This window comes from Acinetobacter sp. FY731 (assembly GCF_059515905.1).
In genome coordinates this window covers 1-115343 of the sequence record NZ_JCAKNB010000002.1, presented here as the reverse complement: position 1 = coordinate 115343, position 115343 = coordinate 1, and the positions used below count along the sequence as shown (strand labels likewise).

127 protein-coding genes, 4 tRNA genes and 2 pseudogenes are annotated in these 115343 nt (G+C 37.9%); 87 read left to right on the top strand and 46 right to left on the bottom strand.

Translation table 11 applies throughout. From position 1 onward, the window contains the following. Positions 1–20 precede the first annotated feature (20 nt). Positions 21–1385, top strand: coding sequence for an oxygen-independent coproporphyrinogen III oxidase (gene hemN / locus AC5YC8_RS02720; protein WP_496163447.1), 1365 nt, complete (start codon positions 21–23; stop codon positions 1383–1385). Positions 1386–1456: 71 nt separating this feature from the next. Here hemN and ribA read toward each other — a convergent pair whose 3' ends face one another. Continuing rightward, positions 1457–2059 (bottom strand): GTP cyclohydrolase II, encoded by a 603-nt coding sequence (gene ribA, locus AC5YC8_RS02715; RefSeq protein WP_496118368.1) that lies wholly within the window; start codon positions 2057–2059, stop codon positions 1457–1459. Positions 2060–2369: 310 nt separating this feature from the next. Between ribA and dxs the strand changes: the two genes are divergently transcribed. The 9 genes from dxs (at position 2370) to AC5YC8_RS02670 (ending at position 11843) form a co-directional block, all read left to right on the top strand. After that, positions 2370–4280 (top strand): 1-deoxy-D-xylulose-5-phosphate synthase, encoded by a 1911-nt coding sequence (dxs, locus tag AC5YC8_RS02710; protein ID WP_496163446.1) that lies wholly within the window; start codon positions 2370–2372, stop codon positions 4278–4280. 113 nt (positions 4281–4393) lie between these two features. Continuing rightward, positions 4394–5224, top strand: a complete 831-nt coding sequence (locus AC5YC8_RS02705; RefSeq protein WP_496163445.1) for an inositol monophosphatase family protein — start codon at positions 4394–4396, stop codon at positions 5222–5224. A 201-nt stretch (positions 5225–5425) separates the two neighbouring features. Further along, on the top strand, positions 5426–6031 hold the full coding sequence (locus AC5YC8_RS02700) for a MarC family protein (RefSeq protein ID WP_496118363.1): 606 nt from the start codon (positions 5426–5428) through the stop codon (positions 6029–6031). Between the two features lie 372 nt (positions 6032–6403). Further along, positions 6404–8248 (top strand): DEAD/DEAH box helicase, encoded by a 1845-nt coding sequence (locus AC5YC8_RS02695; protein WP_496118362.1) that lies wholly within the window; start codon positions 6404–6406, stop codon positions 8246–8248. A 372-nt stretch (positions 8249–8620) separates the two neighbouring features. Continuing rightward, positions 8621–9439 (top strand): ABC transporter ATP-binding protein, encoded by an 819-nt coding sequence (locus AC5YC8_RS02690; RefSeq protein WP_496118358.1) that lies wholly within the window; start codon positions 8621–8623, stop codon positions 9437–9439. Continuing rightward, the gene (gene mlaE / locus AC5YC8_RS02685; protein WP_496118354.1) at positions 9436–10215 is read left to right on the top strand and encodes a lipid asymmetry maintenance ABC transporter permease subunit MlaE; all 780 of its coding nucleotides are present in this window, start codon (positions 9436–9438) and stop codon (positions 10213–10215) included. Before AC5YC8_RS02690 ends, mlaE begins: the two co-directional genes overlap by 4 nt. Further along, positions 10215–10889 carry an outer membrane lipid asymmetry maintenance protein MlaD gene (gene mlaD / locus AC5YC8_RS02680; RefSeq protein ID WP_496118352.1) on the top strand — a complete coding sequence of 225 codons (675 nt, stop codon included), beginning with the start codon at positions 10215–10217 and terminating at the stop codon, positions 10887–10889. The genes mlaE and mlaD overlap by 1 nt, the downstream gene beginning before the upstream one ends. Before the next feature lie 20 nt (positions 10890–10909). Beyond that, positions 10910–11542 (top strand): MlaC/ttg2D family ABC transporter substrate-binding protein, encoded by a 633-nt coding sequence (locus AC5YC8_RS02675; protein ID WP_496118350.1) that lies wholly within the window; start codon positions 10910–10912, stop codon positions 11540–11542. 10 nt (positions 11543–11552) lie between these two features. After that, a complete protein-coding gene (locus AC5YC8_RS02670; protein ID WP_496118348.1) occupies positions 11553–11843 on the top strand; it encodes an STAS domain-containing protein in 291 nt (96 codons plus the stop codon). A 133-nt stretch (positions 11844–11976) separates the two neighbouring features. On the opposite strand, the gene AC5YC8_RS02665 is transcribed toward AC5YC8_RS02670, so the two are convergent. Continuing rightward, positions 11977–12990, bottom strand: a complete 1014-nt coding sequence (locus tag AC5YC8_RS02665) for a magnesium and cobalt transport protein CorA (RefSeq protein WP_496118346.1) — start codon at positions 12988–12990, stop codon at positions 11977–11979. 152 nt (positions 12991–13142) lie between these two features. Between AC5YC8_RS02665 and AC5YC8_RS02660 the strand changes: the two genes are divergently transcribed. Together AC5YC8_RS02660 and AC5YC8_RS02655 are read left to right on the top strand one after the other, a co-directional pair. Beyond that, positions 13143–13736 (top strand): LOG family protein, encoded by a 594-nt coding sequence (locus tag AC5YC8_RS02660; RefSeq protein WP_496163444.1) that lies wholly within the window; start codon positions 13143–13145, stop codon positions 13734–13736. Positions 13737–13738: 2 nt separating this feature from the next. Continuing rightward, a complete protein-coding gene (locus tag AC5YC8_RS02655) occupies positions 13739–14140 on the top strand; it encodes an NUDIX hydrolase (RefSeq protein WP_496163443.1) in 402 nt (133 codons plus the stop codon). Positions 14141–14191: 51 nt separating this feature from the next. Here AC5YC8_RS02655 and AC5YC8_RS02650 read toward each other — a convergent pair. Both AC5YC8_RS02650 and recG read right to left on the bottom strand, forming a co-directional pair. Beyond that, positions 14192–14826, bottom strand: a pseudogene (locus tag AC5YC8_RS02650) (ComF family protein). Further along, positions 14813–16858 (bottom strand): ATP-dependent DNA helicase RecG, encoded by a 2046-nt coding sequence (recG, locus tag AC5YC8_RS02645; protein WP_496163442.1) that lies wholly within the window; start codon positions 16856–16858, stop codon positions 14813–14815. Before recG ends, AC5YC8_RS02650 begins: the two are co-directional and overlap by 14 nt. 33 nt (positions 16859–16891) lie before the next feature. Between recG and AC5YC8_RS02640 the strand changes: the two genes are divergently transcribed. After that, positions 16892–17659 (top strand): NAD(P)H-binding protein, encoded by a 768-nt coding sequence (locus tag AC5YC8_RS02640; RefSeq protein ID WP_496163441.1) that lies wholly within the window; start codon positions 16892–16894, stop codon positions 17657–17659. 50 nt (positions 17660–17709) lie between these two features. Here the strand turns inward: AC5YC8_RS02640 and plsB are convergent, their stop codons facing one another. Beyond that, complete coding sequence (gene plsB / locus AC5YC8_RS02635) at positions 17710–20280, bottom strand: glycerol-3-phosphate 1-O-acyltransferase PlsB (RefSeq protein ID WP_496163440.1); 2571 nt, start codon at positions 20278–20280, stop codon at positions 17710–17712. A gap of 290 nt (positions 20281–20570) precedes the next feature. On the opposite strand from plsB, the gene AC5YC8_RS02630 reads away from it, so the two are divergent. Further along, positions 20571–21443, top strand: a complete 873-nt coding sequence (locus AC5YC8_RS02630; RefSeq protein WP_496118333.1) for an acyl-CoA thioesterase — start codon at positions 20571–20573, stop codon at positions 21441–21443. Between the two features lie 70 nt (positions 21444–21513). On the opposite strand, the gene AC5YC8_RS02625 is transcribed toward AC5YC8_RS02630, so the two are convergent. After that, positions 21514–21639, bottom strand: a complete 126-nt coding sequence (locus AC5YC8_RS02625) for a YHYH domain-containing protein (RefSeq protein ID WP_496163439.1) — start codon at positions 21637–21639, stop codon at positions 21514–21516. Between the two features lie 197 nt (positions 21640–21836). Here AC5YC8_RS02625 and AC5YC8_RS02620 point away from each other — a divergent pair, with 197 nt between their 5' ends. After that, the gene (locus tag AC5YC8_RS02620) at positions 21837–23072 is read left to right on the top strand and encodes a dicarboxylate/amino acid:cation symporter (RefSeq protein WP_496163438.1); all 1236 of its coding nucleotides are present in this window, start codon (positions 21837–21839) and stop codon (positions 23070–23072) included. A 69-nt stretch (positions 23073–23141) separates the two neighbouring features. Here the strand turns inward: AC5YC8_RS02620 and yihA are convergent, their stop codons facing one another. The 5 genes from yihA to AC5YC8_RS02595 form a co-directional block, all read right to left on the bottom strand. Further along, positions 23142–24023: a ribosome biogenesis GTP-binding protein YihA/YsxC gene (gene yihA / locus AC5YC8_RS02615; protein ID WP_496163437.1), complete on the bottom strand. Its 882-nt coding sequence runs from the start codon at positions 24021–24023 to the stop codon at positions 23142–23144. A gap of 103 nt (positions 24024–24126) precedes the next feature. Continuing rightward, the gene (locus AC5YC8_RS02610) at positions 24127–24570 is read right to left on the bottom strand and encodes an RrF2 family transcriptional regulator (protein ID WP_496163436.1); all 444 of its coding nucleotides are present in this window, start codon (positions 24568–24570) and stop codon (positions 24127–24129) included. A 100-nt stretch (positions 24571–24670) separates the two neighbouring features. Then, a complete protein-coding gene (locus AC5YC8_RS02605) occupies positions 24671–25429 on the bottom strand; it encodes a globin domain-containing protein (protein ID WP_496163435.1) in 759 nt (252 codons plus the stop codon). Positions 25430–25574: 145 nt separating this feature from the next. After that, positions 25575–27158, bottom strand: coding sequence for a helicase HerA-like domain-containing protein (locus tag AC5YC8_RS02600; RefSeq protein ID WP_496163434.1), 1584 nt, complete (start codon positions 27156–27158; stop codon positions 25575–25577). A gap of 23 nt (positions 27159–27181) precedes the next feature. Then, entirely contained in the window at positions 27182–28375 is a 1194-nt protein-coding gene (locus AC5YC8_RS02595; protein WP_496163433.1) for a PLP-dependent transferase, read from the bottom strand. Positions 28376–28536: 161 nt separating this feature from the next. Here AC5YC8_RS02595 and AC5YC8_RS02590 point away from each other — a divergent pair, with 161 nt between their 5' ends. From AC5YC8_RS02590 to AC5YC8_RS02435, 32 genes and pseudogenes are all read left to right on the top strand, one after another. Continuing rightward, positions 28537–29274: a type 1 glutamine amidotransferase gene (locus AC5YC8_RS02590; protein WP_496118318.1), complete on the top strand. Its 738-nt coding sequence runs from the start codon at positions 28537–28539 to the stop codon at positions 29272–29274. A gap of 267 nt (positions 29275–29541) precedes the next feature. Beyond that, entirely contained in the window at positions 29542–29853 is a 312-nt protein-coding gene (rpsJ, locus tag AC5YC8_RS02585; protein ID WP_000070912.1) for a 30S ribosomal protein S10, read from the top strand. A gap of 62 nt (positions 29854–29915) precedes the next feature. After that, positions 29916–30554 carry a 50S ribosomal protein L3 gene (rplC, locus tag AC5YC8_RS02580; RefSeq protein WP_496118310.1) on the top strand — a complete coding sequence of 213 codons (639 nt, stop codon included), beginning with the start codon at positions 29916–29918 and terminating at the stop codon, positions 30552–30554. 11 nt (positions 30555–30565) lie between these two features. Continuing rightward, positions 30566–31168: a 50S ribosomal protein L4 gene (rplD, locus tag AC5YC8_RS02575; RefSeq protein WP_496118308.1), complete on the top strand. Its 603-nt coding sequence runs from the start codon at positions 30566–30568 to the stop codon at positions 31166–31168. Beyond that, positions 31165–31485 carry a 50S ribosomal protein L23 gene (gene rplW / locus AC5YC8_RS02570; RefSeq protein ID WP_154771857.1) on the top strand — a complete coding sequence of 107 codons (321 nt, stop codon included), beginning with the start codon at positions 31165–31167 and terminating at the stop codon, positions 31483–31485. The genes rplD and rplW overlap by 4 nt, the downstream gene beginning before the upstream one ends. Before the next feature lie 11 nt (positions 31486–31496). Continuing rightward, positions 31497–32321 carry a 50S ribosomal protein L2 gene (rplB, locus tag AC5YC8_RS02565; RefSeq protein WP_154771858.1) on the top strand — a complete coding sequence of 275 codons (825 nt, stop codon included), beginning with the start codon at positions 31497–31499 and terminating at the stop codon, positions 32319–32321. 19 nt (positions 32322–32340) lie between these two features. Beyond that, positions 32341–32616, top strand: a complete 276-nt coding sequence (gene rpsS, locus AC5YC8_RS02560) for a 30S ribosomal protein S19 (RefSeq protein ID WP_004281508.1) — start codon at positions 32341–32343, stop codon at positions 32614–32616. A 9-nt stretch (positions 32617–32625) separates the two neighbouring features. Then, on the top strand, positions 32626–32955 hold the full coding sequence (gene rplV, locus AC5YC8_RS02555) for a 50S ribosomal protein L22 (RefSeq protein ID WP_067762914.1): 330 nt from the start codon (positions 32626–32628) through the stop codon (positions 32953–32955). Between the two features lies 1 nt (position 32956). After that, positions 32957–33773, top strand: a pseudogene (rpsC, locus tag AC5YC8_RS02550) (30S ribosomal protein S3). Beyond that, positions 33713–34126, top strand: a complete 414-nt coding sequence (gene rplP / locus AC5YC8_RS02545; protein WP_067669331.1) for a 50S ribosomal protein L16 — start codon at positions 33713–33715, stop codon at positions 34124–34126. The pseudogene rpsC and the gene rplP overlap by 61 nt, the downstream one beginning before the upstream one ends. Next, entirely contained in the window at positions 34126–34323 is a 198-nt protein-coding gene (gene rpmC / locus AC5YC8_RS02540) for a 50S ribosomal protein L29 (RefSeq protein WP_004825188.1), read from the top strand. The genes rplP and rpmC overlap by 1 nt, the downstream gene beginning before the upstream one ends. After that, entirely contained in the window at positions 34320–34577 is a 258-nt protein-coding gene (gene rpsQ / locus AC5YC8_RS02535) for a 30S ribosomal protein S17 (RefSeq protein WP_496118304.1), read from the top strand. The genes rpmC and rpsQ overlap by 4 nt, the downstream gene beginning before the upstream one ends. Before the next feature lie 91 nt (positions 34578–34668). Beyond that, positions 34669–35037: a 50S ribosomal protein L14 gene (rplN, locus tag AC5YC8_RS02530; RefSeq protein WP_067762909.1), complete on the top strand. Its 369-nt coding sequence runs from the start codon at positions 34669–34671 to the stop codon at positions 35035–35037. 9 nt (positions 35038–35046) lie between these two features. Further along, the gene (gene rplX, locus AC5YC8_RS02525) at positions 35047–35364 is read left to right on the top strand and encodes a 50S ribosomal protein L24 (RefSeq protein WP_154771861.1); all 318 of its coding nucleotides are present in this window, start codon (positions 35047–35049) and stop codon (positions 35362–35364) included. A 15-nt stretch (positions 35365–35379) separates the two neighbouring features. Further along, positions 35380–35916, top strand: a complete 537-nt coding sequence (gene rplE, locus AC5YC8_RS02520; protein WP_154771862.1) for a 50S ribosomal protein L5 — start codon at positions 35380–35382, stop codon at positions 35914–35916. A 9-nt stretch (positions 35917–35925) separates the two neighbouring features. Further along, the gene (rpsN, locus tag AC5YC8_RS02515; protein WP_120373538.1) at positions 35926–36231 is read left to right on the top strand and encodes a 30S ribosomal protein S14; all 306 of its coding nucleotides are present in this window, start codon (positions 35926–35928) and stop codon (positions 36229–36231) included. A gap of 12 nt (positions 36232–36243) precedes the next feature. Beyond that, the gene (gene rpsH / locus AC5YC8_RS02510) at positions 36244–36639 is read left to right on the top strand and encodes a 30S ribosomal protein S8 (protein ID WP_496118300.1); all 396 of its coding nucleotides are present in this window, start codon (positions 36244–36246) and stop codon (positions 36637–36639) included. A 13-nt stretch (positions 36640–36652) separates the two neighbouring features. Then, the gene (gene rplF, locus AC5YC8_RS02505; protein ID WP_496118298.1) at positions 36653–37186 is read left to right on the top strand and encodes a 50S ribosomal protein L6; all 534 of its coding nucleotides are present in this window, start codon (positions 36653–36655) and stop codon (positions 37184–37186) included. Between the two features lie 14 nt (positions 37187–37200). Beyond that, on the top strand, positions 37201–37551 hold the full coding sequence (rplR, locus tag AC5YC8_RS02500) for a 50S ribosomal protein L18 (RefSeq protein ID WP_152874603.1): 351 nt from the start codon (positions 37201–37203) through the stop codon (positions 37549–37551). A 2-nt stretch (positions 37552–37553) separates the two neighbouring features. After that, positions 37554–38051 (top strand): 30S ribosomal protein S5, encoded by a 498-nt coding sequence (rpsE, locus tag AC5YC8_RS02495; RefSeq protein WP_154771865.1) that lies wholly within the window; start codon positions 37554–37556, stop codon positions 38049–38051. 6 nt (positions 38052–38057) lie between these two features. Continuing rightward, on the top strand, positions 38058–38234 hold the full coding sequence (gene rpmD, locus AC5YC8_RS02490) for a 50S ribosomal protein L30 (RefSeq protein WP_004691302.1): 177 nt from the start codon (positions 38058–38060) through the stop codon (positions 38232–38234). 3 nt (positions 38235–38237) lie between these two features. Beyond that, entirely contained in the window at positions 38238–38678 is a 441-nt protein-coding gene (rplO, locus tag AC5YC8_RS02485) for a 50S ribosomal protein L15 (RefSeq protein ID WP_496118295.1), read from the top strand. Positions 38679–38723: 45 nt separating this feature from the next. Next, positions 38724–40043 (top strand): preprotein translocase subunit SecY, encoded by a 1320-nt coding sequence (gene secY, locus AC5YC8_RS02480; RefSeq protein WP_496163638.1) that lies wholly within the window; start codon positions 38724–38726, stop codon positions 40041–40043. Between the two features lie 20 nt (positions 40044–40063). Beyond that, on the top strand, positions 40064–40180 hold the full coding sequence (gene rpmJ, locus AC5YC8_RS02475; protein ID WP_000867907.1) for a 50S ribosomal protein L36: 117 nt from the start codon (positions 40064–40066) through the stop codon (positions 40178–40180). A gap of 107 nt (positions 40181–40287) precedes the next feature. Further along, a complete protein-coding gene (rpsM, locus tag AC5YC8_RS02470; protein WP_004825176.1) occupies positions 40288–40644 on the top strand; it encodes a 30S ribosomal protein S13 in 357 nt (118 codons plus the stop codon). 19 nt (positions 40645–40663) lie between these two features. Then, on the top strand, positions 40664–41050 hold the full coding sequence (gene rpsK, locus AC5YC8_RS02465) for a 30S ribosomal protein S11 (protein ID WP_001040166.1): 387 nt from the start codon (positions 40664–40666) through the stop codon (positions 41048–41050). A gap of 12 nt (positions 41051–41062) precedes the next feature. Then, positions 41063–41689 (top strand): 30S ribosomal protein S4, encoded by a 627-nt coding sequence (rpsD, locus tag AC5YC8_RS02460; protein ID WP_004657698.1) that lies wholly within the window; start codon positions 41063–41065, stop codon positions 41687–41689. A 17-nt stretch (positions 41690–41706) separates the two neighbouring features. Further along, positions 41707–42714, top strand: a complete 1008-nt coding sequence (locus tag AC5YC8_RS02455; protein WP_154771870.1) for a DNA-directed RNA polymerase subunit alpha — start codon at positions 41707–41709, stop codon at positions 42712–42714. An 18-nt stretch (positions 42715–42732) separates the two neighbouring features. Beyond that, a complete protein-coding gene (gene rplQ / locus AC5YC8_RS02450; protein WP_034587447.1) occupies positions 42733–43098 on the top strand; it encodes a 50S ribosomal protein L17 in 366 nt (121 codons plus the stop codon). A 147-nt stretch (positions 43099–43245) separates the two neighbouring features. Further along, positions 43246–44697: a flavin-containing monooxygenase gene (locus tag AC5YC8_RS02445; protein WP_496163637.1), complete on the top strand. Its 1452-nt coding sequence runs from the start codon at positions 43246–43248 to the stop codon at positions 44695–44697. 115 nt (positions 44698–44812) lie between these two features. Next, a complete protein-coding gene (locus AC5YC8_RS02440) occupies positions 44813–45073 on the top strand; it encodes an FAD assembly factor SdhE (protein WP_496163432.1) in 261 nt (86 codons plus the stop codon). Between the two features lie 46 nt (positions 45074–45119). Then, positions 45120–45449 (top strand): hypothetical protein, encoded by a 330-nt coding sequence (locus AC5YC8_RS02435; protein ID WP_496163431.1) that lies wholly within the window; start codon positions 45120–45122, stop codon positions 45447–45449. Between the two features lie 208 nt (positions 45450–45657). Here AC5YC8_RS02435 and AC5YC8_RS02430 read toward each other — a convergent pair whose 3' ends face one another. The 5 genes from AC5YC8_RS02430 to rnr all read right to left on the bottom strand — a co-directional run bounded on the left by AC5YC8_RS02430 (position 45658) and on the right by rnr (position 51899). Continuing rightward, positions 45658–46527 (bottom strand): DMT family transporter, encoded by an 870-nt coding sequence (locus AC5YC8_RS02430; protein ID WP_496163430.1) that lies wholly within the window; start codon positions 46525–46527, stop codon positions 45658–45660. Positions 46528–46584: 57 nt separating this feature from the next. Further along, positions 46585–47007, bottom strand: coding sequence for a hypothetical protein (locus AC5YC8_RS02425; RefSeq protein WP_496163429.1), 423 nt, complete (start codon positions 47005–47007; stop codon positions 46585–46587). 16 nt (positions 47008–47023) lie between these two features. Then, positions 47024–47230 (bottom strand): YheV family putative zinc ribbon protein, encoded by a 207-nt coding sequence (locus tag AC5YC8_RS02420; RefSeq protein ID WP_496163636.1) that lies wholly within the window; start codon positions 47228–47230, stop codon positions 47024–47026. Between the two features lie 51 nt (positions 47231–47281). After that, positions 47282–49309: a M3 family metallopeptidase gene (locus AC5YC8_RS02415; protein WP_496163428.1), complete on the bottom strand. Its 2028-nt coding sequence runs from the start codon at positions 49307–49309 to the stop codon at positions 47282–47284. Positions 49310–49475: 166 nt separating this feature from the next. Next, a complete protein-coding gene (gene rnr, locus AC5YC8_RS02410; RefSeq protein ID WP_496163635.1) occupies positions 49476–51899 on the bottom strand; it encodes a ribonuclease R in 2424 nt (807 codons plus the stop codon). Between the two features lie 266 nt (positions 51900–52165). Here rnr and AC5YC8_RS02405 point away from each other — a divergent pair. The 6 genes from AC5YC8_RS02405 (at position 52166) to AC5YC8_RS02380 (ending at position 54158) form a co-directional block, all read left to right on the top strand. Further along, positions 52166–52255 (top strand) — tRNA-Ser (locus AC5YC8_RS02405). 16 nt (positions 52256–52271) lie between these two features. Further along, positions 52272–52348, top strand: a tRNA-Arg gene (locus tag AC5YC8_RS02400). Between the two features lie 39 nt (positions 52349–52387). Continuing rightward, positions 52388–52464, top strand: a tRNA-Arg gene (locus tag AC5YC8_RS02395). A 262-nt stretch (positions 52465–52726) separates the two neighbouring features. After that, a tRNA-Arg gene (locus AC5YC8_RS02390) sits at positions 52727–52803 on the top strand. A gap of 183 nt (positions 52804–52986) precedes the next feature. Beyond that, the gene (locus AC5YC8_RS02385) at positions 52987–53487 is read left to right on the top strand and encodes a YcxB family protein (RefSeq protein WP_496163427.1); all 501 of its coding nucleotides are present in this window, start codon (positions 52987–52989) and stop codon (positions 53485–53487) included. Positions 53488–53516: 29 nt separating this feature from the next. After that, positions 53517–54158, top strand: coding sequence for a fumarylacetoacetate hydrolase family protein (locus AC5YC8_RS02380; RefSeq protein WP_496163426.1), 642 nt, complete (start codon positions 53517–53519; stop codon positions 54156–54158). A 49-nt stretch (positions 54159–54207) separates the two neighbouring features. Here the strand turns inward: AC5YC8_RS02380 and msrA are convergent, their stop codons facing one another. The 5 genes from msrA to thyA all read right to left on the bottom strand — a co-directional run bounded on the left by msrA (position 54208) and on the right by thyA (position 57949). Beyond that, positions 54208–54726: a peptide-methionine (S)-S-oxide reductase MsrA gene (gene msrA, locus AC5YC8_RS02375; RefSeq protein WP_496163425.1), complete on the bottom strand. Its 519-nt coding sequence runs from the start codon at positions 54724–54726 to the stop codon at positions 54208–54210. A 120-nt stretch (positions 54727–54846) separates the two neighbouring features. After that, the gene (locus tag AC5YC8_RS02370) at positions 54847–55302 is read right to left on the bottom strand and encodes an META domain-containing protein (protein WP_496163424.1); all 456 of its coding nucleotides are present in this window, start codon (positions 55300–55302) and stop codon (positions 54847–54849) included. A 102-nt stretch (positions 55303–55404) separates the two neighbouring features. Beyond that, complete coding sequence (locus tag AC5YC8_RS02365) at positions 55405–56463, bottom strand: Lnb N-terminal periplasmic domain-containing protein (RefSeq protein ID WP_496163423.1); 1059 nt, start codon at positions 56461–56463, stop codon at positions 55405–55407. 30 nt (positions 56464–56493) lie between these two features. Beyond that, positions 56494–57006 (bottom strand): dihydrofolate reductase, encoded by a 513-nt coding sequence (locus tag AC5YC8_RS02360; protein WP_496163422.1) that lies wholly within the window; start codon positions 57004–57006, stop codon positions 56494–56496. 100 nt (positions 57007–57106) lie between these two features. After that, complete coding sequence (gene thyA, locus AC5YC8_RS02355; protein WP_496118251.1) at positions 57107–57949, bottom strand: thymidylate synthase; 843 nt, start codon at positions 57947–57949, stop codon at positions 57107–57109. 392 nt (positions 57950–58341) lie between these two features. Here thyA and leuC point away from each other — a divergent pair, with 392 nt between their 5' ends. The 4 genes from leuC (at position 58342) to leuB (ending at position 62329) form a co-directional block, all read left to right on the top strand. Then, positions 58342–59775, top strand: coding sequence for a 3-isopropylmalate dehydratase large subunit (leuC, locus tag AC5YC8_RS02350; protein ID WP_496163421.1), 1434 nt, complete (start codon positions 58342–58344; stop codon positions 59773–59775). A gap of 118 nt (positions 59776–59893) precedes the next feature. After that, positions 59894–60544 carry a 3-isopropylmalate dehydratase small subunit gene (gene leuD, locus AC5YC8_RS02345; protein ID WP_496118248.1) on the top strand — a complete coding sequence of 217 codons (651 nt, stop codon included), beginning with the start codon at positions 59894–59896 and terminating at the stop codon, positions 60542–60544. A gap of 99 nt (positions 60545–60643) precedes the next feature. Further along, positions 60644–61207 carry a hypothetical protein gene (locus AC5YC8_RS02340; protein ID WP_496118246.1) on the top strand — a complete coding sequence of 188 codons (564 nt, stop codon included), beginning with the start codon at positions 60644–60646 and terminating at the stop codon, positions 61205–61207. A gap of 42 nt (positions 61208–61249) precedes the next feature. Then, positions 61250–62329, top strand: coding sequence for a 3-isopropylmalate dehydrogenase (gene leuB, locus AC5YC8_RS02335; protein WP_496118244.1), 1080 nt, complete (start codon positions 61250–61252; stop codon positions 62327–62329). 125 nt (positions 62330–62454) lie between these two features. On the opposite strand, the gene infA is transcribed toward leuB, so the two are convergent. Continuing rightward, the gene (infA, locus tag AC5YC8_RS02330) at positions 62455–62676 is read right to left on the bottom strand and encodes a translation initiation factor IF-1 (protein ID WP_001284370.1); all 222 of its coding nucleotides are present in this window, start codon (positions 62674–62676) and stop codon (positions 62455–62457) included. A gap of 229 nt (positions 62677–62905) precedes the next feature. Here infA and AC5YC8_RS02325 point away from each other — a divergent pair, with 229 nt between their 5' ends. Next, the gene (locus AC5YC8_RS02325; RefSeq protein ID WP_496118217.1) at positions 62906–63913 is read left to right on the top strand and encodes an AraC family transcriptional regulator; all 1008 of its coding nucleotides are present in this window, start codon (positions 62906–62908) and stop codon (positions 63911–63913) included. A 77-nt stretch (positions 63914–63990) separates the two neighbouring features. Here the strand turns inward: AC5YC8_RS02325 and truA are convergent, their stop codons facing one another. The 5 genes from truA to asd all read right to left on the bottom strand — a co-directional run bounded on the left by truA (position 63991) and on the right by asd (position 69951). Beyond that, positions 63991–64788, bottom strand: coding sequence for a tRNA pseudouridine(38-40) synthase TruA (truA, locus tag AC5YC8_RS02320; RefSeq protein WP_496163420.1), 798 nt, complete (start codon positions 64786–64788; stop codon positions 63991–63993). A 15-nt stretch (positions 64789–64803) separates the two neighbouring features. Then, positions 64804–65769, bottom strand: a complete 966-nt coding sequence (locus tag AC5YC8_RS02315; protein ID WP_496163419.1) for an asparaginase — start codon at positions 65767–65769, stop codon at positions 64804–64806. Positions 65770–65815: 46 nt separating this feature from the next. Continuing rightward, entirely contained in the window at positions 65816–67123 is a 1308-nt protein-coding gene (fimV, locus tag AC5YC8_RS02310; protein WP_496163418.1) for a T4P machinery localization factor FimV, read from the bottom strand. A 65-nt stretch (positions 67124–67188) separates the two neighbouring features. Continuing rightward, positions 67189–68688 carry a type IV pilus assembly protein FimV gene (locus tag AC5YC8_RS02305; RefSeq protein ID WP_496163417.1) on the bottom strand — a complete coding sequence of 500 codons (1500 nt, stop codon included), beginning with the start codon at positions 68686–68688 and terminating at the stop codon, positions 67189–67191. Positions 68689–68832: 144 nt separating this feature from the next. After that, positions 68833–69951: an aspartate-semialdehyde dehydrogenase gene (asd, locus tag AC5YC8_RS02300; RefSeq protein ID WP_496118209.1), complete on the bottom strand. Its 1119-nt coding sequence runs from the start codon at positions 69949–69951 to the stop codon at positions 68833–68835. A gap of 183 nt (positions 69952–70134) precedes the next feature. Between asd and AC5YC8_RS02295 the strand changes: the two genes are divergently transcribed. Continuing rightward, positions 70135–71253, top strand: a complete 1119-nt coding sequence (locus tag AC5YC8_RS02295) for an endonuclease/exonuclease/phosphatase family protein (protein WP_496163416.1) — start codon at positions 70135–70137, stop codon at positions 71251–71253. Positions 71254–71539: 286 nt separating this feature from the next. On the opposite strand, the gene lpxL is transcribed toward AC5YC8_RS02295, so the two are convergent. Continuing rightward, the gene (gene lpxL / locus AC5YC8_RS02290) at positions 71540–72475 is read right to left on the bottom strand and encodes an LpxL/LpxP family Kdo(2)-lipid IV(A) lauroyl/palmitoleoyl acyltransferase (RefSeq protein ID WP_496163415.1); all 936 of its coding nucleotides are present in this window, start codon (positions 72473–72475) and stop codon (positions 71540–71542) included. Between the two features lie 110 nt (positions 72476–72585). Continuing rightward, complete coding sequence (locus AC5YC8_RS02285; RefSeq protein ID WP_496163414.1) at positions 72586–74493, bottom strand: ATP-binding cassette domain-containing protein; 1908 nt, start codon at positions 74491–74493, stop codon at positions 72586–72588. A 36-nt stretch (positions 74494–74529) separates the two neighbouring features. Between AC5YC8_RS02285 and AC5YC8_RS02280 the strand changes: the two genes are divergently transcribed. From AC5YC8_RS02280 to AC5YC8_RS02260, 5 genes are all read left to right on the top strand, one after another. Continuing rightward, positions 74530–74775 (top strand): SlyX family protein, encoded by a 246-nt coding sequence (locus AC5YC8_RS02280; RefSeq protein WP_496118201.1) that lies wholly within the window; start codon positions 74530–74532, stop codon positions 74773–74775. 118 nt (positions 74776–74893) lie between these two features. Further along, on the top strand, positions 74894–75901 hold the full coding sequence (locus AC5YC8_RS02275; RefSeq protein ID WP_496163413.1) for a hypothetical protein: 1008 nt from the start codon (positions 74894–74896) through the stop codon (positions 75899–75901). Positions 75902–76133: 232 nt separating this feature from the next. Next, on the top strand, positions 76134–76583 hold the full coding sequence (locus AC5YC8_RS02270; RefSeq protein ID WP_496163412.1) for an ammonium transporter: 450 nt from the start codon (positions 76134–76136) through the stop codon (positions 76581–76583). Between the two features lie 34 nt (positions 76584–76617). Further along, complete coding sequence (gene topA, locus AC5YC8_RS02265; RefSeq protein WP_496163411.1) at positions 76618–79260, top strand: type I DNA topoisomerase; 2643 nt, start codon at positions 76618–76620, stop codon at positions 79258–79260. 184 nt (positions 79261–79444) lie between these two features. Then, the gene (locus AC5YC8_RS02260) at positions 79445–80014 is read left to right on the top strand and encodes an HdeD family acid-resistance protein (protein ID WP_496163410.1); all 570 of its coding nucleotides are present in this window, start codon (positions 79445–79447) and stop codon (positions 80012–80014) included. Positions 80015–80164: 150 nt separating this feature from the next. On the opposite strand, the gene AC5YC8_RS02255 is transcribed toward AC5YC8_RS02260, so the two are convergent. Continuing rightward, positions 80165–80614 (bottom strand): carboxymuconolactone decarboxylase family protein, encoded by a 450-nt coding sequence (locus AC5YC8_RS02255; RefSeq protein WP_496163409.1) that lies wholly within the window; start codon positions 80612–80614, stop codon positions 80165–80167. A 71-nt stretch (positions 80615–80685) separates the two neighbouring features. On the opposite strand from AC5YC8_RS02255, the gene AC5YC8_RS02250 reads away from it, so the two are divergent. The 5 genes from AC5YC8_RS02250 (at position 80686) to AC5YC8_RS02230 (ending at position 85434) form a co-directional block, all read left to right on the top strand. Further along, positions 80686–81825, top strand: a complete 1140-nt coding sequence (locus AC5YC8_RS02250; protein WP_496163408.1) for a glycerate kinase family protein — start codon at positions 80686–80688, stop codon at positions 81823–81825. Between the two features lie 249 nt (positions 81826–82074). After that, entirely contained in the window at positions 82075–84063 is a 1989-nt protein-coding gene (locus AC5YC8_RS02245) for an ATP-dependent helicase (RefSeq protein WP_496163407.1), read from the top strand. Between the two features lie 78 nt (positions 84064–84141). Continuing rightward, positions 84142–84396, top strand: a complete 255-nt coding sequence (locus tag AC5YC8_RS02240) for an RNA recognition motif domain-containing protein (RefSeq protein ID WP_496119691.1) — start codon at positions 84142–84144, stop codon at positions 84394–84396. A 152-nt stretch (positions 84397–84548) separates the two neighbouring features. Further along, positions 84549–85052 carry a DUF6586 family protein gene (locus AC5YC8_RS02235; protein ID WP_496119692.1) on the top strand — a complete coding sequence of 168 codons (504 nt, stop codon included), beginning with the start codon at positions 84549–84551 and terminating at the stop codon, positions 85050–85052. Between the two features lie 106 nt (positions 85053–85158). Beyond that, a complete protein-coding gene (locus tag AC5YC8_RS02230; protein ID WP_496119693.1) occupies positions 85159–85434 on the top strand; it encodes a hypothetical protein in 276 nt (91 codons plus the stop codon). A gap of 57 nt (positions 85435–85491) precedes the next feature. On the opposite strand, the gene AC5YC8_RS02225 is transcribed toward AC5YC8_RS02230, so the two are convergent. The 5 genes from AC5YC8_RS02225 to AC5YC8_RS02205 form a co-directional block, all read right to left on the bottom strand. Further along, positions 85492–85716 (bottom strand): hypothetical protein, encoded by a 225-nt coding sequence (locus tag AC5YC8_RS02225; protein ID WP_496119695.1) that lies wholly within the window; start codon positions 85714–85716, stop codon positions 85492–85494. A 169-nt stretch (positions 85717–85885) separates the two neighbouring features. Beyond that, complete coding sequence (locus tag AC5YC8_RS02220) at positions 85886–87604, bottom strand: cation:proton antiporter (RefSeq protein ID WP_496119697.1); 1719 nt, start codon at positions 87602–87604, stop codon at positions 85886–85888. A 144-nt stretch (positions 87605–87748) separates the two neighbouring features. Continuing rightward, a complete protein-coding gene (gene rpmG, locus AC5YC8_RS02215) occupies positions 87749–87904 on the bottom strand; it encodes a 50S ribosomal protein L33 (RefSeq protein WP_001205031.1) in 156 nt (51 codons plus the stop codon). Between the two features lie 12 nt (positions 87905–87916). Further along, positions 87917–88153, bottom strand: a complete 237-nt coding sequence (rpmB, locus tag AC5YC8_RS02210; protein WP_000048256.1) for a 50S ribosomal protein L28 — start codon at positions 88151–88153, stop codon at positions 87917–87919. A 165-nt stretch (positions 88154–88318) separates the two neighbouring features. Then, entirely contained in the window at positions 88319–89767 is a 1449-nt protein-coding gene (locus AC5YC8_RS02205; RefSeq protein ID WP_496163406.1) for a coniferyl aldehyde dehydrogenase, read from the bottom strand. Between the two features lie 113 nt (positions 89768–89880). Here AC5YC8_RS02205 and AC5YC8_RS02200 point away from each other — a divergent pair, with 113 nt between their 5' ends. From AC5YC8_RS02200 to AC5YC8_RS02180, 5 genes are all read left to right on the top strand, one after another. Continuing rightward, entirely contained in the window at positions 89881–90582 is a 702-nt protein-coding gene (locus tag AC5YC8_RS02200; protein ID WP_496163405.1) for a TetR/AcrR family transcriptional regulator, read from the top strand. Positions 90583–90658: 76 nt separating this feature from the next. Next, positions 90659–91525, top strand: coding sequence for a formyltetrahydrofolate deformylase (purU, locus tag AC5YC8_RS02195; protein ID WP_496119709.1), 867 nt, complete (start codon positions 90659–90661; stop codon positions 91523–91525). 229 nt (positions 91526–91754) lie between these two features. Further along, positions 91755–92552, top strand: coding sequence for an energy transducer TonB (locus AC5YC8_RS02190; protein WP_496119711.1), 798 nt, complete (start codon positions 91755–91757; stop codon positions 92550–92552). Between the two features lie 20 nt (positions 92553–92572). Further along, complete coding sequence (locus AC5YC8_RS02185; RefSeq protein WP_496119713.1) at positions 92573–93196, top strand: MotA/TolQ/ExbB proton channel family protein; 624 nt, start codon at positions 92573–92575, stop codon at positions 93194–93196. Next, on the top strand, positions 93196–93600 hold the full coding sequence (locus AC5YC8_RS02180) for an ExbD/TolR family protein (protein WP_496119715.1): 405 nt from the start codon (positions 93196–93198) through the stop codon (positions 93598–93600). The genes AC5YC8_RS02185 and AC5YC8_RS02180 overlap by 1 nt, the downstream gene beginning before the upstream one ends. Before the next feature lie 63 nt (positions 93601–93663). Here AC5YC8_RS02180 and AC5YC8_RS02175 read toward each other — a convergent pair whose 3' ends face one another. Next, the gene (locus tag AC5YC8_RS02175) at positions 93664–94455 is read right to left on the bottom strand and encodes a helix-turn-helix domain-containing protein (RefSeq protein WP_496163404.1); all 792 of its coding nucleotides are present in this window, start codon (positions 94453–94455) and stop codon (positions 93664–93666) included. Positions 94456–94558: 103 nt separating this feature from the next. Between AC5YC8_RS02175 and AC5YC8_RS02170 the strand changes: the two genes are divergently transcribed. Further along, positions 94559–95491: a DMT family transporter gene (locus AC5YC8_RS02170; RefSeq protein WP_496163403.1), complete on the top strand. Its 933-nt coding sequence runs from the start codon at positions 94559–94561 to the stop codon at positions 95489–95491. A 7-nt stretch (positions 95492–95498) separates the two neighbouring features. Then, positions 95499–96395: an aromatic amino acid DMT transporter YddG gene (gene yddG / locus AC5YC8_RS02165; protein ID WP_496119721.1), complete on the top strand. Its 897-nt coding sequence runs from the start codon at positions 95499–95501 to the stop codon at positions 96393–96395. A 30-nt stretch (positions 96396–96425) separates the two neighbouring features. Here yddG and AC5YC8_RS02160 read toward each other — a convergent pair whose 3' ends face one another. Next, on the bottom strand, positions 96426–97673 hold the full coding sequence (locus tag AC5YC8_RS02160; RefSeq protein ID WP_496163402.1) for a YihY family inner membrane protein: 1248 nt from the start codon (positions 97671–97673) through the stop codon (positions 96426–96428). A 114-nt stretch (positions 97674–97787) separates the two neighbouring features. On the opposite strand from AC5YC8_RS02160, the gene wrbA reads away from it, so the two are divergent. Next, positions 97788–98381, top strand: coding sequence for an NAD(P)H:quinone oxidoreductase (gene wrbA / locus AC5YC8_RS02155; protein WP_496163401.1), 594 nt, complete (start codon positions 97788–97790; stop codon positions 98379–98381). A gap of 17 nt (positions 98382–98398) precedes the next feature. Here wrbA and AC5YC8_RS02150 read toward each other — a convergent pair whose 3' ends face one another. The 4 genes from AC5YC8_RS02150 to AC5YC8_RS02135 form a co-directional block, all read right to left on the bottom strand. Then, complete coding sequence (locus AC5YC8_RS02150; protein ID WP_496119727.1) at positions 98399–98755, bottom strand: hypothetical protein; 357 nt, start codon at positions 98753–98755, stop codon at positions 98399–98401. A gap of 157 nt (positions 98756–98912) precedes the next feature. Continuing rightward, the gene (locus AC5YC8_RS02145) at positions 98913–99488 is read right to left on the bottom strand and encodes a xanthine phosphoribosyltransferase (RefSeq protein ID WP_496119729.1); all 576 of its coding nucleotides are present in this window, start codon (positions 99486–99488) and stop codon (positions 98913–98915) included. A gap of 89 nt (positions 99489–99577) precedes the next feature. Further along, positions 99578–100291 (bottom strand): DUF3108 domain-containing protein, encoded by a 714-nt coding sequence (locus AC5YC8_RS02140; RefSeq protein WP_496163400.1) that lies wholly within the window; start codon positions 100289–100291, stop codon positions 99578–99580. 168 nt (positions 100292–100459) lie between these two features. Further along, entirely contained in the window at positions 100460–101113 is a 654-nt protein-coding gene (locus AC5YC8_RS02135; RefSeq protein ID WP_496163399.1) for a hypothetical protein, read from the bottom strand. Positions 101114–101339: 226 nt separating this feature from the next. Between AC5YC8_RS02135 and AC5YC8_RS02130 the strand changes: the two genes are divergently transcribed. Continuing rightward, the gene (locus AC5YC8_RS02130; RefSeq protein WP_496163398.1) at positions 101340–102218 is read left to right on the top strand and encodes an energy transducer TonB; all 879 of its coding nucleotides are present in this window, start codon (positions 101340–101342) and stop codon (positions 102216–102218) included. A 92-nt stretch (positions 102219–102310) separates the two neighbouring features. Here AC5YC8_RS02130 and ybeY read toward each other — a convergent pair whose 3' ends face one another. Genes ybeY through miaB form a run of 3 tightly spaced genes read right to left on the bottom strand, consistent with a single transcriptional unit; the run spans position 102311 to position 105384 of the window. Next, a complete protein-coding gene (gene ybeY, locus AC5YC8_RS02125; RefSeq protein ID WP_496163397.1) occupies positions 102311–102793 on the bottom strand; it encodes an rRNA maturation RNase YbeY in 483 nt (160 codons plus the stop codon). Between the two features lie 25 nt (positions 102794–102818). Further along, entirely contained in the window at positions 102819–103892 is a 1074-nt protein-coding gene (locus tag AC5YC8_RS02120) for a PhoH family protein (protein ID WP_496163396.1), read from the bottom strand. A gap of 37 nt (positions 103893–103929) precedes the next feature. Then, on the bottom strand, positions 103930–105384 hold the full coding sequence (gene miaB, locus AC5YC8_RS02115) for a tRNA (N6-isopentenyl adenosine(37)-C2)-methylthiotransferase MiaB (RefSeq protein ID WP_496163395.1): 1455 nt from the start codon (positions 105382–105384) through the stop codon (positions 103930–103932). A 382-nt stretch (positions 105385–105766) separates the two neighbouring features. Between miaB and AC5YC8_RS02110 the strand changes: the two genes are divergently transcribed. The 6 genes from AC5YC8_RS02110 (at position 105767) to AC5YC8_RS02085 (ending at position 110704) form a co-directional block, all read left to right on the top strand. Continuing rightward, entirely contained in the window at positions 105767–107671 is a 1905-nt protein-coding gene (locus AC5YC8_RS02110; RefSeq protein WP_496163634.1) for a lytic transglycosylase domain-containing protein, read from the top strand. 68 nt (positions 107672–107739) lie between these two features. Then, the gene (locus AC5YC8_RS02105; RefSeq protein WP_496163394.1) at positions 107740–108369 is read left to right on the top strand and encodes a ribonuclease T2 family protein; all 630 of its coding nucleotides are present in this window, start codon (positions 107740–107742) and stop codon (positions 108367–108369) included. 171 nt (positions 108370–108540) lie between these two features. After that, on the top strand, positions 108541–109527 hold the full coding sequence (locus AC5YC8_RS02100; RefSeq protein WP_496163393.1) for a malate dehydrogenase: 987 nt from the start codon (positions 108541–108543) through the stop codon (positions 109525–109527). A gap of 142 nt (positions 109528–109669) precedes the next feature. Beyond that, positions 109670–109903 (top strand): DUF2789 family protein, encoded by a 234-nt coding sequence (locus AC5YC8_RS02095; RefSeq protein WP_496163392.1) that lies wholly within the window; start codon positions 109670–109672, stop codon positions 109901–109903. A gap of 200 nt (positions 109904–110103) precedes the next feature. Beyond that, a complete protein-coding gene (locus AC5YC8_RS02090; RefSeq protein ID WP_496119745.1) occupies positions 110104–110337 on the top strand; it encodes a DUF2789 family protein in 234 nt (77 codons plus the stop codon). 115 nt (positions 110338–110452) lie between these two features. Then, positions 110453–110704 (top strand): DUF2789 family protein, encoded by a 252-nt coding sequence (locus tag AC5YC8_RS02085; protein WP_496119746.1) that lies wholly within the window; start codon positions 110453–110455, stop codon positions 110702–110704. A 69-nt stretch (positions 110705–110773) separates the two neighbouring features. On the opposite strand, the gene AC5YC8_RS02080 is transcribed toward AC5YC8_RS02085, so the two are convergent. Both AC5YC8_RS02080 and AC5YC8_RS02075 read right to left on the bottom strand, forming a co-directional pair. Beyond that, positions 110774–111301 carry a hypothetical protein gene (locus tag AC5YC8_RS02080; protein WP_496119748.1) on the bottom strand — a complete coding sequence of 176 codons (528 nt, stop codon included), beginning with the start codon at positions 111299–111301 and terminating at the stop codon, positions 110774–110776. A gap of 57 nt (positions 111302–111358) precedes the next feature. Then, entirely contained in the window at positions 111359–111961 is a 603-nt protein-coding gene (locus AC5YC8_RS02075) for a 2OG-Fe(II) oxygenase (protein WP_496163391.1), read from the bottom strand. Positions 111962–112068: 107 nt separating this feature from the next. Between AC5YC8_RS02075 and AC5YC8_RS02070 the strand changes: the two genes are divergently transcribed. The 3 genes from AC5YC8_RS02070 to AC5YC8_RS02060 are packed head-to-tail and all read left to right on the top strand — an operon-like array spanning position 112069 to position 114897. Next, complete coding sequence (locus tag AC5YC8_RS02070; protein WP_496119751.1) at positions 112069–112926, top strand: 23S rRNA (adenine(2030)-N(6))-methyltransferase RlmJ; 858 nt, start codon at positions 112069–112071, stop codon at positions 112924–112926. 40 nt (positions 112927–112966) lie between these two features. Then, positions 112967–113794: a CDP-diacylglycerol--serine O-phosphatidyltransferase gene (gene pssA / locus AC5YC8_RS02065; RefSeq protein WP_496119753.1), complete on the top strand. Its 828-nt coding sequence runs from the start codon at positions 112967–112969 to the stop codon at positions 113792–113794. A 23-nt stretch (positions 113795–113817) separates the two neighbouring features. After that, complete coding sequence (locus tag AC5YC8_RS02060) at positions 113818–114897, top strand: DUF6670 family protein (RefSeq protein ID WP_496163390.1); 1080 nt, start codon at positions 113818–113820, stop codon at positions 114895–114897. The last annotated feature ends 446 nt before the right edge of the window (positions 114898–115343 follow it).

Below are 115343 nucleotides of genomic sequence, written 5' to 3'. Positions count from 1 at the left end.
TTCGCCAAGAGTGGGTAATTATGGGTGCTTCTTTAATTCAAAAATATAATGTTCCAGGACCACGCTATACTAGTTATCCAACCGTTCCATATTGGGATAATGGCACTTTCTCTGCTGAATTGTGGCAACAAAGTTTAGTGAAATCTTTTCAAGAATCGAATGATTCAGAAGGGATTAGTCTTTATATTCATTTACCATTTTGTGAAAGCTTATGTACTTTCTGTGGTTGTCATAAACGTGTGACTAAGCGTCACGAAGTCGAACAACCGTATATTCAAGCAGTACTAAAAGAATGGGATTTATACTGCAAAGTTTTGGGTGAAACACCGCAAATTAAAGAAATCCATTTGGGTGGGGGGACGCCCACATTTTTTTCTGTTGAGCATATTCAACAACTTATTCAAGGTATTTTGGCTAAAGCGAAAATTGCAGATCAGCATGAATTTAGCTTTGAAGGTCATCCAAACAATACGACAAAAGAACACTTACAAGCGTTATATGACTTGGGTTTTCGCCGTGTAAGCTATGGCGTTCAGGACTACAATGAAAAAGTTCAAAAAGCGATTCATCGTATTCAGCCTTATGAAAATGTAGAACGTGTAACGCAGTGGGCGCGTGAAATTGGTTATGAATCTATTTCACATGATTTAGTATTTGGTTTGCCATTTCAAAATTTGGAAGATGTTTTAAATACCATTGATCAAACGAAAAAATTGACACCAGATCGTTTAGCATTTTATAGCTATGCACATGTGCCATGGATTAAAGGTAATGGTCAGCGTGGCTTTAAAGATGAAGATGTGCCAAAAGATGAATTAAAACGTCAATGCTATGAAGAGGGTAAAAAGAAATTACTCGAACATGGTTATGCTGAAATTGGGATGGATCATTTTGCATTGGTGAGTGATGGAATGTATCAGGCATTTCATGCAGGGACATTACATCGTAACTTTATGGGTTATACCGCATCTAAAACGAAATTGATGATTGGTTTAGGTGTTTCTTCTATTTCAGATAGTTGGTATGGCTTCGCACAAAATGAAAAAGTGCTTGAAGATTATTATGCACGTATCGAAAATAATGAAATTCCAGTATTTCGTGGTCACATTTTAAGTCAGGAAGATTTGATTATTCGTAAACATATTCTGAATTTGATGTGTACGTTCAAAACATCTTGGCAAGAACCACATTTATACTTCTCTGAGATTTATGATGTGGTTAATCAACTAAAAGAAATGCACAAAGATGGGTTGTTAGAATTTGGTGATCATGAAATTTATGTCACCGAAAAGGGAAAACCTTTTGTGCGGAATATTTGTATGGCATTCGATTTACGTATGAAGCGAAAAGCGCCAGAGACCAAAATTTTCTCAATGACGATTTAAGCCTCCCTTTAAAAGCCTCCCTTTAAAAAGGGAGGTTAGAGGAGTTTTTTTTGAGAATTTAAATATACAACTTAAAAATCTTCTTTTTGATACATGTGCGACATACGATCATGTTTGGTTTTTAAATATTCTTCATTGTGTGGGTTCAAACCGACGGTTAAAGACACACGATTCACCACATTAATTCCTAGATCTTTTAAAGCTTGAATTTTAAGTGGGTTATTTGTGATCAATTGAACTTCTTTTACTTTTAAGTGATCGAGCATGATATTACACATATCATAACGACGTGCATCGGCAGGTAAATTCAACATTAAGTTGGCATCGACTGTATCATGACCTTGATCTTGTAATGCATAAGCACGAATTTTGTTGGTTAAACCAATACCACGACCTTCTTGACGTAAGTATAAAATTACACCTTGTCCTGCTTCATTAATAAGCTTTTGAGTTGCTTGTAATTGTGGTCCACAATCGCATTTTAGAGATGCAAAAGCATCGCCAGTTAAGCATTCTGAGTGAATACGTACAAGTACAGGAGCTGTTGGTGCTATGTCCAAACCTTTCGAAAGTGCGACATGTTCTTCACCCGTTTCAGGGTCTTGAAAAACTGTAATTTTAAAGTCACCGAAAGCGGTTGGGAGTTTAGATGTTGCAACAAATTCAATAGGCACTGTTTAACCTGTTAAAACTATATTTATTGATTAAAGTATAGCGTAATGCTCAGACATTAGTAGAAAAGCTCATAATAATTTACGGATAAGATTTTCTTTTTTGTATAAACAAGACAATAATAGTTGATAATTAGTAGAGTTATTCAGGATAATCTACGCACCTAATATTGTACTCAACTGAAAATCATTGCTCAAAACTACATCGCTAGAGCTGTGGCTGATTGAAGGTGATACCATTCGATTATATGATCGATTAATTCCCATTGACCTAGCTTAATATTTGCCAGGCTTTAGAAGGCTTTGCCACATTATGTTGTATACCGAAATACCAACTTGTCGCCCTGTAACACCATTGCTTGATGGTATTGACCATCCACAGCAATTACGTTTACTCGCGCAAAGCCAATTAGAAAAGTTGGCAGATGAGTTACGTCAGTACATTTTGTACGCAACAGGACAAAGTGGTGGTCACTTTGGCGCAAACCTTGGTGTTATTGAACTTACAGTTGCTTTACATTATTGCTTCAACACGCCTAAAGATCGTTTAATTTGGGATGTTGGTCATCAAGCTTATCCGCATAAAGCATTAACGGGGCGTCGTGAAGAACTTACAACAATACGCTCTAAAGATGGTTTAGCCGCTTTTCCTGCGCGTGAAGAATCTGTATTCGATACATTTGGTGTGGGGCATTCATCTACTGCTATTTCAGCAGGTTTAGGTATGTCTTTAGCACGTCGTTATCAAAAAGATCCATGTGAAGTTGTTGCTATTATTGGTGATGGTGCGATGACAGCAGGCATGGCTTTTGAAGCGATGAATGATGCAGTCGCGCACAATGCAGATCTTATGGTTGTTTTAAATGACAACGATATGTCAATTTCATGTAGTACAGGTGGTTTTGCTAAGCACTTAGCTGCTATTTGGGAACGTGGCGAATCTGTCAACATTACAGAGGAAGGCGAGGCATTTATTCAGTCACATCCAGAGTGGACTTACAACTCTCGTTTACATGAATCGGCAACCGATGCAGCAGATAACTTGTTTAAAGCGATTGGTTTCGATTATTTTGGCCCTTTCGATGGACACGATGTTAACCAATTGGTTCAAGTGTTTAATGCGCTTAAAAAACGTAAAGGTCCACGTTTAGTTCATATTTATACCGTGAAAGGTAAAGGTTTTGCTCCAGCAGAATCTGACCAAATTAAATATCACGCTATTTCAAAAGTTAATTCAGTCGCTTCAACTGTAAAAGCACCTAAATACTCAGATGTATTTGGTCAGTGGCTTTGCGATGAAGCTCAACAAGATCATCGTTTGTTAGCAATTACTCCTGCCATGTGCGAAGGCTCAGGCATGGTTAAGTTTGCCAAAGAATTTCCTGAACGGTTTTTTGATGTTGCAATTGCAGAACAGCATGCAGTGACTTTAGCTGCAGGTATGGCATGTGAAGGTCTAAAACCGGTTGTTGCGATTTATTCAACATTCTTACAACGTGGTTATGATCAGCTTGTACATGATGTTGCATTACAGAATTTAGACGTTACTTTTGGTATTGATCGTGCTGGTTTGGTGGGCGAAGATGGCCCAACACATGCTGGTGCGTACGATTATGCATATATGCGCACCATACCAAATATTGTGATTATGGCGCCTAAAGACGAAAACGAATGTCGTCAAATGTTACATACTGCATATCAGCACAAAGGGCCTGCCGCTGTTCGTTATCCACGAGGTGTAGGTCTTGGTGTTGAAATTCAACAAGTCATGACTGCTTTGGAAATTGGTAAGGCTGAAATTCTGACAACATTGAATGATCAGTATGATGAGTATGTTTCAATTCTAGCTTTTGGTAGTCGTGTTCAAGCCGCTTTAGATGCAGCAGAAGTCATAGCCGAAAATAATGAAATTGCAGTACGTGTAGTAAATATGCGTTTTGTAAAACCATTAGATGAAGCACTAATTAATGCTATTGCAGAAAGCACATCATTATTTGTGACTGTTGAAGAACATGCTGTTATGGGTGGGGCGGGTAGTGCTGTAAATGAATATCTTGCAAAAGCAAGTATTGTTAAGCCAATTTTAAACTTAGGCTTAGATGATACATTCATGCACCAAGCAACACATGAACAGATGTTACAACAAGCTGGGCTCGATGAAAAAGGTATAGAAGCCTCTATTCAACAGGCTTTGCAAAGAATTACAACGACCGTTTCATTGTAATATTTAAAATTTAGCAACATTTTTTCAACATAAAAGCGCTTATCTTTGTTAAGATATAGGCGCTTTTATGCATTATTCTTTATCAGTATCTTCAAATTTGTAGTGGGTGTTCAATGGAACCTATGGTGGTTATGGCTGCGCGTGCGGCTCAATTAGTTGGTCAAGAGCTTTTAAAAGCGCATCAAAATCGTCATAAACTCGATCTACAAGTCGAAGAAAAAGGGATTGATGGTCCTGTAACGCGTGTAGACCGTTACTTGGAACAATTGGCTATCGATACTCTACGTAAAAGCTATAAAAACCACAGCTTCCTTGGTGAAGAGTTTGGTTATCAAGAAGGTAAAGGTCACGATGCTGAATGGTGTTGGGTGATCGATCCACTTGATGGCACACTAAACTTCATTAATGGTGTTCCTCATTTCTGTATTTCAATTGCAGTTCAACATAAAGGCGTAACTCAACACGGTGTTATTTATGACCCTGTGAAAGATGAGCTGTTCTCTGCAAGTCGTGGTCGTGGCGCAATGCTGAACCAACGTCGTATTCGTGTAAATGTAAAAGATAGCTTAAACAACACATTCTTATCTGTTGGTCATGCGTTCCGTAAAGTGCGTAATGGTGAAGTTGTTTCTTATGCGAAAAATCATTTTGATGCATTGTTAAATGTAACTGAAGCTGGCGCACAATTCCGTCGTTCAGGTTCTGCTGCATTAGATCTTGCATACGTTGCAGCGGGTCGTTTCGATGGTTACTTCGAACTTGGTTTAAAACCATGGGATATCGCAGCAGGTGAGTTAATTGTTAAAGAAGCTGGTGGTACTGTAGTCGATGCACGTGGTGGTAGCGAATCTATGGAAAATGGTCAAGTACTTGCTTGTTCTATGAAAATGCTTAAGCCTCTTATGCAAGCAGTTGTTCCTGCTTGGGGCGATGCAGCTAAGTAATATAAGATTTAGCAATAGAACTTGAATATCGAGTTTTTGAAGATTTTAAAAAGCCCTCTTATTTAGAGGGCTTTTTATTTTTTAGAGTTTATGTGTTTTGTAGCCATTGCTTTAAGCGAACAGAAAAGATGATTAGAATTAAAAAATATTGAAAATCAAAGATTATCGATGCGATGTTGAGATCATAAAAAGGAATTGAAATTGACCGATTATATTCACTCTTTTGCACTTTTTTTTACTTTATTAAATCCGTTTATGATGAGTATTTATATGCTTGGACTCATCAAAAATTTAAGTGCATCTGTTTTTAATAAAGCACTTATTCAAGGTTCACTTATTTCCTATGTTGTATTTGTTTTGTTTGCATGGGGTGGGGAGGCTATTTTCTCACAATATCTACAAGTGCGTTTTGAAGCATTCCAAATTTTTGGCGGTATTATCTTCTTGGTAATAGGTTATCGCTTTGTTTTTGAAGGGGCAGATACCATTGGTGATATTCGAGGTGGTAATGCCGCTGGCATGATTGCTATGCCTTTTATGATTGGACCGGGAACAGTAAGTGCATCTGTTATTACTGGCTCTAAAATATCAGTACTTGGTTCAGCAGTGGTTATTGGTGCAACGCTATTATTAACGTGTAGTTTGTTAATGCTGATGAAATTTGCACATGATAATTTAAAAGTAAAACATGCAGATTATGTTGATCGTTATGTCGATATTGTGGGGCGAATTGCTGCTTTACTTGTAGGAACTATTGCAATAAATATGATTATTAATGGTGTAATTGGATTGATTCTAGACTTCTAGATTGTATGTTTTTTGTTATACATCAGTCTTATTTATCATTAAAATTAGTTTAGCTGACTAAAATAGGTGACATTTAAAAAAACTCTGTTATACTCCGCGCACGCACTTATTTTTCGTTCATTACCTGAACATTTCTCTTCAAATCATTGTGTATGCGCGTGCGGTCCAATTAGAGGACGATATCTCGCGCCCCAATCGCTTTAGCGATTCCTTCAGGTTAATAAGCCGTTATCAAGCGTGCGTTATATCACATCGTCGTTACTCGGATCGCCGCTGAATCTTAGATTGTCAGCGTTTATTGCTGTACCGCTTTTTGCCGATGTCCATCTGACTTATTTTAATGGAGCACCCAATTTTCGGGTGAAATACTCTATGAGCAAAACTTTTGCTGATTTTCCTTTACATGAATCGTTACAACAGGGTTTACAAGCATTAGGCTTCACATCGCCTACACCTGTTCAAGAGCAATCGATTCCTGCTGCTTTAGAAGGTAAAGACCTTCTTGTATCTAGCCAAACTGGTTCTGGTAAAACTGCTGCGTTTCTTCTCCCTACATTAAACGCATTAGCTTCAGAAGATGCTTTAGTTCCTTTCAAAGAACGCATGAAAGCAGTAACTCAACCAAATATTTTGGTTCTTTGCCCAACACGTGAATTGGCTCAACAAGTTAGCCAAGACGCAATTGCATTTGTACGTCACATGAAAGGTGTTCGTATTGCTGCAATTATGGGTGGTATGCCTTTCGGTAAACAAATCCAACAATTAAAAGGCGCGCAAGTTGTTGTAGCAACTCCTGGTCGTTTACTTGACTTGGTAAACCGTCGTCAAATTAAATTAGACAAAGTTGACGCGTTAATTGTTGATGAAGCTGACCGTATGCTTGACTTAGGTTTCTCTGAAGACCTAGAAGCAATCAGTGATTTAGCTGCTAACCGTAAACAAACATTAATGTTCTCTGCAACTTTTGCTGGTCGTATTATCAGCCTTGCAGAACGCATGATGAATGATCCACAACGTATTGCGATCGAAACTGGTCACTCTACAAATACAGACATCACTCAAACTTTGCATTGGACTGATGGCTTTGAACACAAGAAAAAATTACTTACTCATTGGTTAAACGAAGAAGACGTTGATCAAGCAGTAGTATTTGCTTCTACTCAAGAAGATACAGATATGTTGGCTGAAGAACTTGCTGAAGCAGGTTTATCAGTTGTTGCGCTTCATGGTGCTATGCCACAAACTGTTCGTAACCGTCGTTTACGTAGCATCCGTGAAGGTCGTGCTAAGATTTTAGTTGCAACAGACGTTGCTGCTCGTGGTCTTGACGTACCAACAATTTCACACGTAATTAACTTTGGTCTTCCAATGAAGAACGAAGATTATGTACACCGTATTGGTCGTACAGGTCGTGCAGGTCGTACTGGTAAAGCAATTACACTTGCAACTTACCGTGAACGTGGCAAGATCCGTGCTTTAGAAGACTTCTTAGATGCTCGTTTAAATGTATCTGAAATTGAAGGTCTTGAGCCATCTCCACCTCCTGCTCGTGGTAGCCGTGATGGTGCTGGTCGTGGTCGTGGCGGTCGTCGTGATGGCGGTCGTGGTGGCTTCGGTGGTGGTCGTCGTTTTGAAGGCGAAAGCAACTTCAAACGCCGTGAAGGTGGTGATGATCGTCCACGTCGTTCATTTGGCGAAGATCGTCCACGTCGTGAAGGTGGTTTTGAAGACCGTCCACGTCGCGAATTTAACAACGATCGTCCACGTCGTGAAGGCGGTTTTGAAGATCGTCCACGTCGCGAATTTAACAATGATCGCCCACGTCGTGAAGGCGGTTTTGGTGATCGTCCGCAACGTTCATTCGATGATCGTCCACGTCGTGACTTTGGTGACCGTCCTCGTTCTAATGATGACAACCGTGGTAACCGTGTAGATTACAAACCTCGTGAAGGTGGTTTTGGTGATCGTCCAAAACGTGATTTTGGTGATCGTCCAGCTCCACGTCGTGAAGGCGGTTTCGGTGATCGTCCAAAACGTGATTTTGGTGATCGTCCAGCTCGTCGTGAAGGTGGTTTCGGTGATCGTCCACAACGTTCATTCGATGATCGTCCAAAGCGTTCATTTGGCGAAGATCGTCCACGTCGTAGTTTCGATGACAAACCACGTGGTGAGCGTACATTTGGTGAAGATCGTCCACGTCGTAAATTCAACGACTAAGACTAAATTCATAAAAAAGCCGATGGTTATCCATTGGCTTTTTTTTGTTTTTATTTTGCATAAATAATATGATAATGTACAATAAGTCACATAATATTTATTTTTTGATAATAACGGTGTTCAATACATTGAAAATAGTAAACCATGAAGGTGTGCAAGGAGTTTTTATGCCATACGTTGGTTTAGCTCTAGTTTTTTGTAATGTACTTTTTTTTCTATATACACATTTATCATAAATTTAAGAATTTATATTTATAATAAAACCTGAGCCAAAAATTATAAAACAGATCTAAAACATTCAGAGGTAACAATTTTATCTCTAATCATTTATATTATATGCGCTGAAAATACTTATTCGGGAAAAGCTCGGCTATGAATAATCAACAATCCCAAGAAGCTCACTCATTCATTAAAATAAGTGGTCTGAGTTTCAAGCGAGGGGAGCGTGTTATCTACGATAATATTGATATGAATATTCGTCGTGGCCAAATTACCGCAATTATGGGACCTTCTGGTACTGGTAAGACCACGTTGTTGCGTCTTATAGGTGGTCAACTTATTCCAGATTCGGGTGAAATATTATTAGACAATAAGAATATTGCAGAGATGTCTCGCCAAGAATTATTTGCTGCTCGTGCTCGCATGGGTATGCTTTTTCAAAGTGGTGCGCTTTTTACAGATATGTCTGTGTATGAAAATGTCGCTTTTCCAATACGTGCACATACAAAATTATCTGAACATCTTATTGCTGAAATTATTGCATTAAAATTAGAATCTGTTGGTTTGCGTGGGGCAGAAAAACTAATGCCATCGGAGTTGTCTGGTGGTATGAACAGACGTGTAGCTTTGGCTCGTGCAATTGCGCTTGACCCTGAATTAATTATGTATGATGAGCCTTTTGCTGGACAAGATCCGATCGTAAAAGGGGTGTTGACGCGCTTGATTCGTTCTTTACGTGAAGCTTTAGATTTAACGACTATTATTGTTTCGCATGATGTGGCGGAAACTTTATCTATAGCAGATTATATTTATGTTGTTGCGGAAGGTAAGGTTCAGGGTGAAGGGACACCTGAAGAATTAAAAAATCACTCATCACCATTTGTTCAGCAGTTTTTAACAGGGTCAATTGATGGTCCAGTTGATTATCAATTTAGTCATCAAGCATATTTAAGCAATGAGGTTGGTTCATGAATGCTATTGCCTTATTAGGTAGACGCGTTATTGAGCGTATGCGCGGAATTGGTGTTGCTACGCTTATGCTATTGCAAATTTTGGCATCATTACCAACATGGCAAGGTGTTAGGCTGTTCATATACCAAGTGTATCGTGTAGGCGTTTTGTCTCTGCTTATTATTGTTGTGTCTGGTTTATTTATTGGCGCTGTTTTAGGCTTACAGATGTATAGCATATTGGTCACTTTTGGTAGTGAAGCAATGTTGGGTACAGCTGTAGCACTGACATTACTTCGAGAGCTTGCGCCTGTTGTTGCTGCATTATTGTTTGCAGGGCGTGCGGGTTCTGCACTGACCGCTGAAATTGGTCTAATGAAGGCTACAGAGCAATTGTCTAGTATGGAAATGATAGGTGTAGATCCACTTAAACGTGTGATTTCACCGCGTTTATGGGCAGGTATTTTTAGTTTACCAATGCTCTCTGTCATTTTTGCTGCTGTTGGTATTATGGGCGGTAAAATGGTGGGCGTAGATTTTCTAGGTGCAGATGAAGGTTCTTATTGGAGCGGCATAGAAAGTAGTGTGCAATTCTATAAGGATGTTTTAAATGGCACTATTCTTAAAAGTTTTGTTTTTGCATTAATTTGTACATGGATTGCGGTTTATCAGGGTTATGCTTGTGAACCAACATCTGAAGGTATTGCAACTTCTACAACGCGCACAGTGGTGTATTCATCACTTTGTGTTTTAGGTTTTGATTTCGTGTTGACTGCGGTCATGTTCGGAGGTGTTTAATGAAGTCACGTACTAGTGAGCTGGCAGTCGGCGTATTTGTAATTCTTTTTGGAATTGCACTCTTTTTCTTGGCAATGCGTGTAAGTGGTTTAGTTGGCACGAATATGAGTGACAGTTATAAGATGACTGCAACCTTTGATAATATAAATGGTATTAAGCCTCGCGCAAAAGTTGCATTAAGCGGTGTGAAAGTAGGGCAGGTCGATTCAATTACATTAGATCCTGTTACACGTTTGGCAACTGTTCACATGACATTAGATGGCACTTTAACGTCATTTAATGCGAAACAATTGAAACAAGTACAAGATGAAGCATTGGAAGAGCTTCGTTATAGTTCTGATTATGAAGCAGCATCGAAAACAGAACAAAAAAATATGGAAAAGCAACTTCTTGATAACATGAAATCCATCACCAATATTGATGATGATGCTTATCTTATGGTGGCAACCAATGGTTTATTAGGTGAAAAGTACTTAAAAATTGTACCAGGTGGTGGTCTAAACTATTTAAAACGTGGTGAGCAAATTTCTAATACTCAAAGCACAATGGAAATTGAAGATTTGATTTCTAAATTTGTGACTGGTGGTGCTGGTGAAAGCAAAGCAAAAGATGGTGATGATGCGACAAGTACATCATCAGATACAGCCAATGCTGAACCATCATTTGTTGAATAAGTAATTTTGGAGAAGTTAGAATGAATATTTTGATTAAGCAAACTTTTGCGGCAACAATATTAACAACGATGGTGGCATCAGCAACGATTGCTGCCCCAAGTGAAACACCTCCTGCATTTGTAAAAAAAGTCGCTGATGGTTTAATTGTACGTTTAAAAGCAGACAATGCTAAATTGAAAGCGAACCCAGCATTGGCTAAAACTATTGTTCGTCAAAACTTAGATCCGTATATCGATTCGCAAGCATTTACCCGTATTGTGATGGGAACTTATGCGACCAATCAATATAGTTCTGCAGCGCAACGTGCTCAGTTTGAGAAAAATTTCCGTGAAACTTTAATTGAAAACTACGGTTCAGCATTCGCAAAATTTTCAAATCAAACTTATACATTACGTCCTTATAAAGATACGGGTAGTAAAAATCCGGTTGTTACAATTGACTTTAACAACAAGGGTGAAAAAATTCCTGTATCTTTACAGTTGGTTGATAAAGGTAACCAGTGGAAAGTTCGTAATATCAACGTATCAGGTATCGACTTAGGCTTGCAGTTCCGTAATCAATTTGCTGCAACTGTAAAACGAAATGGCGGTAATTTAGATCAAGCGATTGCGAACTTTAAGCCAGATGCTGATGCTGCGGTAAACAAAAAATAATAGGTGAGTCGTGATTGAGCTTAAAAATCAGCAGTTGCTTGTTTCAGGTAAAATTGATTACGACAATGCTGAAGAATATTATCAAGAAGGATTGGCAATTCTTCAAACCAACATTCAATTTCCTGTTGTTGTAGACTTGTCGAAACTTGAGCATGGTAGTACTTTGGCTTTAGCAGTATTGGTGCGTTTGCTACGTCAGACACCAAATGCAAATGGCTTAAAGTTCAAATCTGTGTCAGCTAAAATGATGAAGATTATTCAAGCTTGTCATTTAGAAAATGACTTGCAGCTGCTAGATTAAGTTGAATCTGAATAAAAAAAGCACCGGAAGGTGCTTTTTTAGTTTTTAAATAGGTGTTTGCCAAATAAGGGGTGTTTCTTGTTTATTGATCTCTCCCTGACCCTCTCCTATAAGGAAGGGTAAACTAGAATTCTTAGATCCATTTTTTCCAGCGGAAGTAAATCATTGGTCCTACAAAGAATGCTAATAAAATTGCACTAACAACAATGAAGCTTGTGGTGCCATGAGCAAAAGGTAAGACTTCAGTATTCATACCATAAACACTTGCAACGAGCATTGGTGGTGCAAGCATACTTGGTAAAATAGAGAATCGACGGATCGTGTCATTTTGCTCGGTATTAATGAATCCAGATGTTGTATCAAGTAAGAATCGAACCTTTTGGAACAAGAAGGCATCGTGTTCTACAAGAGATCGTACATCTTCGCTTAATTCTCGAATATCAGCATCATATATGTGACTACCTAAGGCACGTGGACGTGCTAAGAAGGTTAGTACACGACGTAAATCGATCAAACATAATTGAGCTTTTCCGAGCATGTCTTCTAAGTGAGCCAGTCGGGTAATCATGTCATCTAGATCGAGTATTTGTTCTCGGTGACGGTTGTTTAGTACTTCAGTGGAGTATTTTTCTAAGTCTTTGTGGATATCTTCTAGAATATCCGCAAGTTCATCTAACTTAGCTTCTAATAAACCTAAAAGTACCCAAGTTGGATCTTTATAATCAATTTCATAATCATTACGACGAGCACGTGCACGGAAAGCACGGAAAGCAACAAGCTTTTCACCACGTAAGGTAAATAGGCGCTCTTTATGTAAAATGAATGCAACAGTTTGTACGGTGGCTAAAATACTTGAATTATCTTCAGATTCGCTATCGCCTGGAAAATTCTTATTTTTCGTTAAAAAGTAGGTGCTGATATGGAGAATGCCGTCATCATCACGATAGAAGCGAGCAGATGATGAAATATCTTCAAGTGATTTTAACGTTGGTAAATCTTGATTGTATGCATCTAGTACCCATTGTTGTTCTTCTTGAGAAGGTGCAATAAGATCAATCCAGACGAGTTCGGGATGTAAATCGAAACCGCCATTGATGGTGGCATCTTCTAAACTACCGCGCTCGGTAGGGTAAAAGGCTTCAAGCATTCGTCTTTTCTCCTTTGCGCAGTATCCATATTTATGATGCGTGTATTTTAGACAAGGTTCTAATGAAAAGCACGGTCCAAATTGTGATTTTAATTAAAAAAAGTTTCTATACGTTATTTTATTGTATTTGAACATGTTAACTAGGTGAAAAAATGACAAATTCTATTGCTGTCTTTTGTGGTTCGGCATTGGGAACAGACGAGATTTATGTAAAAACAGCACAAGAACTAGGGAAGGCAATTGCACAGCAGGGTAAAACTTTAGTTTATGGTGGTGGTAAATCGGGCTTAATGGGTGTAGTTGCTGATAGTGCTTTAGATGCTGGTGGTAAAGTGATTGGTGTGATTCCTGAGGTTTTGGTGAATAAAGAACTTGCACATACAGGTTTAACCGAATTGTATGTGGTGAAAGACATGCATGAGCGTAAAACAAAAATGTCTGAATTGTCTGATGCATTTATTGCAATGCCAGGTGGTTCTGGAACATTAGAAGAAATTTTTGAGCAGTGGACTTGGGCTCAATTAGGTATTCATTTAAAAGCATGTGCATTTTTAAATGTAGATGGTTTTTATGATGATCTGATTAAATTTATTGAAGTTACCACGCAAAAAGGGTTTACTCATGAGCGTTTTAATGATGCCTTGATTTCATCTGCATCGGTGAAAGATATCCTTATTCAAATAGATCAATTTGTTGCACCTGAACCGAAATGGGGAATGGTGGAACGCCCACAGGAAATAAAGTAAAAATGAAGTTAATTACGGTTGCCGCTGCCATTATTTTAAATGAACAACAGCAACTACTTGTGGTACGTAAAAAGAATACTGCCTTTTTTATGCAAGTGGGTGGAAAGCTTGAACCAAATGAATTGCCTGAGGTAACCATGCTTCGTGAAATTCAGGAGGAAATTGGCTGTGTGGCACAGATAGAACAATTTATTGGTCGTTTTGAAACAAAGGCGGCAAATGAGCCAGATTATCAATTGGTAAGTTATGTGTATCACGTGAAATTGAATCAAACGCCAAAAATAGATGCTGAAATTGCAGAAATGAAGTGGATTGATTTGGATGATACAGACACTCAACTTGCACCATTAACGCAAGAGGTTGCTTTACCTTGGGTAAGGCATTATTTGACATCTTTGGCTTAAAATAAAAAGGAAAGTTGGTACTTTCCTTTTTTGTTAGACAGTACTTTAACTTTAATGCTCTGCGCTTGCTAAACAAGTTGCATAAATTTTAGTACAGCCGAGCTCTTCAAGTTTGAGTTTTAAAGCATGAATCGAGCTTCCTGTTGTTACGACATCATCAAGAATTAAAATGCGTTTAAATTTTTTCGTATTTGCTAGATCTATCTCGAATTGTTCATTGATGTTTTCTAGTCGCTCAAGTCGAGTCAATCCTTTTGTGAGTGTTCAGCACGACGGACAATGGGTTGCCAGATTGGAATATTTAAGTGTTTTGCTAACTGCTCGGCAAGTAGGTAGCTTTGATTAAAACCACGTTCAATTAAGCGAACCTCCGAAATGGGCATAGGCACAATAGCTTGTACTTTTGAAAAGCGTAAAGTTGTCAATAAGCCTGCCAAAATGAGTTGAAAACTCAATTGATGTTCGTATTTGAATTTTTGAATAATTCGATCAATGGGATAAGCATAGTGGCAAGCAACTTGAATTTCCATTTCTTGGCGTATGATGTTTTGTTTTAGCCAAGGTAAGTTCTGCCAACAATCAGCACATAGTGAATGCTGTATTTGATGATCTACACCACATAACTGGCATGCGGTGAATGATCTTAATTGCCTTGTTATTGGTTTTATAAAATTAAACATAAGCATACCTTGGAGCTTCGGGCAACCAACGCTTCAGTAAGGCTTCTGCTTGAGTTGGATAGTCTTTTAATATTTGTTGTGCGACATAATGTGCCTGATTCAGTAAGTGATCGTCACGTTCTAATTTAGCAACACGAAAACCCATATCTCCTGTTTGTTTTGTACCAAGTAACTCTCCTGGACCACGAATTTCTAAATCTTTTTCTGCAATTAAAAAGCCGTCATTGGTTTCACGCATAATACGTAAGCGTTCTTGGCCATTTTGTGAGAGTGGGTTTTTATAAAGTAAGGCACAGAAGCTGGCTTTTGCCCCTCGACCAACTCGACCACGTAACTGGTGAAGTTGAGATAAACCAAGACGCTCGGCATTTTCAATAACCATGATAGAAGCATTTGGCACATCGACACCAACTTCAATAACAGTGGTGGCAATAAGCAGTTGTAATTCATTGTTTTTGAATTGTTGCATGACGATTTGCTTTTCATCGGCTTTCATTTTGCCATGAACTAAACCAATATTTAGATGCGAAAAGCGTTCTTTAATTTCTTGATACGTTGCTTCAGCTGCCTGAGCATCTAAAGTTTCAGATTGCTCTACGAGCGTACAGACCCAATAGGCTTGTTTATCTTCAGCACAATTGGTCGCAATGCGATTGAGCACTTCCTCACGTCTGTCGAGTGGAATTGTCACGGTTTGAATAGGTGTTCGACCTGGAGGCAATTCATCAATCACAGAGGTATCTAAATCACCATAAGCAGACATGGCAAGCGTACGAGGAATAGGGGTGGCTGTCATGACCAGTTGATGCGGTGTCATACCATCTAGGCCTTTATTGCGTAAGGCAAGGCGTTGATCGACACCAAAGCGATGTTGTTCATCGATAATGACTAAGCCTAATTTGGCAAAGGCAACATTGTCTTGGAAAAGTGCATGTGTTCCGACTACTAAATTGGCTGAACCATCTTGAATAATTTGTTCTGCTGTTGCTCGAGCTTTACCTTTTTGCTTACCTGAAAGCCAAGAGACTGTTAAGCCCAAAGGTTCAAACCATTTTTTGAAGTTTAGATAATGCTGTTCTGCTAAAATTTCTGTAGGTGCCATTAAGGCAACTTGCCAGCCTTCTTCTAAAGCATGACAAGCAGCAACACCTGCAACCAATGTTTTACCTGCACCTACATCGCCCTGAACTAAGCGAAGCATTGGTTTGTTAAGCTGTAAATCATCTGCTATTTCTTTAGAAACACGCTTTTGTGCACCTGTCATTTCAAAAGGTAAAGTTGCTAATAATACCTTTGCATATTTTTTACTTGGTGCAAAAGAGGGAGCTTCAATTTGCTGAATATAGGCACGTCTGGTAAGTAAACTGACTTGGTGTGCAACGAGTTCTTCAAAAATTAAGCGCTGTTGTGCAGGGTGAGTGCCTTGCGCCAACTGAACCATATTGGCATCTATAGGCGGGTGATGAATATAATCCAGAGCTTCTTTTAAGGCATAGCCATTAGTAAATTTTTTAGGTAAAAGCTCAGGTAAATCATCGCTATGTTGTAGTAGTGCTTGTTTTATATATTCACGTAATTTGGGCTGAGTTAAGCCTTCGGTGCTTGGGTAAATTGCCGTGAGTTGAGTTTGAGGAAGAGGGGTGTGCTCACTTATCACTTGTATTTCGGGATGATAAAGCTCTAATCCTCGTGCACCAACACGAACCTCACCAAATATTCGTAAACGATTACCAACTTTGGCGCGATCCGTAATACCTTTATAAACATGATAAAAACGCAAAGTGACTTTGCCAAAATCATCATCGAGTAAAACCGCCATAGATTTGCGTTTGCCCGGTGGGAAATCTACGCCTTTGACAATGCCTTCAAGTAAGTAGCTTCTACCTACGATCAATTGGTTCATAGGAATGATCGTGCTACGATCTTCATAGTCACGGGGAAGATGAAACAGCAAATCATCTGTATTAAAGATATTTAGCTTTTCTAGTAAAGCGGCAGAGGCATTTCCTACGCCCTGCAATTGGTGGACTGTGGCCATGTCCTCTCAACTCAGTATGTGATTTGGTGCTAAATGCATATTTTATTTATAGGTTATGGTAAAACATCTCAGCGCGTTGCTAAACAACTATTTGCGCTTGATCATCAAATTACCACAATTAGTTCAAGTCCGAAAACAGATGAATATGCAACGCATCTTATTCAAGACATTCATCATCTTAATTTAAGCTCAATTAGACCTGTAGATTGTGTTTATATTCTATTAGCACCCAAGCAAAGCAATGTTGATGGATACAAAGATACTTATTTGAACTCTGCAGCTTCAATTATTCAGTCTTTAAAAGATCATCCCGTAAAGCGTGTAATTGTGGTGTCTTCTACACGAGTGTATGGTGAAAATGCAGGAGGAAGAGTAGATGATGAAACGTCAATTTTACCTCAAGATGAGCAAGGTGAAATTTTGGCTGAAATGGAACAAGTTTATTTAAATGCTTATGCTGCACGATGTACGATTATACGTCCGACAGGTATTTATAGTGGCTTATCTACACGGATGATAGGTCTTGCGGAAAAGGCAAAAACATATCCAAATATTCACTGGTCGAACCGTATTCATATAGATGATTTATCACGGTTCTTGTCGCACATGCTTCACGTGGAACATCTGAAGTCTAGCTATATTGTGACTAATAATAAGCCTGAACCATTACATGAAAAGCTTTTAAAAATTCAAAAAGAAAAGGGTTTTCCTGAGCTGGTTTTGGAAAGTCAGGTTGAAACTGGAAAACGAATTTTTGCGACACGAATGAATGAAATAGGATTTCAGTTGATACATTATTAGATGATCTACTGATATCAAAAAAGCCTCTCAATTGAGAGGCTTTTCTTTGGTTATTTTTTCTTACGCTTTTGGCGTTTTTTTGCTTGTTCAGCAGCTAAGGCATCCAATGCTTCTTTTAACTCTTCATCGGTAAATGAAGTAATGTGATGAAGCATTTGTAGGGTTACATCATCTAAAACAAGATTGGCATGCTTTGCCATATTTTTGAATTGTTCATCAAAGACAATAGCATTATTTTCATTTGTGCTGATATAACCTTTCTGAGTGAGGACTTTAATAAAGCTTTGGAAGAGTGCTTTATCGAAAAATTCAGGTGAGTTGAATTCATAAAGCACGGATAAACGCTGACCCACTAAATGACTAAGTTCTTCAACTTGGCGAGTTGAAATATTACCTGAACCACGTTGTGTGATTAAAGATAAGGTCATGTAGTAGCGTTCTAAGCTTTGCATGACAGGCGCTGCAAGTACAGTTAATTGGTTGTGGTCTTCAGTATTTGGTGCGGGTGAAACTAAATTACCTTCTGCATCTTTAGAAATGAGTTTGGCACTTAATAGGGCTTCAATATAAGCTTCAGTAGGTGTTTTAATTTCATCTTCATTCCATTTTAGGAATAATTCTGCTTTTAAGAAAGGATATAAAGTTTTAATTACATTGCACACATCTTTGGGTGCAATTGAACCATTATGGTTTACAAGAGCAGCAATTAAAGATGGTAAAACAAAGGCATGCAAAATGTTATTGCGGAAGTATGTCAATAAAACTGCTTGACCTTCTTCAATTGCAATAATATCGCCTAAAGCATGATTTACACGTTTAATGAGCTTGAGCTTTAAACCATAGGTAATAATTTCTTTGCCCGATAATGGCGTGACTTGAATGCGTTCATCGTATGGTAAAGATGCAAGCAAATTGCGGTAAGTATCAATTTGTTTTACGCAAATTTCTTCATCTAAGGTATGTTTTGGTGTTGCTAAAAGAATAAGAGATAATAGTGAGACAGGGTTAATCACCGCTGCACGGTTAATGTTCTCTAAAATAGTATGAGCAGAACTGTTGACTGCTTGTGATACTTCATCTGGAATAGCATCATCATTTTTCACAACGGTCACATTTTCCGCGTTGTGTTTTTTCAGCATGTCATCTAAGAAAACAGGCTCACCAAAGTTCACATGAACTTTACCGAATACTTTTTCGATTTTACGTAGGGTTTTAATAATCCCCATAATTGATTCAGATTCTTTTGCTTTACCATTCATTTCGCCTACGTAGGTTGAACCTTCCATTAAGCGTTCATAACCAATGTAGGTTGGAATAAATACAATAGGTTTAGAACGACCGCGTAAGTGGCTGTGTACAGTCATTGCGAGCATGCCTGTTTTGGGTGGCAAAATACGACCTGTACGTGAGCGACCGCCTTCAATGAAATATTCAAGTGGTGTGTTACGTGACAAAATACTATATAAATATTCTTTAAATACGGTGGTATATAAGCCATTCCCGCGGAATGAACGACGAATAAAGAATGCACCACCACCACGTAAAATTTGCCCTACAAATGGCATATTTAAGTTATCGCCTGCGGCAATATACGGCACCATTAAACCACGTTGATAAATTACATAAGACAGTAGTAAGTAGTCGATATGGCTACGATGACATGGCGTATAAACAATTTCATAATCTTTAGCTAATTCACGAACAGTGCTAAAGTTATGAACTTCTACACCATCATAGAGCTGCGTCCATAGGCGAGTAAGTGCCATAAAAGCAAAGCGCACTGTAGAATGTGAATAGTCAGATACAATCTCGTTTAAGCAGCCGACTGCACGGCGTTCTGCTTCAAGTAAGCTAATTTTACTTCGAATACTTTCACGACGAATTGCATCTTGAACATCGGGTGATTTGATGAGTGAGTGCATCACATTGCGGCGGTCTGATAAGTCAGGCCCTAATACAATTTCGCGTTGGTTATCTAAATAGTTATTTAAAGTATTTAAAATATAAGTTGCAGGTGAAATATTGGGGTGCGTAATTTTTGCAAACTGAATAAGCTGACGTAAAGATTGTGGTTCATGGAACTCTAGGTACGATTGACGACCGTGCATACCAATATTAATCAGCTGTTTAACAGTCCCAGGTGTAGACCATGTATCTGTCATTAATAGTTTTAATAAAGAATTTTCTTTATCGGGTGCACGCCCCCAAAGTAGGGTGACGGGAACTAAGTCAACGTCTGCATCTGGATATTTTTCTAATAATTCAACCAAGCTCAATAAACGAGGTGGTAGCTTATGTGCAGGTGGGTTTAATAAATTATTTTCGTCAGAATGTTGTAAGAAAAGGACAGACACTTTTTCTTTGTGATCTTTTATAATAAGTGGGTCTAAAGCAGGTGCTAATTTTAAGCGACGAGTTTCGCCATCGACCACTAATGCATTACTGCGAGAGTGATTTTGTAGAACATAACAAACCACTTTAGGTTGGTTGGTTACTTCATCTTGTTTTTCTGCAGTTTTAGATGCTACAGGAACTTCACCAAGAACTTGAGGAGATACCACGAGGTCAAGTAGCTTGCTAGAAAGCTTGCGATAAATTTGACCGAAGCCAGTCTTGGACATAAGAACTCCTATTTAAATGACCGTTACTACAGATATATTTTGCAGGATATTATTTTGAGCAATTGTAGTGAAAAACAACATGCCATTTCTAACAATATTCGTAAGTTCGAGCAATTTTACAGTTAAAAAGTATCTTTTTAGAAGGTTTATTCAAAAAAACTGACAACACTCGAGTCAGTAAAACTTTATTGCTTTGGTTGGTTTTATGGCAAAATACACTTCTGTTTTAGTTGTAACATACAATTAAAGCCTCATTTCATTGTGATCAAATCGATATAGGTTGTCCCCCCATGAATGCGTTAACTCAGGAATTGGTTGATTTACTTAGCCTTGAAAAGCTTGAAGAAAATATCTTCCGTGGTCAAAGTCGAAACTTGGTGGGCAAGCGTGTCTTCGGTGGGCAGGTTTTAGGTCAAGCCTTACGTGCTGCATCTTATACAACAGATCGACCTGCGCATTCTTTACATGCGTACTTTTTATTTGGTGGGGATGTTAATGCACCCATTATTTATGAGGTAGATCGTATTCGTGATGGGCGTAGCTTTGTAAGCCGTCAGGTGCGCGCAATTCAGCATGGTAAAACCATTTTTATGTGTATGGTGTCATTTGCAGAACAGGAAGAGGGTTTAAATTATCAAACTACAGAGCCTGATTATCCTGCACCTGAAACATTACAAACAGAAGCCGAATTAAAAACTCAAATTGTAGAATTTGTTCCTGAAAATGTGCGTGCAAGTTTTATGCGAGATCGACATGTAGAGCTTCGCCCTGTAATGCCAGTTAACCCATTTGCACCACATCCTGAAGCTCCAAATTATGCGCATTACATTCGTACGCACGATAAAATTGCTGAAAATGTAGATGAGATTTCATTACATCAAGCAATTGCTGCATTTTATTCAGACTTTACTTTGATGACAACGGCACTTCGTCCACATGGTTTAAGCTATTTGTCACCAAGTTTGCAGTGTGCAAGCATTGACCATGCGATGTATTTCCATAAACCATTTCGTGTAGATGAGTTTATGTTGTATGACATGGACGCAACGATAAGTGCAAGTTCACGAGGTTTGAATTTCGGTAGAATGTGGCAAAATGGTCAGTTGGTATGTAGTACGACACAAGAAGGCTTGATTCGTTTACGTGAAATCGAAGTTCAATAAACGTCAGGTCTAAAGTTAAAAAAGCCAAACTGTTGTTTGGCTTTTTTTATGTTTGAAGTTGTCTAGGAAGTTAGTGGCAATGATAAGAGCCATCTTTGTGGTTATTGTGACAACCATCTTTGTTTGTTCTGCCTGAATGTGCAAATATGCTACTTGTAATTAATGTAACGATTAAAAGAATGATCACTTTTTTCATATACTTTTCCCCAAAAAATAAAATTTATTATAATCATGTGTTTAATATTTTTGCTGCTAACATGAATACGGCATAGTCGTATTTTGGGGTGGTATCTAATTGGGTCGTTAAAAATAAGCTTATGACAAAATAATACTCGATTATAAGAAATGCTCATGGCATATTGAGCGCTAAATTATTCAAAAAAGCATGCCAAGATGAGTTTAAATTCTCAAATTTTGATTGCAGCCATAGTGGGTGTAGTTTTTGGTTTTATTTTAAACCTATTCCCTAATACTCAATTTTTTGATGCCAGTATTTATGGTCTTAGCATTGTGAGTAGTATTTTTATTGGCTTACTTAAAATGCTACTTATTCCTTTAATTTTTAGTTCCATTGTTGTGGGCGTTTCAAATTTACAAGCGACAGGGCAGCTCGGTCGAACTTGGAAAATTACACTCATGTGTTGTGTAACCACAACAACATTGGCGCTTATTTTAGGTTTAGCATGCGCGCATCTATTTAATGTAGGTAAAGGCGTTGATATCGTGATGTTTCAAGATGCAATGAATTCACATCAAACACCTGACACATTAACGCCATCATCATTTTTTACCAACTTTATCCAAAATACTCTCATTAATCCATTTAAAGCTTTTACAGAAGGTAATGTTTTGGCTGTAGTGGTTTTTGCGTTATTTGTGGGTGTTGCTTTAGTGAAAGGTGGTGAAAAATTTAGAACGGTGCGCAATCTTAGTCAGCAGTTTTTTGACATTATGATGTTAATGATTGGTTGGGTGATGAAGCTTGCACCATTTGGTATTTTGGCATTATTAGCAAAGCTCATTGCAACTGAAGATATTACGGTGTTAAGTCGTTTAGCAGAATTTGCCGCCGTGGTTACAGGAACAACCATTTTTCATGGTGTAGTTGTGTTGCCATTGTTACTTTGGATTTTTGGAAAAATGAATCCAATCACCTTTTTTAAAGGAGCGCGTGCTGCTTTAATTACTGCGTTTGCAACAAGCTCAAGTTCTGCAACTATGCCACTTTCTATGAAGTGTGCGCAGGAAAATTTAAGTGTACGTCCGCAAACTGCAGGCTTTGTCATTCCTTTAGGTACGCAATTGAACATGGATGGAACTGCGCTTTATGAAGCGGCAGCAGCGTTGTTTATCGCAAACTTAATGGGTTTAGATTTGACTATTGGTCAGCAACTGATTGTGTGTGCAACAGCAATGATTGCATCGCTTGGTGCACCTGGTATACCAAGTGCAGGTATGGTCACTATGATTATGGTTTTACAATCTGTTGGCTTGCCTGCCGAGGCGATTGCAATTTTACTACCTATAGATCGTTTGCTTGATACAGTTCGTACTGTGGTCAATGTTCAAGGGGATATGATGATTAGTGTGGTAGTAGATCGTTATACGAAAGAAGAAAGTGCAACCTAAATTTTAAAAAGTTGAATGTAAAAAAGGTCGGATATTCCGACCTTTTTTACTTGTTACTGGAGAAGAAAGTTAATCTTCTTTTTTATTTACTTTAGATGCTGTGGTGTTTTCAACATCAAGTTGATCTTCAAATTCAACATCATCAAAAAGGCCTTCTTCAAACTCGAATTCACCTTCTTCAAAATCATTTTCAGAAGCTTCAGGAATACTGTCTAAATCGAAGTTGTTTGATTGTTCAAGTGTGAAGTTCAAACGACCTGCCATAACACTCGCAAGTTCTTCTAAACCTTGTTTGTTCATTGAAGAAAAAAGTTGAATTGAGAAGTTTAACTTCATCTTTTTCAATTCTGCTTTCACTTCTTGCAGTGCTTTAGAAGCAGGACCACGGTTTAATTTGTCTGACTTCGTTAAAAGTACATGCACAAATAATTTACGTGAGTAAGCCCACTCAAGCATCATGACATCAAAATGTTGTAATGGATGACGAATGTCCATTAATAAAACTAAGCCCTGTAAGCTTTCGCGATGAATTAGGTAGTTTTCTAATTCTTTTTGCCAAACAATTTTCATGGCTTCTGGTACTGCAGCATAACCATAACCAGGTAAATCGACTAAACGCTGGTCTGGATTGCCTAAGCTAAAAAAGTTGATCATTTGTGTACGACCAGGTTTTTTAGAAGCACGAGCCAATTGCTTTTGGTTGGTTAGTGCATTAATCGCGCTTGACTTTCCGGCATTTGAACGACCTGCAAATGCAACTTCATAACCTGTATCTTCAACACAAAGATTAAGCTTAGGCGCACTCATTAAGAACTCAGCTTTTCTTAACCAATTTAATGAGCGAACAGAGTACTCAGTAATGGCAGAATCAACTTTTTTCTCATAGCTGATCTTTTGCTTAGGCGCATTTGCTGTCTTACTGTTTTTAGACTTTCCTCTGCTGTGGTGCATAGCTTAACTTCAATCAATAATCTACAAACAGCTATTATAAAGGAAGTCGAACATTCAAGCGACCTTTGCAAATTTTAAAGCGAAGGAAATTTACAAAAGAACGTTATAAATGAATGAGAGGAATGGCAGATAGGGTGGAATATTTTGCTTTGGGCGATGTGTTGAGGACATCGTTGAGAGTATATTGGTTGAGACTTATATAAAATTGCTCAAGTGATTGATCTAAAATACCTTTTAATCCACATTTACTACGTAAAACACAAGGTGGGGTATTACATTCAACAATGTGATGGTCGCCTTGTAAAATTCTAACAATTTCACCAAGTTGTGAGTTTAATGCTTGAGGATTTAAGCGAATTCCACCACCTTTGCCGCGAGTGGTAATAATCCAATCATGTTGTCCCATAAAATGAACAATTTTAACTAAATGATTTTTAGACACATGCAAATCTTCCGCAATTTCGGCAATGGTATACGGCATATCTCTTGGTTGAGCGATATACATTAAAATACGCAGTGCATAGTCGGTAAATTTGTTTAGTTGCATGTGATTTAAATAATATTAAGACCTGTTCTAGTGTAGCGTGAAAGTTCCTCTAAAGGAACTTTCAGCATAGAATCATCTATTTAGAATAAGGTGTTATAACTTAAAGAGGGGCAGTTACTTGTACTGTATCGCCTACTTTATAGTTTTCTAGCAATATATTCGCAACAGAGAATTCACTACCATTTTCTTCAGCTTTAACTACAAATTTAAACTCGTTATGATCTTGTGCTTCAGCAAATTTAAATTGTTGAGGTTGTTGGAGTTCATGGTTTGGCACATTAACTTTGACTGAAATGTATTGACCAACTTCTGCATTTACAACATCTTTGCCATCACTTGCTTTAATGGTAAAGGTCGTACCATTTTCGTTGCTTTCAATTGTTGTGATCTCAAATGTGCGCCATCCGCTCCATCCACCTTGTTTTGCAGCAAGGTTTTCAAATTTTTGTTTTTCTGCATTAATTAAAATATCAGCAAGTTGAAGATATGCTTCTTTCCAAGCTGCAATTAAGTCTGAATCCATAGGTACATCTAAAACTTCACTAATGGAATGAAGTAAATTTTCACCCACAATTGAATATTCATCTGGCTGAATGTTTAAGCTCACATGCTTTGTGGAAATGTGTTCAATTGCTTTTGCAAGTACGCTTGGGTTTTCAATGTTTTCAGCATAAGCCAATACAGCAGCTGCAAGGGCACGAGGCTGGCGACCAGTACTTTGGTGATCTAAGTTAAATGTATTTTTTAGCTCAGGATGATTGTTGAGCATGCGGTTGTAAAAATAACTTGTGAGTGCAACACCGTTTTCACGTAGTACAGGAACAGTTGATTTTACGAGTTCAATATATTGCGGATTCATGGCTTTACTTCTTGAGAGAGTTATAAGGTATATTTAAAATACATCTTATAAAATGTATTTACAATACATCTTTAAGAAAGCCATAAAAAAAATATGGGATATAAAAATATCCCATAATAAGTTAATAAATGATCGGTTTATTGGATTATTTTCTACCAAACAACGAGCCAAGCAATCCACGAACAATTTTTTGTCCTGTCGATCCACCTAAGCTACGTGCGGCACTTTTTGCAAAAGTACCGACTGTGTCTTGAATAATTTTTTCACGTTGTTTTGCTGCACGCTCAGCTTCCTTTTGCTGTTCGCGTGCAATACGTTCTTGCTCTTTGGCTTGTTGTTTAGCAAGAGCTTCTGCTTCTTTAGCTTGCTGTTTCTCTAGGGTTTCTCTTTCTTTTGCTGCTATTTTTTCTTGTTCTGCTTGAGCTGCCTGTTGTTGCATTTCGGCTACTTTATTTTGTAGGCGCTCAAATGCACTTTCGCGATCAACTTCTTTTTCATAAATACCAGCAACAACACTTTGGCTTATTAATGTTTTACGCTCTTCAGTGCTAATTGGGCTAAAGGAGGAGTGTGGTGGCATAATCCAAGCGCGCTCAACCATTTGTGGAATTCCTTTTTCATCTAAACAGCTTACAAGCGCTGCACCAACACCAAGTTCGGTAATTGCTTGGTCTACTTTAAATTCAGGATTGGCACGGAATGTATCCGCCGCTGTTTTCACTGCCTTTTGATCTTTAGGGGTAAAAGCACGTAAAGCATGTTGAATGCGATTACCTAGTTGCCCTAAAACACTTTCGGGTAAATCGAGTGGGTTTTGGGTAACAAAGTAAATACCAACACCCTTAGAGCGAATTAAGCGTACAACTTGTTCAATTTTCTCTTGTAGTGCTTGGCTTGCATTATCAAATAGTAAATGGGCTTCATCGAAGAAGAAAACAAGTTTTGGTTTGTCCATATCACCAACTTCAGGAAGTTGCTCAAATAATTCAGAGAGCATCCAAAGCAAGAAGGTTGCATAAAGTTTTGGTGTATTCATTAATTTATCTGCCGCCAATAAATTAATATTTCCTCGACCTTCGCTATCTGTTTGAATGAAATCTAAAATATTTAAGCTTGGCTCGCCAAAGAATTTATCTCCGCCTTGATCTGCTAAAGCAAGTAAATTACGTTGAATTGCACCTAAGCTTGCAGGAGATAGGTTGCCATATTCTGCCTGATAACTTGCGGCATTTTCACTAACATGGCTAATCATTGCTTTTAGATCTTTAAAATCTAAAAGGAGTAGACCTTGGTCATCAGCAATTCTAAAGACTGCTGAAAGTACGCCTTCTTGTGTATCATTTAAATTCAACATGCGTGAAAGTAATAACGGACCAATTTCTGAAACTGTTGTTCGAATAGGGTGTCCTTGCACACCAAATAAATCCCAAAAAACAACAGGGGATGCAGCAAAATCGACGGATTCTATATTTAGAGCTTTTAAGCGTTCATCAAATTTGGTATTGCTTTCACCTGCTTTAGCAAGGCTTGAAACATCACCTTTAGCATCGGCTAAAAATACAGGTACACCAAGACGTGAAAAACTTTCTGCAAGAACCTTTAGTGTTACAGTTTTACCTGTACCTGTAGCGCCTGCAATTAAACCGTGTCTATTGGCAAATTGGGAGTGTAAAACAACATCTTTTGTGGTGTCTGATGTTTTCTTTGCAACAACAATTGGTGTACCCATATTTATTCCTATTTCATTGTAATTTATGATTTATTTAAGGTTTGAATTGCATTTTGTATATCTTGTATTAAATCTTCAGGGTGTTCTAGTCCTATACAAAAACGAACCAGTAATCCTTGTTTTATATGAGTATGTTCTAAAGTACGCATCTCATTCAAGTTGTATAGCATAACAAGGCTGATTGGGCCGCCCCAGCTAAAGCCAAGCTTAAATAATGTAAGAGCATCACAGAATTTACGAACATCTTCAAGTGTGTATTTAGGGTCTAAAATGACACTCACTAAACCTGCGCTATGACCGTCTGTACACACTTCTTTCCAATATGCGTGACCAGGTGATTCTTCATCACTTGGATGTAAAACTTGTATAAATTCTTTTTGCTGTTTTAACCAGTTTAATAGCGTAATTGTGCTTTGAGATTGATGTTCATAGCGGAGTTGCATAGAAGATAAGCTACGTTGAATTTGTGCTACATCATCTCCTGAAATGCTAATCCCTTGAATTGCATGCATACGATACAACTGATGGTGTAGCTTTTGGTTACGCGTTACTACTGAACCCATCAAAATGTCACCACCACCACTTGGATATTTCGTGAGTGCGTGAACTGTAATATCAATACTTAAATGCTCACTGCTAAAATCAAAAGCGTTAAAGGCTAAACCTGCACCCCAAGTATTATCAATAGCGGTAAGAATATTGAGTTGTTTTGCTTTTTTTACAAGATTGACTAAATCGGGGAATTCTAAAGTGACTGAACCAGCGGCCTCTAGCCATAAGAGTTTTGCTTTTTCTGTTGGTTGAAAAGATGAGGCATCAATAGGGTTGTAGACTTTTACGATAATCCCATAACGAGATGAAAGGTTCTGTAAATGTTCCATGTTCGGACCATAAATATTATCAGCTACCCAAACCTCATCTCCTTGAGATAAAAAGCATGAGTTCACTAAATTGATAGCAGATAATCCACTTGGTGCAAGAAGTGAATAAATCCCGCCTTCAATCTGGGCAATGTTATCGCCTAAGGTAAAAGTCGTTGGTGTGCCGTGAGTACCGTAGCTGTAGTCGTAGTTATCTGTCCAATGACGATTAAATAAGGCATCTGTATTCTTAAAAATAATAGTGGATGCTCGATATAGGGGAGGTTGAATCGTATTTATAAGTTGGGGGGCTTTTCTTGGTGCATGGATAAGCTGTGTTTGTTGATTTTTTTTCACTTGAAAGTCTCGTGATCTGTCCGTAATGAAACTAGCTTAAGAGAAAATAAGCAATTCATGCTACAGAATTACGTAATTCTGTTAAAAACTGACAAATAAATAAAAGTTGGCTTCCTTTTTGCAAAACTAAAATTAGAGCAACAACAATTAGGTTATCGCGCATGAAGTCGCAGTTAAAAGTACATTATTTTCAGCATATTGCTGGCGAAGGGTTCGGGAGTTGTTATGAGCATTTAAAAAAGCTTAATGCACAAATAACAGCAACAGAGTTTTTTGCTTTACCTTTAGATCGTCCTTTAGATATCGAGGCATTACCTACAGTAGAAGAGGTAGACCTATTGATTATTATGGGAGGGACTATGAGTGTGAATGATGAAGCAAATTTCCCATGGTTAAAAGTAGAAAAAAGATGGCTAAGAAGATACCTGTCATTGGGTAAACCAGCTTTGGGGTTGTGTTTAGGCGGGCAGTTGATTGCAAATGCGCTGGGTGCTGCTGTTAGTAGAAACTCAGAGCAAGAGCTGGGGTGGAGTGTGGTTAATAAAGTTCAAAATGTACCTAAAGAATGTTTTGAGTTGCCACATACATTCAATGTAATGCAGTGGCATAGTGAAACATTTGAAATACCTAAAGGAGCAGTGCATTTAGCAGAAAACAATGCTTGTCGAAATCAGATGTACCAAATAGGCAAGAATGTGCTTGGCTTTCAGTTTCATCCAGAAATGACACCAGAAGCACTAACCTTATTTCTTGAAGATGAAGATGAGCTATCTAAATTTGCAGGTAAATATGTGCAATCTGAATTGAATTTAAAGAAAACACCAAAGGAAAAGTTTAGTGAAGGAAATTTTGTATTAAAGAATGCAATTGAATATGTTTTAAGAAGATCAGTGTATTAGAAAAGTGTTTACAAAATAAACAGGCTAAAAGCGGGGATATTTAAGATAAAAAGTAAAATAGGTTTGCTTATGCAATAAACAATCGTTATAATGAGCGACCCTTTAATGAAAGGGGTTAGCTACAAATAAGTTAGCTAATATCGTGACAGTCGTGGCATCGATCATGACCTTAGTGATTTTCACTGCCTTTGACACTTGCCTTACATTTGTGGGGGGGAGATGCGTCAAGGGTGATTCTTTATATATTTTGGCTTGGAGTTAACTGGTATGTCTAACCAGAGAATTCGTATCCGTCTTAAGTCTTTTGATCACCGTTTAATTGATCAATCAGCTCAAGAAATCGTAGAAACAGCAAAACGTACTGGTGCACAAGTTTGTGGTCCAATTCCGATGCCTACACGTATCGAACGTTTTAACGTTTTAACATCACCACACGTAAACAAAGATGCACGTGACCAGTACGAAATCCGTACTTACAAGCGTTTGATCGACATCGTTCAACCTACAGATAAAACTGTAGATGCGTTGATGAAGTTGGATCTTGCAGCTGGTGTTGATGTTCAGATCGCATTGGGTTAAGGCTTTCGGGTTAATTAACGTTCTATAAGTTAATTAGGCCGCTTTTTTAGAGGTTTATGCACATGGCTATTGGTTTAGTCGGTCGCAAGTGCGGTATGACACGTATCTTTACAGATGCTGGTGTTTCTGTACCTGTAACAGTGATTGAGGTTGATCCTAACCGCATCACTCAAATCAAAACGCTTGAAACTGATGGTTATCAAGCGATTCAAATCACTACTGGTGAACGTCGCGAATCTCGCGTAACTAACGCTCAGAAAGGTCACTTTGCGAAAGCTGGTGTTGCTGCTGGTCGTTTAGTTCAAGAATTCCGCGTTTCAGAAGCTGAACTTGAAGGTCGTGAAGTTGGTGGTACGCTTACTGTTGACTTGTTCACAGTTGGTCAAATTGTTGACGTAACTGGTCAGTCTAAAGGTAAAGGTTTCCAAGGTGGTGTTAAGCGTTGGAACTTCCGTACTCAAGACGCTACTCACGGTAACTCACTTTCTCACCGTGTTTTAGGTTCTACAGGTCAAAACCAGACTCCTGGTCGCGTATTCAAAGGCAAAAAAATGGCTGGCCATTTAGGTGCTGAACGCGTAACTACACAGGGTCTTGAAATTGTTGCTATTGACGCTGAACGTTCTGTTCTAGTTGTTAAAGGCGCGATTCCTGGTGCTACTGGTGGCGACGTAACTGTTCGTCCTACGATCAAGGCCTGAGGGGAAATAACGTGAATTTAAATACTGTTTCCGGCTCTGCTGTTGAATTATCTGAAGTTGCTTTCGGTCGTGAATTTAACGAAGCTCTTGTACACCAAGTTGTTACAGCTTATTTAGCTGGTGGTCGTCAAGGTTCGAAAGCTCAGAAATCACGTGGCGAAGTATCTGGCGGTGGTAAAAAACCTTTCCGTCAAAAAGGTACTGGCCGTGCACGTGCTGGTTCTATCCGTAGCCCAATCTGGGTTGGTGGTGGTAAAACTTTTGCTGCTCGTCCACAAGATTGGTCTCAAAAAGTTAACCGTAAAATGTACCGCGGTGCAATGCAATGCATCCTAGCTGAACTTGTTCGTCAAGATCGCTTGGTATTGGTTGAAGAGTTTGCTGTTGCAGCTCCAAAAACTAAAGAATTGCTTGCAAAACTTAACGACTTGAATGCAACTCGTGCATTAATCGTTACTGATGCTGTTGATGAAAACTTGTATCTTGCTGCTCGCAACATTCCACATGTAGATGTGGTTGATGCTACTGCAATTGATCCTGTTAGCTTGATCGCGTTCGATAAAGTTGTTATGTCTGTTGCTGCTGCTAAGAAAATTGAGGTAGAACTAGGATGAACAACGAACGTTTATATCAAGTCCTACAAGGACCTGTATTTTCAGAAAAAGCACAAGTTTTAGGTGAAACTGCTGGTGTTCAAGTTTTTAAAGTTGCTTTAGGCGCTAACAAACTTGAAATCAAAAAAGCAGTAGAACAATTGTTTGGTGTGGAAGTTGTTAAAGTTAACACGACTATCACTAAAGGTAAGACTAAACGCTTTGGTAAAACATTAGGACGTCGTTCTGATGTTAAAAAAGCATACGTCACCCTGAAAGCTGGCCAAGATGTTGAAATGGCTGACTTGGGCGATACCGCTGAAAGCGCAGCGGAATAAGGACGAGAATTATGCCTATTCAAAAATGTAAGCCAACGTCACCAGGACGCCGCTTTGTAGAGAAGGTTGTTCACAGCCATCTACATAAAGGTGCTCCTTACTCTCCGTTGGTTGAAGCTAAAAAACGTACTGGTGGTCGTAACAATAACGGTCACATTACGACTCGTCACGTTGGTGGCGGTCATAAGCAGCACTACCGTCTTGTTGACTTTAAACGTAACAAAGATGGCATTCCTGCTGTAGTTGAACGTATTGAATACGATCCTAACCGTACTGCACACATTGCACTTGTATTGTATGCTGACGGTGAGCGTCGTTATATTATTGCACCTAAAGGCCTTCGCGCTGGTGATCAAGTACAGTCTGGTAACGATGCTCCAATTCGTCCAGGTAACTGCTTGCCACTTCGCAACATGCCAATCGGTTCTACTCTTCACAACATCGAGCTTAAAATCGGTAAAGGCGCACAATTAGTACGTTCTGCTGGTACTTCTGCTCAATTGTTGGGTCGTGACGGTTCTTACGCAATCATTCGCTTACGTTCAGGCGAAATGCGTAAAGTACACGTTGAATGTCGTGCAGTTCTTGGTGAAGTTTCTAACCAAGAAAGCAACTTACGTTCACTAGGTAAAGCTGGTGCATCACGCTGGCGTGGTGTTCGTCCTACCGTTCGTGGTATGGCGATGAACCCAGTTGACCATCCACATGGTGGTGGTGAAGGGCGTAACAAAGGTATTCAACCTGTAAGCCCATGGGGTCAAAAAGCTAAAGGGTACAAAACACGTACCAATAAGCGTACGACTAAGATGATCATTCGCGACCGTCGCGTTAAGTAACAAGTAAAGGAATCTGACAATGCCTCGTTCTCTGAAAAAAGGCCCATTCGTCGATGCGCACTTGTTCGCTAAGGTTGAAGCGGCTATCGCGGCTAATAACCGTAAGCCGATCAAAACTTGGTCGCGTCGTTCGATGATCCTCCCAGATTTTGTTGGTTTAACAATTTCTGTCCATAATGGTCGTAACCATGTTCCAGTGATTGTATCTGAACACATGGTTGGTCATAAACTCGGTGAATTCGCGCCAACTCGTACCTATCGTGGTCACGGTGTTGACAAGAAGTCTAAACGTTAAGGTGCTATGATGGAAGTTACTGCTAAATTACGCGGTGCCGCTATCTCGGCACAAAAAACACGTTTAGTTGCAGATTTAATCCGTGGCAAATCAGTTGCTCACGCGCTTAATATCTTAAACTTCAGCAACAAAAAAGCTGCAGTTTTAGTTAAAAAAGCATTGGAATCTGCAATCGCAAACGCTGAACACAATAACAGTTTAGATGTTGACGATCTTAAAGTTTCTACGATTTACGTTGATGAAGGCACTAGCCTTAAGCGTATTTTGCCACGTGCTAAAGGCCGTGCAGATCGTATTACTAAGCGTACTTGTCACATTACCGTTAAGGTAGGGGTTTGATATGGGTCAGAAGGTTCATCCAATCGGTATCCGCCTAGGTGTTGTGAAACGTCATAACGCTAATTGGTATGCGAGTCCGAAACAATACGCTGAATACTTGCTTAAAGATTTGCAAGTTCGTGAGTTTTTGAACAAAAAACTTAAGAATGCAATGATTAGCAATATTCTTATCGAACGTCCTACGGGCGCTGCTAAAATTACTATTAGCACTGCACGTCCTGGTATCGTTATCGGTAAAAAAGGCGAAGATATTGAGAAATTACAACGCGAATTAACATCTATTATGGGTGTTCCTGCGCAAGTAAGTATCAACGAAATCGACCGTCCAGATTTAGATGCTCGTTTAGTTGCTGAAGGTATTGCTTCACAATTAGAAAAGCGTGTTATGTTCCGTCGTGCTATGAAGCGTGCGGTACAAAACTCTATGCGTGCTGGTGCTAAAGGTATCAAAGTTGAAGTTTCAGGTCGTTTAGGCGGTGCTGAGATTGCTCGTACAGAATGGTATCGTGAAGGTCGTGTACCTTTGCATACTCTACGTGCTGACATTGATTACTCATCAGTTCGTGCTGAGACTACTTACGGTACGATCGGTGTTAAAGTTTGGGTATTCCGTGGTGAGATTTTAGGTGGCATGAAACAAGTCATGAACCCTGCTCCTGCTGAAGAACGTCCAGCTAAACGCGGTCGCGGTCGTGGTGAAGGTCAAGAGCGTCGTGGTCGTCGCAATGATCGTTCTGCTGAAAAAGGAGAATAATCCATGTTGCAACCTAAACGTACTAAATTCCGCAAAGTGCAAAAAGGCCGTAACACTGGTTTAGCACATCGCGGTAGCACTGTATCTTTCGGTACAATTGCACTTAAATCAATTGAACGTGGTCAAATGACTGCGCGTCAAATTGAAGCAGCGCGTCGTACAATCAGCCGTCGTATTAAACGTGGTGGTAAGATCTTTATCCGTGTTTTCCCAGACAAGCCAATTACTGAAAAACCATTAGAAGTTCGTATGGGTAAAGGTAAAGGTTCTGTGGAATACTGGGTTTGCCAAATCAAACCAGGTAAAGTCTTGTACGAAATTGATGGTGTTAACGAAGAATTGGCTCGCGAAGCGTTCACGCTTGCAGCTGCTAAACTTCCGTTTAAAACCACTATCGTGACTCGGACGGTAATGTAATGAAAACTAAAGATCTACGTGAAAAGTCGGTAGAAGAATTGACAGCTTTGCTTGATGAGCAACAGTTGAACCAATTCCGTCTTCGTATGGCGAAAGCAACTGGTCAATTGGGTAAATCGCACGAAGTTGCGCTTACTCGTAAGACAATTGCTCGTATCAAGACCCTCCTTACCGAAAAACAGGGGAACGCACAATGAGTGAGCAAACAGTTCGCACGTTAACAGGCAAAGTAGTAAGCGACAAGATGGACAAATCTATCGTTGTTCTTATCGAACGCCGCGTTCAACACCCGTTGTATGGCAAATTAATCCGCCGTTCAACAAAATTACACGCTCATGATGAGAGCAACACAGCTAAACTTGGCGACGTTGTAACCATCAAAGAATGCCGCCCAATGTCTAAAACTAAGTCATGGACTTTAGTTGAAGTTATTGAAGCTGCAGCTGAGTAATTAACGTTCTTGTTGCATCATCGGTCAAATTCGAGTACTCTTTGAGCCTTTCGAATTTGCGACCGGTGATGCTCGGTTTTGGAGTAGGGCAATGATTCAAACCGAAAGTATGCTAGACGTAGCAGACAACAGTGGTGCTCGCCGCGTACAATGTATTAAAGTACTAGGTGGTTCACATCGTCGTTATGCTTCTGTTGGCGACATTATTAAAGTTACTGTAAAAGAAGCTATTCCACGTGGTCGTGTTAAAAAAGGCGACGTGATGAATGCTGTAGTTGTTCGTACTAAGTTCGGCATCCGTCGTCCAGACGGTTCTGTAATCCGTTTTGATGATAACGCTGCTGTTATCTTAAATACGAACAAAGCGCCGATTGCAACTCGTATTTTCGGACCAGTGACTCGTGAACTTCGTACTGAACAGTTCATGAAAATTATTTCATTGGCTCCTGAAGTACTATAAGAGGCGATCATGGCTAAGATTAAAAAGGGCGATCAAGTAATTGTGATCGCAGGTAAAGAAAAAGGCAAACAGGGTTCTGTTTTGTCTGTTTCAAATGACCGTGTTCTAGTTGAAGGCTTGAACTTGGTTAAGAAGCATCAAAAGCCTAACCGTGCAACAGGTGCTGAAGGCGCTGTAGTTACACAAGAAGCTTCGCTTCATATCTCTAACGTGGCAATTTTTAATGCTACAACCCAAAAGGCTGACCGTGTTGGTTACCAAGTGATTGATGGCGCGAAAACTCGCGTTTACAAATCAAATGGTGAATCAGTGGCGGTAGCGAAGTAATAGGTTGAAAAGGCTATGGCCAGACTTAAAACACGTTATAACGACGAACTTAAGGCTCAGTTACAAGAAACTTTAGCTCTTAAGAATGTGATGGATATTCCACGCATTACTAAAATTACCATTAACATGGGTGTTGGTGCAGCTTCAGCTGACAAGAAATTGTTAGATGGCGCTTTAGCTGACATGCAAGCTATTGCTGGTCAAAAACCAGTTCTTACATTAGCTCGCAAATCAATCGCTGGTTTCAAAATCCGTGATGGTTGGCCGATTGGTTGTAAAGTTACTTTACGCGGCGAACGTATGTACGAATTCTTAGACCGTTTGATCTCTATCGCGATCCCTCGTATCCGTGACTTCCGTGGTTTCTCTGCGAAATCATTCGACGGTCGTGGTAACTACTCAATGGGTCTTAAGGAACAAATCATGTTCCCTGAAATCGATTTTGATAAGATTGACCGTATTCGTGGTATGGATATTACCATCACTACGACTGCTCGCACTGATGACGAAGGCCGTGCGCTTATGCGTGCATTCGGCTTCCCGTTCAAATAAGAGGTCGATATGGCTAAGAAAGGTATGATTAATCGCGAATTGAAACGCGAAGCTACTGTTGCTAAATACGCTGCGAAACGTGCTGAATTAAAAGCAATTATCGCAAACGTAAATGCATCAGACGAAGAACGTTTCGAAGCGATGATGAAATTTCAAGCATTACCACGTAATGCGTCTCCAGTACGTCTACGTAACCGCTGTGGTTTAACTGGTCGTCCTCATGGTTACTTCCGTAAGTTCGGTCTAAGCCGTAACAAATTACGTGATACAGTAATGCAAGGTGATGTGCCGGGCGTTGTTAAGGCAAGCTGGTAAGGAGCACTATAAATGAGTATGCAAGATACCGTTGCCGACATGTTAACACGTGTTCGTAACGCACAAATGGCTAAGAAACAAACTGTTTCTATGCCAAACTCAAAGTTAAAAGTTGCGATTGCTAATGTTCTTCAACAAGAAGGTTACATTGCAGACGTAGCTGTTGCTGATGCTGAAGGCAAAGCAACACTTACTTTGACTTTAAAATATTTCGAAGGCAAGCCAGTTATCGATACTGTTAAGCGCGTAAGCCGTCCAGGTCTTCGCCAATACCGCGGTAAAGATGCACTTCCTAGCGTTAAGCAAGGTTTGGGTATTGCAATTGTTTCTACAAGCAAAGGCATCATGACTGATCGCGCTGCACGTGCTGCAGGTATCGGTGGTGAAGTTATTGCTTTTGTTTCTTAATAGGTGATTCCTCATGTCTCGTGTGGCTAAAGCCCCAGTAACTGTGCCTAACGGTGTAACAGTTACTCAGAACGGCCGGCAGGTCGAAGTGAAAGGCAGCAAAGGTACATTGTCTTTCAACCTGCATGCGCTGGTCGAGCTTAAACAGGAAGACGGTACTCTAGTTGTTGCTCCAGTTAAAGAATCTAAAGATTCTTGGATGCAAGCTGGTACTGCTCGCGCTGTGCTTAACAACCTTGTTAAAGGTGTTAGCGAAGGTTTCGAACGTAAGTTGCAACTTATCGGTGTTGGTTATAAAGCTGCGGTTAAAGGTAATGTTATTAACCTTAACCTTGGTTTCTCTCACCCGATCGATTACAACCTTCCTGAAGGTGTGACTGCAGAAACTCCAACTGCTACTGAAATTGTTCTTAAATCTGCTGATAAAGCAGCTTTAGGTCAAGTAGCTGCTGAGATTCGTGGTTACCGTCCTCCTGAGCCTTATAAAGGTAAAGGTGTTCGTTATTCTGACGAAGTTGTACTTCGTAAAGAAGCTAAGAAGAAATAAGGCGCGAGGTTCTTATGAACGAAAAGAAACAATCCCGTTTGCGTCGTGCGAAAAGCACACGCTTGCACATTCGTGCATTGGGTGCGACTCGTTTGTGTGTAAACCGCACTCCGCGTCACATCTATGCTCAAGTTATCTCAGCAGATGGTGGCAAAGTATTAGCTCAAGCTTCTACTTTAGATGCTACTCTACGTGCTGGTACAACTGGTAACGTAAATGCAGCCCAACAAGTTGGTGCTTTAATTGCAGAGCGTGCGAAAGCTGCTGGTGTAACTAAAGTTGCATTTGACCGTTCTGGTTTTAAATATCATGGTCGTATCAAAGCCTTGGCTGATGCTGCTCGTGAAAACGGTTTGGAGTTCTAATCATGGCTAAAGTTGAACAAAACGAAGGTCTTGTTGAAAAGCTGGTTGCCGTTGATCGTGTAGCCAAAGTTGTTAAGGGTGGTCGTATCTTCTCTTTCACAGCATTAACTGTTGTGGGTGATGGTAATGGTCGTGTAGGTTTTGGTCGTGGTAAAGCACGTGAAGTTCCAGCTGCTATTTCTAAAGCACTAGAAGCTGCTCGTCGCAACATGATTACAGTTGATCTAGTTGATGGTACTGTTCAGCATCCTATCAATGCTCGTCACGGTGCAAGCCGCGTTTACATGCAACCTGCTTCTGAAGGTACTGGTGTAATTGCTGGTGGCGCTATGCGTGCAGTTTTAGAAGCTGTTGGCGTACGTAACGTATTGACTAAATGTTATGGCTCTACCAATGCTGCTAACGTAGTAAACGCAACTTTTAACGGTTTGCGTGATATGACTTCTCCTGAGAAAGTCGCTGCGAAACGTGGTTTGACAGTAGCACAAATTCAAGGGTAATCAATCATGAAAACGATTAAAGTTACCCAGACTAAATCTTCAGCTCATCGCTTGAAAAATCACAAGCTTAGCTTGCAAGGTTTAGGTCTGCGTCGTATTGGTCATACTGTAGAAGTGCAAGATACGCCTTCTAACCGTGGTATGATCAACCAAGTCTACTATATGGTTAGTGTAGAGGAGTAAGCCATGACTCTGCGTTTAAATGAACTTGCGCCTGCAGAAGGTGCAAAACGCGACAATTTGCGTAAAGGTCGTGGTATTGGTTCTGGTGTTGGTAAAACCGGTGGCCGTGGTGTGAAAGGTCAAACTTCACGCTCTGGTGGCGGTGTACGTGCTGGATTTGAAGGTGGTCAAACTGCGTTGTATCGTCGTTTACCTAAATTCGGTTTCACTAGCCAAATCGCTTTGAAAACTGCTGAAGTACGTTTATCTGAGCTTTCTAAAGTTGAAGGTGATATCGTTTCACTTGAAACTTTAAAAGCGGCGAATGTTGTTCGTAAAGACATGATTCGTGCACGTATCGTACTTTCTGGTGAAATTACTCGTGCTTTCACTGTACAAGGTGTTGCATTGACTAAAGGCGCTAAAGCTGCTCTTGAAGCTGCTGGCGGTAAAGTCGAGGAGTAATCCCCAGTGTCTATGACTCCTAGTTCTTCAGGTCATGTAAACATGATGAAAGGTCAACCATTTCATGTGAAATATCGTGAAATTATTCGCCGAATGATGTTCCTCATTGGTGCTTTGTTGGTTTTTCGACTAGGAGCGCATATTCCAGTACCGGGTATCAATAATGCTGCCCTTGAGAACCTTTTTAATGCAAACCAAGGTACTATCCTTGGTTTGTTTAACACGTTCTCAGGTGGTGCATTAGAGCGAATGTCTATTCTTGCATTAGGCATTATGCCGTATATTTCTGCATCGATTATTGTGCAGTTAATGTCTACGGTAGTACCTTCGCTTGAAGCTTTGAAAAAAGAAGGCGAGCAAGGTAAACGCAAAATAAATCAGTACACACGTCAAGGTACGTTGTTGCTTGCTTTTGTGCAGGCTACAGGTATGTGTGCAGGTCTTATTAGTCAAGGTATTACTTTGACTAATGGATTGGCATTCTATGTACCAGCAATAACATCGTTAGTTGCTGGCACAATGTTCCTTATGTGGTTGGGTGAGCAGATTACTGAGCGTGGTGTTGGTAATGGTATTTCCATGATCATCTTCGCTGGTATTGTTGCAGGGTTACCAAATATGGTTCTGCAATCGTTCACTTCTGTTGAAAACGGTCAAATGACTTTGATTGGTTTGGCTGTATTTGCACTTATATCATTAGGTGTACTTGCTGCAATTGTATTTATTGAGAAAGCGCAACGTCGTATTCCAGTAAACTACGCACAGAAACAACAGGGACGTCGTGTATTTACAGCGCAACAGACACATTTGCCATTAAAAATTAATATGGCTGGTGTTATTCCTGCAATCTTTGCAAGCTCATTGTTATTGTTCCCTGCGAGCTTAGGACAATGGGTAGGAAGTTCTGATGCAAACGCTGGTTTTATTAAGCGTGGCTTACAAGAATTAGCATTAGTTCTGTCGCCTGGACAACCGTTGTATTTGGTGCTCTTTGGTGCGTTAATTATCTTTTTCTGTTATTTTTATACGGCTTTACAATTTAGCCCTAAAGAAGTTGCAGAGAACTTGAAACGCAGCGGAGCTTATGTACCTGGTATACGCCCAGGTGAGCAAACTGCTCGTTACTTAGATCATATTCTTAATCGTTTGACTTTTATTGGTGCAATCTACATTACAGTCATCTGCTTAATGCCGATGATTTTACAAAGTTCATTTGGTATCCCTTTCCATTTAGGTGGTACTTCTTTGTTAATTGTAGTAGTCGTTGTGATGGACTTTATGGCTCAGCTTCAAGCCCATCTTACTTCTCACCAATATGATAATCAGACATTAATGAGAAAAACGACTGCTCATCCTAAGGGATAAGCGCACTTAGAGGTTTCATCATGAAAGTACAAGCTTCTGTAAAGAAAATTTGTGGTAGCTGTAAAGTTATCCGTCGTAATGGGGTTATTCGCGTAATTTGTAGCGCTGAACCTCGTCATAAGCAGCGTCAAGGTTAATCTAATCAAGACCTGTTGATTTCAGTAGGCTAATTAGGTTATTATCCGCCCCTCAAGATTTTTGTGGGGCGGTTGATTATCTCAATTGCCTTTTTGGAGAAAATTGAATGGCTCGTATTGCCGGTGTAAACATTCCGGATAACAAGCATGCTGTTATCTCTCTAACGTACATCTTTGGTATTGGTCGCCATACTGCTAAGTCTATTTTGGCTGCAGCTGGTATTGCAACGACTACTAAGATCCGTGAATTAGATGACGCTCAGCTTGATGCGATTCGTGCAGAAGTTGCTAAGGTTCCGACCGAAGGTGATTTACGTCGCGAAATTTCCATGAACATTAAACGTTTAATGGATTTAGGCTGCTACCGCGGTCTTCGTCATCGTCGCAGCTTGCCTGTCCGCGGACAACGCACTAAAACTAACGCTCGTACCCGTAAAGGTCCGCGCAAACCTATTAAGAAATAAGATTTCTGGAAGCTAAAAGATGGCTAAAGATACTCGCACACGCAAGAAGGTCACTCGTACCGTCTCTGAAGGTGTTGCACACATTCACGCTTCTTTTAATAACACCATTGTGACTATTACCGATCGTCAAGGTAATGCACTGGCTTGGGCTACCTCTGGTGGACAAGGCTTCCGTGGATCACGTAAATCAACACCGTTTGCTGCTCAGGTAGCTGCTGAAGTTGCTGGTAAAGCTGCTTTAGATTACGGTTTGAAAAACTTGGACGTCCTTGTAAAAGGTCCTGGTCCTGGTCGTGAGTCTGCGGTTCGTGCTTTAGGTGCAGTGGGTTATAAAATTAACAGCATTACCGATGTGACGCCAATTCCGCACAACGGTTGCCGTCCACCTAAAAAACGTCGCGTGTAAGGAGAAACATTCATGGCTCGTTATATTGGTCCAAAATGCAAACTCTCTCGCCGCGAAGGGACAGACCTGCAACTTAAATCAGGCGTTAAACCGTTTGATGTTAAGACTAAAAAACATGCTAAAGCTCCTGGCCAACATGGCGGGGCTCGTGGTAGCAAACAATCTGAGTACTCACTACAATTACGTGAAAAACAAAAAGTACGTCGTATGTACGGTGTTTTAGAGCGTCAATTTAGTAATTACTATAAAGAAGCTGCTCGTGTTAAAGGCGCAACTGGTGAAAACTTGTTGAAATTGCTTGAAAGCCGCCTAGATAACGTTGTTTATCGCATGGGTTTTGGTTCTACACGTGCAGAAGCTCGTCAGCTTGTATCTCACCGCTCAATCACTTTAAATGGTCGTCGTGTTAACATCGCGTCAATCCAAGTTAAAGCGGGCGATGTGATCGCAGTTCACGAAGGTGCTAAACAACAATTACGTATTAAAAACGCAATTGAATTAGCTGCTCAACGTGGTATTCCTGCTTGGATGGAAATTGACCATTCTAAACTGGAAGGTACGTTTAAAGCTGCACCAGATCGTTCTGATTTACCTGCTGAAATCAACGAAAGCTTGATTGTAGAATTGTATTCTAAATAATCCTTGAGGTAGCAATAATGACGCGTACTGCAAATGAGTTTCTAACTCCGCAAGCGATCAAGGTCGAAGCGGTTAGCGGGACCTCGGCAAAAGTTATTCTAGAACCATTAGAGCGTGGCTTTGGTCATACTCTTGGTAATGCTTTACGTCGCATCCTTCTTTCTTCTTTGCCTGGCGCTGCTGTGGTAGAAGTTGAAATTGAGGGTGTTGAGCACGAGTACAGTACCTTGGAAGGCTTGCAGCAGGACATCGTCGAGCTCTTGCTGAACCTAAAAGGATTGTCTATTAAGCTGTTCGATCAAAATGAAGCTTATTTGACATTAGAGAAACAAGGTCCTGGCGACGTAACTGCCGCTGACCTTCGTTTACCTCATAATGTTGAAGTGGTTAACCCTGAACACTTGATCGGTACTCTTAGTGCTTCTGGCTCTTTAAAAATGCGCTTGAAAGTTTCTCAAGGCCGTGGTTATGAAACTTCTGATTCACGCTTCCCTGAAGGCGAAACTCGCCCTGTAGGTCGCTTACAATTAGATGCTTCTTATAGCCCGATCAAACGTGTGTCTTACATCGTAGAAAATGCGCGTGTAGAACAACGTACTGACCTTGATAAGCTGATCATTGATCTTGAAACAAATGGTACAGTAGATCCAGAAGAAGCGATCCGCAAAGCGGCAACAATTTTGCAACAACAAATTGCAATTTTTGTTGATCTTCAGAAAGATCAAGCTCCAGTTGCTCAAGAGCCTCGTGAAGAAGTTGACCCAATCTTGCTTCGTCCAGTAGATGATCTAGAGCTTACTGTTCGTTCTGCTAACTGTTTGAAAGCAGAAAATATTTACTACATCGGTGATCTTGTTCAACGTACTGAAGTTGAGTTGTTAAAAACTCCTAACTTAGGTAAAAAATCGTTGACTGAGATTAAAGATGTTCTGGCTTCAAAAGGCTTGCAACTCGGCATGCGTTTAGAGAACTGGCCACCGGCTAGTCTCCGTATGGACGATCGCTTTGCCTATCGTAGCCGTTAATTAAGTAGGACTATCACCATGCGTCATCGTAATAGTGGTGTGAAATTAGGCCGTACAAGCAGTCATCGTAAAGCGATGTTCCAAAACATGGCTAATTCTTTGTTCGAACATGAGTTAATTAAAACTACTGTTCCTAAAGCTAAAGAATTACGTCGTGTAGCTGAGCCTTTAATCACTTTAGCTAAAGTCGATACAGTAGCAAACCGTCGTTTGGCGTTTGCTCGTACTCGTTCAGCAGCAACTGTTGGTAAATTATTTACCGTTCTTGGCCCTCGTTACAAAGAACGTAACGGCGGTTATCTACGTGTGCTTAAAGCAGGCTTCCGTGCAGGTGATGCTGCGCCAATGGCTTATGTTGAGCTTGTAGATCGCGAAGTTAAATAATTTCGTAAGAATAGCTTCAGTTGTTCTTAGAAAAAGCCGGTTTTTAACCGGCTTTTTTTATGCTTAAATTTTGATATTAAACAAATGTTAAATTGACATTTTATATTGTCAAATTGTATTTTGGATTTAAATTTAATTTTGGGCATTATCGTGAAATCACTAGATATCTTAATTGTAGGTGCAGGTATTTCTGGGCTTGGTTTAGCTGTTCATCTATTAAAGTCTTGTCCACAATTAAAATTTAGTATTCTAGAGAAACGTGAGCGTATCGGTGGTACTTGGGATTTGTTTAAATACCCTGGAATTCGTTCAGACTCTGACATGACTACATTTGGTTATAGCTTTAAGCCATGGACTAGAAAAAGTATTTTGGCTGATGGTGCTTCTATTCAGAAATATCTATTAGATGTAGTCGAAGAATATCAATTAGATCGTTATATTCAGTTTAATCATGAGGTTGTTAAAGCAAATTTCGATTCTTCTCTTCAAAAGTGGTTAGTCATAATTCAAAATAATCTTGGTGAAATACAAGATATTGAAGCAAAATATTTTGTGGGTTGTACTGGTTATTATCACTATGATCAACCATATCAGCCAGAATTCGATCGTCAGGATGAGTTTAAAGGGCAGCTAATTCATCCACAATTATGGCCTGAAAATTTAGATTATAAGAATAAAAAAATTGTTGTTATTGGTAGTGGTGCAACGGCAATTACAATTGTACCTGCAATGGTTAAAGGTGGGGCGGCTCATGTAACGATGCTACAACGTTCGCCAACTTATATTGCATCCATTCCTGCATTAGATGTGCTTTATACGAAGTTAAGTAAAGTTGTCCCTACTAAGTATGCATATATGCTTACACGAGCAAGAAATATTGGTATGCAGCGTTTAGTTTATGTGCTCGCTCAAAAATACCCAAAACTACTTAAACATTTTCTATTGAAAGATATTCAGAAAAACCTTGAAGGTAAAGTCGATATCAAACACTTTACGCCAACATATAATCCTTGGGAGCAGCGTTTATGTGTGGTGCCTGATGGAGATTTATTTGAAGTATTGAAAACAGATAAAGCAGATATTGAAACGGATGAGATTGATCAATTTACAGTAAATGGTATTCAAATAAAATCGGGTAAACATCTTGATGCAGATATTATTGTGGTTGCAACAGGACTGAATATTCAGGTGCTGGGTGGTATTCAAGCAAGTACAGATGGTCGAATGATTGATACCTCAGAGACGATGTTATATCAGGGTGTAATGGTGAGTGATGTACCAAATATGTTTATGATGATTGGTTACATTAATGCTTCATGGACATTAAAGGTGGATATTGCATCTGAGTATTTATGTCGCTTGTTTAATTATATGAGTGAAAATCATTATAAAAGCGTAGTGGCAGCTAAACAGCCCGATGCAATAACAGGTGAAACGATTATGGGGAAAATGTCATCGGGTTATATTGCTCGCGCATCTAGTGTACTGCCAAAACAGGGGAAATTTGCGCCTTGGCAAGTAACCAATAATTTTTTGGCGGATAGAAAAACATATAAACATGCAAAATTTGAAGATGGTGTGCTCAAATTTAAAGTTTAACTAGATGGTAGATGTAGCAGTGAAAAGTGTTGGGGATTGTGATAAAGCCATCGAAACTTTTGAAGGGCTAGGGTACACTAGAGTTTATTAAAATACATGTATTTTGGGTAAAACGATGACTGAAGATATTAGCTTAGAAGAACGTAAGGTAATTTACCGTGCACGTCGTGGCTTGAAAGAAATTGATGTTTATTTTGATCCGTATGTAAAAAACTATTATTTGAAAGCAGATGCTGAAGAGAAGCAAATGTTCAATGAACTTGTTGATCAAGAAGATCCAGATCTTTTAGATTGGTTTATGGAGGTTTCTGAGCCACCACGTCCAGAGCTTAAAGATTTTATTAAAAAGTTAAAGTTCTACGTGCATGGTTCATAAAGAATTTCACCTGAAACACAGTCGGTTTTCGATTGTGTTTCAATTTGTGATTATTCTCTTAATTATTTTCATTCTATATCAAGTATTAAGTATTCTATTTTTTATTATCGCTGTAGTACTTTTACTTCTTTCATTTTTCTTCTTCAATCAAAAACAAGAAATAGAATATTTTGCATATTTAGATGACGCTGTTTGGAGTTTGAAATTTAAAAATAATAAGAAAATATATAGAGTTAAAATCCAAAATATTTTAAATCATCAATTGTATATAGTTATCCAATTAAAAGATTCTGACTGTAAATCATTTGTTATTTGGTTTGATCAGCTTAATCGTATGCAGTGGAAAAATTTAAAAATATTATCGGTATTAAAATAAAAATCATGTAAAAAATAAGCATTGTTAGACAATTTTTATATGATGTTATTTAATTTCAATATAAATTAAGACCTAGAGAGCAATATTAATTTAAATTTTTATCTTATTCATTATTTTAAACAAATAGCTGAGTGATTGGCTGACCAGTTTATAAGTAGCATGTGCAGAACCGTCGCAATGCTACTTTTTTTTGTCTATTTCTAACTGCTTAAAGCTTTTTTTGAATGAATGGGCTACAAAGTAAAATGGCAGACAAAATTAATACAAAGCCAATTATGCTATAGATGTCGGGCAGTTCGTGCCAAAATAAATATCCCCAAATTCCTGCAAAAATAATTGCAACATAATTGACGGGTCCAATTTGACCTACAGGTGCGAGTTTGTAAGCATTAGACATAAAAATTTGACTAATATTTGCAAGAATCCCCGCGCAAACTAAATAACCGAGTTCTGTATAAGTATATAGACGCCAAACAAAGAACATCGGGATAGATGAGATTATTGTGCCAAAAAAGCAAAAGTAGAAAACAATTCGTTCTGGTGGTTCAGTTGCTGTTAATGCACGAACGGTCACAAATGCCATTGCAGCTAAAAAACTAGATAAAATCCCAATAATAGAGAGTAAATTAAATAGACCTGAATCGGGTTTTGCTACACAAAGTACGCCAAATAATCCGATAGTTGCAGCTATAAGCATTGCCTTTGTTATTTTTTCTTTTAAGAATAGCCATGCAATCAGTGGAATGAAAATTGGGGATGAATAAGAAAAAACCATAGCATTAGATAGTTTTAAATGTGCAATCGCGTAGAAAAAACCATACATTGCCATTAAGCCAACAATTGATCGCCAAGTATGCATCCAAAGCTTATCTGTTTTGAAAAAGGGGGTACCGTATTTGATGATAAATGGGATAAAAATAAATAGACCAACAACATTTCTAAAGAACACAACTGTTGCGTTATCAACTGTATGGGAGGCGTAGCGAATGCAGACTCCCATGAGTGAAAAAAGCAGTGCAGAACAGGTTAAACAAAAGATTGCTTTAGATAAGTCTTGCTTTGATGAAATGCTGGACATAAAAAATGGCTAGGATGAGTTTTCACCATTCTAGCCGAATTAGATAAAATTGATAATTTATTGCGATTCAGCAAGTTGTGCCTCAAGCAGTTTTATTTGCTCTTCTTTTAGCTCAATGAGTTGGTCTGCATCGGCATGTTGTTCTTTTAAAATAGTTTCTTGATCTTTGAGTTGGTTTTGAATGTCTTTAAGTTTAGCAACTTCTTCTTTTGCTAAAGATGCATTTTCAGGGATGGCTTCTTTTAAAATATCTTCTGAAATTAAAGTTGAGGTGCTCGTTTCCGTAAGAGTGACTTCGCTTGCTGGTGGTGCAGGTTCACTTGTAGCAATCACTTCTGAAGCGGGTGTTGAAGTATTAGGTATCTTTTTAACGTCACTTTTTGCAAAGTTGAAATAGGCAAAGGCACTAGCAACAATTAAAATTAGAAGACCAATAATTCCCCATAAAACTTTTGAGCTATTTCTTTCTCTTATTGCCATGTGATTAATCCTATTATTATTTTTGACGTGGTTTGAATTGTATTACGCCAATATCATCTGGAATAGCGGGAACTTCAGGCTCATCTATATGAGTCGGTCGGTTCTCACTATAACCACAATCAATACATTCTATCCACTCATTTTCACCAGAAGTAAGCATGACAATACGATCTAAAGCCTGACATTTTGGACATTTTGCACCAGCGATGAAACGACGCTTAATAGTCATCATACTTACCTAAATTTAAACTAAGACTAGTAGTTTAAGATTTTACTAGGCTTTCGTCCAACCCTGATGACGCAATAGTGCATCAATTTTAGGCTCACGTTTACGGAAATTGATAAATGCATCAAGTGCTTGATCTTTTCCGCCGACTGCTAGAATAGAAGCTCTGAACTGTTTTCCTGTCTCTGTATTAAAAATACCATCTTGTTCGAAACGGTCAAATGCATCACTCGCTAGTACTTCAGCCCATTTGTATGAATAATAACCTGCTGCATATCCGCCTGCAAAAATATGGCTAAACCCGTGTTGGAAGCGATTATATGATGTTGTCGGCGCAACAGAATATTTGTGACGAATATCATCCATTGTGGCTTGGATACTCATCGCATTTAAAGCAGGATTGGCTTTATGAATGTTTAAGTCGAATAAAGCGAATTCAATTTGACGCAGGGTTTGCATGCCAGATTGGAAGAAACGTGCATCTAACAGGGCTTTTAAAAGTTCTTTAGATAAAGTTTCTTTGGTTTCGATATGTTCGCTCAGTAAATCTAGACTTTCATGATCCCAAGCCCAAAACTCCATAAATTGGCTTGGAAGTTCAACAGCATCCCATGCAACACCATGTGTACCAGCAACCGAAATATTATCGACTTCTGTCAGCATGTGATGTAAGCCATGTCCAAATTCATGGAAAAGGGTGATGACTTCATCATGTGTTAATAAAGCAGGTTGATCACCTACAGGTGGGGTAAAGTTACATACCATGTAGCAAATTGGGTTCTGTAAGCCGTTATTTGTTTGCATACGAGAACGGAAACCACTCATCCATGCACCACCACGTTTACCGCTACGAGCATATAAGTCAAAGTAGAATCCACCTACAACTTTACCGTGATCTTCTAGTTCGTAATAATGTGCATCCTCATGCCAAACTGGTGCTTGGCGTTCTACGATATTAATACCGTAAAGGCGGTTCACAATGCTAAACAAACCTTGCAAGACTTTAGGTGCAGGGAAGTATGGCTTTAACGCTTCTTGAGATAAGTTGAATTGTTGAACTTTCAGTTTTTCTGAATAGTAAGTAGTATCCCAAGGTTCTAAGTTTGTAATGCCATCTTCTGATGCAATTGCTTTTAATTCCGCAATTTCTTTTTCGGCAGGTGCTCGAGCATGTTCAGCTAAATCGATGAGGAACTTATCTACAGTTTCAACATCGGGTGCCATTTTGCTTGCAAGCGAAAGTTCGGCATAGTTTTGGAAACCTAAAAGCTGTGCCATTTCTTGACGCAGGCTTAGAATTTCTTCCATTACCGTTGTATTGTCAAATTCAGGATGATCACTCATTTCCGATGCGCGTGTTGTGTAGGCTTTATAAAGCTCTTCACGTAATTCACGATTTTCGGCATACGTCATAATTGCTAAATAAGATGGAATATCTAAAGTAGCAACGGCTTGTTCTAATTCACGCTGTTGACCATATTGCTTTAAGAGTTCAATACTGCTTTGTGGTAAGCCTTTGAGTTGATCTTCTGAAAGTGCTTTAAAGTACGCTTGGGTTGCATCTAACACATGATTTGAAAAGTCAGATGAAAGCTGTGATAAACGAGCTGAAATTTCTGCATAGCGTTTTTTCGCTTCGCCTTCTAAAGCAACACCTGAAAGTTTGAAATCGCGTAAAGCAAGCTTAATAGCACTTTGTTGTGCTTCTGAAAGTGCTGAAAAATCGGCAGAATCATGTACGTGTTGGTAAGTTTGATAAAGCGCAGTGTGCTGACCAAGCGCTGTGTAGTATTCACTTAAAGCAGGAAGTAATGCTTGGTAAACTTCACGTGTTTCTGTATTGTTCATCACTGCGTTTAAGTGAGATAAAACACCCCATGCTTCACTCATATTGTTTTCAAGTGCGTCAATTTGGTCGAGCGTTGCGAGTTGTTCAGTTGTTGAAGTAGGAACTTCTGTAAGATTTTTTAAGAAGCTTTGTCCTTGTTGAATGGTGTTTTCAATATTTTGTTTTAATGATTCAAGTGTAATTTGATCGAACTGTGGTACTGGCAAAGTTACCTTTTCTAAAGTCATCGCAATGCGCCATAAATTTTTTAAGTTAGTAGTAGATGTAAGGGCAGTGAGAAGATAAATCAAGAAGATTTCTATGCTTTACGCTAATTAATAACTCAGAAGCATTTTTATTTAATTTTTTTCAGATAAAAAAAGAGCGCCTAAGCGCTCTTTTCCGTTTTAAGAATTACTCTGTTTTTGCTTTCGCATTAGATTTTTTCTTTTTTGCTTTGGCTTTTTTCTTTGCCTTCGCTTTTTCTATTTTCTCCGCCGATTTTTTAATTGGCTTTTTCGTATACGAACTCGGTTGTCCTTTGGCTTTTTTCTTGCGAAGAGGTTTCTCACCATCTTCACTTAAAACTGCTTTTGGACGTTCGCCAAATACTTCTTCTTTCGTTTGAGTTGGGGCTTTCGCTGCAACTCGTGGAGCACGGCTACGAATAGTTCGACCTGCGTGGGTTAATTGTTGAAGCAATTCAAAGTCAATCTTACGATTTTCTAAGTTTACTGCTGCAACTTTAATTTTCACTTCATCGCCTAAGCTAAATGTTTGACCACGACTTTGTCCCACCAAGCTTTGACTTGCTTGATCGAAAACAAAGAAGTCATCGCCCAATTGGCTGACATGAATCATGCCATCTACATATAAGTCTTTTAAGGTTACAAATAGACCAAACTCAGCAACAGCTGAAATAACCCCAACAAATTCTTCACCTAAATGCTGATGCATGTAGTGACATTTTAACCATGTAGTTACAGAGCGAGATGCTTCATCTGCACGGCGTTCAGTTGCAGAAAAATGTGTTCCTGCTTCTTCTAAAGCACTGCCAGAAAGAGGAGATGGCTTTTGCTTCAAGTGTGCCTTGATTGCTCTATGAAGCAACAAGTCAGGATAACGACGAATTGGCGAAGTGAAATGCGTATAAGCATCGTAAGCCAAACCGAAGTGACCTGCATTGTTTGGACCATAATAAGCTTGCATCATTGAACGTAAAAGTACGGCATGAATACTCGGCGCATCAATACGGTCTTTGGTCGCTTCAATCACTGCTTGATAGTCTGCTTGCGTTGGTTGTTCAGGGAATTGTAAACCTAAAAGTTTTACAAAATCGCGAACTTTTTGAATGCGTGAAAATTCAGGTGGCTCATGAATACGATAAAGCATAGGAATTTCATTTTTTAATGCATATTCTGCAGCTGCAACGTTAGCAAGTAACATACATTCTTCAATAAGCTTATGGGCATCGTTACGGCTACGAGGTAAGATTTTATCAATTCCACCAAGTTCATCGAATGTCATGTAGGTTTCAACAGTTTCAAATTCCATGGCATGGCGTTCTGCACGTAAGCCTTTTAGAACCTGGTATAACTGGAATAACGTATTTAACGATTTACGAACGTCACGATCTTCAGTGATTGCATTGCTGTCACCATCAAAATACTGTGCAACTTTGTCGTAGGTTAAACGTGCTTTTGAATGCATCACAGATGGATAGAATTCATAACCTGTTACTCGACCTGCACGTGATAATTTTAAATCACACACCATACATAAGCGATCAACATTTGGATTTAATGAACATAAGCCATTTGAAAGTGCTTCAGGAAGCATTGGTAGAACAAAGTGAGGGAAGTATACAGAAGTACCGCGCTCTTGAGCTTCATCGTCTAGAGGCTTGCCTGTACGCACATAGTGGCTTACATCGGCAATGGCAACAACAACACGATAACCACCACCTGGACGTTTTTCTGCATATACAGCATCATCGAAGTCGCGTGCATCTTCACCATCAATAGTCACTAATGGTAAATCACGCAAATCGATACGATCTTTACGGTCTTGTGCTGATGGCTCTTTAAAGTTTTCGGCATCTTTAACTACTTCAGCAGGGAACTCATAAGGCAAACCAAATTCTAAAATAGTTTGCGGAATAATAATTTCTGTATCTGCTTTGTCTGCCATAGATTGAACAATATGACCTGTAGAGAATTCTTCACGCGTTGGATAGCTATCTAGCTCAACACGAAGAGAGTCACCTACTTTTACTTTGGCATGTTCAATCAGTTCTTTTTCTAAGGTAATAGGCTGATGTGCATTTGGATTTGAAGGTTGAATAAAGTATTCACCTTCATGAACAGCCAATTTACCAATAATTTGTTTTACACGATGTTGCACAACTTCTGTAATAAAGCCCCAAGCTTTACCTTTACGATCGACAGAAGTTTGGCGTACTTTAACGCGGTCACCGTTAAATACAAGGCGAAGTTCACGCTCAGGAAGTAACAAATCATCATGACCTGAAATGTTTGCGCTACCCATACCTTTAGAGTTGATGTAAACCGTTGCTTCGTGAACAGGTTGCTCTTCTGCAATTTGGAATTTAAACCCATCTTTCATGAGCTGACCATCACGAACCATTGCAATTAAACGATGGCTTAAAGCATCAATACTTTTTTGATCTACAATTTTAAATTGCTCGACTAAATCTGCATGAGATAAAGGCGTAGTTTGCTTTTCAATCGTCTCTAAAATAAGAGTACGACTTGGAATGGGATTTTCGTAACGTTCAGCTTCTGCTTTCGCTTCAGGATCGACCCAATTTTTCATAATATTTGTGACTTCAAGTAAGAAGAATAGGTTTAGCATAAGTCATGCAAAGAAATACTGCACGTAATTGATGACAATAATATGTATTCGATCGATTTTTATAAAAAATGGCTTAGCTTAAATGATGTAAAAATATCAAAAAATACCCAAAATAAGAAAAACACACCATAAATTGTTTAAAAAGTATTTAATTGAACGAAAATATGAAAAATTTATAAAGACTAGGCTTGCAGTAAAGCTATTATCTTTGTATTATGGCGCCTCGTTACGGTGAGATGGGTGAGTGGCTGAAACCACATCCCTGCTAAGGATGCATACGGGTAACTGTATCGAGGGTTCGAATCCCTCTCTCACCGCCAACGAATAACTTGAAATGCGCTCATAGCTCAGCTGGATAGAGCACTTGGCTACGAACTAAGGGGTCGGGAGTTCGAATCTCTCTGAGCGCACCAATCAAGTTAATCGTGAACGAGGTCGAAAGACACTGGTACGCGCTCATAGCTCAGCTGGATAGAGCACTTGGCTACGAACTAAGGGGTCGGGAGTTCGAATCTCTCTGAGCGCACCAATTTAAACATTATTGCAAATGTTTAAAAATAAAGAACCGCACATGTTGCGGTTTTTTTGTGCCTATAGGTTTTGTTTTATATCTCTTAAGCTGTGTTCTAGACGCAGACTAGATGCAAATTTTAGTCTTTTGAATACATAAAAGATGAAAGGTTACTCAGAAAATCAAAGATCGAATAATTACTAGACACTTGATAGCTAAATTGGAAAATAATACTTAACATCTTTGAATTATCACGTATAATGCGTTCCATCAAGACGTCGCGCTCATAGCTCAGCTGGATAGAGCACTTGGCTACGAACTAAGGGGTCGGGAGTTCGAATCTCTCTGAGCGCACCAACTTGATCATCTTTATGATGTAAAAAATAGAAAAAACCGCTTAATTGCGGTTTTTTTGTGCCTGAAGTTTATGAAAATAAAACCTTTACTAAATTAGCTCAATGTTTGGTATATAAAAAGACAAGCTAAGTCTGTTTCTAGTGTAATATTTAGTTCACTTTATAGAATATTGATGATGCATAGATGTCTGAAACTAAACCTACTTTATCTCTACGTTATTTTTTGAACTTAGAAGAATCGCAAGATGGTTTCGCACTTGCGACTTTTGGTAAAAAACAATTCACCCGCTTTATTACACCTGCAGTTAGCCTTGGTATTATGATTTGGGGCTTTTACTTAGGTTTTGAAGGTGTTGGGCGTTATTACGTTGCCTTAGGTGTAGTATTTTTACTTTTGCAGTTGTTTATGCGCTATTGGTTTTTACCTATGATGTTTAAGCGCCAATTTGTAAAATATCAGTTTGGTAAAAGTGAACAAGGTTTAGACTTATACCAAGATTATGCAGATCTTTATGCGAATGGTCGTAAAGTAACTGTAAATTATGCAGATGTACAAAATTTTGCCAGCGGTAAGTTAACTTATATGCTTGAGTTAAAAAATAAAACCGTCATTATTGTGCCAAAACGTGCAATTAGTGATTCGGCAGATATCACTATCTTTGAAAACACATTCAATAAAAAGTAATTTAAGATCACTGAAAGAAAGGGAATATCATGAGTACACGTCCATCTAAAATTGTTTGTGTTGGTCGTAGCTATGCAGATCATGCAAGAGAGTTAGGAAATGCAATTCCTGATCGTCCCGTGCTATTTATCAAACCACCTAGCAGCTTGGTTTCATTGGAAGAGGGTATTTCATGGAATTCTGACTGGGGTAATTGTCATTATGAGTGTGAGCTGTCTTTACGTATAGACCGAACTTTAAAAGCGGAAACAGATCCGAAAAAAGCGTTAGAAGCGATTGGTGCAATAACATTGGGTTTAGACTTAACTTTGCGTGATGTGCAAGATGACTTGAAAAAGAAAGGTCAGCCTTGGGAGCGTGCAAAAGCTTATGATGGTTCATGTATTTTGGCAGATTGGATTGACGCTTCTGAAGTTAAAGATTGGGATGATGTTCATTACACCTTGCATATTAATGATGAGTTACGTCAAAAAGGTGATACATCTTTCTTAATTTTTGATATAGGTTATTTACTTGCAGATATTAGCCAAGTCTTTACTTTAGAACCTGGTGATGTTGTGATGACAGGTACGCCAGCAGGTGTTGGTGCACTTGTAAAAGGTGATCAATTGAAAATGACTTTAAAAGGTCAAAAGCAAGATTATGTTTGGAATACTGAAGTAAAAGCTTAATAATTCCGTGATAAAAAGGACTATTTATACAGTCCTTTTTTTATTGAGTTTATTTAAGTAAATCTGAAAATTTACTACTCAGCTTTAATAGTTTCGGTGGAATGGCAAAGTTGCAGTAACCCTGAGTTGGATTTTTTGCAAAATAGTTTTGGTGATATTCTTCAGCAGGATAGAAGGTTGGAACAGGGCTTAATTCAGTCACAATATTCAGCTCTTCATCTTTTAATGATTGAATCATGTTTTCTGCTTGTTGTTTTTGTTCATCATTAAAATAATAAATTACAGAACGATATTGTGTGCCGACATCATTGCCTTGACGGTTTAATGTAGTTGGATCGTGAATTGCAAAAAAGACATTAAGCAATTGTTCATACGAAATTTGAGTTTCATCAAAATCGATTAAAATTACTTCAGCATGGTTGGTGTCGCCACGGCAAATATCATCATAAGTTGGGTTGGTTGTGTGCCCACCAGCATAACCACTCGTGATATGTGTAACACCTTGAAGTTGTAAGAATACGGCTTCTGTACACCAAAAACATCCACCACCGAATAATGCTTTTTGCATGAAATGATACCAACGATTTATATTGTTTAAATATATGGGGAGAATTTGGGTAATTACAATATTATTCGGGTAAATAGATACAAAAAAGCCTGCTTAAAGCAGGCTCTCTTTTCTGTTTGATTAACGCGGTTGAATTGCGCTTTCAAATTCGATTTGTACTGCACCTTGAGCATCAAGTAAATAAAGTTTTTTACCGTCTACTTTGTATTTTGTTACTTGAGATAGAGCTTTATTAAAGAGTTGATCTACATTGGCGTTGTTTAAGCAAGCCATACGAGTTGATGCAACTTGGCTGAAAGAAATTGAGTGTCGACCAGCGTCGAAAGAACCCATTAAACGGTTACAACCATCTGAACCTGTTACACGTTTTGTTGCTTCATCAAATTGTAAGCTCGCAATATTGCGCTCTGTTGGGTTTGTAATAAGCGCAGCATTGCCAATTTTAGTTGCTACCCAAGTTTTATTTTGTAATTGATTTAAGTTTGCAGTTGTTCCAGGTAGCTGAGGTACTGATTGGCAACCAACGAAAGCTAATGTTGAGCCTAAAAGTGAAACTGCTAAGAATTTTTTTAACATTTTATAAAGTCCCTATAAATTGACTTGATTAATATAACTAAAAAAATTAGAAACTTATTAAGTTATTTGTATATAAATTTTTCATATTTATAGGCTTCTTGTTCAATCTGCTTGAGACTTTGGTTGGAGCAACTGTTGTCGTATGGTTTCTGAGTACTTTTCACTCGTAAATTTATTAATATTATTTACTTTAGGGTTTATGTGGGCTTTTTCATACCATGTTTTCATAGACCAATCATGACTTAACGCATTTAGGTCATATAAATAATTGGGTAAATAGCCTGAAGCAATAAGGCGATAATCGAATGGTAGTTGATTATTTGAAACCGATTGCACCATGTCAAAAACCAATGTCGTGCAGTTGCTTGTTAGGGTGTTATACCATTTCGCTTGTGCTTTTAAGTCTGCTGATTTCTCTAAGTATTCTTCAAATAAAGCGCGCATTTCAGATTTAGGCATAGCAACAGGGAAAAAATAAACTTGCTCACCGCGGATATTACTACGTGTATAGATAATATCTTTTTCATCTGCAGCAATCAGACTTAATTCAAATTTTCTAAAAAAACCACCCAATGCAGAAAAGCTTTCATTTTTTTCTTTACGAATTTCAATGGAAAAGGTAAGTGGGGCACTGTTTTTAAAATCAAAACTGACAAGTGTATGAGCAATTTGCGGTCCCATCCAATAGGATGTAATCACATTGACACCCGTAATGTCATTTAAGTTGTATGTGCGTGTTTCCCAGCGCTCATCATAATCTTGTTCTGTACGCCAATTAAAATTTCGTACATTGTGAAGTGTGACAATATCGCCTTTTTGCTCAAAGCTTAGGGTTTTAGCAACTTCGGGGTTCCATTCGCGGTCTTGACGTGCAGGAATACTGAAGTACCAAAATAAAGCGAATAAGAAGGCAAAGGAGTAAACTAAAAAATCTTGTTTACGACTTAAAAATATTTTGGAAAAGTAAATTCCTAAAATACTGAGTGCAAAGGCAATCCAAGTTCCAATTAAAATGCGACTAAAAAGCCAGCCAAAAGGCTCTTGAAACCAAATTGCAAAACAGAGCCAAATGGAGGTTAAAATGACAAAAAGATTAAAAAGGGAGTGCGTGATTGCGATTCCCAATTTTTTGAAGTTTTGTTTTTTACCAATATTTTGCATATTTTTTCTATTTGATAAAAATAATTGTCTTTATTTTCGGTAAGTTGCAAACTCAAATGCAATACCAGTTTTGTCGTCTGTATGTTTTTCAGAAGCAACTTTCATAAAACTATTTGGAAGTTCTGGGTAGAAAGCATCACCTTGTACATCAAGTTCAACATGAGTGAGTTCTAACCGATCGGCAATATTAATTGTTTGTTTGAAAATTTCACCACCACCGATAATAAAAATGGTATTTGGTTTTTCAGATGCTTTTACATCTTCAACAGCTTGAGCAAGTGCATCTTCAATGCTATATGCAACCTTAGTTCCTTCAAAAGCCCAATTTGTGTCACGTGTAATAATCCAATTCACACGTTTTGGTAAAGTACGTCCCATAGACTCAAGGGTTTTACGCCCCATCACCACAACACCACCTTGAGTGATTTCTTTGAAGTGTTTTAGGTCGGCAGAAATATGCCAAGGTAAGTCGTTGCCTTTACCGATGCAGTGCTTTTGATCCATGGCAACAACATGAACAACTTCTAAATTTTGAAATGCCATAATGACTCTCATCCTTTGAATCTCTCCCAATCTTTTTTCATCAGTTGGGAGTTTTATATGAAAGTTCCCCCTTTGTTATAGGGGGATTATTTTCTAAAAATTAAACGGCTACAGGTGCTTTAATACCTGGGTGTGATTCATAACCAACAATTTCGATGTCTTCAAATTTGAAATCGAAGATGTCTTTAATTTCAGGATTAAGCTTCAATTGACATAATGGTAATGGTTCACGGCTCAGTTGTAATTGAGTTTGTTCAAAATGGTTGGCATATAAATGCGTATCGCCACCTGTCCAAACAAAATCTCCTACTTCTAAGTCGCATACTTGAGCAATCATATGGGTAAGTAGGGCATAGCTTGCAATATTAAATGGCACGCCAAGGAAAACATCAGCACTACGTTGATAAAGCTGACAAGATAATTTTCCGTTGTGAACAAAGAATTGGAACAAGGTATGGCAAGGTGGTAAAGCAACTTGACCTGCTTCATTGGGGTTCCAACCAGACACAATTAAGCGTCGTGAATTTGGATTGGTTTTAATTTCATTAATAAGCCATTTGATTTGATCAAAACCATCTTGCTCATACAAACCATTTTCTTTTTTAGTACCACCAAAGTTACGCCATTGATGACCGTAAACAGGACCTAATTCACCTTCAGGACGACCAAAGCGAGCAGTTTGTTCTGCTGTAGACCATTCATCCCAAATCGTTACTTTGTTGTCTTGTAAATATTTAACATTGGTATCGCCTTTAAGGAACCAAAGTAATTCAATGACAATTGAACGGAAGTGAACTTTTTTAGTGGTCAGTAATGGAAAACCTTTAGAAAGGTCAAAACGCATTTGGTGACCGAATACAGAACGTGTACCTGTACCAGTACGGTCGCCTTTATCGCCACCGTTGTCGAGGATGTGTTGTAGAAGGTCTAAATACGCTTTCATAAATGTCCTGTTTTATTCCCCTTTAAAAGCCGTCATAAATGAAGGGCTTTCAGGTGTATAGAAAAATAATATATTGCGATGAGTTTATACTAATAGCACATTAATTTTAAGTCGCACTGAAGAGAAAGTTTTTCATTAATTTTTTTGTTTTTAATCAATATCTTATATTTTAATTATAAGACATATATAAATAAGAGTTGTGAAATGAAAGATCAATTTAATTTCATAACGTATGAATGTACTTTCAAGCATTGTAATTTGTTCATGTTGTGTAGCAATTTAATTCCAAAAAGTTTTTGAACTAATAAAAATGATAAATTAGATTTATGCGATATCAGAGCTATAATCGAACGTAATTTAAGAATATACCCAGTCCAGTGGAGTACCTCGACATGGCAGGCGAAACCCAAAAATCTAAAACATTGTACGATAAATTATGGGATGACCATTTAGTAAAACAACGAGACGATGGTTCAGCATTACTTTATATCGATCGTCATTTATTACATGAAGTGACTTCTCCACAAGCATTTGAAGGTTTGCAACTTGCAGGTCGTAAACCGTGGCGTTTAAGCGCAAACGTGGCTACACCTGATCATAACGTACCAACATCTACCAAAGAGCGCTCAGAAGGTATTGCGGGTATTGAAGATGACACGTCGCGTATTCAGGTTCAAACTTTAGATGACAACTGCAAAACATTTAACGTGGTTCAGTTTGATATTAATGATGTGCGCCAAGGTATTGCGCACGTGGTTGGTCCTGAGCAGGGTTTAACTTTACCAGGTATGACCGTAGTTTGTGGTGACTCTCACACTGCAACACATGGTGCCTTTGGTTGTTTGGCACATGGTATTGGTACTTCTGAAGTTGAGCATGTATTAGCAACTCAGTGTTTAGTACAAAAGAAAATGAAAAACATGTTGGTGCGTGTTGACGGTAAGTTGGGTCAAGGCGTAACACCAAAAGATGTTGTATTGGCCATTATTGGAAAAATTGGTACCGCAGGTGGTACAGGTCATGCCATCGAATTTGGTGGTCAAGTCTTCCGTGATATGTCGATTGAAGGTCGTATGACCGTATGTAATATGGCAATCGAAGGCGGTGCACGCGTGGGTATGGTGGCTGTCGATGACAAAACTATTGAATACGTGAAAGACCGTCCGTATGCACCGAAAGGCGAGCAGTGGGATCAAGCTGTTGCATATTGGAATACTTTACATTCTGATGAAGACGCACATTTCGATACAGTAGTTGTATTGCAAGGTGAAGAGATTGAACCACAAGTGTCTTGGGGTACATCTCCTGAAATGGTGATTCCTGTTTCACAAGCAGTTCCAACATTAGAACAAGCAAAAGATGATGTACAGCGTAATGATTGGACACGTGCGTATAGCTATATGGGCTTAAATGCAGGTCAAGCCTTGGCTGATATTCAATTAGATCGCGTGTTTATTGGCTCTTGCACAAATTCTCGTATTGAAGATATTCGTGCTGCGGCTGAAGTTGCTAAAGGCAAAAAAGTCGCTGCAAGTATCAAACAAGCGATGGTTGTTCCAGGTTCTGGTTTAGTGAAGGCACAAGCTGAAGCTGAAGGCTTAGATAAAATTTTAATTGAAGCTGGTTTTGAATGGCGTGAGCCGGGTTGCTCTATGTGTTTGGCAATGAATGCTGACAAATTACAATCAGGTGAACACTGTGCTTCGACATCAAACCGTAACTTTGAAGGTCGTCAAGGTAATGGTGGTCGTACGCATTTGGTGAGCCCAGCAATGGCGGCAGCTGCAGCAATTGCAGGTCATTTTGTAGACGTGCGCAGTTTCTAAAATCTCCCTCTTGCGAAGCAATGCTTCTCACCTTTTCTAAAAGGGGGGAAGTTCCCATCTTTATTAAAGAGGGGTTAGGGGAAATTTAAAGTAATGATATTCTTTAGGAATAAAGACAATGAAAAAATATACCGTTGAACAAGGTATCGTTGCACCATTAGACCGTGCCAATGTGGATACAGATTTAATTATTCCAAAACAATTTTTGAAATCAATTAAGCGTAGTGGTTTTGGCGCAAATTTATTTGATGAATTACGTTATTTAGATGAAGGCTTTTTGGGGCAAGATAATTCAAAGCGGCCTTTGAATAAAGATTTCACCTTGAATCAACCACGTTATCAAGGTGCTTCAATCTTGATTTCACGTGCTAACTTCGGTTGTGGTTCTAGTCGTGAGCATGCGCCGTGGGCACTTGAAGAATATGGTTTCCGTACCGTGATTGCACCAAGTTATGCCGATATCTTCTTTAATAACAGCTTTAAAAATGGCATGTTGCCTGTGATCTTATCTGAAGAGATTGTAGATCAATTATTTAAAGAATGTTTTGCGACAGAAGGTTATCAATTAACCATTGATTTGGAAGCACAAGAAGTACGTACACCAAGCGGTGAAAGCTTTAAATTTGAAGTTGATCCATTCCGTAAGCACTGCTTATTAAATGGTTTAGATGATATTGGTTTAACTTTGCAAGCAAGCGATGATATTCGTACTTATGAGGAAAAAACCAAAGCATCTCGTCCTTGGGTATTTAGCGAAATTAGTGGCTAATATTTGAAATATTTTGTCGTGGATTAGAGACCTAACTCTTGTTAACATCAAAGCGTAATAATTTCTATTATGAATTTGACATTCTTGGGTTGGTTTTAAATGAAGATAAAATCTTTTGGTCAACTTATTTTAATGTGCAGTGCTGTTATGACTTTAGCAGCCTGCCAAACTTTAGACATTGCTAGACTAAAAAAGATTCAAGAAACACCAAACACACAATCTAATGCAAAACTATATTGTTCAGGTGTTGTGCTTTGTGAGTTTGAGCGTTTAGGACCAACAGTCATAGTAAAGGAAGATAGTCATCGAATTGATCGTGATGCAATGGAACAAGGCATTGTTCGGGTTAATCTCAATGCTGTAGATGCAGATAAAATTTATTTGTCTGTGAAGCCTATGCAACATGAAGTGGTTATTCGTTTTTATCCTGTGTCTAAAGATCGTGCTGAAAAGTTGTATGTTATTCATCGCTTTAAGGCAAATCAAAAATATACGTTTCGTATGTACCGCGAACGAAATAACGTAAGTGGTAGCCTTCTAAATGTTTCTGCGCCAGAACCTTTGTGCGTTGATTTAAAAGAAGGTCAAAAGGTTGTTCGACGTTTTTGTAAGCCCTACAACGTTTTAAATGGACTTGGCGAGTTTACAGAACAAAAAACTTAATACTTTATCAATTTTCAATTGATACTAAAAATGGAAAAACTCATGTCAAAACATATCTTGATTTTACCGGGTGACGGCATTGGTCCTGAAATTGTAAAAGCGGCTGAACAAGTGCTTACACGTGTAAATGAAAAATTCAATTTAGGTTTGACGTGGGAACAAGGGTTGTTAGGTGGTGCAGCAATTGATGCTCATGGTTCACCTTATCCAGATGTAACAGCAGAACAAGCGAAAAAAGCGGATGCACTTTTATTAGGTGCGGTAGGTGGTCCTAAATGGGACACAATTGAGCGTTCAATTCGTCCTGAGCGTGGTTTGTTAAAAATTCGTAGCGAATTAAACCTTTTTGCAAATTTACGTCCTGCGATTCTTTATCCACAATTGGCAGATGCTTCTAGCTTGAAACCTGAAATTGTTGCAGGTTTGGATATTTTGATTGTTCGTGAATTAACGGGTGGTATTTACTTTGGTCAGCCACGTGGTATTCGTGAATTAGAAAATGGCGAAAAACAAGGTTTTAATACCGATGTTTATGCTGAGTCTGAAATTAAGCGTATCGCAAAAGTTGCATTTGAGTTGGCGGGTTTGCGTGGTGGAAAAGTATGTTCTGTAGATAAAGCAAACGTACTTGAAGTAACCGAGCTTTGGAAGCAAACAGTAACTGCTTTGAAAGAAGAGCAGTATCCTGAGATCAACTTATCTCACATGTATGTAGATAATGCTGCTATGCAATTGGTTCGTGCACCTAAGCAATTTGATGTAATTGTAACGGGTAACTTGTTTGGTGATATTTTGTCTGATGAAGCTGCAATGTTGACAGGTTCTATTGGTATGTTGCCATCTGCATCTTTAGATGAAAATGGTAAAGGTATGTATGAGCCATGTCATGGTTCTGCACCTGATATCGCAGGTCAAAATATAGCAAACCCATTAGCAACGATTCTTTCTGTTGCCATGATGCTTCGCTATACATTCCGTGCTGAAGAAGCTGCTAAAGCAATTGAAGATGCTGTGGGTAATGTATTGGATCAAGGCCTACGTACAGCGGACATTATGTCTGAAGGGAACACAAAAGTGGGTACTGTAGAAATGGGTCAAGCTGTTGTATCTGCATTGAACTAATTCTAATTTGTATGGGAAAGCGCAGCTATTATGCTGCGTTTTTTTATTTCAGTATTTAAATACTTCATATTTTAAAGCATATAAAAAAAGCCACTTCACAGTGACTTTTTTGCTATCGCTAAAACTTAACGCGCACGGTAAGTGATACGACCCTTCGTTAAATCGTAAGGTGTCATTTCAACTTTAACACTGTCGCCAGTTAAAATACGAATATAGTGTTTACGCATTTTACCAGAAATGTGAGCAATCACTTCGTGACCGTTTTCTAAACGTACACGGAACATAGTATTAGGAAGCGTTTCGGTGACAACGCCTTCGAACTCGATGAGTTCCTCTTTATTGGCCATAGCCTACCTGAGTATCAAATTGGAAAGGCGCAAATTATAGTCAATTTTTTTGCATATTACAAGGTTCTAAGCCTTGAACTATGCTCATCTGTCAATCAAATAAGCGAATGGTGCGTTTAAAGTTTTTTCATAAAATAGAATTTGTTCTGTTGTCAGTTTGGTCAATCACAGTTAATCTAAATTGAATGTTTTTAAGTATAAATGAAGAACATACAAGGAAGGTTTTTGCGTGAGTCAGCAAACAGATGCATCTGTAATACTACGATTGGGTTATCAAGCGATTCGTCGTGCGGGTTTGCCCACAGATGAAATTTTGACAAAGGCAGGTGTTGCTTTAGGTCAAGTCGATGCCAATGATCGTACACCATTGAATGCACAGTATGCATTTTGGGTTGCGGCAGAAGAGGTCAGTCGAGATACAGATATTGGTTTGCATCTAGGAGAGAATTTGCCTTTATATCGAGGGCAAGTAATTGAGCATCTCTTTATTTCTTCTGAAAATTTTGGCGAAGGTTTAAAACGTGCTTTGGCATATCAACGTCTAATTAGTGATGCTTTTAATGCAATATTGGTGGTTGAAGATGGACGTTGTTATTTAACGAATGGCAAGCAATCTCATGCTGAAAATATTGTAAATCGACATTTTTCTGAATGTGCGATGAGTGGCGTACTTCGTTTCTTTAAATTTATTACAGAAGGTCGCTTCGAACCTATTTATATCGACTTCAATTTTAGTCAGGGTGCTTCGGATGATGAATATTTACGTGTGTATGAATGTCCTGTGAGTTTAGGACAAGAGGAAACACGTTTGTATTTTGATCCTGCAATTTTAGATTATCAATTGTGGCAAGCAGAACCTGAACTTTTTCAAATGCATGAGCAATTAGCCTTAGAAAAATTACAGGAACTTGCTCGTTATGATTTGGTGGGTGAGGTGCGCCGTGCGATTGGTTTTACTTTGGAGAAAGGTGAAACGACATTAGAAACAGTTGCTTCACAATTAAGTATTACACCGCGTCGTTTGCGTACACAATTGAGTGAGGCAAATACCAGTTTTCAGCAAATTTTGTCAGATTATCGTTGTCGATTGGCAAAGCGCTTATTGGCAGGAACTAATGAAAGCGTAGAACGCATTGTGTATTTAACAGGTTTTTCTGAGCCAAGTACGTTTTATCGAGCTTTTAAGCGTTGGACAAATGAAACGCCTGTCGAATATAGAAAAAGAAAGCAACGTTAGAATCCCTCTAAATCCCCCTTTTTAAAGGGGGACTTTTTTATTTCTATTCTTTATACAATAAGGGGGCGTAGGGATTATTACTCAGGCATATTCAACCAATGAGGGCCTAAAGGCATTTTAGGTAAATCAAATTGTTCAGGGTAATCTGCATGAATGAAATATAGGCCATCTGGCGGAGCGGTAATACCTGCAGCTTTACGATCTTCAGCTGCAAAAATTTCATCAATATGGTCAACTTCATACATGCCTTGACCAATTTCTAATAAGCATCCCACAATATTTCTAACCATGTGATGTAAGAAACCATCGGCTTGAATATCTAAAACTAAATAACAGCCATGTCGAATTAGCCTTGAATGAGTCACATGACGAACTGGCTGATTCGATTGGCAAGCAGCGGCGCGGAAACTTTCAAAGTTATGCGTGCCTTCAAACTTTTTAGCCGCTTCCATCATTTTTTCAACATTCAGCGGATTAAATACATGTGTAACTTGCTTGTGTAAAAGTGCAGGACGTTGTGGATTATTATAAATAACATAACGATAGCGGCGTGCTTGCGCTTTAAAACGCGCATGAAAGTCCGAATCCATTTCTTTAATCCATTGGATCGAAATGTCTTTAGGTAGTGTGCTATTTGCACCCATCAACCAGCCACGAATTGGACGAATAGCATGGGTATCGAAATGTGCAACCATATTTGTTGCATGCACGCCAGCATCGGTTCGACCTGCGCCGTGAAGCATAATAGGTTCATTGGCAATTTTGGATAAAACCGTTTCAATGGTTTCTTGCACGCTTACTACGCCAGACTGTTGAGTTTGCCACCCTCTATATTGAACGCCAGAAAACTCAATACCGACTGCAAAACGTTGCATATTCACCTCAAATACTTAATTAATCCAATGGTTGTGCCATTGTTCTACGGAGTCGTATTTTAAATACATTTTTAATGCTTTTGCATAAAGATCTGCATGACTAAAGCTATTACTTACTAAAAAGTTTGAATGTGTAATCCATTCACTTACGGCATAGCGTTGATCAAGTGAGCCAAAGGGTACTTGGCTATTAATAATTACAGCGCAGTTTTTGGCTCGAATACTTTTTAAAACCTGAATGAGTTTTTCATTCACAGCAATGTTTCCTGTACCAAATCCTTGTAAAATTAAGGCATGCGGTGGATTTTCAATGAATGATTCTAAGTTCTGTATTTGTTGCTCTATCGCAATGGGTTGCCACATGAGATTTAAGCAATTAAAACTTTGGGCTTTAGTAATAAGCTGATTATCTATCTTGAATGCGTCTGTAGTCGCCAAAATTGCCTGATTAGCATCTATACCAATAAATGCATCAAGTTCTGTTGTATGTCGTTTTAACGCTGTTTGAGCGTGAATTAGGCGATGGTGGAAGGCTAGGTAAACGCCGTTTGAATATTTAAAAACTGAATCTAGTGCAAAATTAAGATTTATTGTGGCATCTGTAAATTCACGTGTGTCATCACCTTTTATATTTAACAGGGGATATTGACTGCCCGTAAGTACAACACTTGCAGAATTACCTAAGAAATGTGCAAGAACGGCGCTTGCATAACTTAGAGTATCTGTACCGTGAATAATCACAAAATGTTGATATCGTTTTTGCTGTAATTCTTGAATAAACTTTATAAGTTTTAACCAGTCTTCCGCTGTGCAAGCACTACTGTCTTTAATCACAGGTGATACAAAACATTCAATATCAAATTGAAGTGGAAGGACGTGTTGTAAGAGAGGAATAAAATTTTCAGCAGGCATGGGCGCTAGTGGCTCACCAATACAACCAAAAGTTCCACCCATATAAATTAAAGCAATTTTTTTCATCATAAAAAAAGCAGCCAATAATGACTGCTTTAGTGTAATTCGTTTTTTATTAAGATGCGATTTGATTCAGTAACTGATCTGCAATTTGACGTTGTTCAGATGAATAGTCCGCTTCATTCTCTGCCAAGATTGTACGTGCAGCATCGTAAGCGCCAAGTTCAATATATTTTTGAGCTAGGTCTAGGTTTAATTCAACTTCATTGATTTCTGCAAGAGATGGAAATGATTGAACTAAAGGATCTGTAGTATCTAAATTAGATACGGCAACAACTGGTGTTTCTGTAGCAACAGGTGTTGGTAAGATTTCTTCTGGCACAGCAACATTGCGATCTGTTTCGATCTCTACTTTATTGCTTACTGTTTCAGAGCTAGATGGTGTTGAATCTAAACTAAAACTAAATTCAGGTTGCTCATCTAATGTAGCTGTTGCTTTTTCAGGTTCTACAGCAGGGGTTTTATTCGATATAAACTCTAAATTAAATTCATTGGCTTTCAGTGGTTCTTCAGCAATAAACTCAGATTGTTGGTTTGGCTTTTCTTCAGTTAATTCCTCATTGCTAGAAAGCGTAAATGAAAAATCTAGTGGTTTAATTTCATCTGCTACAGATACTTCTTCAACTTTAGGTTGAGCTTCGGAAGGCGCAAATGATGGGTTGAATTCTAAAGGTGTATTTTCAACAGCAGGATGAATTTCTTCAGGAGCTTCTTTAATAACAGGAGCCGTAAATTCTAATTGAGTTTCTTCAAATGCTATTTTTTCTTCTTCAACAGCTTTTGTTGGCGCACTAATTAGTGCATCAAAAGCATCATCTGACAAAGAATCTTGAGGAGTTGGCTTTACAGGTTGTTGAGTTGCTTCTGCAGTGTTTGGTGTGAATTGAATTAAATCATCAGCTTTGGCGCTCGATTTTTTATCAGCAACTTTTGCTTCTGCTTGTTGAACAATGTCATGAAGATCTAACGCATTTAGATGATTAAGTAATTGATTAATTGCAAACTCATCTTTTTGCTCTAAGTGAACATCGAGTAATAATAAATATAGTTCGTGTTGAGCATTGTTACGTTTTAACGCTTGGTTAATTTGAGCTTCGGCTGCAAAAAAATTATGATCTTTTATGAGTGTTTCAATTTTTTTACGAGTATCTGCTGAAAGAGGCTGAGTTTGTTTTGTTTCAACAATATCATCTTCAACTATTTTAGTTGAACGTGTGGGTGTTCGAGTTGGACTCGATTTTTTGGCCTTACTTTTTGTATTTCCTTTCTTTGCAGGCTGACTTGATTCTTGAGCATCTTGACGCTTTTTGACAACAAGTAAAACGATAATCAAAATGATGAGTGGAATCACGTACATCAGCATATCTATACCCCTTATGGAAGTACCTTTTTAATGAAGGTAAATCCTTGAAAACTTAGTGAAACAAATTAGTTGTGAGCTTTTTTTACAGCTTGTTGGTTTTCCAACTGTTGTTGAAGTTGAGCAAGACGGGCATTCAATAATTGAATTCTATGATCCTTTTGATTTAACGCCTTTTCTAACTGGGTTACGTCTTTCTGTAATTTAACGGTTTTTTCTCGAGATGTCATAACCTTTGATGTTAAATCTTGAGAAGTTTTATTGCTTGTCGTATTTTTTGATGAAGAGCCATGAGCCGAGTTTTGTTCACTCTCTGCAACTAAGCTCATTTCCGCTTGGTTTAAGCGATATTTTGCTTTCCCAGACTGTTTCATTTGAGGTTGTTTAGCTTTATTTGCAGCAACTTTTTTAGCATTTTGGTCTGCTGTTGTTTCTTGCAGGTTTAAAGTTACGCCACGTTTTAAACGATTAGCATCACCTCTAATAAACGCATGTTCATTATTCGCTTTAATTTGTTGCATAACAGAATTTACAGAACGATTTTGTTGGTCTGCAATTCTTGATGCAATTGCCCATAAAGATTCATTACTTCTCACCACATGTTTTTCGTTAGTGTTAGCTGAATTAGAACGTGGACTTGTTTTTATTTCAGATTTTGGTTGTTTATTAGTTGGAGCTTCAGTTTTTTGAGGCTCCACTTTTGTTGCTTCATCTGTTCGAGAGTCTACGGGTTTAGCTTTGGCTTCTTGTGCTTTTTTCGCTAGTTCTTCTTCTGCAAACTTTCTAGCTAAAGGATCAGCAGAAACATTTGGTTGTGGAATAGGTGGTGCAATTTGAATATTTTGAGCAGGCACAGATTTTGGAACTGAACTTTGCACTTTAACCGCGGGTTGTTGTGTTGGATTTTCTATGACTTTTTCAGTTTTAACCGATGATGATATTGCTTGAGATGTATTATTTACCATTGGTGCAGATTGCAGAACAATTGGTGCAGGTGTTGTTACATTTGATTTTTGAAGCGGGGGAGGTGTTATTTTTAGTGGCTCTAAATTTACGGTTTGTTGTACAGATGGCAATGTATATGAACTACTTGTAGGTAAATTTAAGGCAATATCTTTTTCATTAACAATCATAATAGGAGTTAATGAATTTTCTCTGTTTGATGTTTTGTTTGTTGTAGTGGTACTGCTGCGAGCTAATGGTTTTTTAATTTGTTGTAAGCGAGTTGTAGAACCTTCTTTAATTTTTACAATAATATTGAGTTCAGGATCAATAATAGGTCTTGACGATGTAATAGTAATTACACCTGTACCATTCGTATTTCTACGAGTAAAAAAGTTAAGATGTCCTGGTGGTTGGTGCGTTGCCCCAATAGATATTAAGTCTTCTGGTTTTGCTAAACTTACCTCAAGAGGTGTATTTGTATCAGATTGACGAAAACTTAATTCTGCATAAAGTAATTCACCCGCACTTGATTGAATAATGGCAGGGTCGACATTGATCGCATAAATATTTTGTGATGCAATAATTGTTAAAATTGCGATCTTTAATTTGTTATACGTGGTCATATTAATCTTAAGCTCGGTCACAATCGCAAAGCGGAAATTATAATTATAGATTAGCGATTTGAAGACTATTTGTAAAATAAATACCGTGAACTGTCATAAAAAAGCCGATCATACTAGATCGGCTTTTTAGATTCTTAATTGAAATTAAGCATTTTTAAAATCAATTAAAATTCGAAGCATACGGCGTAAAGGCTCAGCAGCACCCCAAAGTAATTGGTCACCTACGGTGAATGCACCTAGGTACTCTTTACCCATATTTAGTTTACGTAAACGACCTACAGGAACGCTTAAAGTACCTGTTACAGCTACAGGTGTAAGATCTGTCATAGACGCTTCACGTGTATTTGGAACAACTTTAGCCCATTGGTTTGCGCTACGTAACATATCTTCAATTTCATCAAGCGGAACATCTTTTTTCAATTTTAATGTTAATGCTTGAGAGTGACAACGCATTGCGCCAATACGAACACAATGACCGTCAATAGGAACGATTTGTTGATTACCTAAAATTTTGTTGGTTTCAACTTGACCTTTCCATTCTTCTTTAGATTGACCGCTTTCAAGTTGCTTGTCGATATAAGGAATGAGTGAGCCAGCTAAAGGCACGCCAAAGTTTGCAGATGGGAAGCCTTCACCACGTTGTAATTCAGCAATTCTTGAATCGATATCAAGAATTGGTGAGCGTGGGTCATCTAATAAATCTTTTGTATTGTTGTATAAGTAGCCCATACCACTAATGAGTTCACGCATATTTTGCGCGCCAGCACCTGAAGCTGCTTGGTAAGTCATAGATGTTGCCCATTCCACTAAATTGTTTTGGAATAAGCCACCTAAGCCCATCAACATGAGTGAAACGGTACAGTTACCGCCTACAAATGTTTTAGTACCATTTACTAAACCATCTTTAATCACGTTCATGTTCACAGGATCTAGAACGATAATTGCTTCATCATCCATACGTAATGTAGATGCAGCATCAATCCAATAACCAGCCCAGTTTTCCGCTTTTAATTTAGGGAAAACCTCAGACGTGTAGTCACCACCTTGGCAGGTAATAATGACATCCATTTGCTTCAGACTCTTAATGTCTGTTGCATCCATAAGTGCTGGGGCAGTTTTACCGCCAAACGCAGGGGCTTCACCACCTGCATTACTGGTAGAGAAATAGAATGGCTCAAAATGAGCAAAATCATTCTCTTCAACCATACGTTGCATAAGGACAGAACCAACCATCCCGCGCCAACCGACCAGACCTACTTTCATGTCACTTTGCCTCGGTGCGTTAAAATAAAAAAAGGGCTTTGAGTGTATCAAAAGAGCACGTAACTGCAAGTGCTACAGAATGAAAACATCATTTATATTGTGAAATATAACTTGTTTATGTTACATGGAAAATTGATATAAATTTATGAGTCCATTAAAAATAAAGAATAAAAGAGAAAAAGTATGGTTTGGATAGAAGTAATTGCAGTTGTGGTAATTTGGCTAAGTTTTTGGTCACTTATTCCTAGAGATGAGTGGTGGTTTCGTGGAGCCGATTTCCCACGTTTACAAATACTTATCTTGGGAATAGGTGCTCTTATTTTGCTTTTAATTTGGGATGCACCATGGGATATATGGCGTGAAATAATACTTATAGGTTTAATCGCAGCAGTAGCTTATCAGCTAAAAATGGTACTTCCATATACGTTTATATGGAAGAAACAGGTAAAAAAGGTGCGTAAAGATCAATTGGATCGAAGCAAACAAATTTCGATATTAGTTTCTAATGTACTTACACCAAATCAGAAATATGATGCTCTCATTACTCAAATTAAAGAACATCAGCCAGACATTGTATTAACACTAGAAACAGACGAGGTCTGGCAAAAGAAGCTTGAAGTCATAGAGCCTGATTATCCATATAAAGTCGCTGTTCCTTTAGATAATTTGTATGGAATGCACTTATATAGCCGACTCAAGCTTTCTAATACAGAAGTGAAATTTATTTTGAGTGATGAAATTCCATCCATTCATACTACAGTGACTTTACATTCAGGTCACAAAGTTCAGTTGTATTGTTTGCATCCAAAACCGCCAAGCCCCACTGAAGCAAAAGATTCTAAATTACGTGATGCTGAACTTTTAATTGTGGGAGATCAAATTAAAGATCTTGATGCAAGCTGCATTGTGATGGGTGATCTAAATGATGTTGCATGGTCGCGCACAACACGGTTATTTCAACGAATTAGTGGTTTATTAGATCCGCGTGTTGGTCGTCATTATGTCAATACTTTCCACGCAGATTATCCATTACTTCGTTGGTCGCTCGATCATGTTTTTCATAGTACAGACTTTGCTTTGGTTGAAATGAAGCGGTTATCACATATAGGATCGGATCATTTTCCAATTTATGTGGTTTTACAAACAGGACGAGTCTTTGAGGACGTTCAGCAAGAGTTGGAGCAAACCGAAGCTGATGAAGAAAAAGCACAAGAAGCAATTCAAGAAGGCATTGAAAAAGCAGAAAAAGAGGAAAAAGTTGTGACTGATGAAATTGCACAAGATTATAAAAATAAGGGCTAAAATCATATTTTGTAGTCAATATCCTACAAGCTTTTGAGGATTTGGAGGCTATGAAGGAAAAGGTTAAAACATTATTGTTGCTACATCAGCACAAGGAACGGGAATGGATAGTCCCACTAAGGAAGACAACGCTGAAGGAAAAACATCAAGGACATGATGTGTGGTTAGGATAACCAATGATAAAAGAATAAATATATGAAACAGCACAACCCTATATAGCCCGAGTTTTACAGGATGTAGAACTCGGGTTGTTGTTTTTAAGGGATATGACTTTAAAATTAAAAGATTAATACAAACTTTCTGAGCCTTCAGGGCGCGTTTTAAAACGACGGTGGAACCACATATATTGCGTTGGGGCTAGACGCAATTGACGTTCAATAATTAAATTGGTACGAGTCGCATCATCCACTTCATCTTCACTTGGTAAGTTTTCTACAGGTGGTTCAATTAAAACTTTGTATTTAGGATTAGAAATATCACCATCACGATAGAAATAAAGTGGAATGGCTTCTGCTTTAGTCATTTTTAACAAACGACGATGTGCTGTTACTGTTGCAGCAGGAACACCAAAGAATGGTGCCATAACACCTTGTTTTAAGCCAAAATCTTGGTCTGGGCTGTACCAAATTGCGCGTCCATTTTTTAAATGTCGAATTAAGCCACGCATATCATCATGGTCAATTTGATTGGTATAAATGGTTGAGCGACAACGGTAAATGAGCATGTCGAGTAATGGATTGTTTTGCGGACGATACACGACATCTGGGTCGAAGTATTGAGCACAAACATATCCACCAGCATCAAGTAAAGTTGAATGTGTTCCTAGCAGAAGTGCACCTTTGCCTTGAGCTTGCGCATTTTGAATATGTTCTAAGCCTTCAATTTCTACACGCCCTTCAAACCATTTAGGGCAGTACCATGCATTTAGTGTTTCAAAAATGCCAAGCATTTGGTCGATAAAGACTTGTTCAGATTTTTCAAGAACCTCTGTTTCAGACCATTCAGGAAAACACAGTTCTAAATTTCGTATCGTTGTTTTTTTACGAGATTTTAAATATTTAAATGCAACAGATCCAAGGAAGTTTGCAATTCTGTACTGAATTGACCAAGGTAAAATTGCCAAAATCATCAGGAATAAAATACCCACCCATATTCCCCAATATTTGGGTAATAGAAATGACCATTGAAATTCACCTGGTTTATAGTCTGGCTTTTTACTCATTGCAACAAGGAAACCTTAAAAATTAACTGTAGTTTAACACGATTAATTTGTGCAAATAAAAAGACATCTAAACCCAAGGTCAAGATGTCTTTTTTGATACGAAATTAAGCTTAGTTTCCTTTGCTTAAGTTCTCAAGTTCTTCCCAACGCTCTAACTTTTCAAGTAAAAATTCATCAATTTCACTTAAACGATTTGAAAGCTTCATTGCTTTATCTGCATCAGATACAAACATAGAACCATCTGCAAGTTGTGCATTAATTTCAGCTTGTTCTTTTTCAAGCGCTTCCATTTCAGCAGGCAGTTGTTCTAAAGCACGTTGATCTTTATAGCTAAGTTTTGCTTTTTTTGGTGCAGCTGCAGCGGCACTTGCTTCAGCTTTTGCCGCAGCTTTCTTGGCATCACTTTTTAAGCCAACAGCAGTTTGGTCGGGACGTTGTTCAAGATAATCTTGATAACCACCGATGTATTCATCGATTTGTCCTTTGCCATCAAATACCCATGTAGAGGTAACCACGTTATCCATGAATGCACGGTCATGTGAAATCAATAGTAACGTACCTTTGTAACCACCTAGCATTTCTTCAAGTAACTCTAAAGTCACCATGTCTAGGTCGTTTGTTGGCTCATCCATGACAATTAAGTTAGATGGTTTAAGTAGTAGCTTCGCCAATAAAATACGATTACGTTCACCACCCGATAGGGCTTTAACAGGTGTACGAGCACGCTCAGGTGAGAATAAAAAGTCTTGTAAATAGCTGTAAATATGACGACGATTACCATTTACATCAACATGGTCTGAGCCTTCAGATACGTTATCTTTTACAGATTTTTCAAGGTCAAGTGCATTACGTAATTGGTCAAAATAAGCAACTTCGAGTTGTGTGCCTGTTTTTACAGAGCCGCTATGCTCAAGTTCACCTAAAATTGCTTTGATTAATGTTGTTTTACCTACACCGTTATCGCCAACTAAGCCAATACGATCGCCACGAAGTACCAATGCAGAGAAGTCTTTGATAATTGGCGCATTGTCACCAAAGGTAACGCTTAGGTTTTCAATATCAAATACCAATTTACCTGAGCGATTGGCTTCTTGAGTAGCCATGCTCACTTTGCCTTGTTGTGAGCGACGTGCTTTAGATTGTTCACGCAATTCTTTTAGTGCGCGAACACGACCTTCATTACGGGTACGACGTGCTTTAATCCCTTGACGAATCCAAACTTCCTCTTCTGCAAGACGTTTATCGAAAAGCGCATTTTGCTTTTCTTCAGCTTCCATTTGCTGCGCTTTAAGCTCTAAATAACGTGAATAGTTACCTTCGTAGCTACGTAAAGTACCGCGATCAAGCTCGACAATACGAGTTGCAATGCTATCTACAAATGAACGGTCATGCGAAATAAACAATAAGGTCAAATTGTTTTGGTCGAGTAAGAATTTTTCTAACCATTCAATACTTTCAACGTCCAAATGGTTTGTTGGTTCGTCGAGTAATAATACGTCAGGTTGTGTAAGTAGGGCACGAGCTAAAAGCACGCGACGTTTACGACCACCCGATAAATCTGCAAGATCGGCATCTGGGTCTAAGCCCATTTTGCTTAAAATAGAATTAACTTTAGTTTCTAAAGACCAACCATCGAATTGATCCATTTTGTGTTGTAAATCGCCCATGCGTTCGCAGGCATCCATATCGCCAAGTACACATGCATCGCTTGCTTCATGATATGCACGAAGAATAGATGCGGCTTCGCCAGCACCATCGGCTACAATATCAGCGACTTTGCCTGAATCCATGGGTACATCTTGAGCAAGCATTGAAATTGTAATGCCATTTTGCAACGAAACTTCACCCGCATCGGGTAATAAAGTTCCCTCAATCAGTTTAAGTAAAGTAGACTTACCCTCACCATTACGACCGATTAAACACACTCGTTCGCCACGCTCCAAACTGAAGTTCGCGCCGTCGAGTAGGGCAGGTCCGCCAAAAGCGAGTTGGACATCCCTTAAAGTAATATAGGCCATAATGTTTCCTAAAAAATCCTACGTGAGGAGTGTAAAGTGACTAAACAACAAAATCTTGATGAACAGGCGTCATTTTCCGCACCCATTGAAGATTTGCAAGTGCGAATTGCATTTTTAGATGATTTAGTTGATCAGTTGAATGAACAATTGATCATTCAAGGTCAAGAACTTGCTGATTTAAAAAAACAAATGCGGATTTTGTATCAACGTGTAGAAGCATCAGATAATTCTGATGGAATTGCACCGTTTGATCCATTGACGAATAAACCACCGCATTATTAATGAGTTTTGATTTATTCACAACTTGTTTGAGTTAAGTGGTATATGAAGGTTGGATTATATTTGACCTTTTTTACGCTTATCTATCTAATAAAGTTAATTATTGAGCATAATTGTATTTATGAGCCAAAAAGTCGTTCTATTCGATCTAGAGCAAAATATTCCAACAATATCTTTATTACGTAAAGTCATTGAACATTATTCAACACTTTATGTCTTTAATTGTGGTGGTAAATTTGAATTTGCTTTGGAAGATTTAACTGAATTTTCAAGCTGGATCAGCAGTGGTCAAGTAGTGGTATTAGACACACCTCAAGCATCGCAACGTGAGTTTGAATATGCTGTTGTGGTTGGTCAGTTATTGGCATTATTAGATGCAGATACACACGTTGAAGTTATTTCAGCTATGCCAAGTAGTGACATGCTTATTTTAATGCTACAAAGCTCAAATATCAGTTGTAGCTTAATTCAAGTTGAATTAGAAAGTTCTGCAACTAAAGTGGCCAAACAGGTTGTGCCAAGTGTTCAAGCTATTTTGAATCATCCTGACTTAATGCTTGTGAAACAGTATTGTGATGTTCTGGAAACCATGTCAGGCAAACCTAATAGTATTGAGAAACTTAAAAATTCAATTTTAAATGTACTCAATGTAGATGCAGACAAAGCACAACATTTAATTGGGATGTTAATTAATTTAAAACTGGTGAAGAATTTTGAAGATCAAATTTCATTTCGTAAGAAGGTTTTGAAACAATGGGTTGCATTAAATTTAGAACATGTAGATGAACCTGAAACCATAACGCAATCGGCTTTAGAGTTTATAGGCAATATAAAAGCTGAAAAAGAGCAGTTAGAAAGTGAGTTGAATGCCAATACCGATATTCAAAGTGCACATAATGGTTTATTTAAAAACTTTGCAGTCATTGACCCTGTTCAATTAGAAGTTGCACAAAAACTTCGAGAACTAAAGTCAGATAAACCCAAAGATATATACGAATTACGTGATTTATTAGAACAATTGTTTCCACAATCAAATATTCGTTTGTTGCTGAAAGAGTTATTAGATAAAGGTTATATTTATTGGAATGGGCATGAAGTTTTATATAGTCATGAGATGTTTTTGAATTAAAGGTTGAAAATTTTAAATTTAAAGTCTTTCATTTTTATTGAAGACGCCTAAAACATTAAAATTACTATAATTCACAAAATACCCTTAAAGTCTTTATCTATAAGGGTATTTATAAATAGAAAATGAGCTATTTAAAAGATAAAAAGATAAATAAATGAAGCTCGAATCATTCAAAACTTGCCTTTTATATAAACCTTATGTAACTCTAATATAGGAATATTGAGGCTTTTCTATGGAAAATACTGGAATTTGGGTTGTAGTTATCATTGTTATTTTTGTTTTAGGATCAATTTTTGGTCTGCGTGTAAGCCCTCGCGAAAAAGCTTTAGGGATAATGCGTGATAAAGCAAGAAAGATGGGGCTGCATCCTCGATTAGTGGCAGCACCTGAGTGGACTAAAATTCCTATGGCATCGGAAAATCGTGCCAGTATGGTTGCGTACTACAGTATTTTATTACCAGAGGCTAGACTTCCATTAATGCGTGCACGAATTGTAGATCAGCAGTTTGATCTTGTGCATGGGGATGAAAAATTTAAACAATTTCCCATTGCATTAAAAGGTATTTATGCTATTGATATGCAAGCTAACTGTGTAGGACTATATTGGGATGAAGAATCCGATTTAAGAGCCACGCAGTTAGAAGATATGAAAGCATTACTAATCTCATTGGCTGAATTTTAATTTATACCCATATAAACAGGAATAACGGTTCATTATGGCGAACGCTCCTCGATCCACATCCAAAAGCACCACAGCTAAATCTTCAGAAGCTGGGAAAAAACGTGCGCTCGTGATTGTGGAGTCGCCTGCAAAAGCGAAAACAATCAATAAGTATTTGGGCTCAGAATACATTGTAAAATCATCAGTTGGTCACGTTCGTGATTTGCCAACAGGTGGTTCAGCGAAGTCGACAGAAAAAAAACCTACAACACGTACAAAATTAACCGATGCGGAGAAAGCTGAAAAAGCTCAAAATGCATTAATTAAGCGTATGGGTGTCGATCCTGAACATGACTGGAAAGCGCAATATGAAGTATTGCCTGGTAAAGAACATGTTGTTGCAGAACTTAAAAAACTGGCATCGCAAGTCGATGAAGTCTATCTCGCAACGGATATGGATAGAGAAGGGGAAGCAATTGCTTGGCATTTAAAAGAAGTGATTGGTGGAGACGATTCACGTTACCAACGTGTTGTTTTCAACGAAATTACAAAAAATGCAATTCAAGAAGCTTTTAAACATCCTTCTCGCCTAGATACAGACAAAGTAAATGCACAACAAGCACGTCGTTTCTTAGACCGTATTGTTGGTTTTATGATTTCGCCATTACTTTGGGAAAAAATTGCCCGTGGTTTATCGGCAGGTCGTGTGCAATCGGTTGCAGCAAAACTTGTTGTAGAACGTGAACGTGAAATTCGTGCATTTGTTCCTGAAGAATATTGGCAAGTATTTGCAGATACTCAATCGCAAAAAGATAACATTCGTTTAGAAGCGGTGAAGCAAGGTGGTAAAACCTTAAAACTGCAAAATAAAGCACAAACAGATGCTTTATTAAAAATTTTAAATGATGCTGAATATAAAGTTTCAACACGTGAAGATAAGCCAACTAAGGTAAATCCTAGTGCGCCATATATCACGTCTACACTTCAGCAAGCAGCAAGCACACGTTTAGGTTTTTCTGTGAAGAAAACAATGACCATGGCGCAGCGTTTGTATGAAGCAGGTTTCATTACCTACATGCGTACGGATTCAACATTCTTAAGTGATGATGCCGTAAACATGGTTCGTACACATATTGAAGCTGAATATGGTGAGAAATATCTTCCTGCGAAGCCAAATAAGTATGGCAATAAAGCAGGTGCACAAGAAGCCCATGAAGCCATTCGTCCATCGAATGTTGCTTTAAAAGGTGATCAGCTTGCAGGTGTAGACCGAGATGCTCAACGTCTTTATGACTTAATTTGGCGTCAATTTGTTGCGTGTCAAATGACACCAGCACAATACTTGTCATCGACAATTTTAGTAGATGCAAATGGCGTAGAACTTAAAGCAAAAGGTCGCACTTTAGTATTTGATGGCTTTACCAAAGTTCGTGGTCAAAACAAATCTGATGATGATGTGTTATTACCTGCAGTAAAAGTGGGTGAAGTACTTAAACTTGAGAAGTTAGATCCATCTCAACACTTCACAAAACCACCTGCACGTTTTACCGAAGCATCGCTTGTAAAAGAACTTGAGAAAAAAGGTATTGGTCGTCCTTCGACTTATGCTGCCATTATTTCGACGATTCAAGATCGTGGTTATGTAAAAATTGATAACCGTCGTCTTTTTGCCGAAAAGATGGGTGAAATCGTGACGGATCGTCTCGATGAAAACTTCAATAACTTAATGAATTATGCGTTTACCGCAGATTTAGAAAGTCAGCTCGATAAAGTTGCCGATGGTGATCGTAACTGGAAAGAGCTTTTAAACAGTTTCTATGGTGATTTTAAAAAGCGTTTAACTACAGCTCAGGGCGAAAACGGTATGCGCCGTAATCAACCTGTAGAAGTTGAAGCGGTTCATTGTAAAGAATGTGATCGTCCAATGCAGATTCGTACAGGTACAACTGGCGTATTCTTAGGATGTTCAGGTTATAACTTGCCACCCAAAGAACGCTGTAAAGGTACGTTTAATTTAACGCCAGTAGAATCGCTTGCAGCATTGTCTGATGATGATACAGCGGAAACAGCTGACTTAATGTCTAAAAAGCGTTGTCCAATTTGCGAAACAGCAATGGATAGTTACGTGATTGATGGTGGTCGTAAATTACATGTTTGTGGTAATAATCCAGACTGTAATGGTTATGAACTTGAAGAAGGTGAGTTCAAAATCAAAGGTTACGATGGTCCAACTATTCCATGTGATAAATGTGAAGGCGAAATGCAATTGAAGACAGGTCGTTTTGGACCATACTTCGCTTGTACGAGCTGCGACAATACGCGTAAAGTCTTAAAGAGTGGTCAACCTGCGCCTCCACGTGTAGATCCGATTAAAATGGAACATTTACGTTCTACAAAGCATGATGATTTCTTTGTATTGCGTGATGGTGCGGCAGGTTTGTTCTTGGCTGCAAGTAAGTTCCCTAAAGTACGTGAAACACGTGCACCTAAGGTTGCTGAACTTCGTAGTGTTGCAGAACAACTCGATCCGAAATATCAATTTATTTTGCAAGCGCCAGATGTTGATCCTGAAGGGAATCCAACATTGGTGAAATTTAGTCGTAAAAACCAAGCACAATATATTGGTTCTGAAACGCCTGAAGGTAAGCAAACGAAGTGGAGTTTAGTTTACCAAGATGGTAAATGGGCTGAAGCTTAAAGTACTAAATTGTTAGAAAAATGCTCACATCTGTGGGCATTTTTTATGCCTACATATATAGGAGATGGTGAATTTTTGTGAACATATTACTGCTAAAATTATGTGAAAGTTATAAAACTTTAATTGAGTAAAGTTTGAATTTTATGAATAATGAAAATGAGCCAACCATAAATAGGAAGAAAATATGAGAACAGTTGGAAATGATTTAGTGCGTCATCAATTACATGAAAATTATAAATGGTATATAGCACTTGGAATACTTTTAATTATTTTTGCCTCGGTACTTTTAGTTTCACTACCATTTGCAACGCTGTCTGTCGTTTTCCTGTTTGGCGTTTTAATGATGATAGGTGGAGCACTTCATTTAGTTGCAGCATTTAAAATGTTTGATGGCTTGTTTCGTTGGCTTTGGGCATTATTTGGTATTTTATATTTTGTTGCTGGTTATTATGCATTTAGCACACCTGTATCCACCGCAATTGTTTTAACAAATATATTGGCAATTTTTTTAATTATTGCTGGAGTGATTCGTATATTTAATGCATTTATCCTAAGAGCATTTAATGGTTGGGGTTGGACATGTGTATCGGGTATTTTAACGCTTGTTGCGGGTATTGTAATTTTACAATCGGCGGAAGCTCCATTTTGGGTGTTAGGCTTATTCTTAGCACTAGATATTTTATTTCAAGGCATTAACTATTTAAATTTAGCTACTTACATTCGTAAGAAAGTGCCTAAAAGTTCAGCAGATTAATTTTTAATATATAAATACAAAATTAAAAAAATGCTGATTTGGGTCAGCATTTTTTATGTCTGTTTAAAAGTGACTTTGTGGATATTGTCCATTTTATCCACAATTTCATTTTTTATTGTGGGTAAGTTTTCTTCTCATTGAGAAAAACTTTTAGGGTTTAACAGTGTAGCGGCTTGAGATTGCAATTCTATTCCATGTATTAATGACAATGGCTAACCATTCAATAGCACTCATTTGTGCATCGGTCAAAAAGGGCAAGGCATCTTCATAAATGGCATCATCTACTTGTCCTTCAGAGACTAGGGTGATTGCTTCTATTAGACTTAATGCTGCGCGTTCTTGCTCATTAAAATATTCAGTTTCTGACCAAGCATTGAGTAAAGTAATACGGTCAATACTTTCACCTGCTTTTAAGGCATCTTGAGTGTGTAGGCGAATGCAAAAAGCACACTGATTGATTTGTGATGCACGAAGTTTTAATAGATGCGCAAAACCATGATGAATTCCAGCCTCATCTATTTTTTGCATTGCGAGTTGGTCAAGCTCAATCATTTTTTTATAAAGGTCAGGGTTGGATTGACCTAAATTAATTCGTTTCATTGCCATTTATCATCTTGATGTATTTCAGATAGTATGAAGTATCAATTATATTCATTAAAGTTCTTTGGCCTATGCAGATAATAAAAAGTGTTGTTCTTGCACCCGACTCATTTAAAGAAAGTATGACCGCAGAACACGCATGTATGGCAATGCAACGAGGCATTCAACAGGTATTTCCCCAAGTAAAATGTATTCACGTTCCTATGGCAGATGGCGGTGAAGGAACTGTAGATGCACTTATTCATACGCTGAATGGGCAGAAGGTATTTTGTGAAGTTCAAGGGCCATTGCCACATCAAAAAATTTCAACATATTTGGGTTTGGTTGATGATGGTCAAACTGCCATTATGGAAATGGCAAAAGCCAATGGCATAGATTTATTACAGCGAGAAGAACGAAATCCGTGGCTTACAAGTACTTTTGGTACAGGTCAGATGATTCGCCAAGCTTTAGATTTAGGTGTGAGTAAAATTATTATTGGTTTGGGGGGTAGTGTAACCAATGATGGTGGAAGTGGTATGGCGCAAGCTTTGGGTGCGAGGTTTTTAGATCAATTGGGTGATGAAATTCAGGTGTGTGGTGGATCACTCAATCAAATTTCAAAGATTGATTTAACACAGCTTGATACACGTTTAAAAGATGTTGATATTTTAATAGCCTCAGATGTGAATAATCCTTTGTGTGGGGAAAATGGTGCATCTTATGTATTTGCACCACAAAAAGGTGCTACACCTGAAATGGTGAAGCAACTCGATGCGAATCTGCAACATTTTGCTTCACTTGTGGAAAGTGCTTTAAATGTCGATATACAAAACGTTGCAGGCGCGGGTGCAGCAGGTGGTTTGGGTTTTGGTTTAATGGCATTTGCATCTGCAAATATTCAATCGGGTGCGAGTTTGGTTATTGAGCAAACTAAATTGGCTGAAAAAATTGCCGAAGCAGATTTTGTATTTACAGGTGAAGGCAGTATTGATTTTCAAACGAAATTTGGTAAAACGCCTTGGGCTGTGGCGCAAGTTGCGAAAAAATTGAATAAGCCTGTGTATGCTTTTGCAGGGCGTGTGGGTGATGATATTGAGTTATTATTTGACGAGGGTTTTACGCAAATTATTTCGATTAATGAGCCAAATTGTGATTTGGAAACTGCTTTGAAAAATGCGGAAAAGAATTTAGAGAAGGCAGTTAGTATTACTTTGAAAAATATTGTTTAAATATCATTTTATTAAGTTTTAATGAGGCTTTTTCAGCAATATTTAAATCATCTTAAATTGAATGAATTCTTTGTTACTTTGAGGGCAAAGTAACCAAACCCTTTGTTATTCAGATGATGCGTCCATGCATCACTGAATAACGGCTGCATCCATGCAGCCATCACGAAATCAATCGAGCGTGATTTTTCTATTAAGCTTTATAAGGAGAGCTCTGCTAAACTATCTCTTCAATACGTACGATGAGACACCATGAGTTTAGCTAGCCTAATTGATGAATTAAATCCACAACAGAAACAAGCTGCGACAACAGAGTCAAAGCATAGTCTAGTTTTGGCAGGGGCTGGCTGTGGTAAAACCAAAACAATTGTAGCGCGTGCAGCATATTTAATTGATCAAGGCGTACCTGCAAATCAAATTCAAATTTTGACTTTTACCCGTCGCTCTGCAAGTGAAATCGTGGCACGTGTGGAACTTGCTTTAGGCGAACAAGCAAAAGGCTTAAGAGCATCGACATTTCATACGTTTTGCATGTATTTATTGCGCCGTATTCCTAAAGCATTTGGTTTAGAGCAGTTTTCGATTATTGATCGTGATGATCAGCTCATGATGTTTCGCTTAATACGCGGAAAAGATGATAAGAAAAATCCAAATCAATTACCTAAGCCACAAGAACTTTGCGACTTATATTCTTTTGCACGAAATACGCGTCAAAAACTCAGTCTTGCTTTAGAAAAACAACATCCTGAACATATTGTTTTTAAAGATCAAATTGCAGAAATCATGAAAGAATACGAAACACGAAAACGTGCGCGTAGCTTTTTAGATTATGACGATATATTGGCAATTGTTGCGAAAGCTTTAGATGAGTCAGAGGGTTTGGTCGATTATGTTTCTTCAATTTGTCGCCACATGTTGGTCGATGAAATGCAAGATACAAATCCTTTGCAATGGGCGCTTTTAGAACCGTTAAAAGAAAAAGTAAGCCTATTTTGTGTGGGTGATGATGCACAATCGATTTACGGTTTCCGTGGTGCGGACTTTGAGAATATTCATCATTTTAAAGACCGTGTGCCCGATGCTAAAATCCATAAATTAGAAAAAAATTACCGTTCAACGCAAGAAATTTTAGACCTTTCAAATTGGTTGTTAGATCAAAGTGAAATTAAATACGATAAGCGTTTAGAAGCGTATCGTGGTGAAGGCATTAAGCCAAAACTTCACATTTTCCCAAATGAATTTGATGAAGCAAAATGGATTGCAGTTGATATTAAAGAGCGCCATTTTTTAGAAGGAAAACCGTGGAAAGATCACATGGTTTTAGTGCGTTCTAGTTTTGCTGCTCGTCATATTGAAGCAGCATGTATTGCTTCTAATGTGCCGTATCGTTTTATTGGTGGTATGAAGCTTCTTGAAACAGCACATGTAAAAGATTTAGTGAGTTTGCTACGTATTATTGCAAATCCATTGGATGATATTGCATGGATGCGTTTTCTTACTTTGTGGAATGGTGTGGGTGATGTTGGCGCAAGTCGTTTGGCACAGCAATTACTGGTTGAACCTGAATTTGACAAAATTTTTGAAAAACTAGAAAGTTTTGGGCGTATTCCTGAAAAAACTTTACTCATGATGAAGCAAATGAATGTGCTCCGTGGTGAAGTGAAAGAATGTGTAAGTTTGGGTGTTCAGGCACTTGAAGATCAGTTGGCAGAAAACTATAAAAAAGATTGGAATCGTCGCCAAGGTGATTTTGAACTTGTGAAGCAATTAGCATCTAAACATGATCAACTGAGTGAGTTTTTAGAAGCCTATGTACTCGATCCTGTTTCAATTTCTGAAATTGAACGTCAGTCAGATACGGATGTTGTCACGCTTATTACAATTCACTCTGCAAAAGGTACAGAACAAAAAGTTTGTTATGTGGCAAATGTGACAGCAGGGCAATATCCTCATGCACGTGCACAAGGAAACTTTGATGATGTCGAAGAGGAGCGCCGTGTTCTTTATGTGGCTTTAACACGAGCACAAAATGAGTTGATTTTAACAAAACAAAATCTGAACTTATGGGCTAAAGATATGATTGATGAGCAAGGTCGTAAAGTGGAAAGTTATTTCTTAAATGATCTAACACGTAATTTATGTACTATGGAAACTCACCATAAGCCCCGTCAACAAACCGTAAAAACAGCACTCATTGAGCGTCAGTCGATTAATTTAGATTTTGGCATCGATCTCGATTAAACTATCTAGTTATTGAGATGCAAAAAGTAGAGTAGGCGAGTGCTTTTTGATGATTTTTGCCTATTTTAAGGTTGTAAGATGAAAATTTTAGTTCGTAATTTAGAGCGTACGGTAACAGAAGCTGAGGTATTGGCATTGTTTAAGCCTTTTGGCACCGTAGATACTTGTACATTGGTTCTAGATGCTGAAACAGGTAAATCAAAAGGTTTTGCATTTGTTGAAATGCCAAATGGTCGTGAAGCTGTAAAAGCAATTAAAGCATTGAATACATTACGTGTTCATGGTGCAGGTATTCGTGTTAAAGCATCAGATGAAAAACCGAAAGCTGAATAAGTGTGAAATATTAAAAAGGGGCTTTAATGCTCCTTTTTTATTGCCTAATTAAATGAATTGAAATGGATTATATGTAAATTTCATTGTGATTTATTCAAAATTACGTTTAATCTAGGTGAGGACAAAAATGCCAAAATTTAGGAATAAACACCATGTCACGTGTTGCTCGCTTTCATGCAGATCGTACAAATCAAAAGCTTTATTTTGCACGTCTTTCGTGTCAACAGTCAGAGCAAACCGAGCATGTTCAACAGGCTCAAGCATATCGTGAAGCTGCGGTATTTCATTTACATGGTGCCGTTCTCGCATTTTTACAGGAGCTAGTGCGCTATTATCGGTTAACAGATGGTAATCCGACTTTAAAGTCAATTGAAGAACATATGGCAGCTAAAGGGCAAGTTTCACCTGAAATTAGTATTTTGCAAAAATTAGCAAAAGATGGTTTTATTGCGGAGCTTAAGCGAGCATATCGTATGTGCCAATATACACCAGAACCAAGTGCGCCAGAGCCAGAAGAAGAAACATCTTCAAATTTGATTATTAAAGTCACTCAAACACCACAAGCATGGTTACCAGATACTGCAATTTTAAGAGAATGGCATCGAGACATTACTCAACTCATTGATGGTTTTCGTAATGAAATGGTTGAATTCTAGTTTAAAATTTAATGCTTGAATTTACCAAACTTGACCTTATATAAACTAATTCAAACAATGCAAAGTACATCAGTATCTTTGTCACCATGTTGAACATGGAGGATATATGTCGATAGAACAGTTGAAAGAATTATTTGGTAGTAATGAAGCAATTTTAGAACTTGTTCAACTTGAAGGTGGTGAATTAGCATTACGTAATGCAGGTTCGGAAGATCCTTTGGTTAAAATTCAATTTAATGAAGAAATTCGTGCTCTATTAGGTGAGCAAATGCCTGTCGTTGCACAACACATGATACAGGCTGCTTTATTTGCTTTAATGGAAAAGCAAGTGAATGAGTTTGAAGCCGAAGTTGTAGATGAAAAACCAAAATACATGAGTTAAATGTCGATTTATAAAAAAGCGCACTATTAAGTGTGCTTTTTTATAATTTTAAAAATTTTATGGCGATATCATCATTGAGCCAGCGAAGACAAACGCAACACCAATAAGCTGAAGGAGAAATGGATTTTTTGCTTCTTGCCAATATAAAATTAAAAATACAATCGAAATAGGGTAAAACAAGAAACAGCCTAAACCCCATAAAATACTATTTTTAAATGCTGCAATTAAAAAACCAATACCGCCAATAATGATAATTGCGATACCTAAATAAATAAGTAGCATATTTCCCCCCCTTCTTTAAGTTAAAGATAGTATTCGAAATAATTAAATTTTTTGAGATAAGCTTTATAAGGGGATTATAGGTTTTATCTTGTTTATTTATAAAGCAATATTTGTATTTAAGGCATATAAAAAGGGCTAATCGAAAGATTAGCCCTTTTTATGATTCTTGTTAGTGTGATGACGTTTGGTGATGTGCAATTTCGATTTGATGCAAAATATGATGGGTCATATTTTTTGCCATTTCTTCTTTTGCAAAATAGACCTCACCAATATTATCTTTTCGAATAACATCAGCTTCAGCTTTGCTTTCAGCACAGACTAAAACTTGAATTTGAGGATTTAATGTTTTTGCAATATCGACAATTTTGTGAATATCTAAAATATCCATTGGTGATAGCACTAAAAGTCGAGCATGTTGAATATGGGCTTGAATAAGTACGCTTGGTTCAGTTGCTAAACCACAAACTGCTGCAATGTCTTTTTCACGTAAGTTTTCTACAATTTCCCGATTTTCTTCAGCAATAACTACTTTAATATTTTTTTCCATTAAAGTTTTTGTAATTCTACGACCAACATCACCATGACCAACAATAACCACCTGATCACGTAAATAATCTTGTGAGACCTCATCTGGCAGCATAGCTAATGGGTCACCACTACGTTCAAGCAAACGTGCTAAATGCGAGCGATTACGTATCCAATTTTGAATAGGTTCTATTGCAGAGAAAATAAATGAGTTTAAAGTGATGGAAATTAAAGCACCTGCCAAAATTAAATTTTGACCCTCAAGCGAGAGTAATTTTAATGACACCCCTAAGGTTGCTAAAATAAATGAGAACTCACCAATTTGGGCAAGTGAGGCACCAACAGTTAAAGCAGTATTTAGTGGATATCTGAAGAAAAGTACTAATGCCATAGCTGCAATAGTCTTACCAATCATAATAATACCAACAACACCTAAAACGTGAATGGGTTGTTCAACTAAAATTCTTGGGTCAAACAACATTCCAACAGCAACGAAAAATAAAATTGAAAAAATTTCACGAAGTGGGAGTGTTTCAGCTTCAGCACGTTGACTAAAGTCAGACTCTTTGACCACCATACCAGCAAAGAAAGCGCCTAACGCCATTGAAACACCAAATACTTTATAAGCACCAAATGCAATGGAAACGGCAGCAGCAACAACAGTTAAGGTAAATAATTCACGAGAGCCTAAACGAGCAACCACTTGCATAATCATAGGTACAAGTCGTTTACCAATAATTAGCATAAAGGCAATAAAACCAACAACTTTAAGTAAGGTGATACCTAAAGTAAGCCAGATATTTTCATTCCCCGTTGTACTTGATAGAGCTTGTCCACCAAGTAAAACAGCTGTAGCTGGTAGAAGTACCAAAACTAAGACCATGACAAGGTCTTCAACTAAAAGCCAGCCGACAGCAATTTTTCCGTTCACGGAATTTAGTAAACCACGGTCACCTAAGGCTTTAAGTAAAACAACTGTACTTGCACAAGATAAACTTAAGCCAAATACCAATGCAGAACCGAAACTCCACCCCCAAAGCATGGAAATGCCAATACCAAGTAAGGTTGCAACAGTAATTTGTAGAATAGCGCCAGGCAAAGCAATACGACGGACTTGTATTAAATCTTTTAAAGAAAAATGCATGCCCACGCCAAACATTAGGAACATTACCCCAAGTTCGGCAAGCTGATTCGCAAGATGTAGATCGCCCACAACTCCTGGGGTGTTTGGGCTAATAATAATGCCGGCAATTAAATAACCGATAAGAGGAGGGAGGCGTAAACGTGCAGCAATATACCCAAAGATTAAGGCAACACTAAATCCAACGGCAAGTAATATTATCAGTTCTACATCATGTGGCACTAAAAACTCCCTAAGTTATAGTTAAGGTTAAGATAAATAAGCACAAAGAATGCCAAAAAAATTATGATCAAAGTGTAACAAGTCACATAAAAAAAATGCAAAAAAAAACGACCAAGAAGGTCGTTTTTTTTCAAAAAACTAAAATTATTTAATTTTAGCTTCTTTGAAGATCACGTGTTGACGGATTTTTGGATCAAATTTTTTGATTTCCATTTTTTCCGGCATAGTACGTTTGTTCTTAGTGGTAGTGTAGAAATAACCTGTACCAGCAGAAGAAACTAGACGAATTTTATCACGCATTGTCGTAACTCCTTAGATCTTTTGACCTTGAGCACGTAGGTCAGCAACAACCTTTTCGATACCCAATTTGTCGATAATACGCATACCCTTAGTAGTTAGACGAAGACGTACGAAACGTTTTTCGCTTTCTAACCAGAAACGGTGGTGGTGCAGGTTCGGCTCGAACCGGCGCTTAGTTTTGTTGTTGGCGTGTGAGACGTTGTTACCAACGACTGGACGCTTGCCGGTAACTTGGCAAACCTTAGACATGGTGTAACTCCATTGATTTAGCCAACAGCAAATCTGTATGGCCAGTCAAAAATAAACGGATTGAATTCATTCAAGGGGCGTTTTATACCAAAAATACGCTTAAAAGACAAGCGATTTAAGATAAAACTAAACATGATGCTGTTCAATAGCTCATGCCTTGATCAGTTATCGAAGAAGAGTCTTCGAAATGAGTCGATGAATCGGCTTGTCAAACGGTGGGAGAATGAATTTCAAGCTATACAGCTTGGGATTAGACATCATAGACCGTTCATGAGACAAACTGAAAAAACCTTCAGGACCGTGATACTTGCCCATACCTGAAGCACCTACGCCACCAAATGGTAAGTCGTCTTGTGCAACATGGGTTAAAACAGTATTTAATCCGAAGTGACCTGAATGTGTGCGTTGTGCGATATAATCGGCACGCGCCTGATCAAAGTCGAAATAGTATAATGCAAGTGGACGCGGACGGCTATTAATAAACTCAATTACATCGTCTATTTGATCATATTCCATAATCGGAAGAATAGGACCAAAGATCTCATTTTTCATGATTTCCATCTCAGAAGTCACGCCAGTTAAGATTGTTGGTACAATTTTACGATTTAAACTGACATCTTCACTTTGTGGATTTATTTCAATAATTTTTGCACCAAGTGCTTTTGCATTTTCCAAATAACCTTGCAAACGATGATATTGTTTGTTGTTTACTATAGATGTGTAATCAAGATTATTTAAAATACTTGGGTACATTTCGAAAACATAAGTTTCAAAATGTTCAATAAATTCTGCTGTTTTACCTTTTGGCAAGAACATATAGTCTGGAGCAACGCAGGTTTGTCCTGAATTCCATAACTTACCGACAGCAACACGTTGGGCAACATCTTTCATGTTACTTGATGAATGTACAATAGTTGGTGACTTTCCACCAAGTTCTAAAATAACAGGAACTAAATTTTCTGAAGCAGCAGCCATAATCGTTTTACCGACAGTGGTGGAGCCTGTAAAAATAATTTTATCGAATGCAAGGTGACAAAATAAATCGGAGATAACACCGCCACCATTTACTACGGAAACTAATTCTTGAGGAAATGCTTCAGCAATAGCTTGTTCTAAGACACGACCAAAATGAGCGGATGCACTCGAAATTTTAATCATTGCATGGTTACCAGAAGCCAATGCACAAATAAGAGGACCAACAGAAAGTAATAAAGGATAATTCCAAGGTGCAATAATACCAATAACACCTAAAGGCTGATATTCGACCCATGCTTTTGCTGGTTGATGAATGATGCCTACATGGCGTTTAGATGGTTTCATCCAAGAGCTTAGGTTTTTGCTATAATATTTGATATGCTCTAAGCAAGTGAGAAGCTCACCAATTTTGGTTTCGCTGATCGAGCGATTGCCATAGTCTTGATTAATTGCATCTGCAAATTGGTCTTGGTATTTCACCAAAACACGTTTTAAACGAGCAAGTCGGTCTATACGTTCCTTAGCCGTAGGAACCGGATAGCGTTGGTAAGCAACTTTTTGTGCCGACAAAATCTCATTTAAACGGGTTTCATCAAATGATTGTGCGGTCACGGTTTTATTTTTTGTTTGACTGTTCATGGCAAATTACATTTAATAAAAGCGATTAATTTAATTTTTAGAGTATTTACTCTAAACAGTCAAGGCACTTTATGTTAGTTTGCTAACATTTTATACAGAATGGTTATGTCAGGATGTCTCAATCAAAAACGGTGAAAACCAAAGAGCGTATTTTACAGCTAAGTTTACAGCTGTTTAACGAGCGTGGTGAGCGTTCGGTAACAACAAATCATATTGCAGCAGAGCTGAATATGAGTCCTGGTAATTTGTACTATCACTTTCGTAATAAAAGCGAAATTATTAAAGAGTTGATGGAGCAATATCAGTCAGAAACTCTTGAAATGCTTGCTTTACCAGACGACCGTGTATTAGACGCAAATGATAAAATTCGCTATTTCCAAGTGCTAAGTAGCCAATTATGGGCATACCGTTTTTTACATCGTGATGTTTATCATTTGGTTGAAAATAACGAAGATTATAGAAAAATGTATCCTCGTTTTGCAGGTCAAGTGATGCAGCAAGGACAAAAAGTTTATAAAGCTTTTGTAAATGCTGGCTTAATGGAAATGACTGACTCTGAAATTGAAGCATTAACCATCAACTTATGGATTGTTTTGACCAATTGGACTAATTTCTTATATATGTCGGGTCATATTAAAGACTCAAATACATTAGAAGAAAAATGGGTGTGGCAAGCTTTACGTCAAATGGTCTTCCTTGAAGGTGCTTATTTGCGTGGAGAAAGTCGTAATACTTATGAGAGATTATTAGAATCTTTAGGTTCTTCTGAGTTATTTGAAAGTCTTTCATCTGCAAAAAAAGTAGATAGTGAATAATTCTATTTTGTCTGCATGCGAAAAGCGTTAGAATACTCGGCTTATTTTAATTTACTGATTAGCGATATAAACCAACATGAATATGACGACTGCCAACACAGCACGTTTATTAATTACCTGCGAAGATAAACCAGGAATTGTGCAAGCCGTTTCTAGCTTTTTGTATCATCAAGGAGCAAATATTACAGCTCTAGATCAATATGCTACAGCGGCTCAGGGCGGGCGTTACTTTATGCGTGTTGAGTTTGAGTTAGATAACTTACAAACTCGTAAAGAAAACTTAACTCAAACTTTTGCATCAAATGTTGCTGAACGCTATGAAATGCAATGGCGTTTGGCTTTAGTAAGCGACGTGAAAAAAGTCGGTATTTTGGTTTCGAAAGTAGACCATGCCTTACTTGAGCTTTTATGGCGTCATGCACGTGGTGGTTTACCATGTGAAATTACTAAAGTTGTTTCAAACCATGAAACTTTACGTGAATCTGTAGAAAACTTTGGTATTCCATTTGAAGTAGTGCCTGTAAATAAAGAAAATAAGCGCGAAGCTTATGCTCAAATTGATGAGTTGATGCAAGGTAATGACTTACTTGTGCTTGCTCGTTATATGCAAATTTTAGATGAAGAGTTTGTGCAAAAATGGGAAATGAAGGTTATTAATATTCACCATTCATTCTTACCTGCTTTTGTGGGTGCAAATCCTTACAAACAAGCACATGAGAAAGGTGTGAAGCTCATTGGTGCGACTGCACATTATGTAACAGCAGATTTAGACCAAGGTCCAATTATTGAACAAGATGTTGAACGTGTAAATCATGACTTTACAGTCGATCAACTTCGTGAACTTGGTCAAGATGTAGAACGTAATGTATTGGCACGTGCAGTGAAGTGGCATTTGGAAGACAGAATTATTGTGGATGGCAATAAGACTGTTGTATTCCAATAGATCTTTATTTGATCGTGATAAAAAGGCATACTTAAAGTATGCCTTTTTTATTGGAGATCTGAATTGTCAGTTAAAAAAACCAATAAAAAAGTAATAAAAAGAGACAAATTAAATGTTGCAAATGAAAACACTTCTCATTTATCATTGTGCCACTTTAATTGTACAAACCGATAAGTTTAATTGCGGAGTTATTAATGATGCAGTTTTCTTTTGAAGGTAACAGAATTTAATGACTCAATCTGCTGCTCCTATGATGCCTGAACAGAATCCGATGAAAAAGAAAGTCGTTATTGCTTTAACTGCTGTAATTGTCGGACACATGAGTGTGATGTTTGCATTGAGTCATATGAAGACTTTAGAAATAAAGCCAAATGAAACAAAACCAATGAGCGTTCGTTTTGTCACTATTGCAGATGAACCTGTTGTAGAACCTAAGCCAGTTGTTCAACCACCAAAACCTGAACCTAAAGTTGTGGTAGAACCTATTGTAAAACCAAAGGTTATTGCACAAAAGAAACAAGTTACTGAAAAGAAAGTTCAGCCTGTAGAAGATGTAGTAGATAAGAAGAAACTTGAGCAAGACCGTTTAGATAAGTTAAAGCAACAAGAACAAATAGAACAGCAAAAACGTCTAGAACAGCAACAGCGTGAACAACAGCAACGTGAGCAAGCAGAACGTGATCGACTTGCAAATGAGCAACGTGAAAATCAACGTCGTCAGCAAGAATTAAATACACCGAAAAAATTGAACATTGGTCAAATTTCTTGGTCACGCTCACCAAAACCAGTTTACACAAACAAAGATTTACAAGGCTCTAATCGCATTGTTATCGTTTCTATTGAAGCGGATGCAAAGGGCAGTATTACAAACGTAAGAGTTATCAAATCAAGTGGTCTTAGTGCCCTTGATGAAAAAATTGTACGCGCTGTAAAAGGTGCAAAATTCAAACCATATAGAGAAAATGGTGTTGCATATCCGTTTAAAGCGGATCAACCATTTGAACTTACATTGAATTCTAACGGCTAACATTTATCAGGAGTTCGAGTATGAACTTTTCAGTTTATTGGCAACATGCAGATGCGGTTAGTAAAACACTTTATTTTGTGTTGCTCATCATGTCTATTACAACATGGACTGTTCTTATTTTACGTATAATGGGAACTCGCCAACTTAAACAAGTTGCTTATGCTCAACTTTCTAAAGCGATTCAAGCACTGAAAAATAAGCTTTCACCTTTATCATTTGAACAACGTAAAGCGGTTGCTGAACAAGCACTTCTTCGTCAAATATCTGCTGAAAAATCATCTGCAGAAAAAGGCATTGCAGTATTAGGAACAATTGCTTCACTTGCACCATTTGTGGGTTTATTTGGTACGGTTTGGGGTATTTTCCATGCGCTCGTTGCTGTAGGTAAAAGTGGTCAAGCAGGTTTAGCACAAGTTGCTACACCAGTGGGTGAAGCATTGATTATGACTGGTTTTGGTTTGGCAGTTGCGATTCCAGCCGTGATTGCTTACAACATTTGCATGCGATTCAACAAAACGTTAAACAACGAATTGCAAGATCATGCGCATAGCTTATTAATTGACACTATGTTGCTACAAGATTCATCAACTCAAAAAGTTGAAACGAATGCAACAGAAAAAGGTTTAGTTGGAGGTCAAGCTTAATGGCTTTTCAATTGGGTGAAGACAACGACAGCGGTATGAATGAGATGAATCTCATTCCACTTATCGACATTATGTTGGTATTGATGATCATCTTTTTGGTGACTGCAACTGTTGCCAACCCATCAATTCCATTAACCTTGCCACAAACGACTGCTGAAATCCAAGAGCAACCACCCAAAGCAATTACTGTGAGTATTAATGCGAATGGTGACGTTGCTTGGGACGATAAAGTTGTGACTTTAGATGAGTTAGAAACTCGTTTTAATGAAGCAGGTCAGCAAGCGCAAAAACCAACTGTACAATTACGTGCAGATAAAGAATCTAAATACGATACTGTTGCACAAGTAATGTCACGTGCGAGTGAAGCCGGACTCAGTGATATTGCTTTTGTAAGCGAAAAATAAAATTTAGAAATTTCTTCCCTAAAAAGCGATCTATTTAGATCGCTTTTTTTATGACGAAAGTTTTTAACGTTTACGGAATTGATCTGGGGTTAAGTTCATCCAACGCTTAAACATGTTAATAAAAGCAGATGCATTGGCATAGCCTAAATCTAAAGCAATACTTTCGATCTTTTTACCTTCATTAAGCATAGACATTGCTTTTAAAACTTTAAGTCTTTGCCTCCATTCATTTAATGACATTCCCAACTCTTTTTGACTTAGGCGAGCAAGTGTTCGCTCTGTCATATTGCTGATTTGAGCTAGTTGTTGTAATGAGCTGTGGTCAGATGGATTTTGATGTAAATAATCTAAAATTTGTTTTAAACCTAAATGGTTTGAATGTGGCAAATATGTGCTAATAAGTTCTGCATCAATTAATTGATCGAGAAGAACATAAAGTAAGCGCGTATGTGCAGGATCATCAATATTTTTCGGATGATCTTTAAGTTGGTGTAATAAAGCGCTAACAAGTGGGGAGGTCAGCATAATCCCTGCTTGCTTAGGTAGTTTCTCACAAAGAGTTTCGTGAATGTATAAAGTGCCGTGAGAAACTTCAGTTCTATTTAAGCCACTATGTTGCAAATTTGGGGGTAACCAAATGCCATAGGGTGGAGGGGTAATATAGTCAATATTTGCAATATTCACCTCCATAATGCCTTTAAAAGCATAAACAAACTCGCCCCAAGCATGTCCATGCACTGGGTAAATCGATTGAGCAGGGTCTTCTCGAAAGTTAATCCAGAGTGGCGCAATGATGTGATCATTGGTTTGTAGTTGCTTAAAGTGGATCACATCATCGTAACGGTTTTTACCCATGTGAAAATTGCCTGAATAAGATGATAGTTTGTCTGTTTTTGATTATATATTTTATTTAGGACATTACTATAGTGTGCTTTCTTGTTGTAATTGAGTAACCGTTGTGGAATTGCGTAAGTCGCTAGATGCACAGGCATCTGGCTTAATGATTATATTGTGTGTTGTTTGGGGGATTCAGCAAGTTGTACTTAAAATTGCAGCAGCTGATATTTCTCCGATCATGCAAATTGCTATTCGATCGGGACTATCGGCAATTTTAGTTTTTCCATTAATTAAGTTACAGCAAGGAACTCATTTATATTCCAAAGAATATTTAATTCCTGGAATTTGGTTAGCATTTTTATTTTCAGCAGAATTTGTTTTTGTGGCTGAGGCTTTACGCTTTACTTCGGCATCTCATACCGTTGTATTGCTATATACAGCACCAATTTTTGTGGCTTTAGGATTACATTGGAAGCTACCATCAGAGCGGTTATCTGTAATACAGTGGGGTGGTATTTTTATTGCATTTTCAGGTATTGTTTTATCCTTTGTTGGGCGTGAACAGCAGTCAGGTGTAGATTTACAGCAAGTTTTGTTTGGTGATGCTTTGGCTTTATGTGCGGGAATTATGTGGGCATTGACGACTATTTCGCTGCGTTTAACAAAATTGGGAGATGCTCATCCGACTCAAACACTTTTTTATCAGTTAGTAGGTGGTTGTGTTTTTTTATTGCCTGTTGCTTATTTGACGGGGCAAACAGCAATTCAATGGACAATACTTACATTCAGTAGTTTGGCATTTCATGTATTTATTATGTCATTCTTTAGTTTGTTACTTTGGTTTTGGTTGCTCAGAAAGTATTTAGCAAATGGTTTGGGTGTTTTTTCCTTTTTGACGCCTATTTTTGGTATGGTCTTTGGCGTTGTGCTTTTAAATGAGACGGTTGAAACCAATTTTATTTTAGGTACGTTACTTGTTATGGCGGGTGTTTTTGTTGTGACATTACACCAATGGATTAAACGAACTTTAAATTTCCCTAAATCTCTTAGATAAACTTTTAATGAATACTGTAAATAAATATACATGGCTGGGTTTTAGTTCAATTTTAATTTGGGCAAGCTTAGTCGCAGTTGTAAAACTAATCACGGAACAAGTGACACCTGTTTCAGGTATCGCCATGATTTACAGTTTTAGTGCTTTTTGTATTTTAATATTTGGGAAAATGCCATCGCTCAAAGAAATACCTAAAGCATATTTATATGGTTGCGGTTTTTTATTCATTAGCTATGAAATTTTGTTTCTTATTTCTATTGCCCTATCGCATAACCATGAGCAGGTTTTAATTATTGCGATGATTAACTACTTATGGCCTCCTATTACCATTCTATTTTCAATTTTTGCAAAGCAATTAAATTTTAATAACTTTGTTTTTGTTGGATTTATTTTAGCAGTTGTCGGCTTATTGCTTGTGGTGAATCCACGGATATTAGAAATTACACAGTTTATTCATGTCTTGGAACAAAACCCTAAAGCCTATTTCTTTGCATTTTTAGGTGCAATTTTATGGCCTTGTTATAGTGTTTTAACCAAAAAATATGCACAAGGCTACAATGCAGTTCCTTTATTTTTTGTACTTACGGCAGTGTCCTTGTGGGTTTTACACTTTGCATTGAATGAATCATTTATTATGCCAAGCTTGAATTTGTGGATGGTCATTGCTGTTGTTGGAAGTCTAATTGGTATTGCATATAGCAACTGGAATCAGAGTTTACAATTTGGAAATATTCAGTTGTTAATTTTGGCAACTTATTTTATGCCAATTTTATCTTCACTGATGTCTATGCTTATTTTAGGGGTGATTCCTTCATTTGCCTTTTGGATTGGTACGGCACTGGTCACTGTGGGGGCACTTATTTGTTGGAAATGTACCTTTGCAAATATTGAAAGTGAACACTGATCGAAAGAAAGCCCTTTATGAAGGGCTTTTTTATTTTGCTTCAAATATCTTTGAAAGTGGGATAGATAGTTTTGCAGATAAATAATCATCTGCTTCAATAAGAGCAGGTCCTATTTTTTCCATCCATTCATCATTTTTAAAAACATCATCGATGTCGTTTTTATGCGGTAAAGAATAAGGTAGGTTGCTATAAAAGCTCCAAAAGTCGACTTGAGATAAGTTTCTGACCAGTACAAATTTGTCATCGTCAGTGCGCTTAATTAGATTTTGTTTTTCTAACATAAGAATATAAGACGGTAAGCGCCCAATTTCATCACGTCCTAAAACTTCTAAAGCTTCATGCTCACTTACAGATTTTCCAAACTTTTGCTTTTGATAGAACAGTTCGAGTAAATCTAAAAGCATAAGTAAAGGATGTCGTTTTTGATCTTTCCCTGAATTGAATGCAGTGAGTGCGTAGCTAATTTCAACACCAAGTAAAACAATATTCCACGACAGGAAAATCCACAAAAGAAAAATAGGAATAGCAGCAAAAGCACCATAAATAATTTGATAACTCGTAAAGTTCGACATGGTGTAGCCGAATAAATTTTTAAGTAATTCAAATACAATAGCACTAAATAAACCTGCAATAAATGCAGCTTTTATTGGGACATTACGGTTGGGAATAGTCCAATTTAATATAAAGAAACCTAAAATAGATAAAGAAAAAGAAATAGACCATAAGATAAATGAGCCATCTAATTCATAGCCTGCAAAGTTATTACTTAATACACTCATCGAAGCGAGCGTGGAAGAAACAACGAAGGCACTACCGAGTAAAATAGGACCTAAAGAAATAATGGTCCAATAGCGCATAAACCCTAAAATACCACCACGTGTCTCTTTCACTCGCCAAATACGGTTAAACACAGTTTCAATGCTTGTTAACATCATGACTGTGGTAAAAAATAAGAAGAGCACACCAATAATGGTGAGATTGCTCGATTTTTCGGTAAAGGCACTTAATGCTTTGTCGAATGCAATAGTCGTATTGGGTAAAAAATTGCTATAAATAAGCTGTTGTAATTGTTGCCTAGCAGGTTCTAATGCCTTGATTGAGGAAATAATAACAAGGAACACCGTCAGCATAGGAACGACTGCAAATAATGTGGTGTAGGTAAGCGATCCTGCTTGTTCACGGCAACGATCTGCTTCAAAGCGTCGTAATACAAATAAAATAAATTGAAACCACGTTTTTTCATAAAAAGGTAATTTTTTAAAATACTCAATGATCATGCTTTAGTAATCTCAATTGTTTTTAATGGTATTTCACAACTTTCTTTCATAAGCTTACCCAAAATAAGATAAAAATACCGTATAGTTTTCTTTTTTGTTCCGTTTGTTAAAAATATGCAACCTTATATTTTAGTTCTATATTACAGTAAAAATGGCTCAACAAAAGAGATGGCACATTTAATTGCAAATGGTGTTGAGTCTGTAGGAATGGCTGTGAAAATTCGCACAGTTCCAAATCTATCGACAGTGGTAAAAGAAGCAGAGCCAAGTATTCCTAGTGATGGTGATATTTATTGTACTTTGGATGATTTGGAAAATTGCTCAGGTTTAGCATTAGGTTCGCCTACACGTTTTGGTAATATGGCATCTGAGTTAAAATATTTCTTAGATCAAACAACTAGTCTATGGTTAAACGGTGCTTTACATAATAAGCCAGCAAGTGTGTTTACAACTTCAGGTTCTATGCACGGTGGTCAGGAAAGTACATTATTAACAATGCTTCCGCCATTGTTCCATCATGGCATGATGATTTTGGGACTGACGAATGCAAAACCAGCTTTGTCGAATACTAAAACAGGTGGAACACCTTATGGTGCATCACATGTGAGCGGCCCAAGACATGATTTAAGTTTAAGCCAAGATGAAAAATGCTTATGTGAAGAGCAGGGGCGGAGACTTGCGGAAACAGCGTTGAAGTTGTCGAAATAAAAATAAAAAGGAGAATATTAATTCTCCTTTTTTTCTGCCTTAAAGCGTTTGCCACATTTGCTGCATTGGTAATCTAAGAAAATGTTTTGATCGACAATAACACCTGCTTTTTTACCTACACGATGACCAAGAAAGCCACCTGTAATCCCTATACTAATTGCACCAATAAAAGTGCCTACAGTTCCACCCACAATAATACCTAAAGGTCCTGCTACCGTACCAATGGCAGCACCAATGGATGCACCTGATGCAGCACCACCCACAGTACCAGCAGTTGCACCTGCACCGCTGAGCAATACGCCACCTAATTTCTGAAGGCTTTGTTCATGGTTGCGTTGTTCAATTTCGCTAGATCCACATTTAGGGCATTGCATGCTGATGTTCCTCTTCCTGAATCTTTATTGTTGCATGGTTTAATTTTTTGTTCTTAGCTAATTATGCCAAAAAACACGTGAAAGTTTAAAAGCTTAGTGAAAATAAAAAAGCATGAAAAAAGCGCCATGAGAGGCGCTTTAATATGAAAATGCTCGATTAGTCGCGAACAAATTCAACTGTGCCATTTGCTAAAGATTTAACACGTGCTAAAGATTCTACACGGTAACCTTTTTCAAGAAGCAAATCACGACCTGGTTGGAATGATTTTTCAATCACGATACCAATACCAATGACTTCAGCATTTGCTTGATGAATTAAGTCTGCAAGACCTAAAGCTGCTTGACCATTTGCCAAGAAGTCATCAATGACTAATACTTTGTCAGTTGAACTGATGTGCTTGTTTGAAATTGCAATTGTGCTTTCAATTTGCTTTGTGAAAGAGAAAACTTTAGAACGATATAAATCATCTTTTAATGTTAAAGATTGATATTTACGTGCAAAAATTACAGGAACACCAAGTTCTAAACCAGCCATGACAGCAGGTGCAATACCTGAAGCTTCAATGGTAATGATTTTTGTGATGCCCGCATCTTTGAATAGACGAGCAAATTCTTGACCAATGAGTTGCATCATTGCAGGGTCAATTTGGTGATTTAAGAAAGAATCGACTTTCAGAACTTCCTCAGAAAGGACGATACCTTCAGCTAAGATTTTCTGTTCAAGTGCGTGCACGGGAGAATCCTCAAGAGCAGTTGCTTTTTAAAGCAAAAGCGTATTTTAAAAAGCAACTGAAAAAATGCAAGCATAATTGGGAAAATTAATTAATTTGTTTGACCTTTATAACTTGTTAATAACAGTCCATAAGAGGTTTTTTTATCAACATGCGTTACTTTTACGGGTAAATAGTCTAATTTGGGTGCTAACCAAAAAATAGTTTCACGCCCTGGTTTGTCATGTTTTAAAACGACTTTCATGGTATCGAAAGTACCATAATTGGTTGTTACTTTCTCATTTCCTTGTTTTACAAATTTACGAGACTCAATTTCTTTTGCATCAGCAAGTAAATAATTAGATCTTAATGTTCCTTTTTTCAAGTCTTCACGTAATTGTAGTTCTGCATTTAACTCATCTAAAACACCTGCTTTCCAAGCAAATGAGCGAGATTTATCATCTTTTTTAGTATTAATTAATTTTGTACTTGGATTGAAGTTAATAGTCATGGTGTTGTTATGAACAAGAACTTTACTTGTACGACTGAAACTTGAAGATACAATTTGTTCATTCTTAAAGGAGAACTTACTGGTTTCTGTTGCAGAAGCTAAACCTACAGCTTTTGCGGCAAATATATAAGACCAATTATTTCCCGATTGGCTTAAAGTACGTGTAGCAGAGCCAATATTCTTACCGTTGTAACTAAATTGATAGCCTGCTTGAAATGGACTCATTGCAAAGGCTTGACTAGAAATAGAACCTAGTACCGCCGTTACTGTAAGAGCAGAAGTAAGGCCGAGTGTTTTTAAAATTTGTTTAGCCATATATGTAATGTCCTATTCCTATTAAGTAATGGAGGTTCAGTTCCATAGCTTTAAAATTTATCTTAATGATTATGCATTTAGATCGTGAAGATAAATCTGAGGTTTATTTCTTTTGTGTTGCATAAATGTAGCATTACACATTTTACTGCATTATTTGTTCTTTCTACGCTATGACGTAACATCAGATTCATTTACATCTGTATCCATACGCTCACTCGATATTTTATTCAAAAGTGCCATTAAGTTGACGTTTCCAAAAACAACAAGCTGAGCTTCCCGAAGTACAGCGTGATTTACATTTACTTTGGCCAAGGTTTCAATAATTGATTTATTTTTACCTAACCAACGATTTAAGTCTAAATGAAGTAAATCATCTTTAACCTTAATGACATTAAGCTTTTCTAAAATTAGACCTAAGGGATCTTTATTTAAAACTTTTTGATAGAACCATAAAGCACATTTCACTCCACCTTTATGGAAAATATTTGGATATTTTGCATCAAGGATAGATGTTTCACTAATTTGTTCAAATACAACAAGCTGCTTCTTTTTATTGAGCTCCATAAGTACAAGCTTTAAATCGACCGTTAATGTGATTTTTAGACCGTTATAATCAAGTGTGGCATATAAGCGTAACCAATCATCATGTAAATCTGCATGAAGATCTTTAAGCATTTTTACGTTATCTGTGACAAATCGTTGGAATGTTGCATTTAGAAACACTTGTGACATTGGAAATTCACGTTCGTCTTCAATGTAATCTTCAGCTTTTTGATAAGCTTGTTTTAAGCGTTTGGATATGTTTGAAATGAGCGTTTGCATGTCGTGTTCCAATGATAGGGTACCTTTGACTCGAGTTACTTTAATTGTATTAAAAAATCGAGTTTATCGCTTGCAGTTTAGCAAAATAAATAGCACCATTTTCAATAGTTTATAAGCTTAACTTATTTGTTGATGGGTTTCACTTTTATCTACAAGAATAGATAATTTGATCAATATTATTCTGTTTTTACAGTTTAGGAAAACTGACTTTTGTCCGTTTATTGTGATGTCAATTAAAACATTTTTAACACCCTTTAAAAGCCATTGGTGGCAAGATTCTCTTTTTACTGCAGCATTGTTGATTGCAGGACTTCTTCATCTTCTTGTTTTAACACTACAATTTGCAGAACCAAAGGAAACGGATACGTCTACAAAAGATATTGCAGTCTCTATTCGACCTGCTGAAAAAGAAGTAAAAAATGCCGATTTTTTAGCACAAGAAGATCAGCAAGGTTCTGGTACTTTTCGTGAAGCTCATCGGATATCGAGTGATATGCCTGCTGCCGTTGAAGATGTAACAACGGGTAATCAACAGCTTGAGAGTTTAGAGCAAATGCAACAACAGCGTGAATTAAGCTTTGAAGAAAAAGTATTAATGACCACATTAAGTTGGAAAAAAGAAGCAGAGCAAAATAACCGTAAAAAAGCGATGGAGCAGCTCAATAGCCAATTTCAAGCCAAAGCGGCAATGGTTGCAAGTATTGAAGCGCAATATTTAAAACGTCAGCAAAATTTTAGCCGTACACAAAAAGTAAAAACATTAGATGGTATTCAGGCGAAAAAAGATGTTTCGGCTGCTTATATGGATAAATTCCGTGAAAAAGTAGAATTTTACGGTAATCGTCATTATCCAGATCAAGCCAAACAAATGCGTTTGGCTGGTGAGGTTCGTTTAATGGTCATTTTGAATGCAAATGGTGGTATTCGTGCAATTCGATTAATTGATAGTTCGGGACATTCTATTTTAGATGAAGCTGCTAAGGCATCTGTTCGTAAAGCAGCACCTTATGGCGCATTCGACGCTAAAATGAAAGATATTTCAGAGCTTAGAATTATTCGGACATGGCGTTTTGACCCTGCCGAAGCAGAAATTGAAGTGAACTAAATTTCTCTCGCTAATTCTTTCCTTACAGAAAAGGTTGGCTAAATTTTCCAAAATAAAAAAGCGAGCCGTAGCTCGCTTTTTTCAATTTAAAATTAATCTTGTTCTAAATAAGGATTTTCAAATCCTAATTTAGCAAGAATTTCGATTTCTAGTGCTTCCATTTCATCGGCATCTTCATCTGAAGTTTCATGGTCATAGCCCATTAAATGTAAAGTGCCATGTACAAGCATGTGAGTGAAATGTGTAAGTGGAAGTTTATTTTGTTCCTGAGCTTCACGTAATACAACAGGAATGCAAATGACTAAATCACCAATAGGAAATGAATCTAAAATTTCAGCCATTTCATCGGGAAGATCACTAGGAAAAGATAAAACATTAGTCGGTTTATCTTTTCCTCGATATTCTAAATTGAGTTTATGGCTTTCATCATTATCCACACAAGCAATACCAATTTCACAATCGCTTTGTGTGTCGATATGACGTAAAGATGTTTCTACAACTTTCTTAATATGAGCGCGTTTCAAGACCAATTCAGGTGATTGAAAATCCTGTTGTAGTGAAAGACTAAGCTTCAAAACAAATCCTTAAATTATGTTTAAATTAGTCTTGTGCATCTGCTGCTGCATCATTTTCAGCAATTAATGCAGCTTGGAGCGCTTTACGTTCCGCGCGAGCTTCGGCACTAAGACGTTGTTGTTCACTGTCCCATCCTTCGTATGCTTCAACAATTTTTTGAACCAATTGGTGACGCACAACATCTCGAGAATGAAAGCGAGTAATATGAATTTCTTTAATTTTCTCAACAACACGTAATGCGTGTGATAAACCTGATTGTTGCCCTCGAGGTAAATCGACCTGTGTTACGTCTCCAGTAATCACAGCACGGGAACCAAAACCTAAACGCGTTAAGAACATTTTCATTTGTTCGGGTGTTGTGTTTTGTGCTTCATCGAGAATAACGAAAGAATGATTGAGTGTGCGACCACGCATATAAGCGAGAGGGGCAACTTCAATGACTTGGCGTTCAATAAGTTTTGCAACTTTTTCGAAACCAAGCATTTCGTATAATGCATCGTAAAGCGGGCGTAAATAAGGATCGATTTTTTGAGTTAAATCACCGGGTAAGAAACCGAGTTTTTCACCCGCTTCAACAGCAGGTCGAACCAATAAAATACGCTGAATTTCATTACGTTCTAGCATATCTACTGCAGCTGCTACAGCAAGATAGGTTTTACCTGTACCTGCGGGGCCAATACCAAATGAAATATCACTTTGTAAAATACGTTGTACATAGCGTTTTTGGTTGGCACCACGTGGGTTAATACGACCTTTACGTGTTTGAAGATAAACATCTTCTAGACCTGTGTGTTCTTGGTCTAAATCTGTTTGTAGTTCACGGTCTGTTTGGCTACCTTGAATCATGAGATGCAAGGTATCAGCGGAAATTTGTTGAGTAGTTTCGGCTTCGGTATACAGGCGTTGGAGCAAACTTTCGGCTCTCTCGACTGCATCAATATCACCATCGACAAAGAATTCTTCGCCACGATGGGAAAGTTGGACATTTAAACGTTGTTCGATTTGTTTTAGATGACCGTTATAAGCACCTAACATACTTTTTAAACGGTCTACCGAAACACCAGGAAAAGCTACTGTACGTCGAATCGTTGCAGTCAAGAGAGTTCCTTAAAAGTAATCTTGTTATAGCCCTACATTACGCCACGTCAGGTTCAAGATTCAAGAGCTCACCGTAAACTAAATTTAAAGTTTTTATTTCAGTGATTTCAATTTCTGCAAAGCGACCAACCCACGAAGCATCACCAATAAACGTGACATAACGTGTGTTGTCTGCTGTACCCACTAAAAGATCAGGGTCTTTGTCAGAAACTTTTTCAATAAGAACACGTTGGATTGTACCGAGCATTGCATCTGTTTTATTAATGCTTGAGCGTTTAATCCATTTTTGTACTAAAGATAAACGTTCTTTTTTCACATCTTCAGGAATTGTATCTTCCAATTCTGCCGCAGGTGTTCCCGGGCGTTTTGAATAGACAAAGCTGTAAGAGTGGTCAAAGTCCATATCTTTAATGAACTGATACGTTTCTTCAAAGTTCTCATCTGTTTCACCAGGGAAACCAATAATAAAATCTGAAGATAAATGCATGTCTGGACGCACTTTACGTAATTTCGCAATTTTTTCGATGTAAACATCAATTGTATGATTACGCTTCATAGCCTGAAGTACATCGTTTGAACCACTTTGTACTGGTAAATGAAGATGAGAAACCATTTGAGGTAAATCACGGTAACATTGAATTAAGTCATCGTTAAATTCGAGCGGATGCGATGTTGTATAACGTAAACGACCAATACCTGGAATTTCTGCAACTAAACGAAGTAAATCTGCAAATGTGCAAATTTCACCTTCGAATGTTTCACCACGGTAGCCATTTACGTTTTGTCCTAATAATGAAATTTCACGAACGCCTTTTTCTGCAAGCGTTGCAATTTCAGCAAGTACATCGTCTAGTGGGCGTGAAACTTCTTCACCACGAGTATAAGGAACAACGCAGAAAGAGCAGTATTTTGAACAACCTTCCATAATTGAAACAAATGCTTTATGACCTTCAACGCGTGGTTCAGGTAAAAAGTCAAACTTTTCAATATCTGGGAAAGAAATATCAACAAGTTTGATTTTTTCTTTTTTCGGTTTTTCAACTTGCTCAAAATGTTGATCAAGCATTTGTGGTAAACGGTGTAGCGTTTGTGGGCCAAAAATCATATCGACATAATTGGCACGTTTTTGAATGTTGTCACCTTCTTGAGAAGCAACACATCCACCAACACCAATAATAAGATCAGGATTTTTTTCTTTAAGCTTGCGCCAGCGACCTAACTCAGAGAATACTTTTTCTTGCGCTTTTTCACGAATAGAACACGTATTCATAAGTAGAATATCGGCTTCTTTCGGGTCTTTAGTTAGCACGTATCCGTGTGAATCGCCTAGTAAATCTGCCATACGGTGACTGTCATACTCATTCATCTGACACCCTTGCGTTTCGATGAACAGTTTTTTGACTGAATCGTTGGCTGGGGTGTGCTGTGGCTGGGTAACAGTGTTTTCTGAGGCAGCTTGGGCACTATTGGGAATGAAGGTTTGAACCGTCATGTAGGCTCCTGAAGGATAAATCTTTATGAAACATGCTCTTATGGTAGGATTTTAGACCTGGTGATTTATCACATGGGTTCTATCTACAGTAAATGTTGAGCAAAATTCAAGGAATGTAAGAAGGCGCATAGTTTAGCAGGAAAATATCAAAAATTTATAATTTAAAATAAGTGCGTATTTTTATTGATTTATGAAGGGAAAATGTTTGAAAATTAATATTGTTTAATCATAAGGTTACACAACAGAACAATAGCGTTATTCTAAACTATTCGGTGCTGTTGGTTAATTTCTATATATAAAAGGCACAGTAATGAAAGAAAGCACAAGCATGCTCACAATGATTGAAAGACAAAAACAACGCTATAAAAGTCTTGTGCTAAGTATGAGTTCCTTGTGTATTGTTTCTTTTGCGCATGCAGGAAATGAGCAGTTCAATGACGCATTAAGAGCTGCGAATTCAGGTAACATTCAAGCCTTAGAACAATATCAAAATTCTATGCAAAATGATGTTCTAGGCTACTACCCAGAATATTGGAAATTAAATAGAAACCTTGCTTCACAACCTGCAAGTGCGATCATTGGTTTTGCACAGCGCTACCCTCAATCTGCTATGGCTGAAAAATTGGCAGCAGATTATGTAGAAGAAAAGGTAAAGCAAGCAGACTTTTCAAGTCCTTTACCCGTTTTACCTTATGTGACGAATCCTGACCAAGCGGAAAGTTGTGCAATGGCACAAGTACGTGCACGTTCAGGTGATCCATTGGTTTATGCAGAATTTAAAGATGTTTGGTTAAGCACAAATTCTCAATCTGATTTTTGTCATGGTTTGGCACGAATGATGTCCTCTAGCCCTTTAATGACAAAGGAAGATAAAGAGCAGCGCCTTTGGGGACAATTACGTTCAGGAAAAAGTGGTCAAGCTGTTGCAACAGCTCAAAGTTTAGGACTGAATTTAACACTAGCTCAATTCAATTCTATTCAGGCCAATCCTGCAAATTATCTTTGGTCGGCACCTAAAAGCTCAGATGCGGATTATGCGTATTTAATTTTTGCAGTTGGGCGTTTAGCAGATAGTGATTTGAATTTAGCATTATCTTCTGTAAATCGCACTGCTGATGGTACACCTGAGATCATTCAAAAGGCGTTGTATCGAACTGTGGGTTATATTGGCGGTACCACGGTCATGAAAAACAATTTCAATAAAGAAGTTCTGGATTTGCTAGATGCAAGTTATGGTTTGCCATATAGTCCTGAAGAAGCTGAAATTTATGCTCGTCAAGCTATTCGTTTTAGTGAGTGGGAAAGCCTTATTCGTGCCATTGATGCTATGTCTGTAACACAACGCCAAGAAGAGCGTTGGCAATATTGGTTAGCGCGTGCGTATGAGCAACGCTCAGATTCTGCTTCAAAGCGAACTTCAAAAGAAATATTTAAAAAGCTTGCTGATGGTACGGGATATCACAACTTATTAGCAAAAGATCATGTTGGTGAAACTTATAATTTATCGTCAAATTATGAACCTTCAAATAAGGACATTCAACGCTTAAGCCAAGATGTTCATTTTAGTCGTGCATTTGCATTAAGAGATGTAGGTGCACCCGTTGTATATATTAATCGTGAATGGAATTGGGCTGTTCGACAAGCTTATTTAAAACATGATGATGAGCTTATTCTTGCTGCTGCGAAACGAGCAACAGATATGGGGTGGTATGATCGCGCAATTTATGCAGCAGATCGTACGGTAAATAAGCATAACTATGTGTATGGCTATGCAACACCACATCGTGATTATGTTGTGAGTCATAGTCGAAATGCTGGAATTGATCCTGCTTGGGCTTATGGGCTTATGCGTCAAGAAAGTCGTTTTAATACAGATGCACGTTCACACGTTGGTGCAGGTGGTTTAATGCAAATTATGCCAGAGACAGCAAAATTGGTTGCACGCAAAATGGGGGAGACCTATAACCCCGCAGCATTGACTGATACGAATGTAAATATTAGATATGGAACATATTATTTATCGACTATTCAAAGTCAGTTAAGTGATAATTCTGTGCTTGCAACAGCAGGATATAATGCAGGACCAAACCGTGCACGCCGTTGGCAACCAGAATATCAAAGTATTGCAGCAGATCAGTACACAGAAACTATTCCATTGAGTGAAACACGTGATTATGTAAAACATGTCATGACAAATGCTGTTCATTATGGTTTATTGCTAGGACAAGGTTCACAATCTATTGGTCAACGGATGCAGGTCATTCCTTTGCGTAACGTAGCGCAATAGTCGTAATACAATTAAAGTCATTTGCTTTAATGGGTCAGATAAAAATGAGAAATGCTTTGAAACAAAAAATGATAAGAAAAAGTGTGCTTATGTTAAGCACGCTTGGTTCATGTTTTGTTGCACCTCATCTTTATGCAAATAAACCTGTTGGCTATGTTTTGGAAATTCAAATGACACCTGCGATGTGTCTTCTAGATACATCTAAAGTGAAAAAGCGGAAGTGTTTAGAAGGGTATACCTTAAATATTCAAGGTTTATACCCTGAAACTTCGCGTAAAGATTGTATGACTGACTCATCTGCTACACTGCCACCTTTACAGGCGAAAGTTGTTGCACGCGTTATGCCTGATGAAGCAGCACGACGCCAATTGTGGAGTGCTGTTGGTGCTTGTACAGGAACAACCGCAAGTCAGTATTTTAGAACAATTATTAATTATGCAGATCGTTTGAATATTCCATCTGTGATGACCGAGCAAGAAACACATCAAATTCATACCTTAGCATTACAAACAATGTTTATCCGACTAAATAAAGGTTTGACATCAAATGCTATCAGTTTTAGATGTGCGAAACATCGTGGTACAAATTATTTAACGACATTAAATGTGTGCTATGCACAAAATGGACAATATAAGTCGTGTTCTAATAAAGTCGTTTCAAATTGTCTAAATACTTTTACGATTAAAGGCTCTTACTAGGCTTTTTCATAGTTTAATTTATATTTTCTATCAGACTTTTGTTCAATTAGATTCTGTTTTACATGCATCAGACGAATGATTGGAGTACAATCTTTGCCGTTTATGATGATTAAGATTAAATAGAACAGCTATTTAATTGCATTGACTATCCTCTCAATTGGAGATAATTACATGAAGCAAGCAGTTCGTGTTGCCGTTACTGGCGCAGCTGGTCAAATCGGTTATAGCTTATTATTCCGTATCGCAAGCGGCGAAATGTTAGGTAAAGACCAACCAGTTATTCTTCAATTATTAGAAGTTCCATTTGAGAAAGCTCAAGCTGCGCTTAAAGGCGTAATGATGGAACTTGACGACTGTGCATTCCCATTGTTGGAAGGCATGATCGGTACTGATGATCCTAAAGTTGCATTCAAAGATGCTGACTACGCTTTATTAGTTGGTTCACGTCCACGTGGTCCTGGTATGGAACGTGCTGAATTACTTAAAGTAAACGGTGAAATTTTCATTGGTCAAGGTCAAGCACTTAACGAAGTTGCTAGCCGTGACGTTAAAGTTCTTGTTGTAGGTAACCCTGCTAACACTAACGCTTATATCGCAATGAAATCTGCTCCAGATCTTCCAGCTAAAAACTTTACAGCAATGTTACGTCTTGACCACAACCGTGCGTTAACTCAACTTGCTCAAAAAGCTGGTGTTGCAGTTTCTGATATCAAAACGATGACAGTTTGGGGTAACCATTCTCCAACAATGTATGCTGACTACCGTTTTGCAACTGTAAATGGCGAAAGCTTAAAAGACAAAATCAACGATGCTGCTTGGAACAAAGATGTGTTCCTTCCAACAGTTGGTAAACGTGGTGCTGCGATCATCGAAGCACGTGGTTTGTCTTCTGCAGCTTCTGCTGCTAACGCTGCAATTGACCATATGCGTGATTGGGCTCTTGGCACAAATGGCGAATGGGTAACTATGGGTATTCCTTCTGACGGTTCTTATGGTATTCCTGAAGGCGTAATGTTCGGTTTCCCTGTAACTTGCGAAAATGGCGAGTACAAAATCGTTCAAGGTCTTGAAATTGATGAATTCAGCCGTGAGCGTATCAACTTCACTCTTGATGAGTTAGAAGGCGAACGTGCAGCAATTGCTGACATGGTTAAATAATTTAGTCTTTTAGATTAAGTTATAAAAAAGCACCTCAAATGAGGTGTTTTTTTATACAAAAAATACAGGAATAATATATTTTATTTTTATAAAACCTGTTATAAGGATTTAAATAATAATAAATTTTTTAAGGAGTTGCGGAATGTCAGATGTGAACATTACACTGGAAACATTATTCCAGAAGCTAGGACTGGCTTCTGATGAAAAAGATATGGATTCTTTTGTCGATTCGCATCAACTGACTATAGGTGTAAAGTTAGAAAGTGCACCATTTTGGAGTGATGAACAGCGCCAATTTTTAGAAAACTATAAATCAAAAAATGATGAGTGGGCAGTGATTATTGAATTATTGGATGAGCTTTTACATGGTGAATAACTTAATAAGTGTAAAAATAACTGATTGTCTGAAGTTTAAATATTGGTTGTTGCGTATTAAAAAATAATGTCATTTAGAATGAGAAAAGTATTTAAATTATTGGGTTTAAGTTAAGAGTTATTATACAAAAAGTAACAACCAGTCAAATTGTTGGTGTTAGATTCATAGTTGTAAGTAAAGTAAGTCGATGAGATTGAATCATGCTAGATATGGATGTAACACAAGAGTTATTATTTCAACAATTAGGATTGGATAGTTCAGAAGAAGGAATTCTAAAATTTATTAGCACACATCGATTAGATTTAAATACATCGATGCCTGCTGCTGAGTTTTGGACTGATTCACAACGTGATTTTATTGTCAGTCATTGGAAAAAAGATGATGAATGGGCAATGGTGATAGATCAACTGAATGAACAATTGCATGACGATTGATTAAGTTATAAATAGAAACATAATATTTAAACATCGGGCTAGTTTTGTTGATGTAATTCTTATAAGCTGATTAAATAATAAACTACAAATAAGTTGATAAGGAGGGCGAAAGCTCATGCAGAACAAACCATCCTTAGAATTATTATTTTCACAACTCGGTTTAGCCAATAGTGCTGCTGCAATTGAGCTATATGTACGTACACATCAACTACCAGCAGATGTTTCACTTCATGATGCACCTTTTTGGAATAAGGCACAGCGTTCACTTCTTATTAGTCATTTAGTTCAAGATGATGACTGGGCAATTTGGATTGATGAGTTAAATCAACAATTACATTTAGATGCTTATAAATTACAACCTGTTTAAACCTATGACCTAAAAAGATAAAAGCCTCTTTTCGAGGCTTTTATCTTTTAAAAATTAAAATTTTCAAATTTAATGGAGTTTGCTTTGTAAAATCTGCTTAAACCATTGTTCATCTTGGTATGCTTTAAAAGCAGGGTGTTGCGTCAAAATTTCAAAATCATAAAGTGGTGTTTGACTGTATTTTGTGAGCCAGTGACGAGTCATTGATGGTTCATTCTTCATAGCAGATGCATACGCTAAAAAGAAATAGATATCGCCGTGCTCAAGCTTTGCCATAGGCTTCATAATTTGTTGTGTAATAATGGCATAGCGTTCTTCATGCGTGATTTCAAAGAACATCATGTAGGCTTTTGCCAAATGCAAAGAAAGATTGATATATAAATCGAGAGGCATTTCTTCAAACTCAATACGAGCTTGCTCTAAAAGTACAATCGCTTCTTGTAAAAAGTGAACTTGTTCTTGGCGAATATCACTGATCATGACCAATTGAAGACGTAAATCAGCTCGTTCCAATGCAAGTGTGGGTGTGTTTTCTTGCAAATAAAGTTGGTCGGTTTCACCAATACGTTGAATAATTGTCTTTGTGTTTTCGCGCATCGGAACATCCTCATTGAATCATCTTTACTATATGAGGATGTTTTTATAGATTTAAAGTTACAAGATAGAATCGTTATGGCGCAGCCATGCAGTAATAGATAACCTTTGATGTTTTGCTTCTAATACTTCATGCAGTAAATCACTTTGGAATAATGCTAATCGATTAGGTTTGGGGTGTATGGTGTGCCATTGATTGTTTTTATCTTGTAGACGTAATTCACCGCCCCAATCATCTTGCCAAGTTTCATGTAAATAATAAACGGCAGAAAGAATACGACCATTTTTACCTTGTGGATTATCACGATGCAATGCATAAAATTCACCTGCGTTATAGCAAGCAAAATGTGCTTCTACATTATTGATTCCTAAATAAAATGCACGATTAAATTGTTCTGCAAGTGCATAAAGCATTTTTGTATGTTGATGCGATATTTTTAATTCTTCATGTAGCCATAAAATATGATCGCTACGTATGTTTGAAACAATACCATTTTGAATTGCAGCATCTCTAAACTGGTTTAAGTGAGATGTACATTCTTCTACAAGTTGATGAATATACTCAGAAGAATAAGCATCATCAATGATTGAGAACCCATGTTGATCTAAATCATCTAAGATTTGATCAACATTCCAAGACTTTGGGAGAAGGACTGCTTCCATTAATTAAAACTCAAAAAAATATCTGTTCGCTATTAGAACAAGATATGCTTCTGAATGAAACTAAATTTCATGCTAAAATACTCGTTGATATGAGGAATAAATGAAACATGAATTACCGTCACCATTACCATGCAGGCAACTTTGCCGATGTCATGAAGCATGTATTATTGCTTCAATTACTGACTCGACTCAATGCAAAAGATAAACCTTATCGCTATGTAGATACGCATGGTGGTGCTGGTAAATATGATTTATCGACATCTGAAGCACAAAAGTCTGGTGAGTTTTTAACGGGTATTCACCGTTTAGTTAAACTTGATGACTCTATTAAGCGTAATGCCCCCGAAGGTGTTCAACAATATTTAAAAGTTGTTGAAAACATGCGTGAAAATTTTGGCAAAGGTGCATACCCTGGCTCACCATGGTTTGCCTTAGAAGGCATGCGTGAAATAGATAAAGCGACTATTTTTGAAATGCAACGTGATGTTTTTCAACAATTACGCCACAATATTTTTGATAAGCGTGCAGGCTTACATGAGCGTGATGCTTATGAAGGTCTTTTAGCTGTTCTTCCACCTAAAGAAAAACGTGGTTTGGTGATGATCGATCCTCCATATGAAGTGGAGCGTAAAGATTTCCCTCAATTGGTTGAGCTAATTGTTGCTGCATATAAAAAATGGCCTACAGGCGTATTTGCTATTTGGTATCCAATTAAAGACCGCGCGATGATTGAGCGTTTTGAAAAGAAAATGTTTAAAACAGGAATTCGTCGTCAATTGGTATGTGAAGTATGCGTATGGCCAGATGACACACCTGTTGGTTTGAATGGTTGTGGTTTATTGGTTATTAACCCACCATGGAAGTTTTCTGAAGATGCTGATGAAGCGTTACAATGGTTATTCCCACATTTACGCATGAGCGAAAATGGCGGACATGCTGCTGTACGTTGGTTAGTTGGCGAATAAGTTAAAATAAATCAGAAACGGTCACATTTAGGAATAAACAATGACAAATACAAATAAACCTGAACGGGAAATATCTTCAACGAAAGAAAGTACTTTCGATGGAATTACTTTTGAAGTGGAAGAGGAAGAACATACCCATGAAGGACAGAAAGTAAAGCGTCGTGGTATCTATCTGTGGCCAAATTTGATTACAACTGCAGCGTTGTTATCAGGGTTTTACTCGATTATTGCGAGTATGAATCAAGACTATACGCATGCTGTTTATGCAATTTTTATTGCAGCATTATTGGATGGTTTGGATGGTCGTGTCGCACGTGCCATTGGTGCACAAAGCCCATTTGGAGAGCAGTTTGATTCATTGTCAGATCTGCTTGCATTTGGTGTGGCGCCCGCTATTTTAATGTATAGCTGGAGCCTTCACGATTTAGGCCGTATTGGTTTAGCAGCCTGTTTTGTCTATACAGCATGTGCAGCATTTCGTTTAGCACGCTTTAATGTGCAAATAGGAGTGGTGGATAAACGTTATTTTATTGGTGTTGCAAGTCCACTTGCAGCAGTAATGATTATTTCATTGGTACTCGTAGCTCGAGATTTTCCAGAAATATTTGACTTACAAGCTTTTGGTAGTCAAGTTTTCAATGCTGTGATCATCATTGCTGTGGGTTTACTTATGATTTCAAACATTAAGTATTACTCATTTAAAACGGTGGAGCGCAAGCGAGTTCCATTTTTTGTTTTACCTATTATTGTCTTTATTTTTGCTGCAGTCACTTACAACATTCCTGTCGGTATATTTGTGATTTCTATCATTTATGCATTATCTGGTTTTGTTACAACATTCTTGGCACGAAATACGTCAAAAACATGATGAATTAGAATGAGGAGTTCGATATGGCATTGTTTTTCGATTTATTAGATCAGTCAAAACAATGTAATCGAGCTTCTCTAAATTCACTCGATCAACTCCCTTATCATGTACCAAATAATAAATATAAAATTACCCATCACGCATTAGTCATTCCAAATCTTCCAGCGCCTTTACATTATTTTAATTTTTATAGTTTACTTGGGCAGCCAAGCGCACCTATTTTGCAAAATGAAAGTAGTATCAATACTTATGCTTTAGATACAGCTACAGTATTTAATAGTGTAAGTGCACAAATGGCTGGTTCTCTTCACTCATATTCAATTCAAAAAGATTGTTCATTTTTACAAAATCAAATTCAGTTTTCAGATTGTGAATGTATTAGTGGTTCTTTTCCTAATTTCATTATTCAAAGAGAAGATGAGGAGTTAAGTTTTAAAATTAAAATTACAGCTACAAACACAGTTTCACATTTTTTAAAATTAAGAATGGCGTTGGCAGAATATTGGTCTGTATTGTGCAAATGCGAAGGAGAGATTATTTATAAACAACAAAAAACAAAAATAGACCATTTAGGAACATTCGATTTTGCAAGAACAGTGAATTTTCCATACATTCCTTTTGCTTTTTATAGCTATCTAATTGTGAATCTTAAAAATGATAGACAACTTATTTGTATACAAATTAGAAATGAGATAAATCAAATATTGCAATCACGAATGTATTTGCGAGATGGGGATAAACAAATAACACAGGTTTATGATGATTGTGTGGAATTTAATATTTATAGAGTCTATCCAAAAATAAAAACACCAAATGGTCTTGATATGTATTTACCTAGAGAGTTCGAGTGGAAGTCTGTGGCAAAAGATGGTGTTCAAATTATTTTGAGTGCACAAAGTCGGGGGGATTTTAAGTTTGGGCTTGGAGCAGGTTATGTTGGTAGTTTTAAATATGTTCTAAATATTAATAATGAAGAAGAAATGGGGGATGGTGGTTATTGTGAATATATTGATTGTCGTGCTTTGAGGTGGCAAGAGCATAATAAGGACGAAAAAAATTATAGATTTAAAGATGAAATTATTCCATTTATGACCAAAAAATAATAAAAAAAGTAATTTTTGATCGAATAATACCCGTTTGATAGAAGAAAAATAAAAAAAGTGAAAAAGGGGGTTGTATTGGAATGGAAATGCTGTAGAATGCACATCCATCGGCGGTGATGAAGATTAAAACTTCTGATAAAACAGCAACTTAGCACGAAGTGTTGAGATTAGGTTTTAGAAAGAAAGTTTAAAATAATTTGAATTACTTGTTGACTTTCTAGAGATAGAGAGTAATATAGCCGACCTAGCTTGCTACTGACGAAGTAGTAAGAAGATCATTAAGAGATTATGAAGAACAACTTGTGTGGATTTTTACTGATTGATCAATCGAAATTATTTTCATTGATTTAATGGTAGAAATTACTCGAAGTTTATTTGAGAAATATTTGTCAGAAAATTGATGAGCCAAGATTGGTACCCTTTAAAGGTACTACTGATTTTAAACT

Coding starts and splice junctions, on each gene's coding strand:
- hemN (WP_496163447.1), top strand. CDS start 21: ATGGGTGCTTCTTTAATTCAAAAATATAATGTTCCAGGACCACGCTAT.
- dxs (WP_496163446.1), top strand. CDS start 2,370: ATGTTGTATACCGAAATACCAACTTGTCGCCCTGTAACACCATTGCTT.
- AC5YC8_RS02705 (WP_496163445.1), top strand. CDS start 4,394: ATGGAACCTATGGTGGTTATGGCTGCGCGTGCGGCTCAATTAGTTGGT.
- AC5YC8_RS02695 (WP_496118362.1), top strand. CDS start 6,404: ATGAGCAAAACTTTTGCTGATTTTCCTTTACATGAATCGTTACAACAG.
- AC5YC8_RS02690 (WP_496118358.1), top strand. CDS start 8,621: ATGAATAATCAACAATCCCAAGAAGCTCACTCATTCATTAAAATAAGT.
- mlaE (WP_496118354.1), top strand. CDS start 9,436: ATGAATGCTATTGCCTTATTAGGTAGACGCGTTATTGAGCGTATGCGC.
- mlaD (WP_496118352.1), top strand. CDS start 10,215: ATGAAGTCACGTACTAGTGAGCTGGCAGTCGGCGTATTTGTAATTCTT.
- AC5YC8_RS02675 (WP_496118350.1), top strand. CDS start 10,910: ATGAATATTTTGATTAAGCAAACTTTTGCGGCAACAATATTAACAACG.
- AC5YC8_RS02665 (WP_496118346.1), bottom strand. CDS start 12,990: ATGCTTGAAGCCTTTTACCCTACCGAGCGCGGTAGTTTAGAAGATGCC.
- AC5YC8_RS02660 (WP_496163444.1), top strand. CDS start 13,143: ATGACAAATTCTATTGCTGTCTTTTGTGGTTCGGCATTGGGAACAGAC.
- AC5YC8_RS02655 (WP_496163443.1), top strand. CDS start 13,739: ATGAAGTTAATTACGGTTGCCGCTGCCATTATTTTAAATGAACAACAG.
- recG (WP_496163442.1), bottom strand. CDS start 16,858: ATGGCCACAGTCCACCAATTGCAGGGCGTAGGAAATGCCTCTGCCGCT.
- AC5YC8_RS02640 (WP_496163441.1), top strand. CDS start 16,892: ATGCATATTTTATTTATAGGTTATGGTAAAACATCTCAGCGCGTTGCT.
- plsB (WP_496163440.1), bottom strand. CDS start 20,280: ATGTCCAAGACTGGCTTCGGTCAAATTTATCGCAAGCTTTCTAGCAAG.
- AC5YC8_RS02630 (WP_496118333.1), top strand. CDS start 20,571: ATGAATGCGTTAACTCAGGAATTGGTTGATTTACTTAGCCTTGAAAAG.
- AC5YC8_RS02625 (WP_496163439.1), bottom strand. CDS start 21,639: ATGAAAAAAGTGATCATTCTTTTAATCGTTACATTAATTACAAGTAGC.
- AC5YC8_RS02620 (WP_496163438.1), top strand. CDS start 21,837: ATGAGTTTAAATTCTCAAATTTTGATTGCAGCCATAGTGGGTGTAGTT.
- yihA (WP_496163437.1), bottom strand. CDS start 24,023: ATGCACCACAGCAGAGGAAAGTCTAAAAACAGTAAGACAGCAAATGCG.
- AC5YC8_RS02610 (WP_496163436.1), bottom strand. CDS start 24,570: ATGCAACTAAACAAATTTACCGACTATGCACTGCGTATTTTAATGTAT.
- AC5YC8_RS02605 (WP_496163435.1), bottom strand. CDS start 25,429: ATGAATCCGCAATATATTGAACTCGTAAAATCAACTGTTCCTGTACTA.
- AC5YC8_RS02600 (WP_496163434.1), bottom strand. CDS start 27,158: ATGGGTACACCAATTGTTGTTGCAAAGAAAACATCAGACACCACAAAA.
- AC5YC8_RS02590 (WP_496118318.1), top strand. CDS start 28,537: ATGAAGTCGCAGTTAAAAGTACATTATTTTCAGCATATTGCTGGCGAA.
- rpsJ (WP_000070912.1), top strand. CDS start 29,542: ATGTCTAACCAGAGAATTCGTATCCGTCTTAAGTCTTTTGATCACCGT.
- rplC (WP_496118310.1), top strand. CDS start 29,916: ATGGCTATTGGTTTAGTCGGTCGCAAGTGCGGTATGACACGTATCTTT.
- rplW (WP_154771857.1), top strand. CDS start 31,165: ATGAACAACGAACGTTTATATCAAGTCCTACAAGGACCTGTATTTTCA.
- rplB (WP_154771858.1), top strand. CDS start 31,497: ATGCCTATTCAAAAATGTAAGCCAACGTCACCAGGACGCCGCTTTGTA.
- rpsS (WP_004281508.1), top strand. CDS start 32,341: ATGCCTCGTTCTCTGAAAAAAGGCCCATTCGTCGATGCGCACTTGTTC.
- rplV (WP_067762914.1), top strand. CDS start 32,626: ATGGAAGTTACTGCTAAATTACGCGGTGCCGCTATCTCGGCACAAAAA.
- rplP (WP_067669331.1), top strand. CDS start 33,713: ATGTTGCAACCTAAACGTACTAAATTCCGCAAAGTGCAAAAAGGCCGT.
- rpmC (WP_004825188.1), top strand. CDS start 34,126: ATGAAAACTAAAGATCTACGTGAAAAGTCGGTAGAAGAATTGACAGCT.
- rpsQ (WP_496118304.1), top strand. CDS start 34,320: ATGAGTGAGCAAACAGTTCGCACGTTAACAGGCAAAGTAGTAAGCGAC.
- rplN (WP_067762909.1), top strand. CDS start 34,669: ATGATTCAAACCGAAAGTATGCTAGACGTAGCAGACAACAGTGGTGCT.
- rplX (WP_154771861.1), top strand. CDS start 35,047: ATGGCTAAGATTAAAAAGGGCGATCAAGTAATTGTGATCGCAGGTAAA.
- rplE (WP_154771862.1), top strand. CDS start 35,380: ATGGCCAGACTTAAAACACGTTATAACGACGAACTTAAGGCTCAGTTA.
- rpsN (WP_120373538.1), top strand. CDS start 35,926: ATGGCTAAGAAAGGTATGATTAATCGCGAATTGAAACGCGAAGCTACT.
- rpsH (WP_496118300.1), top strand. CDS start 36,244: ATGAGTATGCAAGATACCGTTGCCGACATGTTAACACGTGTTCGTAAC.
- rplF (WP_496118298.1), top strand. CDS start 36,653: ATGTCTCGTGTGGCTAAAGCCCCAGTAACTGTGCCTAACGGTGTAACA.
- rplR (WP_152874603.1), top strand. CDS start 37,201: ATGAACGAAAAGAAACAATCCCGTTTGCGTCGTGCGAAAAGCACACGC.
- rpsE (WP_154771865.1), top strand. CDS start 37,554: ATGGCTAAAGTTGAACAAAACGAAGGTCTTGTTGAAAAGCTGGTTGCC.
- rpmD (WP_004691302.1), top strand. CDS start 38,058: ATGAAAACGATTAAAGTTACCCAGACTAAATCTTCAGCTCATCGCTTG.
- rplO (WP_496118295.1), top strand. CDS start 38,238: ATGACTCTGCGTTTAAATGAACTTGCGCCTGCAGAAGGTGCAAAACGC.
- secY (WP_496163638.1), top strand. CDS start 38,724: ATGAAAGGTCAACCATTTCATGTGAAATATCGTGAAATTATTCGCCGA.
- rpmJ (WP_000867907.1), top strand. CDS start 40,064: ATGAAAGTACAAGCTTCTGTAAAGAAAATTTGTGGTAGCTGTAAAGTT.
- rpsM (WP_004825176.1), top strand. CDS start 40,288: ATGGCTCGTATTGCCGGTGTAAACATTCCGGATAACAAGCATGCTGTT.
- rpsK (WP_001040166.1), top strand. CDS start 40,664: ATGGCTAAAGATACTCGCACACGCAAGAAGGTCACTCGTACCGTCTCT.
- rpsD (WP_004657698.1), top strand. CDS start 41,063: ATGGCTCGTTATATTGGTCCAAAATGCAAACTCTCTCGCCGCGAAGGG.
- AC5YC8_RS02455 (WP_154771870.1), top strand. CDS start 41,707: ATGACGCGTACTGCAAATGAGTTTCTAACTCCGCAAGCGATCAAGGTC.
- rplQ (WP_034587447.1), top strand. CDS start 42,733: ATGCGTCATCGTAATAGTGGTGTGAAATTAGGCCGTACAAGCAGTCAT.
- AC5YC8_RS02440 (WP_496163432.1), top strand. CDS start 44,813: ATGACTGAAGATATTAGCTTAGAAGAACGTAAGGTAATTTACCGTGCA.
- AC5YC8_RS02430 (WP_496163430.1), bottom strand. CDS start 46,527: ATGTCCAGCATTTCATCAAAGCAAGACTTATCTAAAGCAATCTTTTGT.
- AC5YC8_RS02425 (WP_496163429.1), bottom strand. CDS start 47,007: ATGGCAATAAGAGAAAGAAATAGCTCAAAAGTTTTATGGGGAATTATT.
- AC5YC8_RS02415 (WP_496163428.1), bottom strand. CDS start 49,309: ATGACTTTAGAAAAGGTAACTTTGCCAGTACCACAGTTCGATCAAATT.
- AC5YC8_RS02385 (WP_496163427.1), top strand. CDS start 52,987: ATGTCTGAAACTAAACCTACTTTATCTCTACGTTATTTTTTGAACTTA.
- AC5YC8_RS02380 (WP_496163426.1), top strand. CDS start 53,517: ATGAGTACACGTCCATCTAAAATTGTTTGTGTTGGTCGTAGCTATGCA.
- msrA (WP_496163425.1), bottom strand. CDS start 54,726: ATGCAAAAAGCATTATTCGGTGGTGGATGTTTTTGGTGTACAGAAGCC.
- AC5YC8_RS02370 (WP_496163424.1), bottom strand. CDS start 55,302: ATGTTAAAAAAATTCTTAGCAGTTTCACTTTTAGGCTCAACATTAGCT.
- AC5YC8_RS02365 (WP_496163423.1), bottom strand. CDS start 56,463: ATGCAAAATATTGGTAAAAAACAAAACTTCAAAAAATTGGGAATCGCA.
- AC5YC8_RS02360 (WP_496163422.1), bottom strand. CDS start 57,006: ATGGCATTTCAAAATTTAGAAGTTGTTCATGTTGTTGCCATGGATCAA.
- thyA (WP_496118251.1), bottom strand. CDS start 57,949: ATGAAAGCGTATTTAGACCTTCTACAACACATCCTCGACAACGGTGGC.
- leuC (WP_496163421.1), top strand. CDS start 58,342: ATGGCAGGCGAAACCCAAAAATCTAAAACATTGTACGATAAATTATGG.
- leuD (WP_496118248.1), top strand. CDS start 59,894: ATGAAAAAATATACCGTTGAACAAGGTATCGTTGCACCATTAGACCGT.
- AC5YC8_RS02340 (WP_496118246.1), top strand. CDS start 60,644: ATGAAGATAAAATCTTTTGGTCAACTTATTTTAATGTGCAGTGCTGTT.
- leuB (WP_496118244.1), top strand. CDS start 61,250: ATGTCAAAACATATCTTGATTTTACCGGGTGACGGCATTGGTCCTGAA.
- infA (WP_001284370.1), bottom strand. CDS start 62,676: ATGGCCAATAAAGAGGAACTCATCGAGTTCGAAGGCGTTGTCACCGAA.
- truA (WP_496163420.1), bottom strand. CDS start 64,788: ATGCAACGTTTTGCAGTCGGTATTGAGTTTTCTGGCGTTCAATATAGA.
- AC5YC8_RS02315 (WP_496163419.1), bottom strand. CDS start 65,769: ATGATGAAAAAAATTGCTTTAATTTATATGGGTGGAACTTTTGGTTGT.
- fimV (WP_496163418.1), bottom strand. CDS start 67,123: ATGCTGATGTACGTGATTCCACTCATCATTTTGATTATCGTTTTACTT.
- AC5YC8_RS02305 (WP_496163417.1), bottom strand. CDS start 68,688: ATGACCACGTATAACAAATTAAAGATCGCAATTTTAACAATTATTGCA.
- asd (WP_496118209.1), bottom strand. CDS start 69,951: ATGAAAGTAGGTCTGGTCGGTTGGCGCGGGATGGTTGGTTCTGTCCTT.
- AC5YC8_RS02295 (WP_496163416.1), top strand. CDS start 70,135: ATGGTTTGGATAGAAGTAATTGCAGTTGTGGTAATTTGGCTAAGTTTT.
- lpxL (WP_496163415.1), bottom strand. CDS start 72,475: ATGAGTAAAAAGCCAGACTATAAACCAGGTGAATTTCAATGGTCATTT.
- AC5YC8_RS02285 (WP_496163414.1), bottom strand. CDS start 74,493: ATGGCCTATATTACTTTAAGGGATGTCCAACTCGCTTTTGGCGGACCT.
- AC5YC8_RS02275 (WP_496163413.1), top strand. CDS start 74,894: ATGAGCCAAAAAGTCGTTCTATTCGATCTAGAGCAAAATATTCCAACA.
- AC5YC8_RS02270 (WP_496163412.1), top strand. CDS start 76,134: ATGGAAAATACTGGAATTTGGGTTGTAGTTATCATTGTTATTTTTGTT.
- topA (WP_496163411.1), top strand. CDS start 76,618: ATGGCGAACGCTCCTCGATCCACATCCAAAAGCACCACAGCTAAATCT.
- AC5YC8_RS02260 (WP_496163410.1), top strand. CDS start 79,445: ATGAGAACAGTTGGAAATGATTTAGTGCGTCATCAATTACATGAAAAT.
- AC5YC8_RS02255 (WP_496163409.1), bottom strand. CDS start 80,614: ATGAAACGAATTAATTTAGGTCAATCCAACCCTGACCTTTATAAAAAA.
- AC5YC8_RS02250 (WP_496163408.1), top strand. CDS start 80,686: ATGCAGATAATAAAAAGTGTTGTTCTTGCACCCGACTCATTTAAAGAA.
- AC5YC8_RS02245 (WP_496163407.1), top strand. CDS start 82,075: ATGAGTTTAGCTAGCCTAATTGATGAATTAAATCCACAACAGAAACAA.
- AC5YC8_RS02240 (WP_496119691.1), top strand. CDS start 84,142: ATGAAAATTTTAGTTCGTAATTTAGAGCGTACGGTAACAGAAGCTGAG.
- AC5YC8_RS02235 (WP_496119692.1), top strand. CDS start 84,549: ATGTCACGTGTTGCTCGCTTTCATGCAGATCGTACAAATCAAAAGCTT.
- AC5YC8_RS02230 (WP_496119693.1), top strand. CDS start 85,159: ATGTCGATAGAACAGTTGAAAGAATTATTTGGTAGTAATGAAGCAATT.
- AC5YC8_RS02225 (WP_496119695.1), bottom strand. CDS start 85,716: ATGCTACTTATTTATTTAGGTATCGCAATTATCATTATTGGCGGTATT.
- rpmG (WP_001205031.1), bottom strand. CDS start 87,904: ATGCGTGATAAAATTCGTCTAGTTTCTTCTGCTGGTACAGGTTATTTC.
- rpmB (WP_000048256.1), bottom strand. CDS start 88,153: ATGTCTAAGGTTTGCCAAGTTACCGGCAAGCGTCCAGTCGTTGGTAAC.
- AC5YC8_RS02205 (WP_496163406.1), bottom strand. CDS start 89,767: ATGAACAGTCAAACAAAAAATAAAACCGTGACCGCACAATCATTTGAT.
- AC5YC8_RS02200 (WP_496163405.1), top strand. CDS start 89,881: ATGTCTCAATCAAAAACGGTGAAAACCAAAGAGCGTATTTTACAGCTA.
- purU (WP_496119709.1), top strand. CDS start 90,659: ATGAATATGACGACTGCCAACACAGCACGTTTATTAATTACCTGCGAA.
- AC5YC8_RS02190 (WP_496119711.1), top strand. CDS start 91,755: ATGACTCAATCTGCTGCTCCTATGATGCCTGAACAGAATCCGATGAAA.
- AC5YC8_RS02185 (WP_496119713.1), top strand. CDS start 92,573: ATGAACTTTTCAGTTTATTGGCAACATGCAGATGCGGTTAGTAAAACA.
- AC5YC8_RS02180 (WP_496119715.1), top strand. CDS start 93,196: ATGGCTTTTCAATTGGGTGAAGACAACGACAGCGGTATGAATGAGATG.
- AC5YC8_RS02175 (WP_496163404.1), bottom strand. CDS start 94,455: ATGGGTAAAAACCGTTACGATGATGTGATCCACTTTAAGCAACTACAA.
- yddG (WP_496119721.1), top strand. CDS start 95,499: ATGAATACTGTAAATAAATATACATGGCTGGGTTTTAGTTCAATTTTA.
- AC5YC8_RS02160 (WP_496163402.1), bottom strand. CDS start 97,673: ATGATCATTGAGTATTTTAAAAAATTACCTTTTTATGAAAAAACGTGG.
- wrbA (WP_496163401.1), top strand. CDS start 97,788: ATGCAACCTTATATTTTAGTTCTATATTACAGTAAAAATGGCTCAACA.
- AC5YC8_RS02150 (WP_496119727.1), bottom strand. CDS start 98,755: ATGCAATGCCCTAAATGTGGATCTAGCGAAATTGAACAACGCAACCAT.
- AC5YC8_RS02140 (WP_496163400.1), bottom strand. CDS start 100,291: ATGGCTAAACAAATTTTAAAAACACTCGGCCTTACTTCTGCTCTTACA.
- AC5YC8_RS02135 (WP_496163399.1), bottom strand. CDS start 101,113: ATGCAAACGCTCATTTCAAACATATCCAAACGCTTAAAACAAGCTTAT.
- AC5YC8_RS02130 (WP_496163398.1), top strand. CDS start 101,340: ATGTCAATTAAAACATTTTTAACACCCTTTAAAAGCCATTGGTGGCAA.
- miaB (WP_496163395.1), bottom strand. CDS start 105,384: ATGACGGTTCAAACCTTCATTCCCAATAGTGCCCAAGCTGCCTCAGAA.
- AC5YC8_RS02110 (WP_496163634.1), top strand. CDS start 105,767: ATGAGTTCCTTGTGTATTGTTTCTTTTGCGCATGCAGGAAATGAGCAG.
- AC5YC8_RS02105 (WP_496163394.1), top strand. CDS start 107,740: ATGATAAGAAAAAGTGTGCTTATGTTAAGCACGCTTGGTTCATGTTTT.
- AC5YC8_RS02100 (WP_496163393.1), top strand. CDS start 108,541: ATGAAGCAAGCAGTTCGTGTTGCCGTTACTGGCGCAGCTGGTCAAATC.
- AC5YC8_RS02095 (WP_496163392.1), top strand. CDS start 109,670: ATGTCAGATGTGAACATTACACTGGAAACATTATTCCAGAAGCTAGGA.
- AC5YC8_RS02090 (WP_496119745.1), top strand. CDS start 110,104: ATGCTAGATATGGATGTAACACAAGAGTTATTATTTCAACAATTAGGA.
- AC5YC8_RS02085 (WP_496119746.1), top strand. CDS start 110,453: ATGCAGAACAAACCATCCTTAGAATTATTATTTTCACAACTCGGTTTA.
- AC5YC8_RS02080 (WP_496119748.1), bottom strand. CDS start 111,301: ATGCGCGAAAACACAAAGACAATTATTCAACGTATTGGTGAAACCGAC.
- AC5YC8_RS02075 (WP_496163391.1), bottom strand. CDS start 111,961: ATGGAAGCAGTCCTTCTCCCAAAGTCTTGGAATGTTGATCAAATCTTA.
- AC5YC8_RS02070 (WP_496119751.1), top strand. CDS start 112,069: ATGAATTACCGTCACCATTACCATGCAGGCAACTTTGCCGATGTCATG.
- pssA (WP_496119753.1), top strand. CDS start 112,967: ATGACAAATACAAATAAACCTGAACGGGAAATATCTTCAACGAAAGAA.
- AC5YC8_RS02060 (WP_496163390.1), top strand. CDS start 113,818: ATGGCATTGTTTTTCGATTTATTAGATCAGTCAAAACAATGTAATCGA.